This is a genomic window from Streptomyces sp. NPDC002324 (assembly GCF_053593335.1).
The window spans coordinates 54,906-136,107 of record NZ_JBSFCF010000027.1 but is presented as its reverse complement, the minus strand read 5'-3'; the positions used below and the strand labels follow the sequence as shown (position 1 = coordinate 136,107).

The window sequence follows — 81,202 nt, the reverse complement described above, 5'->3', positions numbered from 1 at the left end:
GGCCTTGTACCAGTTCAGCGTCCACGCCTCGGGCGGGAAGGCGGCGAAGGCGTTGTTGCTGAAGGAGGTGACGAGGATGACGACGATCGGCAGGGACAGGAACAGCAGGATCACGGTGGCGACGACGGTCAGGGCGATCCGGCCGGTGAGGGTCTTGCGCAGCTCCATCATGATCCGCCCCCCTTCCTTCTACGGCTGGCGCCCAGGGAGCTGACGACCTTGACCAGCAGCAGTCCGGCCAGGGTGAGGACCAGCAGGATGACGCCCTGCGCGGCCGCCCCGTTCCACTGGTTCTCCTTCGTCACCTGCTGGTTGATGAGGGTAGCGATCATCGTCTGGTTGGGTCCGCCCATCAGGGCCGGGGTGATGTAGTAGCCCAGCGAGAGGATGAAGCTCAGCAGGCCGGCGCTGGCCAGGCCAGGCGCGACCAGCGGCAGATACACCCGGCGGAAGATCGTCACCCGGCCCGCGCCCATGCTCGCGGCGGCCGCGAGCAGGCGGCGGTCCACGCCGCGCATCACGCCGTACAGCAGCAGCACGGTGTAGGGAAGCATCATCGAGGTGGTGCCGATGACCACGCCGAGTTCGTTGTAGAGCAACTGGAAGGGAGCGCCGGGCGTCGACATGGCGGTCAGGGTCTCGTTCACCAGGCCCTTGTCGCCGAGCATGATGATCCAGCCGTAGGTGCGCACCAGGGCGGACACGAAGTGCGGGACGACCACGACCAGCATGGCCAGGCCCGCGAGGAGGGGCTTGAGCCGGGTGATCGCCTGGGCCAGGACGAACCCGAAGACCAGGCTGAGCACGGCCGTTTCGGCGGAGATCCGCAGCGTGGTGAACAGCACCGACAGATTCACCCCGGTCAGGGCGTCGGCGTACCAGTGCAGGGTGAACGAGCCGTCGGCGTCCTTCAGGCTCAGCAGCAGCGTGCTGAAGATCGGGTAGACGAACAGCACCAGCAGGTACACGACGACCGGGAGCGCGTACAGGATCCCGACGCGCGTCCTGCGTGAGGCGAGGAGCTTGCGCGGGCGGGCGGGAGCGCCTGCGGTGAGGGTGGCTGCCATGACTCACCCTCCTTCGGTGGGGAAGAGGTTGACGTCGTCCGGGTCGGCGGTGATCCCGACCCGCTCGCCCGCGACCGGGCCCCGCCCGGCCGGAACCTCCAGGCGCACCAGCGGTTCCTGACCGCCGTCGATGCGCACGCCGGCGCGGACGAGGGTGCCGACGTAGGTGGCGGTTTCGACCGTGCCGGTACAGAAGCCGTCGTCGTCGGCAGTGGCCCGCAGCCGGCCCGGTTGCACAGCGACCTTCACCTGCGTGCCGGGGATGAACTGGTGACGGCGGGCCTTGATGAGACCGCCACTGTCGAGGCGGACGAGGGTGTGCTCGCCGTCGTGCTTCTCCACGCGGCCGGGCAGGAAGTTCGCCGCGCCCAGGAAGTCCGCCACGAACGGCGTCCTGGGCCGTTCGAAGAGCTCGCGGGGGGTGTCGAACTGCTCGATCAGGCCGTTGCGCATCACCGCGATGCGGTCCGACATGACCAGCGCCTCTTCCTGATCGTGCGTCACGTAGATGACGGTCAGGCCGAGTTCCTGCTGGATGGTCTTGATCTCGATCTGCAGCTGGTCGCGGAGCTTCTTGTCCAGGGCGCCGAGCGGTTCGTCCATGAGAATGACCGGCGGGCGGTAGACCAGCGCCCGGCACAACGCCACACGCTGCTGCTGACCACCGGACAGCTCACGCGGTTTACGGCCGCCGAACCCCGACAGGCCCGCGATCTCCAGCGTCTCCCCCACTCGCCGGCGGACCTCCTCCTTCGGCACCCCCCGCAGAGTGAGGGGGAAGGCGACGTTCTCGGCGACCGTCATGTGTGGGAAGAGCAGGTACTGCTGGAAGACGAAACCCAGGCCCCGCTTCTGCGGGGCGAGGCGGGTGACGTCACGGCCTCCGACGGTGATGCTGCCGGAGTCGGGTTCGCAGAACCCGGCGATCATCATCAGCGTCGTGGTCTTGCCCGACCCCGAGGAGCCGAGAAAGGTGACGAACTCCCCCGCCGCGATCTCCATGGACGCCTCGTCGACGGCGACGACGTCGCCGTAGGTCTTGCGCAGAGCCACCACCGACAGCGACTTGCCGGTCGCGGTGGCCGACTTGTTGCCGGCCACCTTGACGGACGGTGTGGCGACACCGAATTCAGCCACGAGCCCACTCCAGCCAGCGCTTGGTGACGGCCGATTCGTTCTTCAGCCACCAGTCGACGTCCGCGTCGAAGCCTTTGTCGTAGTACTTCGGCGCACCCGCGGACGCGTTGCGCTGTTCCTCGCTGAGCTTGGCGTAGGCCACGGGCGAGGACGGGTTCGACGGGAAGAACTTGACCAGGTTGGCCTGGCTCTCCGCCCGCAGGGAGAAGTCCATGAGCTGGTAGGCGTTGTCCATGTTGGCCGCGCCCTTGGCGACGGCATAGCCCGAGAACTGGCGGCGCATACCGTTGAGCTGCCGGGTGACCGGGACGCCCTGCTTCTCCAGGTCGGCGAGTCGGCCGTCCCAGACGGTGGACATCGTGACCTCCTGGCGGCTGAGCAGCACACCGGGGAGCGGGCCGCTGTCCCAGAACTTCTTGATGTCGCCTCGCAGCCGGGTCAGCACCTTGAAGGCACGGTCCACATCCAGCGGGTACAGCTTGTCCATCGGGACGCCGTCGGCCAGCAGCGCGAACTCCAGCTCCGGCAGGTCACCGTCCGGATGGACCATCGCACGGGCGCCCTGGAACGCCTTGGTGTCCCAGAAGTCCGCCCACGACTCCGGCTTCTTGCCCCCGAACGCGTCCGTGCGGTACCCGATGCACTGACCGTAAAAGGCGTGGCCGACGGCATACTCGGTGATCTGGGCCTCGGGGATCTTCGCGCTCTTCAGGCTCTTGAGCCGGTCGGGGTCCAGCGCCTCCAGCGCGTCCTGCTTGACGTACTTGGTGTGCGACATCATCGAGTTGTTGATGAGGTCGCACTGCGGCCGGCCCTGCTTGATCTGCGCCAGCAGCGGGGCGTCGTCCAGGTTCAACACCTTGACCTGGATGCCGGTCTCCTGCGTGAACGGCGTGTAGATCGCCTTCTGCAGGGCGGCACCGTAGGAACCGCCGCTGTCACGGACGACCACGGTCTTACTGCCGCCCTTGTCACCACTCCCACCGGATGTCCGGCTGGAGCCGGTGCCGCAGGCGGCGAGGGAGGGAAGAGCGGCGAGGGCGGCCAGGCCGCCTGCTCCGCGCAGGAGCGTTCTACGACCGATCTGGGCATCACTCATGGCAATACTCCTCATCTGGGGACGCATGGGACCAGCTGTGCGGGGGCTTTACCTCGCACGCGGGGGGGGTGTTCAGGGCGGCGAACGCGGACGGAACATCGCCCGCTTGCCTTGCCGATCGCCGTCTGGGGCGTGTGTTCGCCGTGGATCGAAGTTCCCGACGAGCTCGTCGCCGGAGCGACGTCGGCCGGGTGACCGGGTGGGTGGCGGTGGGGAAACTGGAGCCGGCACAGGGGGTGACCAGCGGAGTGGGGGTGGTCCTCAGCAGAGCCGGAGCATGAGGGCTCTGGTGTGGGATGAAGCAGATCCTGGCCTGCGGCTGAGGGACGGGCCGAGCGGACCATCGGCCCCGGCGACGTTGCTCAGCAGCAGGTAGCTTCGCGTAAACCCTGGAGGCGATCGGGGCCGGACAGCGGCATCACGTCACGGTCACGGTCACGGTCACGTAGATCTTGCGCACGGTTTCGATGGTCTTCCAGACGCCGACGTAGCCCGGCTTCATGACGAAGCTGTCGCCGGCCTTGTAGATCACCGGCTCGCCGCCTTCGGGTGTGAGTTCGACGATGCCGGAGAGGATGTGGCAGAACTCGAAGGTCTCGCCCTTGATCGAGCGCGTCTCGCCGGGCGTCGCTTCCCAGACGCCCGTATGGATCGACTCCCGACGGGCGACGTCCTGGGCCCAGGTCCGGAAGGTGGGGTCGCCGGAGATCAGGCGCTCCGGGAGCGGGCCGGACTCTCGCGGCGTGAAGGAGGGATTGGTGTCGATGGCCTTCAGGAGCGACATGGCTTTCCTTTGGGAGCTTGAGAACTCGGTGGCCGCGGCCAGGGTCGACGAGCTGCTGCCGAGCGGCATCCGACACACGCTCGTGGGTATGGCCCGTTCCCGATGTGCGGAGGCCGATTCGAGGCGTCGTGGCTCGTGCCGAGGTGGCCGGGTGGCTCGGATACGGTTGTCGGCACGGGCGCACTGAGGGTGACGCCGTTCGAGTGGGGCAGACGAATGGAGCACGCGCTCGACGCTTGTTCGACGGTTCATGTCGCAATCGGCAGATGCCCGAGGCAGAAGGAGCGACGGAGAACAGGTCGTTCAGCTTTTTGCTGTTGGTGATGCCCAGCAGGGTGTTCAGCCAGCGGTGTACCCGCCGTCGACGGCCAGGACCGATCCGGTCACGTACGACGACTCCCGCGAGGCGAAGAAGAGCACCGCGTCAGCGACCTCTTCAGGGGTGGCGAGGCGTTGGAGCGGGATCGTGCTCTCGCGCTGACGGCGGTAGCCCTCGGGGTCAGGCCTGCGCTGGAACGCCGCTTCGATGATCGGTGTGGCGGTCAGACCCGGAGCGACGACGTTGACCCGGATGTTGCGCGGGGCCCATTCGATCGCGGCGCCCTTGGCGAGCATGATGAGGCCACCCTTGGCGGCGGAATACAGGACCTGCCCGGACATGCCGACCATGCCCAGCCGTGAACTGACGCAGACGAACGAGCCGCCGGTCTCGGGCATCAGCGGGGCGAAGTGCTTCATCACCAGGAACGCGCTGAGCAGGTTGCTCTCCAGCACGTTCCTCGCGTCGTCGCAGGCCATCTCGGTGAGCGGACCGTCGGCCTGCAGGCCGTGGTTGAGGACGACGACGTCGACGGTGCCGAAGGACTCGGCGGCCTGCTTGGCCAGGCGCTCGACGAACGCCTCGTCGTTGAGGTCTCCGGGAACGTACAGATCGTCGGGCTCGGCGCTGTCGAGCCGCTCCCTGCGGCCGGTGAGCAGGAGCCGCCCGCCCTCACGGCGGAAGTGGGAACTCACCGCCTGCCCTATGCCACTGCTGGCGCCTGTCACCAGGGCCGTGACGTTCTTGAGTCTCATGTCAGGCACTCCTCATTACGGGGGAGGTCGGTCGGGGGTGGGGGCTCGGGGAGGACGGGGATCTCGTCCCGTGCCGGTCAGTTGAGGAATCCGCGGGCGTCGACAGGCCACCGCTCCAGCGACGTGCCCGTGCTGTCGGTGACGATCAGTTCCTCGAAACCGAGGACGACGGGGCATACATGGTTGGGCACCACCGGTACGACGCTTCCGACGCCGGGGCGGAAGTCGCCGTCCGGCAGCGGGAGGAACCCGTGGTACTCGTTGACCTTGGACAGGACCGCCTTCGTGCCGGCGATGCCGCCGTAGCCGATCTCGGGGCTGCCCTCTTTGCTGAGGGCCTTGTTGCCCACATCGACGATGACCTGGTCGGGGACCCAGTCGCTGACCACGGTCCCGGCGACGAACAGCGCGATCTGGTCCTCCGTGCAGGAGCCCAGCCGGGCGTTGTTCAGATCGCCGAAGACGTACTCGCCGGGACGGATCTCGGTGATCACGCTGCTGCTGGTGGAGAACTCGACGGTGGGCGTGGAGCCGGCGCTGACCACCTCCGCGGTGACCCCGACGCCTTCGAGGCCGCGTACCGCGGTGGTGAGCGCGGCTTCCTGGTCCTGCGCGGCACGCCGGCGAGCGTCGCGACCGAGGCAGCCGTGACCGGGATAGGTGAAGACGCCCGCCGGCACCAGACCGCGCTTGCGGGCGGCGAGCGCGAGGTCGCCCGCGAGCTCCGGCGGCGCCCCGGAACGACGGGCGCCGCAGTCGACCTCGATCACGACCTGCAGGCGGTCCGGTTCGTCTCCCATCGCGTCGGCGAGGGCCTCGATCGCCGCGACGTTGTCGACGCCGACCCGCAGCCGGGCGGACTCGGCGAGCCGGCGGATCCGGGGCTTCTTCGATCCCGCGGCCCAGATCGGGTAGGCGAGGAAGATGTCGTCGAAGCCGGCTGCGGCGAAGACCTCTGCCTCGCCGACGTTTCCCGCGGTGATCCCGACCGCGCCTGCCTCGATCTGGCGCCGACCGATCTCCACGCACTTGTGTGTCTTGACGTGCGGCCTGACCTTGATGTTGTGCTGGTCGGCGAAGCCCTGCATGCGGTCGATGTTGCCCTGCATGACGTCGACCAGCACGATCGGCGCGGGAGTGTCGATCCGCTCGACCAGAGCGTCGAGTGCTCGTTGCAGCTGATTCACGCTGCCCTCCTTGTGGTTCTGCCTGGAACGATCGAAGGGAAATGATCGAGGGGCGCGGGTACTGACTCCCCTCGATGCCGAACGCGCGTGCCCCGCGATATCGCGCGCACTCGGGTACACCGCCGTCGGGGCCGCCCTACTCAGCGGTGATGACCATCTGGATCTCGACCGGGGTGTTGAGCGGCAACCCGGCGACACCGATCGCGGTACGGGCGTGCCGTCCGTTCTCGCCCAGTACCTCGATGAGCAGTTCACTGGCCGCGTTGGCGACCTGCGACTGCTCACCGAAGTCCGGCGTACTGGCCACGAAGACCAGCATCTGCACGATCCGGACCCGGTCCAGATCGCCCACCGCCTGCACGGCGGCTGCAAGGCAGTTCAGCACGGCATGGCGCGCGAGTGACCGCGCCGTCTCGAGGTCGATGTCCCTGCCGACAGTGCCCTGCCCCAGCAGCCAACCGTCCCGGTAGGGCAGCTGGCCCGAAATGTAGATGCTGGAGCCCACCGTCCGGTGGTGCACGTAGTACGGGTTCTCCCGGAGCTCGGGAAGGGCCAGCCCCAGGGCCTGAAGCCGATCGGAAGCCGAGTCGGTGTTCGCTGCCGAAGTCTCATGAGTCTTGATCATCTGTACTCGGCTCTCCTCTCGAGTAACGGCGGCGACAAAACCCCTTATGGTGGCTTAAACCCGTCAGGCTATTGTCGTTTGTCGACCATATGGCTGCCCGTCGAGCACTGTCAATACGAACTTCAACCTCGAACGCGGCCGCGGAATCAGTTCGAGAGTGCGATGTGGCGGTGCAGGGCAGCGCGCAGCGGCGGTACAGGGCAAGCGCGCAGCGGCCGTTCAGGCAAGCGCGTAGGAGCCGTTCAGGGGAGCGCCTGTGGCGTGAGACGCCAGGCGGGTTCGGGACTGACCGAGTGTCTAGGGGCACTCGCGGGCCGGGAGGAACGCCGGCCCCATCACCGTGCCGGGACGACCGCCGTCGAGGACATCATGGATACTCTGCCGTCCGCGGTCGCGCCGCGCCTCCAGCACGGCGCACCCATCGTGGCCGCGACTGAGGCCCGGACGCCGCACCAGAGTGCGGGACGGCATCCGGGCAGGCCGAGAACGGGGCGCCCGGGACGGGGCAGCGCGCGTTCGGCGACCGATGATGCGGTGCACTTGTCGTTCAACGGCACAGCGAACGCGGCCCGCCTCCCCGAGCCTCGCGACACCGCACTCCAGGGGGAGTCGCCCGCAGATACGTCGGCAACCTCGGCACGGCGCGGACGGCGTCGCCGGAATGCATGCCGATCAACGGCTACGCATGCGCCTCACCGGCCGCGACCGGCCACGGCTGCCCCACCCCGAACGAAGTCGGCGACATCGGCGCATTGTCTGGTCGCGGTGCGCGGGCGGGTCCGTCACCCGTGCGCGCGGCGGTTGCCGGACGGAAGCCGACCGATCGCGGCCACGACAGGAGGCACCCAGGACCGGGCGCAGCCGCTCGATCCGGCATACGCCCGCCTGCGGGCGTATGCCGATGCCTGCCCGTGGTCGCACACCTCGATCACCGAACGCAGCGGCGTCGACGCCGTGGCGAGCGGGCTTGGATGATTCACGCAGGCGGCATGGCCTCATGCATGCCGGGACGCGGGCTCCCCCGGATCTTCCGTCTTGCCCCCCAGCCCCATGGGGAAATGGGCAGCCAGTTCCCGGCGGAACGCGTCGGTGTCGCCGCCCAGGGCAACGGCGGCCAACCTCTCGTGCTCGACGACCAGTTGCTGCGGGTCGTCGCTGTAGGTGCGGTGGTCGACGCTGAGGTGGAGGCGCAGCTTGGTCTCCCAGCCGTTCCAGAGACTCTGCAGGACGCCGTGGCCCGAGAGATCGTAGAAGAGCCTGTGGAATCGGAGGTGCGCGTCGATGCTGGCCGGGATGTCGTCCTTCTCCATGGCCCGGCGGAGATCCTCGACGGTTTGCAGCAACTGGGGCCGCTCAGGACCGCGCAGCGCTTCGGCCGAGAGCTCGGCGGCGTACGGCTCGACACGCAGCCGGACCGAGTCGATCTCGGCGACCTCCCGAGCACTCACCTCCACGACGAAGGCCCCACGGTAGGGGATCTTCACGACGAGGCCTTCCTCCTCCAGCTTGGTCAGCGCCTCGCGCAGCGGGGACCGGCTGATCCCGAGATCCGCGGCGATGTGCGCCTCGCGCAGCTGGCCACCAGGAGGCACGGTCCCATCGAGGATGGCGGCTCGCAGTGTGCGGTAGACGCCTTCAGGCGTCGTCGTCCGCTGCTCCTGCCACTCGAACTTGTGGTCCACCCCGTGGCCCTCCCTCAGTGATTGCCGACCACTTGGTCGTTTGTCGACTATACCTCCGCCGGTTGCATCAACGTCATCGAGTGGGCTGCGCCGGTGGATCACCTCATGCACACAGAAGGGGGTCGGCGCCGTCCTGCCCAAGGCGCGCCTCTGGCGCTGTTGACAGTCCGGACACGTTTGGTCGACAATCGACCAGACAGATGGTCGACAATCGACCACAGCGTCAGACTGCTCCACTTCAAACGCACAGGAGGACCAGTGGCATTCGACATCAAGCCCAAGTTCGCGACGTTCGACATGAACGGAACGCTGATCAAGTTCAGCATCAACGACACGATGCGCGAGGTCCTGGGCGACCGACTGCCGGCCGAGGTCGCCGATGAGTACCTGCGGATCTGCAAGGCGTACCGGATCGACGAGTGCACGGGCGCGTACCAGCCGTTCCACCAGATCGTCGCGCGTTCCATGGAGCGCGCCTCGCGCAAGGTCGGCCTGGAGTACCGCGAGGACGAGGCGCGGGCGGTGTACGAGCGCGTCCCCACCTGGGGCCCGTACCCCGGTGTCACCGAGGCGCTGAACCGCCTGGCCGAGGCGGTCCCGCTGGTCATCATCACCAACAGCGACACCGCGCACGCCGTACGCCTCGCGGAGAACCTGAAGGCCCCGTTCGAGGTCGTCATCAGCGCCGAGGAGATGGGCGTCTACAAGCCGCGACTCAGCGCGTTCGAGTACATGTTTGACAAGCTCGACGTGACACCCGACGAGATCGTCCACGTCTCCGCGAGCCCCATGTATGACCACCGACCCGCGGCCATCATGGGCATCGAGAACAAGGTGTACGTCGACCGCGGCTTCGAGCACGACGAGCACTGGCTCGGCTACGAGCGGATCACCGACATCGCCGACCTCCCGGTCCTCTTCGGCCTGCCGCGCCCCTGACGTCCGAGCGGAGAACCGGAGAACACGAGAACTTGAGAACCCGAGAACAGGAGAACCGAGGAAATGGGTCACAGCAAGGCGGTGGCGGCGTGAGCCTGCCCCTGCCTCAGACCGTCAAGGGCGACTCGGCCTCGGAAAGGCTCCAGAACATCGGACTGGAGCTGCCCGACCTTCCCGGCAACGCATACTTCGTGCACCACCGGGCGGTGGACTCCAGCATCGTGGACTCCAGCATCCACATCTCCGGCCAACTCCCTTACCAAGATGGTGAGTTGCTGGGTCAGGGAGTTGTCGGCCGGGACGTGGAGCTGGAGACCGCGAAGGAGCTCGCGCGCCATGCCGTGCTGAACTGCCTTGCAGCCGCCGTGCAGGCGGTGGGCGATCTGGACCGGGTCCGGATCGTGCAGATGCTGGTCTTCGTGGCCAGTACGCCGGACTTCGGTGAGCAGTCGCAGGTCGCCAACGCGGCCAGTGAACTGCTCATCGAGGTACTGGGCGAGAACGGACGGCACGCCCGCACCGCGATCGGTGTCGCCGGGCTGCCGCTCAACACCCCGGTCGAGATCCAGATGATCTGCACCGCGGTGTAGCGACGCGTACCGAAGCGCTGGTGGTGCCGGTCGACGTGATGCGGGAACCATCGGCCGTGTGCAGGACTTCGGCGCCGAGCACTGCCTCGATTCGAGGCCATACGTCACAACGCCCATATCAAGGCCTCCCTCCAGCGCAGGTCAGCGGCCCGCAGGCCTCCCATCCGCGGGCGTGGGGGGCCTCGGGGCCGGCACCGGCACCCGCTCAGGCACCTCGCACTCCCCCGAGGAGATCGCCGCCGTCCTCTTCCTCGCGTCGTCTGAGTCCTCGTACATCAACGGGGCGACCCGCCCCGTCGACGGCGGCCACACCGCCTTCCAGCACCGGCCCACACGGTTCCCAGACACAGAAGAAGGACACGACATGAACGCGCTTGCGGCACCACCCAGAAACGGAGAGCTCGGCTTCTGGGTGGCCCAACTGGCCGACAAGAAGCCCTCGTTCCCCCGTTTCACCGGCCAGGACTCCGTCGACGTGGCCATTGTCGGCGGCGGCTACACCGGCCTGTGGGCGGCCTACTTCGCCAAGAAGCTCGAACCGTCGCTCTCCGTCGCCGTCTTCGAGGCCGAGCAGGTGGGCTACGGCGCGTCGGGGCGCAATGGTGGCTGGCTCTCGGCCATGCCGCCGGGAAACCGTGCCGCCTTCGCCCGCGCCGGCGGAGGGCTGGAGGCGAGCCGGGCGCTGCAGCAGGAGTTCGTCGCCGGCGTCGACGCGGTCCTGGACATCCTTGCGGCCGAGGGGATCGATGCCGATCAGCACAAGGGCGGAGCGCTCGTCGCCGCCCACACGCGGGCGGGGCTGGGCCGGCTTGTCACCCGGCGTGATGCCGAACTGAGGTACGGGCTGACCGACGACGAAGTCCACCTGCTCGGCCGGGACGAGTTCCAGTCCCGGATCAACATCTCCACCGTCCACGGCGGACTCTTCTACAAGCACTGCGCGCGGATCCACCCCGCGAAACTCGTCTACGGCCTCGCCGACACCCTGACCTCCATGGGCGTCAGGATCTACGAGAGCAGCCGCGTGGACCGTGTCGAGGGCAAGACCCTCACCCTGGCCGACGGGCGTGTCACCGCGGCGAAGACGTTCATCTGCACCGAAGGCTATTCGGGACAGCTGCTGGGCCGCCGGAGCCTGATCCCGGTCAATTCCTCGATGATCGTGACCAAGCCCCTGCCGGAGGAGGCGTGGCAGCGGATCGGCTGGGACGGGCCCCAGTGTCTCAACGACTCCGCTCACACGTTCATCTACTCCCAGCGGACGTCGGACGGCCGTATCGCCATGGGGGGCCGTGGTGTCCCCTACCGCTTCGGGTCCGGCACGGGGGGAGCCGGTGCGACCGCCCGGTCCACCATCGACCTGATCTCGCACAAGCTCGGTTCCTTCTTCCCGGGCATCCCCTTCGAGGTGGATCACGCCTGGTCGGGAGTCCTGGGCGTCACGCGTGACTGGAACGGCGGCGTGCACTGGGACCCGGCATCCGGGATCGGATCGTCCACCGGCTACGCGGGACACGGTGTCACGGCGGCCTATGTCGGCGGCAGGACTCTCGTGGAACTCGCCTTCGAGAAGGAAACCGAACGGACCACGCTTCCCTGGGTGGGCCACCGGGCGCCGAAGTGGGAACCGGAGCCCATCCGTTGGCTGGGTGTTCATGCCATGTACCGGCTCTTCGGTATCGCGGACCAGTGGGAAGAGCGCAGGGGCTCCAGCGAGACCTCACTCCTGGCCCGATTCGGCAGCCGCCTCGCCGGACTTCACGAGTAGACGAAAAGGAACCTGCTCTCATGGACGCAAAACTCGCAGTCATCGGCCTGGGCAGCATCGGGAGCATGGCCCTGTGGCAGGCCTCCCGGCTGTCCGGCTCGGTGGTGGGCTTCGAGGCAGCCACCCCTGCCCACGGCCGCAGTGCCGTGGGCGGGGACACCCGACTGTTCCGCATGATCTACCTCGGGAGGCCCGAGTACTACCCCATCATCGAACGCTCCCGCAGCCTCTGGGCCGAGCTCGAAGCCGAAACCGGGCAGCAGGACATCCTCACGCCTACCGGGGGCCTGTCCATCGGGACAGCGAACGGCAGCTACATCAACAGCCTCCTCGAGGCGACGCGCATCACCGGAGCCGAGCACTACGTCCTCAACCGGGAGGAGTTGGCCGAACGCTACCCTCAGCACAATCTCCGCCCCGACGACTGCGCCGTCTATGACCCCCACGGCGGCGTTCTGCGCACCGACCGCGCCGTCAGCGCTGCGGTCGCGGCGGCCCAGGCAGGCGGCGCCACCGTCCTGCAGAACACACCCGTGGACAGCATCACCGAAACCGACCACGGCGTGGTCGTCACCTCGGGCGACAGAACCTGGACGTTCGAGAAGGTCATCGTCGCCTCGGGAGGCTGGTCCCGAAAGCTCATGCCCGACCACCTCAAGGCCGTCACGGAAACCCATCGGATCGTCCTGACCTGGTTCATCGCCCAGGACGGCACACAGTTCACGCCGGAGAACTTCCCCGCCTTCAGCCGGTGGTACGAGGATCGCTCCATGTACGGCGCACCCGCCGTCGACGGCGTGACGGTCAAGGCATCGGTGGACGGACCGCTGGCCGGCCGCGCAAGGGCAACCCCCGACCCGGACTCCGTGCCCAGGGAACTCACCCGGGAAGAAGTCGAAAAGGTCACCGAGATCGTCACCGAGTTCTTCCCCGGCCTGATCCCCACCATCGCGCGCTCGGACGCCTTCCCCGACCTGTTCACCGAGGACAGGCATCCCCTCGTCGGCTGGCTGGACGAGAACAGCAGGATCTACTGTGCCACCGGGTTCTCCGGAAAGGGCTTCAAAATGGCGACCGGCTACGGCCACATCGCCGCACACGAGGCGCTCGGCAAGCAGACCATGGAAGGCCTGGACTTCGTGCGTCCGGACCGGTTCAGGACCAGGTAACCGCCCACTCCTGCCGCCTCGGCGCAATGGCCTCGGTATCGCCATCCGGCTGACGGTCGTTGCAGGCTTCAGCTCTTGATGTCCCGCAACGGTGCCGAGAACCAGCCGTATGCCGAACGCGCCCTCTGGACCGTCCTCGCCCCGGCCGCCGTCCTGGGGCCCTGCTCGGGGCGCTCGCTGTCACGGCGGCCGGTGGATTACGCATCCCGCGGCCGAGGCGGCGGGTGGCGGCCCACCCCGGAGCGCACACGGACCATCCCAGCGGGACGGCGCGGATGGTGTCGGAACGACCGCGTACGCCCGTACTCACACAACCCAGGAACTGACGGACACCACCATGCCCTCAACGCCCACCGCTCCGCCACCATCAAGGGCCCAGCACGGAGGTCGGCACCTCCATCACCTCCGGCGCGGCCATCTGCGAGATCAAGGACTGACCTGCGCATAGAACCCCAGGCGCCCCCTGCTGCTCAGGGGCTCGCAGGACCGCGCGAGCAGCCGAACCCGCGCGACCACGCCCACCACCCGAGTAACTACTCCAGCAGCGGATCACCACGCCGAAAAGGTAGTTATCGAATAGCAGGGCGAACTTGACGAACGCACCGAAGAGCTCGAGGCGGCTGGTGCGGCCAATCGTGAGATGACCCGGTCGCTGAATCACCGCCCCGCTCGTTTGACCACCTGGTGTCCGTCAACATGGCTGCAGGCAGACCGCCAACCACCATGTCAGGGCCCAGGGACGGCTGCGAGACGTGCAGGGCGAAGGCACGATTGAAGCCGCCGGAGTCGACGACTGCCAGGAAATACTCCCGCTCACGCACTTCCATCGGGCCCCCGCATCACGACGGCGCCGGTCGCCGCGCGTCACGTCACGCGAAGGCCCTCGCGGTCTTCGAGGGCGCTGATGGCGGTGGCGGTGAGGCTGTGGGTGATGTGGCCTCGCATCAGCTGGGCGGCTTCGGCGGCGCGGCTGTCCACGATGAGGGAGACGAGTTGGTGGTGTTCCTGTAGGTCCCGGGTGCGGGGTTCGTCACCGGGCGGGAGTTCGAGGCCGAGGCGTCGGTAGCGGTCGGACTTGTCCCACAGGTCGTCCAGGAGACGGATGAGGACGTCGTTGTGCGAGGCCCGGTACAGCGCCTGGTGGAAGGCGCGGTGGGCCATGAGTGCCTTTTCCCCCCATTGGCGGGTGACGGGGAGGAGCTTGTCGACGGCGGCCTGCATGGTGGCGATGTCGTCGTCGGTCCGTCGCTGGGCGGCAAGCTCGGCGGCGGTCGGGTCCAGGGACAGGCGGACCTCGAAGAGCTGGCGGGCCTCGTTCGAGTTCATGACGGAGACCCGGACGTCGCGGTGGGTTTCGACGGTGACGAGTCCCTCGCTGCTGAGACGGCGGATGGCCTCGCGCAGGGGCGTGATGCTCATGTTGAGGGACTCGGCGAGGTCGTACTGGGCGAGCCGTGACCCGGCAGGAAGAGTGCCGAAGAGGATCCGATCGCGGAGTTCTGCGTAGGCGAGGTCGCTCTTGCTGAAGAACAGGTTCTGTCCTGCCATAGCCCCCTGACCGTCCCTTTCCGGGGGTTCCCCACCCCTTGACATCCCGCAGCGGACCAGCTCACTCTAACAGGCGTCACATCTTATAAGATATGAGAAAGGCTCCGCAGTGAAGATCACCAACGTCTACGAGGGCGTCGTTCCGATCAGCTCCTCGATCCGGAACGCCTGGATCGACTTCAGCTCCATGGACTGTTCGATCGTGGCGATCGAGAGCGACGTCATCCGGGACGGCAGGCCCGTGGTGGGCTACGGCTTCAACTCCAACGGCCGCTACAGCGCCGGAGAGATCCTGCGCCGCCGGGTCCTGCCCCGCCTCCTCGAGGCCGAGCCCGGCAGCCTGCTGGACGAGCGGGGCGGACTGGACCACGCCAAGGCCTGGGACGTGATGATGCGCAACGAGAAGCCCGGCGGGCACGGCGAGCGCTCGGTCGCGGTCGGTGTGGTGGACATGGCCCTGTTCGACCTGGCCTCCAAGATCGAGGGCAAGCCGCTGTACCGGTATCTGTCCGAGCGCTACGGCGACGGGCAGCCCGACGACTCCGTCTTCGTCTACGCCGCCGGCGGCTACTACGCCCCGGGCAAGACCCTCACCGACCTCCAGAACGAGATGCGCGGCTTCCTTGACCTGGGCTACGACGTCGTCAAGATGAAGATCGGCGGCGCCGACCTGGCGGAGGACCTGCGCCGTATCGAGGCCGTCATCGACGTCCTGGACGGCGACGGCTCCCGGCTGGCCGTCGACGTCAACGGCCGCTTCGACCTCGACACGGCCCTGGAGTACGGGCGGGCCATCGAGCCCTACGGGCTGTTCTGGTACGAGGAGATCGGCGACCCGCTCGACTACCACCTCAACGCCACCGTCGCCGAGCACTACACCGGCTCCATCGCCACGGGCGAGAACCTCTTCTCCCTCCAGGACGCCCGCAACCTGATCCGCTACGGCGGCCTGCGCCCCGACCGCGACACCATCCAGGTCGACCCCGCGCTCTCCTACGGTCTGGTGGAGTACCTGCGCATCCAGGACATGCTCCGTCAGCACGGCTGGTCCTCGCGCCGCTGCATCCCGCACGGCGGGCACCAGTTCTCCCTGCACATCGCAGCTGCCCTCAAGCTCGGCGGCAACGAGTCCTACCCGGGCGAGTTCCAGCCCACCGGCGGCTTCGCCGACGACGCCGTCGTCGAGAAGAGCCGCGTCGGCCTGACCGACACCCCCGGCATCGGCTTCGAGAGCAAGGCCGCCTTCTACAAGGTGCTGCGCGCCCTGCACAGCTGACCGCCCCCCACCGCGGACGCGCACGCCACCGGGTGGGCGCCGTCGGCCGACGCCGCCGGATACGGGCGCCACACACGAGAGCGGGGACGCCCGGGCCGTGTCGCGTCCCCCGAACCCCCACGGGACAGGGCTACACCCGATCGTCGTGCAAAGGAGCACCAACGATGACAAGCACCACCACCGTCGCCGGCCGCCCGCAGCGGTCACGGCTGAGCCGTCTCATACGGGAGCTGTGGTTCCAGGTCGTACTGGCCGCCGTTCTCGGCATCGCCGTCGGCATCCTCGCGCCCGGGCTGGGTGAGGACCTGAAGCCGCTCAACGACTGGTTCATCGCGCTGGTCAAGATGATCGTGGTCCCGGTCGTCTTCTGCGTGGTCACCACCGGCATCGCCTCCATGGACAACCTGCGCAAGGCGGGCCGGATCGGCGTGAAGGCGATCGGCTACTTCCTGGTGCTGTCCCTGGCGTCCATGCTGATCGGGCTGGTCGTCGCCAACATCTTCCAGCCCGGCGCCAACCTGCACGTCGACCCCTCGTCACTGAACGCCGAAGATGTGCCCAAGACCGCCACCGAGCACGCCACCTTCACCGGCTTCATCTCCTCCCTCATCCCCGCCTCCCTGCTGGGCGCGATCACCGGGGACGCGATCCTGTCCGCGCTGATGGTCTCGATCGTCTTCGGTGCGGCCCTGAACATGGCCGGCGAAGAAGGGGTACCGCTGACCCGCGGCATCAAGGCACTGTCGGACGTCGTCTTCCGCATCGTGGGCTGGGTGATGCGGCTCGCGCCCCTGGGCACCTTCGGCGCCCTTGCCACCGTGGTCGCCACCTACGGCGCCGAGAGCCTCAAACAGCTCGGCTACCTCATCATCCTGTTCACCGCGACCTGCATCGTCTACGTCCTGGTCGTCCTCGGCGCCATCATGCGGGCCTGCCGCCTGAGCCTGTTCGGCCTCATCCGCTTCCTCAAGGCCGAACTGCTCGTCGCCCTCAGCACCTGTTCCAGCGAGGCCGTCCTGCCCCAGCTGGTACGCAAACTGGAGATCCTCGGCATCGGCCGCCCTGTGGTCGGCATCGTCATCCCCTCCGGTTTCTCCTTCAACCTGGACGGCTCCGCGGTCTACCTCACGATGGCCTCCCTCTTCCTGGCCCAAGCCATGGGCATCGACCTGTCCTGGCAGCAGCAGCTGATCATGGTCGGCGTCATGATGCTCACCAGCAAGGGCACCGCCGGGATCGCGGGCGGCGCGTTCATCGTCCTCGCCAGCACCGTCACCGCGGTCGGCCACATCCCGCTCGCCGCCCTCTCCCTGATCGTCGGCATCGACCGCATCCTCAACGAGGGCCGCGTCTTCATCAACGTCCTCGGCAACGCCGTCGCCGCCATCGTGATCGGCAAGTGGGAGAACGACTTCGACACCGAACAGGCCCGCAGGGTCCTGCACGCCCGCACCACCACGCCGCCGCAGCCCGAGTCGGACACCGCCAAGGTCGGCGCCGACAAGTAGCCGTGCCCGTCGAGTGCGGTCACCCCTCGACGGCGTACACGTCACCCACCGGCGGCACCCTCCAGGCCGCCGCACACCAGGACGGATGAGGACCCTTCCAGTGCGCACGCCCAGCGTCGCCTCCTCGATGGCCATCCGCCTCGAAGTCCCGCGGCAGGCAACGCGGTCCTTCAGCTGACGGCCACGATGGAGGCGCCGGGCAGTTCGGTCACCACCCTCGACGTCGTCTCATCCGACGCCGACCGTCTCGGCATCGACGTCACCATCACCGCCGCCTCCGCCGCCACGCCGCGAGATCATCGAACAGCTGCGCGGCATCGGGGGCGTCACGCTCGGCAAGGTCTCCGACCGTACGTTCCTGATGCATCTCGGCGGCAAGATCGAGACAGCGTCCAGCCCATCCGCAACCGTGACGACCTCTCCATGGTCCATACGCCGGGCGTGGCCCGCGTCTGTATGGCGATCGCCGAGAACCCCCGAGGACACCCGCCGCCTCACCATCAAGCGCAACTCCGCTGCGGGTCGTGACGGACGGCTCGGCCGTGCTGCGCCTCGACGAAATGCCCGGTCCCGGTACTCATCGGCCGGACGGCAGCCCGGGACGTCGTCTCGGAACCCAGCCTTGTGCCGGCTGTCACCTCGCCCGCACCCGTTCGGCGGCCGCCTCTCGACCGGGCGGCGGCATGGAGGAGCTGGCGCGAGGCGCCAGCCGCCACCCACCGACACGCCTCGCCGACCTTGGGGCCCTCGCGGTTTCCCGTCGTCGGGCGATCTGTCCGCAGAGGCCAAACGGGGGGACCCGTGCAGGTGAATCACGGGAGGTCAGACTTGTTACGGTAATTGACTGGGTACGAAGGTATCTCTTAACGTACCCACATCACAACAACGCCGTCGGCTCGACGAGGAGCACCGATGCAGCACCTGTACGACATAGATGTCCAAGTTCCGATGCGTGACGGCGTAGCCCTGGCCGCCAACGTGTGGCATCCGGTCGAGGGCAAGGCTCCGGCGCTGCTCGTGCGCCTGCCGTACGGCAAGGACCTGTTGGGCATCAGCTTTGCCTCCATGCCCAACCTCGGGACTCTGCTGGAAGCCGGCTACGCGCTGGTGGTGCAGGACTGCCGGGGCACCCACCGCTCGGAAGGCGAGTTCGTTCCCCATCTGGCGGACCGGAACGACGGCGAGGACACCGTCGCCTGGATTGCCGACCAGCCGTGGTCGGACGGCACGGTGGGCATGTACGGGGCTTCCTACGGCGGGATGGTCCAGTGGGAGACCGCCGTGACCGGCGCCCCGGCCCTCAAGGCGATCGCGCCGACCTTCACCTCGATCGACAACTACGAGGCGCCCTGGTACTCCGCGGGCGGTGCCCTCTCACTGAGCCTGGTCACGCTGTGGAACGCCATGATGTACGCGGCCGACGCACAGCGTTCCCTGGCGGCCGGCGAGGACACCTTGTCCCAGCTGCAGGAGCTCGGTCAGGCGGTGCTGTCTCACGAGTCTCTCAACGAGGTGCTGCCGACGGCCGAGGTGCCGGTCCTGGCGGCGTACGGGAAGTGGTGGGACGACTGGATGGCCCACCCGTCCCACGACGGGTACTGGGACGCCATGGAGCTCACGTCCGAGCTCAAGAACGTCACTGCCCCGGCGCTGAACATCGGCGGCTGGTACGACCTCTACATCGGGCAGACCCTGCGCACCTACACGACCGCCTGCACGCAGGCAGGCAGTGCGCAGGCGCGTGAGGGGCAGCGGCTGATCATCGGTCCGTGGGACCACGACCCCTCCTCGACAGGCGTCTACCGCGACCGTTCCTTCGGTCCGCTGGCCAGCGCCCAGATGGTGGGCCTGGGCGACTTGCAGCTGAAGTTCTTCGACCGCTGGCTGCGGGGCGACACCACCGCTCTGGACGGCGTGGCGCCGGTGAAGATCTTCGTCATGGGCATCGACCAGTGGCGCGACGAGCAGGAGTGGCCGCTGCCCGACACGAGATGGACCGACTTCCACCTGACGAGCGCCGGACACGCCAACACCGCGGACGGCGACGGGGTGTTGACGACCGAGGCGCCTGCCGACGCCGGGCACGAGACCTACCTCTACGACCCGCGCCGCCCGGTTCCCTCGGCCGGCGGGGCGTCGATGCCGACGACGCCGGGGTTCTGCGGCCCAGTCGACCAGCGGACCGTCGCCGGCCGCGAGGACGTCCTGTGCTTCGCCGGCCCGGTACTGGAGGAGGCTGTCGAGGTCACCGGTCCGGTCAGCCTGACCCTGTTCGTCTCCTCGTCGGCGGTGGACACAGACTTCACCGCCAAGCTCGTCGACGTCTTCCCCGACGGTAGAGCCATCAACCTGTGTGACGGAATCCTGCGCGCCCGCTACCGAGGCGGCCTCGCCACGGAAGAACTCATGGACCCCGGCACGGTCTACGAGATCACCATCGACATGACGGCCACCTCGAATGTGTTCCTTCCCGGTCACCGCATCCGCGTGGACGTCTCCAGCAGCAACTTCCCCCGCTACGACCGCAACACCAACACCGGCGGCGTCATCGCCCGCGAGAGCGAGGAGCAGATGATTCCCGCGATCAACCACATCCATCACGGGCCGAACCACCCCAGCCGTCTGGTCCTGCCCGTCATCGACCGGAAGGACCAGTCGTGAGCGCCACCGACCGGGTCACCGAACTGACCGCGACCTTCACGACGCCTTCCCTGAACGTGGCCGGGCTGCTGTGCGACAGACACCCCGCCGACCGCGTCGCGTTCACCGTGGTCGACAGTGACGGCAAGGCTTCCGCGCTGACCTTCGGCGAGCTCGCCGCCGCCTCCCACCGCTGCGCGCGTGTGCTGCAGGAGCTTGGCGTCGGTCCGGGTGACCGGGTGGCAACCCTGATGGGCAAGGGCACCGACCTGGTCACCGTCATCCTGGCGATCTGGCGGCTCGGCGCGGTCTACGTCCCGCTGTTCACCGCGTTCGCACCCCAGGCCATCGCCCTGCGCCTGGAGGGCGCGGGTGCGCACGTCGTGGTCGTCGACCCGGACCAGCGCCACAAACTCGACCCCGGCCCCGACATGCCGGACGACCCCCGGCGCCGCATCGTCGTCACCGGAAGCGGCGCACAGCACGGCGACGTGTCGCTGCCCGACCTCATCGCCACCGCGTCACCGGAGCCGGTGCCCGCCGTCACCACCAGCGGGGACGGACCCCTGGTGCACATGTTCACCTCCGGCACCACCGGCAAGCCCAAGGGGGTCATCCACCCCGTCTCCTACATCGCCGGATGGCAGGTCTACCTGGAGTACGGCCTGGGTGTCACCCGGGACAGCAGCTACTGGTGCGCCGCCGACCCCGGCTGGGCCTACGGCCTGTACTCGGCCATCGTCGCTCCGATGGCCGCCGGCATCCCCAGCCTGCTGCTGACCGGCGGATTCTCCCCGGAGACGACCTGGCGCACCCTCGTCGACCACCGGGTCACCGACTTCGCCGCCGCCCCCACCGTGTACCGGGGACTGCGCTCCTCGTCGGTGCCGGTGCCGCAGGGACTGCGGCTGGAGCGGGCGTCCAGCGCGGGCGAGCCCCTGACCCCCGAGGTCAACGAGTGGGCCGGTACGGCGCTCGGCCTAGCCGTGCACGACCACTTCGGCCAGACCGAGGTCGGCATGCCCCTGGCCAACCACCACCACAGCGAACTCGCCCGCCCCCTCAAGACCGGATCGATGGGCCGGTCGGTACCCGGCTGGAGCCTGACCGTCCTGGCCGACGAGAAGGACGAGCCCGCCGGACCGGGCGTGCTGGGCCGGGTCGCGATCGACGTCACGACGAGCCCGCTTATGACGTTCCGCGACTACCAGATCCCCGGGCAGAGCGCTTCCAAGTTCACCCCCGACGGCCGCTACTACCTCACCGGCGACGCCGGACGCGTCGACGCCGACGGCGACTTCTTCTTCTCCTCCCGCGACGACGACGTCATCATCATGGCCGGTTACCGGATCGGGCCGTTCGAGATCGAGAGCGTCCTCGCCCAGCATCCCGCCGTCGCCGAGTGCAGTGTCATCGGCGCACCCGACGACGTCCGCGGTGAGGTCATCGAGGCGTACGTCGTCCTGCGCGACGCCACCGACGCCTCACCGGACCTGGCCACCGAACTCCAGCTGCTGGTCAAGACCCGCTACGCCGCCCACGCCTACCCGCGCACCATCCACTTCATCGACGCCCTGCCCAAGACGCCCAGCGGCAAGACCCAGCGCTACCTGCTGCGTAACCGCCGACGCGCCGAACTCTCCAGCCGAGAGGCACAGTGACCGACACGGACCCCCTCCTCGTCGAGCAACGCGGCCCCGTCAGGTGGCTGTTGCTCAACCGCCCCGAGCGGCGCAACGCCCTCGACGCCGCTCTCATCGATGCCCTGGACAAGCAGATCACCACCGCCGAGGCGGACCCCGGCACAGCGGTCGTCGCGGTGGCGGGCAAGGGACCGAGCTTCTGTGCCGGCGGGGACTTCCACCAGTTCCTTCACCTGCACGAGCGGGGCGACAACCCGGTCGACTTCCTGACCGACGTGTCGGCCTGCTTCAGCCGTATCGCGGCCAGCCCGAAGCCCTGGGTCGCCGTGCTGCACGGTCACGCCGTCGCCGGGGGCCTCGAACTCGCCCTGGCCTGCGATGTCGTCGTGGCCGCCGACACCACGCTGATCGGCGACGGTCACCTCCAACGGCGGCTCGTACCGGCCGGCGGGTCCAGCGTCAGGCTGCCCGGCGCGGTCGGGCGGGGCCTGTCACGCCGGCTCCTGCTCACGGGCGAGCTGCTGCCCGCGACCGCTTTCGAGCACACCGGATGGATCCAGGCGATCGTGCCCGAGGCGGACCTCGACGCCACCGCCACCCGTATCTGCCACCAGTTGGCCGACCGCCACAGCCCCGCGCAGCAACGGCTCAAGACGCTGCTGCACCGGATCGACGGCATGGCCCCCGAGCAGGCCCTGCGCGAGGAACTGGCCACCTTCGCAGACAACTGGCAGGCGAGCTCGGTGGCCGACGCCCTGCGGGCCTTCCTCGCTCCCCACACCACGAAAGCAGACACCAAGTGAATCGCTACCAGGGACGGGTCGTCGCCATCACCGGCGCCGCACAGGGTCTCGGCCTCGCCATGGCGACCCGCTTCGCCGCCGAGGGCGCCACCGTCGCCCTCGCCGACGTCAACGAACAGGCCCTCACCGACGCCGCCGGAAGCATCACCGACGCCCACGACGCGAAACTCCGCACCGACCGGGTGGACGTGACCGACTCCGCCCAGGTCAACGCCTGGATCACCGGCATCACCGCCGATCTCGGCCGCCTCGACGTGCTCGTCAACAACGCCGGCATCATCCGCGACAACCGCGTCGAGGACATCACCGACGAAGACTGGCACGCGGTCATCGACGTCAGCCTCACCGGCGGCTTCCACTGCGCCCGCGCCGCGTTCGGTCCCATGAAACGCCAGGGCTACGGACGCATCATCAGCTTCTCCTCCATGTCGTGGCGCGGGAACTTCGGCCAGACCAACTACGTGGCCGCCAAGGCCGGCATCGTCGGCATGACCCGCACCCTCGCACTGGAGGGCGCCCGCCACGGCATCACCGCCAACGCCATCGCCCCCGGCCTCATCGAGACTCCGATGCTCGCCTCCATGAACGGTCCCGCACGCGACAAGCTCACCAACAAGGTCCCGATGCGCCACACCGGCAGGCCCGAGGACATCGCCGAAGCCGCGGCCTTCCTCGCCGGCGAAGCCGCCGGCTACGTCACCGGTGTGGTCCTCGACGTGGACGGCGGCATCTCCATCGGATCCTCGATCCGATAACCACGAACCCGGCGGAGAAACAGGTGATCACCAGCCCGTCGGCCCGCGTCGCCCGGCCCGACCACACTCGCCGGGCCGTAGTGACAATGCGAGCACGTAGTGGTCTCGATGGTCCTGGGGCTGGGAGGTATGGATGCAGGGTGTAATCGTCACAGCTTTCGAGGGTCCTGAAGCCCTGGGCGAGAGCTCCCGGAGCCGGAGGTCCAAGAGGGCCAGGTCCTCATCGACGTCGAGTGGGCGGGCGTGGTCTTCCCGGATCTCCTGCAGACTCGCGGGGAGTACCAGACTCGTCCCGAACTGCCGTTCATCCCCGGCTGGGAGGTGTCCGGAACGGTCCGCACGGACGGTGCCGGATTCCGTGCCGGTGACCGCGTGGCAGCGCTGCCGGTCACCGGTGGCTTCGCCCAGACAGCCGCCGTCGACGCATCGATGGTCTTTCCTCTCCCGGACGACGTCGACACCCGCCGTGGCGCGGCCCTGCCCCTGAACTACCTGACCGCGCATTTCGCCCTCAAGCACCGGGGCGCTCTCCGCCCTGGCGAGGTCGTCCTCGTCCACGGCGCCGCGGGCGGAGTGGGCAGCGCGGCCTGCCAGCTGGCCGCGGCGTACGGCGCACGCGTCATCGCGGTCGTGTCCACCGACGAGAAGGCCGAACTGGCCAGGTCGGTAGGAGCACACGAGGTCGTAGGGGTCGGCGGATTTCTCGACGAGGTCAGGACTCTCACCGACGGCCGAGGCGTCGACCTGGTGATCGACCCCGTCGGCGGCGATCGCTTCCCCGACTCGCTTCGTGCGCTACGGCACGGCGGGGGACGCCTCCTCGTGCTGGGATTCGCGGGCCGGGGCATCCCTACGGTCAAAGTGAATCGTCTGCTGTTGACCAACACCTCTGTGCTCGGAGTCGGGATGGAGGAGTACTGGCGGCAGGATCCGGAAGCAGCCCGCGTCTACTGGCACGAACTGTGGCCCTTGCTGAAGTCCGGCCGACTGGACCCACCCATCTCGTCCGTTTTCCCCCTGGAACAGGCGTCGGCCGCGCTGAAGCACCTGGACCGCCGAGAAGCCCTCGGCCGGACACTGCTGCAGGTCCGTGCCTGAGGACACCGCGGAATCGTCAGGCACCGCACCCCCAGGGACTTGCCGCCAAGCCTGGGTACGTCAGGCGATACGCTAGTACCCATTCGCCAGGGTGGCCTTCCGGCCCGGACGGCCACCCGCCGCTTCAGGCGGAGACGTTCATGGGAGACTGCTGCGGTGACGGCCCAAACTGACTCGCGTGACCGACGCCCACGCCGAACGGCGCGCAGACGGGTCGTCGACACACACCGGCGGGACGAACTGCTGCGCCAGACCGAGGCGATCATCCTGACCGAAGGCTTCACCGCGGTGACCATGGACGAGCTCGCCCAGCGACTGGGGTGCTCCAAGGCCACGCTGTACAGCCTCGCCTCCACGAAGGAACAACTGGTCCTGGCGGTCACCCGCGCCTTCTTCCGGGACGCGACAGCCGAGATCGAACAGGCGGTCCAGGCAGAGCCCGACCCCAGGCAGCGCATCCGCGTCTATCTCACCGGCGTCGGCACGGCCATGCGCCGGCACTCCCACGCCTTCTACGACGACATGGTCGGTTACGAGCCGACCGCACAGATCTACCGCACGAACTCCGCCGCCGCGGCGCACCGGGTCCACGAACTGATCGAGGAGGGCGTGCAGACCGGCGTCTTCCGCGCGCTCAACGGGCACTTCGCGGCCCAGGTCGTGGCGGTCACCATCGATGCGGTCCAGTCGGGGGTCCTCCTGGAGAGGACCGGCCTGACCGCCGGCGACGCCTTCTCCGAGCTCGGTGACCTCCTGTTGGACGGGCTCAGTTCGGAACAAGGCGCATCCGAGCCTCCTTCCACGGCTGTGCGCTCGCCCAGGGACCAGGGCTCGGCGCCCGGGTAGGGACCCGTTCCGTTCCCTGTGTCAGCCACCGAGCGCGTCAACACCAAGACCAAGCGGATCGCGCGCCAGATGCACGGACGAGCAGGCTTCACCCACCTTCCAGCGCATCCTCCTCAGACCGGAGTGTTCTGCGGCAGATCCGCGAGCTGACCGATGTCTGGGGCTTCGAGAAGTTGTTCGGCCCAGATGGTCTTTCCGGTCTGGCCGTAGCGGCTGCCCCAGCGTGTGGTGAGCTGGGCGACCATGAAGAGGCCGCGGCCGCCTTCGTCGGTGGTGCGGGCGCGGCGCAGGCGGGGTTGGGTGTTGCTGGAGTCGGTGACCTCGCAGACGAGCACCTCATCGCGGATGAGACGCAGGCCGATGGGTCCCCCGCCGTAGCGGACGGCATTGGTGACCAGTTCGCTGACGACGAGTTCCGTGGTGAAGGCGGTCTCTTCCAGCCCCCAGGCAGCCAGTTGGCGCATGGCTGCCTCTCGGGCGTCGGCAACGATGGCGGGATCGGCGGGGAATTCCCAGGCGGCGACGGCCTCTGCCGGCAGGGCCCGGGTTCGGGCGAGGAGCAGGGCGATGTCGTCGCGGGGCGGGGGGTCGCCGGCGTCCGCCAACAGGGCGTGGCCGGTACCGTCCAGGGAGCGTTCCGGGAGGTAGCAGGCGGGCAGGCGGTCGCTCAGGTGCCGGAGAGCCACATCCGGATCTTGGTCGTCGCGTGTGGTCAGCCCGTCGGTGTACAAGGCCAGGACGCTGCCGGGTTCAAGGTCGACGGTGGTGGTCTCGAAGGGCATGGCGCCGACGCCGAGCGGGGGTCCTGGGGAGACCTTGAGCACGTGTGTGGTTCCGTCGGTCCGGAGCAGGACGGGGGGCGGGTGGCCGGCGCTGGCCAGGGTGCAGCGGCAGTCGATGGGATCGTAGACGGCGTACAGGCAGGTGGCGCCGACGCTGTCCCGGTGTTCCGGAGCGGCCTCGGCGGCGAGCCGAGCGACGAGGCCGTCGAGACGGGTGAGCAGTTCCGTGGGCTCGAGTTCCAGGTCGGCCAGGGTTTGGACGGCGGTGCGCAGGCGGCCCATGGTGGCGGTGGCGTGCAGGCCGTGGCCGACGACGTCGCCCACGACGAAGGCGGTTCGCAGCGAGGGCAGTGGGATCACGTCGAACCAGTCGCCGCCGATCTCGGCTCCGCCGCCGGCGGGCAGGTAGAAACCCGCGGTCCGGGCCGCCGGGGTGTCGGTGGTGGCGCGCGGCAGCAGGCGCTGCTGCAGGGCAACGGCCACCCGGCGCTCGCGGGTGTAGCGGCGCGCGTTGTCCACGCTGATCGCGGCCTTGGAGGCGAGCTCAGCCAGCAAGGCCGCGTCGTCCTCGTCGAAGGGCTCGGGCCGCTCGGTACGCCACATCGCGACGTTGCCGAGCACGAGACCGCGCGCGAACAGCGGAGCCCAGAGGGACGAGTGCCCGTGCTCGGGGGCGAGCAGCCGGAACGCTTCCGGGTCGTCCCTGAAGGCGTTTCTCATCGTCTCGTGGTCGATGATGACGGCCTCACCGCGCTGGTAGCGCCACAGATGGGACCCTTCCGGCGTCCGGGGAATCGTCGCTCCCGGCTGAAGGAGCGTGGCGGGGTAGGGAGCGGAGTCCGCGGCCACCGCTACCCGGCGTAGGTTCAGATATCCGCTGAGGATCTTGGGGGGCTCCTCCCCCAGCAGGACGGCCTCGGAGAGATCCACCCAGGCCAGGTCCGCGAGGGCGGGGACGAGGACGTGCGCCAAGTCCTGGGCAGTCTGGTTGACGTCGAGGGAACCGCCGATCCGGGCGGCCTGGTGGAACACCTCGAGCCGACGGCGGGAGCGCTGCTCTTCCACGGCGTCGGTGTACAGCGTGGCCACCCCCGTCGGGTTTCCCCGGGCGTCTTCGAGGCGGACGGCCGACAGCGAGACGCACCGCTGCCGCCCCTGAACCTGCGGAGAGCGCATCGGCTGCTCGTGCCCGATCAGCGGCACCCCCGTCTCCAGCACCCGGCGCAACGCCGCGTACGGCGGAGACATCACGTCCGCCGGCCGTCCCCCCAGCGGCAGGGCGGCGCCGGCGAACATCCCGGGCGTGATATTGGTCCGCACAAGCTTCAGATCCATGTCATGGATGCCGATCCCGATCCGGTCCTGGGCGAGCAGCGCCCGTCCGAGGGCCGAGTCCTGTTCCGACGTGGTCACGGAACCGATGGGGACCGCCAGAACGAAGATCTCGGTGCACGCCTCCAGCGGCAGCGCCCGGAAGTCGACCTCGACCACGCCGCCCGAACGGTGCCGCAGTACCGCCCGGCCCGCCACAGGCATGATGACCTTGCCGCGCTCGGCCCGGCAACCCGCGGAGCCGTCCGCGAGCAGGTACCCGACCGACTTCCCGCACACCTCCGCTGCCGTCCGGTCCAGCATGTCGACAGCCGTCCGGGACCACCGCAACACAACCCCGTCCTCGTCCAGCAGGGCCGTCGCGATGCCGTCCGGCAAGGACAGATCAGGGCCGACATGCTGGTAGGAGGCACTCATCTCTCGCTCCCATCGCCTGGTGAGGCTACGCCCAGTATGGGCGACTCAGGCAGGACCCTGCGAGGGCGGCACTGGGACAGCGCGCATCACGAAGTCTTCACTGCCGACTGCCGAGGCCCTTCACGATCCGCGCTCCGCTCTGCAAACACAGCTCTCGTGGGAGGGCTCCAGGATTCCCCCTTGAGCCTCACCTCCGAGGCGGGTACGTTAGCTGATTATTGAGTACCCCAAAGCGTACCCCGAGGAGGTGCATGGCCCCGCAGCCGACCAGAAGCGCCGAGCATGCCGGCGCTCGGGTCAGTGAGCTCGTCGAGGTCGCGCAACGCGCTCAACGCCTCTCCCGTCGACGCACTCACCGCCGCACTGACCGAGGCCGAACAGGATCCCTCGACCAGCGCAGTCCTGGTCACCGGGTCGGGGCCGAGCTTTAAAGCGTCTCCGAGGTGCCGCTGCGCCACACCGGCGACCCCACCGACATCGCCGAAGCCGCCGCCACCTCTGCTCAACCGACCGCTGGCTACGTCACCGGCGTCGCCCTTGACGTCGACGGCTGCCTCGGCATCGGATCCTCCGTCCGCTGAGCCCCGTCGATCCCCGCCATGTTCGGAATGCGGCCCCCACAACGCGCCATACGGGCTGGCTGCCAACAGTTCAGCCCCCTGTCAAAGGAGACACATGCGCCACATCGAGATTGAGTACGACGTTCCCGTGCCGATGCGGGACGGCACCGTGTTGCGAGCGGATGTCTACCGCCCGGCAGGTGAGGGCCTGTTTCCCGTCATCGTGCAGCGCACGCCGTATGACAAGTCGGTCTCGGTCGCGGACGTGTTGCTCGATTTCCGGCTCGCCGCGCGGAACGGGTACATCGTCGTCAACCAGGACACCCGTGGGCGGGCCACCTCCGACGGTGAATGGGTGCCCTGGAAGTACGAGCGGGAGGACGGGTACGACACGATCGAGTGGGCCGCGTCCCTGCCGGGCAGTAACGGCAAGGTGGGCATGGTCGGCGGGAGCTATCTCGGGTCCACCCAATGGAGCGCCGCGATCTCCGGCGCCCCGCACCTGGTTGCGATCACACCGTCCATCACGTGGGCGGACCCGGCAGACGGTCTGCTCTTCCGTGGGGGTGCGATCGAGCTGGGCGTCAACGCGCTCTGGGGTGCTGTCACCGCGCTGGGGCAGTACCCGAAGGAAGGGCTCCCGGTCGAGGAGCTGATGGGCAGGATCGGCGCGGCCATGGCTGATATCGACGACCTGGCCACCGTCGGCTACTGGGGGCTGCCGTCCGGAAACCTGCCGGTGACCGTCCGCACAGGTCAGCCCGACCTCGGAGTCACCCGCGCGCTCGCCGACCCGGCGACCCTCGCCGAGTCACGTGTCTCCGATCACTACGCCAAACTGGAGGTGCCCAGCCTCAACATCGCGGGCTGGTACGACATCTTCGGGCAGGGCAGCCTCGACAACTACATCGGCATGCGCGCTCACGGCCGCGTCGCCCGGCTCATCGTCGGTCCGTGGCACCACGCCCTTACGGTGAGTGACACCCTCGGTCCGGGCAAGGTCGGAGAGGTCAACTTCGGTCTCGCGGCAGCGGGCCCGTTCGGCAAGCCCCTAACGGATGTCCATCTCGAATGGCTGGACCACTGGCTCAAGGACGGACCCGCGACGTCGGCCCATGAGTCAGGTGTGATGATTTTCGTGATGGGTGTCAACCAGTGGCGCCTCGAAGAGGACTGGCCACTCGCTCGCGCGAGGGACACCGCCCTCTATCTGGGCGAAGACGCGACCCTGTCCTGGGAGTCGCCGACCGACGAGAACGCCGAGTCGGACTTCACCTACGATCCAGCCGACCCTGTGATCACCCGTGGCGGCAACCTCGTCATGTCGAGCGAGTTCCCCGCAGGCACCTTCGATCAGCGCGTCACCGAAGAGCGTGACGATGTGCTCGTGTTCACCACGCCACCGCTGGAGGCCGACGTCGAAGTCACCGGGCACGTATATGCCACGCTCTTCGCAGCAACGGACGGTCCGTCCACGGACTGGGTGGTCCGCCTGTGCGACGTCGACGAGAGCGGGGTGTCCCGCAACATCGTCGACGGCATCACCCGCGTGAAGACCGACCCGTCGCGCATCGACAAGATCGAGGTCGACCTGTGGTCCACCTCGAACGTGTTCAAGGCGGGGCACCGCATCCGCGTCCAGGTGACCTCCAGCAACTTCCCGCGCTGGGACCGCAACCTCAACACCGGCGAACCGGTGACCGAAGGGACGACCGCGCGCGTCGCCCGGCAGCGCATCTTCCACGACAGCACACGGCCGTCACACATTCGGCTCCCCATCGTCGCCGACTGATCGGTGCGAAGTGAAGGACCGGGAGGCCCGGTTCCCGGTCCTTCATCAGTGGCGTCCACCAAGGTGGTGTGCGAACGGATTTGTGACGGGGCCGGCCCCGAGACGCGGGCCAAGGTGCGACGTGAGATCGACGAGCTCGGCTGTCGGCCGCAGGCGGGAGCCAGACCCTGCGCGGGCTGACCCACACCATCGACATGCTGCTGCCGACATCCGCAATCCCGTCCTCCCCCGACCTACTCGACGGCATCACGCACACGCTGGAGAACACGGAGTACCAGGTGCCGGCGGGGCGCTGCTGCAACGGCCAGAAGGCCGACCGGGTCACGTGTTCTGCAATGGCGCTTGTCCCTGCCCGAGGAGTGGGCCTCGGACACCGCTCGTCGGGCTCTCACCCGCATCCCGGCGGACGTCACGCACCACGCGAAAGTCACACGGCGGGCTGCCGGGTTCACCGAAGGACGGTGACGCGCAGGGGTGCCCGGAAGGACAACAGATCCAGCATGGGTGATTCGGTCCCACCCTGCTCCAGCCGCACTTCCGGCAGGCGATCGGCCGCCGCCCGCAGGGCCACTGCCGCCTCTGTGCGTGCCAGGGACGCTCCCGGGCAGCGATGCCGGCCGACGCCGAACGCGAGGTGGTGGCGGATGTTCGTCCGGTGCGGACGCATCCGCTCCGGGTCGGGGAAGATCTCCGGGTCGGATCCGCTGCCCAGCGGCATCAACAACAACTGGGCTCCCTCCGGGAGGTCACGTCGCCCGGTACGGTCGCGCACGCGGTGATCCGGCGCCAGGTGACCGGCGGTTCGCGTCGCAGCACCTCCTCCACCCAGTCCTCGGCCAGACCCGTCTGCCGAGCCACGCGCTGCCACAAGCCGGGCTCGGTGAGCCCTCGCTGCAGCACTGTGGCGAGGAGTTGCCCGGTGGTGGACTGGCCCGCGATGAAGACGAAGAAGCAGGCGGCCACCGCGGTCTCGACGTCCAGCGGCTCGCCGCCCGGCAGACGGTGGCGGGCCAACGCCCCGATGAACGAGCTGGGCGGGGCTGTGTTACCGCGCACCGTGTCGGTCAGCCACCGATGGAACTCCCCGACGGACTCCGCCAGTTCCAGTTGCCTTTCCAGTGGGGGCCTCCCCCAGAACAGCTCCAGCGACGCATCACTCCAGCGAATCAGGGTGGCAGGGGCAACCCCGTGGATGCCGAGGAGTTCCATCAGCACCCGGCAAGGCAGAACCTGGGCGAACGAGGTGAACAGCTCGCAGCGGCTGGTGGCGTCGAGCTCCGAGCGCGCTCTGTCGATCAACTCCTCGGCGACGCGCCGGATCATCGGTACGGCTGCGGTGACGCGCTCGGCGTTGGAGAACCGGGTCACCACGCGGCGCAGTCCGGCGTGGCTGGGGGTGCCGTTGTAGGCGAGCGCGGGTGGGAGTGTGAAGCCGGCCCGGAAGCGAGAACCCGCAGCACGGCGACCGGCAAGGCGTGACGGCGCGCAGGGCGTTGTCCGGATGGAACACGGCCGGGTCGAGCAGTACCCGGCGCACATCGTCGTAACGGCTGATAAGCCACAGCCCGGTGGCGGCGTCGTGGTGCATTGGAGACTCGGACCGCAGGGCAGCCAGCCAGGGGTACGGGTCACGGACGAAGCCGTCGCCGAACAGATCGAGCATGCCGAACGGGTCACGGGCGCCGCGGGGCAGCCCCCAAGCCGGTGCCGACAATCGCGCTGTCGGGTGCGGAGGCATGCGATGCCGGGGAAATCACGGCCGGACGCTAAACACGCCGCGCGCACAGCCCCCGGTTCAGTGTGCGCCTCATCACTCGATCACGCGCTGGAGTCCGGACAGCCGCACTGCGTCGACTACCGCCGCCGCTCCGGTCGTCAGCCGCGCACGATGTGGAAGGCAGGCGATCGAGCGACATGGGCTCTCACCGCCCGGTACCACCCTCGACGAGGCGTCGCGGCGAGGGGAGCAGGGCATCGATGTCCTGGCCGGTCGGCTACGTCGTCTCACGGTGGATGAGGGCGAAGATGTCGGCCGCGCCGGGCCGGCTCGGCGCAGTCGGGGGTGGAGCGCCGACCATCGAGAGGACGCTTGAGGCGAGATTGTCGGCTGCTGCGGTGAGGTCCATCCCGATGGTGGTCAGGGCTGGTACGGAGAGGGAGCTTACGGGGAGGTCATCGACGCCGACGAGTGCCAGGTCGTCCGGGATGGTGATGTGCTGCATGCGGCAGCTCGCCAGGACGGCGAGAGCGATCAGGTCGTTGAAGGCGGCCACTGCTGTGACCGGGGTGGTGCCCTGCGTCCACTCGGCGACGGCGTTCCGGGCACTGTCCCGGGAGTAGCGCATGCTGACCACCTGCGGCGCGGGCAGGCCCAGGTCGCTGCACGCTCGGGTGGCTCCCCGCAGGCGCGGTCGGCAGAAGGGGAGCTCTCGGGGGTCGTCCAGCGCGGCGTAGCCGATGTGCCGGTGCCCGCGTGCCGCGAGGTGCTCGATCTGCAGGCGTCCGATGTCTTCCTGGCTCAGTCCGGTCAGGTGGGTGCCGTCCGGTGTGAACACACCGTCGATCAGGGGGATTTCCGCTCGATGCAGTGACTGCGTGTCGTCGGGGGACAGGCTGCCGAACGCGACGACCACCGCCGGCTGGACGTGCTGCCACAGCTCGGCCAGCGGCGTCGTGGTCCCGGCGTGGTGCAGGTACACGCAGGTGTAACCGGCCTCGCCCAGTGATCGGCCGAGGGCCAGTTTGAACTGCTCCATGGCCTCGGCGACGGGGAAGTCCGGAACCACGCAGAGCACGACCTTGCTACGGCCCTTGCGCAGCGCACGGCCGGCCCCCGACGGCACGTAGCCGAGGCGCTTCGCCGTGTCCAGCACCCGTCGGCGGGTCTCCGCGGAGAGGCCGTGCTCGTCCCTGCCGTTGAGCACGAAGCTCACAGTGGTCTGTGAGACCCCGGCCTCGCGCGCCACATCCTTGCTGGTGACCCTTGGCAACGCCCCTCCCCGAACCCTTGCCACACTTTCGGACACAGGCTACGGTACGGCAATCAGCCACCTAATACGTATTAGATCGCTGCATTGGTTGCCGCAATGGCCTGCAGGGGATGGACGCCCCTCACCTGATTTGCCCGAGCCGCCCACCCCAACTGTTCACCGTCCTCGTACGCGCCGACGGGGTGGATCCGCACGAAGAGAGATCTGTCATGGACGACACGATCCCCGTCAGCACTGACACCACACCCGGCCGCGTTGCGTCCGCCGCCGATCCGGTCTCATGACCACGGCACTTCCGCGTCAAGCCGCTTCGACGCCCCCGAGCCTGGCTGCTCGCGCCACGGACCGGTCCTGACCCGCCCTGACGGTTGCCGGGCACTCGCCGTGACCACCAGGCCGAGCAGGCCTACCGACGCCTGCCCGCAGTCCCCACACAAGTGACAAACGCGTGTCAGCACGCGACTCGTGGCCCAGTTATGACTTCCAGGAGAAGACGCATGAACCGCAAACCATTGATCGCGCTGCTTGCCGCGTCAGCGCTGGCGCTCGGCACAACAGCGTGCGGCGCCGGCAGCGAACGGGGGGACGGATCGGAGCGCACCAGCGCGAAGGAGTTGCGCATCGGCCTCTCGTTCGGGCCGTTCACACTCGACCCGGCCAAGGACGCCGGCGGAGCGCCGAACGTGATGCGTTCGCTGACCAACGAGTCCCTGTTCCGCATGAACGCCGACTACACCGCGAGCCCGGCTCTGGTGAACGACTACAAGTACGTCGGAGACGGGAACAAGGTCTTCGAGTTCACCCTCAAGAAGGGGATCCGCTTCACCGACGGAAGTCCGCTGAACGCGGCGGCGGTCAAGACCTGGCTGGAGTATTACGCGAAGCAGCCAGGGCCGTTCACCTCCACGCTCTCGATCGGCTCCATCCAGGCCAAGGGCGAGTACACGGTCCGGCTCAACCTCGCCTCGCCGTCCCCGATCGTGCCCCTGCTCCTGTCCCAGTACGGAAACCGGGGCGCCCTCTCGAGCCCCAAGTCCGTCGCCGACCCCGACAGCCTGGCGAAGGGCACGTACGGCGTCGGTCCCTACGTCCTGGATCCCGCCCAGTCCGTGACCGGCGACCACTACACCCTCGTGCCCAGCAAGCACTACCACGATCCGTCGGCCGTCCGTTTCAAGAAGGTGACCGTTCGTATCATCCCCAACCCGTCCTCGATGTTGCGCGCGTTCCAGTCCGGGCAGATCGACTTCGGCAACCTGGACCCATCCACCGCGCCCGCGGCGGAGAAGGCGGGCGTGAAGGTGATGCACTGGCGCAGCGGCACCATCGCGGTGACGCTCGCCGACCGCAACGGGACAGCCACCAAGCCGCTCGCGGACGTCCGGGTACGACAGGCGCTGAACTACGCCATCGACCGTGAGGCGATCACCAAGGCGATGGTCGGCGAGTACGGCCGGCCCACATCCCAGTACCAGACCGAGCACACCGACCCGGCCCTGGAAGACCGCTACCCCTACGACCCGAAGAAGGCGAAGGCGCTGCTCGCCAAGGCCGGCTACCCGAACGGGTTCAGCATGGCCGTGGTGGACCCGGGATCCATGGTCGGTAACTGGGGCGACCCGACGATGCAGACGGTCGCGAAGTACTGGGAAAAGGTCGGCGTCCGCGTCAAGGTCACACAGGCGACCACTGACTTCATCCAGCAGGCGCTCTCGAAGAAGTTCGCCGCGATGCAGTGGGCACCGGACACCTCCCCGACGTCGATCGCGTACTCGCTCCTGTATGGCCCCAAGGCCTCGATGAACCCCTTCGGTGCTTCGAACGCCAAGATCGACGCGCTCTACGACAAGGGTCAGACACAGCAGGGCGACCAGGCAGCGAAGACGTTCAGAAAGCTCGACAGCATGGTCACCGAGCAGGCCGTCCATGTGCCGATCTACGAGTACCACATCCCGTGGGGCATGAACGAGCACATCACCGGAGTCAGGAAGACCTGGGTGGTCTTCGGCGCCGACCTCGGTTGGAAGGGCTGACGATGGCCGACTCGTCGGTTGACGCGATGGGAGCGCCGCTCACGCGCTCCCCTCGCGGGCGCGCCCTCCGCAGACGCGGCACCGGAGGTGGCAGGCTGACCTCGCTGCTGGCCCGCCGCATGGTGACGGCAGTCCCCTTGCTGCTCGTGGTGTCGAGCTTCAACTTCCTGTTGCTGTCGCTCACCCCGGGAGATGCCGCACGGCAAATGCTCGGAAGCAGTGGCACACCGGAACAGTACGAAGCTCTGCGTCGGCAACTCGGGCTCGACCTCCCGGTCCACGAGCAGTACGAGCGCTGGCTGAGCTATGCGGTCTCGGGTGACTTCGGCAACTCGATCACCAGCGGCACTCCGGTCCTGGAATCGATCATGAGCCGAGTGCCTGTCACCATGTCGCTCATCGTCGGCTCTCTGCTGGTGAGCGTCGTGGTCGGCGTCGGCCTCGGCGTGTTCAGTGCCGTTCGTGGTGGGGTGATCGGCAGGGCGGTCGACGCGCTCGCTCTCCTCAGCTGGGCGCTGCCGGTCTTCTGGGTCGGCTCCGTGCTGGTCGTCGTTTTCGCCATCAAGCTCGAGTGGTTCCCCGCGCTGGGCTACGTGCCGTTCACCGAATCGCCCCAGGGCTGGGCCCGATCGCTGGTGCTGCCGGTGGCCGCACTCTCCCTTGGCTCCGTTGCCGCGGTCCTGAAGCAGACCCGGGAAGCCATGCTCGACGTGCTCGGAAGCGAGTACATCAGGATGGCCGCCGCCAATGGGATCAGCCGGACCTCACTGATCTATCGGCATGCGCTCAAGAACGCCGCCATCCCGGTCGTCACCGTCCTGGGTATCCAGACCGTTGGCCTGCTGGGCGGCGCGGTTCTCATCGAGAGCGTCTTCTCCGTGCCGGGCCTTGGTTCGCTCGTGGTCAGCTCGGCCCTGACCCACGACATTCCGATGGTCCAGGCCGTCGCGGTGTTCTTCACCGTGGTCGTCATCATCGTCAACCTGTTGGTCGATCTCGCCTATGGGCTGCTCAACCCGAGAGTGAGCGCAGCATGACTGTGACCGTGCCTGCTGCCGAACTTTCGGCATCATCCTCCGTGGCGCCCCGCTTCGTGCGCCGCCTGATGCGACGGCCGCTGGCCATCGTGTGCGTGGCGTACCTGGCGATCCTCGTCGTGATCGCCATCGCCGCCCCGATACTGATGCCACATGTCGGGACCGAAAGGGCGGGCGATCTCGCAACGTCCCTGCACGGCCCGAGCGCCGCTCACCCCCTTGGCGTCGACAGCCTGGGCCGCGACGTCCTCCAGCGGCTGCTGGTCGGCACCCGGGTCACGTTGGTCGGCGTCGTCGAGGCGATGGCGGTCGTCCTGGCGCTGGGCATCCCCATCGGGCTCGTGGCCGGCTACGTCGGCGGTAAGGCCGACCGGGCGATCATCTGGCTGGCGGACCTCGTGTTGTCGCTGCCGGCGATCATCCTGGTCATCGTCGTGCTGTCGGTCTTCCCGCAGAGCACGGCAGCCGCGATGGTGACTCTCGGTGTCCTGGCCGCGCCGGGTCTCGTGCGCGTCGTGCGAGCCGCGACACTGCCGGTGCGCGAACAGCTCTACGTCGCCGCCGCCCGGGTGTCCGGCATGTCGCGGACCTACATCATCACCCGGCACGTGCTGCCGCGGGTCATGGGACCCATCGTCGTGCAGGCATCCTTGTTGGCGGCAACTGCCCTGCTGGTGCAGACCGGGCTGGCCTTCCTCGCCCTCATCGCCGCCCCACCCGAGCCGAGCTGGGGAGGGATGGTCGCGGACGGGGTCGGCGCCCTCTTCCAGCAGCCCTGGCTGATCTGGCCGCCCGGCCTGGCGATCGCGCTGACCGTGCTGGCGTTCGGACTTCTGGGCGACGCGGTCAGGGACGCCGGCACGGAGGGCTGGTCTCCGAAGTCCGCCCTCCCGCTGGGCGACAGGCACCGAAGCGCGCCCACGCGAGCCGCCGCTGTCGTTCCCGCGAGCACGAACGACAGTCTGCTCTCGGTCCGCGACCTCACGGTGTCCTACACCACACCCGCCGGCCCCATACTTGCGGTCGACGGTGTGACCTTCGACATCGCCCGGGGAGATACCGTCGGAGTCGTCGGAGAGTCCGGCTGCGGGAAGACCACGACGGCTCTCGCCGTCATCGCGCTGCTAGGCGGCGGCGGACAGATCGACTCCGGACACGTCCTCTTCGACGGCAGGGACCTCGCGGCCCTGTCGGAGTCCGAACTCCAGGCCGTCCGCGGTACCGAGATCGGCTACGTCTCCCAGGAACCGATGGTCGCGCTCGATCCCGCCTTCCGGATCGGCTGGCAACTCGCCGAAGCCGTCCGGATCAACACCGGAATGAGCCGCGCCAAGGCCAAAAGACGCGCCGTCGAACTGTTGGAACAGGTGCAGCTCCCCGAGCCCCATCTCGTGGCTCGACGCTACCCGCACGAACTGTCGGGCGGCATGGCCCAGCGCGTCGTCGTCGCGCGTGCCCTCGCCGGGGAACCGAAGCTCCTGATCGCCGATGAGCCGACCACCGCCCTTGACGTCACCATCCAGGTGGAGATTCTCGATCTGATGCGCACACTTCAGCGCGACCGGGGCATGGCGATCATGCTGGTCACCCACGACCTGGGCGTGGTCGCCGACATGTGCGACCGGGTCGTGGTGATGTACGCCGGCCAGGTCGCCGAACGCGCCGACGTGAAAGAGCTGTTCGGCAACCCACACCACCCCTACACCCGGGCACTGCTCGCCTCGAATCCGCACAACCAGCACAGCTCGGCGGTGCTGCCCACCATCCCGGGGGCGGTCCCCATGCCGGGCTCGTGGCCGCAGGGCTGCCACTTCCAGTCAAGATGCGCACACGCCACCGACCAGTGCGGCAGCGGCGGGATTCCCCTCCTCCAGATCGGTGCCTCCCACGAGGCCCGCTGCCTCTACGCCCACCAGATCGAAGGTGCATGACGTGAACGACGAGACGAACCTCCTCGAAGTCCGCGATCTGTCGGTGCACTTCCGCCGCGGCCACGGCTCACCCGCCCTGCGAGCCGTCGACCGGGTGAGCTTCTCCGTGGCCGAGCGGGAGACACTGGGCGTCGTGGGCGAATCAGGCTCCGGCAAGACCACCATCGGCCGGGCCGTGCTCGGTCTGGTGTCGCCGACCGACGGCCAGGTCGAGTTCGCGGGCGAGGACATCACTCGGGCCGACCACAAGCGACGTCGTGCGCTCAGCCGCGACCTGCAAGTGATCTTCCAGGATCCGTACAGCTCCCTGAACCCGACCCGAACCGTCGCTCAGACGCTGGGCGAGTCGCTGCTGGCGGAGAAACTGACCGGAGACGAGGTCCGCAACCGGGTCACCGCCATGCTCGAGCGCGTCGGACTCCCCGCGACCGCCGCGGACCGTTACCCGTCGAGCTTCTCCGGCGGCCAGCGGCAACGCATCGCCATCGCCCGGGCTCTGGTCGCACAACCGCGGCTGGTGATCTGCGACGAGCCGGTCAGCGCGCTGGACCTCTCGGTCCAGGCCCAGGTGCTCAACCTCCTCCGGGAGCTGCAGGACGAGTTCGCCCTCGGCTACCTGTTCGTGGCCCATGACCTGGACGTCGTCCGGCACCTCTCGCACCGCATCATGGTCCTCTACCGCGGACAGATCATGGAGCAGGGACCCGCCGACACGGTCTACGCCGCGCCGATGCACCCCTACACCAGGACCCTGCTCGAAGCAGCGCCCGTCCCGGACCCGGTGCGCCAGGCAGAACGCCGCCTGCGACGTGTGCGCACGGGTGACAACACCGGCCCCGTCTCCGCCGCAGGATGTCCCTTCGCCAGACGTTGCCCACACGCGGCCCCGCTGTGCCACGCCGAACGGCCAGCGCTCGAACAGACCCCGGCAGGCACGACCGTCGCCTGTCACCGGTGGCGAGAACTCAGCACCGCACCGACGGCGGTGGCGGCCGCATCGACGCCTTCCGTGCGCTGAACAACGCCGTCGCCGACATCGCACGCACTCCGCCTGTCGAACCCGGACGGAGGCTCAAGGTCCCCACCGGTCTGCCCCAGCTCACGGCCCCGGCCACCGCTGGCTCACTCATCGGGGCTTGGCGGCCGCGGCTCGCGTTTCCTCGTCAGCGGCGCGTCCGCCCTGGTCCCGCCGGTCCGCCGGTCCGCCGGCCATGGGCATCCACTCGATCCGATAGCCGAACGGAACCTTCCATGACCATGGTCACCACGCCCGCAGGGGTGTCACTCAACTACGACACCTTCGGCGATCCCGGCCGCCCCCCGCTGCTGCTGATCCAGGGCCTCGGCGCCCACATGCTCGGATGGCACGCCGATCTGTGCCGACAACTCGCCGACGCCGGCTTCCACGTCCTCCGCTTCGACAACCGGGACGTCGGCCTGTCGCAGAAGTTCCCGCGAGGCGGCTACACCCTGGCCGACATGGCGGACGACACCGCGGGCCTCCTCACCGCGCTCGACATTCCCGCAGCGCACATAGTGGGACAGTCCATGGGTGGCATGGTCGCCCAACAGCTCGCACTCGACCACCCCAGGCGAGTGCTGACCCTCGCCCTGATCTACACGGCGCCCAGCACGGACTTCATCGCCGGGCGCGACCTGGTCGACGAGCGGACCCACCGTCCCCGGGCCCGCGATCGCGACGAGGCGATCGCGCTGTACCTGGACAACGAAGCGGTGTGCGCCTCACCCGGATACCCCCAGGACATCGCCTGGCTGCGCGAACTCGGCGGCCAGATGTACGACAGGGACTACGACCCCGACGGCGTCGTGCGTCAGGTGGAGGCGCTCGACAACTCTCCCGACCGTACGCCTCACCTGCACCGCATCACCGTGCCCACCACGATCCTGCACGGCGACGGCGACCGCTTGATCGATCCCGGTGGGTCCACGGTCATGCACGAACTGATCGCGGATTCGAAACTGATCGTTCACCGCGCAATGGGCCATGAGCTTCCCCGTCCGCTCTGGCCTCTGATCATCACCCAGATCCGGGACAACACGGCACGAGGGAGTGCGTGACATGACAGCAGTACAGGTGGAAGGACTCGTCTCCAGCGGATTCGAGGCGATCGCGGACGCCTTCGCCGACAACTTCCGGCAGCGCGGCGACACGGCCGCCTCCTGCGTGGTGTACGCCCAGGGAGCGCCGGTGGTGGACATCTGGGCCGGGCAGACCGCCCGGGGCTCCTGGATGCCCGACACCCGCACCGTCATGTTCTCCGTCAGCAAGGGCGTCACCACCGTCTGCCTGCTGATGGCCGCCGAGCGCGGCCTGATCGACCTCGATGCCCCGGTGGCCAAGTACTGGCCGGAGTTCGCCGAGAACGGCAAGGAGGCGACGACGGTACGGCAGCTTCTCGCGCACCGGGCCGGCCTGGTGGCACCCGTGGCGGATATGACGGTGGAGGACCTGCGCGCCTGGCAGCCGGTGGCGGACGGGCTGGCTCGGCAGGCGCCGGCCTGGGTCCCGGGGACCGAGTACGCCTACCACGCGCTCACCTTCGGCTGGCTGGCCGGCGAGGTGCTGCGCCGGGCGACGGGACTGCGGCCCGGTCAGTGGCTGCGCAAGCACGTGGCAGCTCCCCTGAATCTGACGATGACGTACGGCGCCGATCCTGCGTCAGCCGATTTCCACCCCCTGGCGGACCCGCTGCCGATCACCGACCCCGAGGCCGCCGCGTTGCTGGCCGCGGCTTTTGCGTCACCGATGGTCGAACGCTCGATCAGCCTGGGCGGTGTCTTCGACGCCGCCAACCTCGTCCCGTCCAGCAACGGAGAGGCATGGCTGTCAGTCGAGATACCGGCGGGCAATCTCGTGACCAACGCCCGCAGCCTGGCGCGGCTTTACGCGGCCACAGTGGGCGAGGTCGACGGAGTCAGGCTCCTGGGCCCGGACGTCGTCCGAGATGCCCGCGCGGTTCGCTCCGAGGGCCGTCCGTTCGTGGGGCCCGACGCGGGCGGTCGCTGGGGCACCGGCTTCATGATCAGTTCGACCCAGCGGCCGATGGCCGGCCCAGGCAGCTTCGGCCACGACGGCTTCGGCGGATGCCTCGGCTTCGCCCACCTGGAATCAGGCATCGCGTTCGCCTACCAGACCGCGCGGCCCGGTGGCCTGCCCGACGATCGAGCCGACGCGCTCTGCCGCGCGCTGCGCGCCTGTCTGTGAACCCGACCCCTACATGTCACATGCCGAAACCGTCCACCGAAGAACCGGAAACCAGGCCATGACCACGACACTCCCACGTCACACCACTCTGGCACCCCCGAGCCTGGCCACTCGCGCGACGGACCGGGCCCTGACCCGCCTGATGCGGTTGCCGGGCACGCGACATGGCTACCAGGTCGAACGGAACCTTCCGACGCCCGCGCGTGACGGCGCCGTCCTGGTGACGGACCACTACGCCCCCGTCACCGGCCGACCGAAGGGCACCGTCCTCCTGCGCACCCCGTACGGGCGCGGCTTTCCGCATGACCTGGAGGCCAGGGTCTACGCGGGCCATGGCTATCACGTCGTGCTGCAGAGCTGCCGCGGCACGTTCGGCTCCACGGGAACCTACTACCCGATGGAGAACGAAGCCGACGACGCCCAGGACGCGGTCGCATGGTTGCGCACCCAGCCGTGGTTCGACGGGCGGCTCGCCACCTCCGGGGGGTCCTATGTGGGCTGGACCCAGTGGGCGCTGCTGATGGACCCGCCCCCTGAGCTGCGCACGTGCTTGATCGCCGTGGCACCGCACGACATGCACAACGCGGTTCACGGAGGCGGAGCGTTCCACCTGGGCGACTTCCTGCCCTGGGCGGAGACGGTCGTCCATCAGGAGAAGTACCCCGGGCTGCGGGGCGTGACCCGGCTGCTGACCCTGAACCGGCGACTGGCCCCGGTCTTCGGCGCCCTCCCCCTGGCCGACGCGGCCGACGCGGCGACCGCGCACCGCGCGCAGTGGTTCCGGGAATGGCTGACGACTCCGGACCCCGACGATCCCGTGTGGGACCGGCTCAAACTCGACGACGCCCTTCAGCGGGCAAACATCCCGGTGCGGCTCGTCGCCGGCTGGCAGGACCTCTTCCTCGACCAGACCCTGCACCAATACCAGGCGCTGCGTGCGCGCGGAGTCGACGTCTCGCTCACCGTCGGCCCCTGGACCCACCAGGAACTGGGCCAAAAGGGCATGGGGCGCCTGCTCCGCGCCAATCTCGAATGGCTGGAGACGCACCTCGCCGACGAAGCGCCGGCACACCCACGCTCCACACCCCCCGTCGAGGTGTACCTCACCGGGCAGGGCGCCTGGCGACACCTGGCCGAATGGCCACCGGAGGCCCGCGAGACCGTGCGCTACCTGCAGTCGGGCGGCAAGCTCCTGGCCGACGAACCGAGCAGCGGCGCGCCGTCCACATACGTCTACGACCCGGCGCACCCCACGCCGACCCTCGGTGGTCCACTGCTCGTCCCCGGCGGTGGCGCCAAAGACAACGCCGCTCTGGAGAGCCGCTCCGATGTGCTCACCTTCACCACCGACCCGTTGACCGCGCCGCTGGAAATCATGGGCACACCCGTCGTCGAGCTGGCGCACAGCAGGAGCAACCCGCACGCCGATGTCTTCGTACGGCTCTGCGACGTCGACCCCAAGGGCGTGTCCCGCAACTTCGCCGAAGGACTCCTCCGCCTGGACCCCACCTCGCCCCTCGACCAGGTGCAGACCGTGCGTGTGCGGTTGGACGCCTGCGCACACGAGGTCAAGGCCGGACACCGGATCCGCCTGCTCATAGCCGGTGGCTCCCACCCCCGATACGCACGCAACGAGGGCACCGGCGCAGCGCCCGGCACCGGAAGCGAGTTGGAGCCGTGCACGCACACCATCCACCACGACACCGGCGCGATCTCCCGCGTGCTCCTGCCGACGCCGTCCAGGTGATGACACGGTCGGCCGCGGCCAGCGCCGCGTGAAGCTCATCGAGGGTCAGTTCGGTGCAGGAGGCAGGGCTGTTCGGCTGCTGGCGCCAGGAGTCGGCCAGCATGCCGGCGTCGTAGCCGGTGTCGTTCACGAGCCGTATCGCCACACGCCGCGCCTCCTCAAAGTCGCCGGTGACGGGGATGGCGAGGCGGCCGGGCGTTCCGGCCGGAACGCCCCGGGTGCGCTCAGGAGGGCAGCGCGGTTGCGCTGGACGTCCGCGCGGGGCTTGCGTCCCCGCTGCTCACCGGCGCTCATGCACCCTCCTGCCTGCCGTGATCCTGCGGCCGCATCAAAACGGATGCTTCCTCCGTAAACCTGGCGAGAGAGAAACGGAGGCGGCATCCGATCAAACCGGCGACCCCGACCACGGAGTCCGGACAGTCCAGGGGGCCCACCTGTCTGGCCGCAGAGCGCAGGACAAGAGCCGTGCGGAAGCGGGTGCGCGGGGTGCCGCCGGTCCCGACGCCTTCCGGCGTCCTGGACCGTGAACCGCATGCATCACGAGCGCCCCTGACCGGATTCGGCACACAGGTCTCCAGCTTTTCGGCCCCTCCCGCGCCGAGCCCGGCCGGTCCCCGGTCCAGGACGTCAGGGGGTGAGCTGTTGGTGTCCGATGACGGAGAGCAGTTCGAGTTTGCTGTGGCTGTCCGTGCCGGGGCGGGTGGTCAGCACCACCAGGGTCTGGGCGCGGTTCTCGGTGAACAGGAGCTGGGCGTCGACGTCGACGCGGCCAAGTTCGGGATGGAGGAGGGTCTTGCAGTCGTCGTAGCTTTGTGCGACTTCCTGCAGTTCCCACATGCGGACGAATTCGGGGCTGTGTTCCTGGAGTTCGGCGAGGATCCGGGCGGCTCGGGGGGTGTCGCTGCCGGCTGTCAGCGCGGCCCGCAGGCGTGCTGCATGGGCGCGGCCGTGGTGTTCGTGGACCTCCTCGGGATACACCAGACGCTCGGCCGGGTCCATGAACCAGCGGTAGTAGCCGCTGCTGGCCAGACCGGTGTGGCGGGTCTGGTCGCCGAGCAGGGCGACGGCCAGGGGGTTCATCGCGAGGGTGTCGAGCAGGTCGGTCTGCACCAGGGCCGGGGAGTCGTCCAGGCGGTCCAGGACCCGCATCAGGGTCGGGCTGACGTGTTCGGAGCGGTGGAAGCGGGCCGGGGCGTTGTGGCCGATGAGGGCGAAGAGATGGTCGCGTTCGTCCAGGGTCAGCCGCAGTGCCCGGGCGAGGGAGGTGGTGATCTGGACGGAGGGCTGCGGAGCACGCTGTTGTTCCAGCCGGGCGTAGTAGTCGGTGGACATGCCTGCTAGTTGGGCGACCTCCTCGCGGCGCAGCCCCTGTGTACGCCTGCGCGGCCCCTCGACCAGCCCGACGTCGCGGGGCCGCAGCGCCTCACGTCGGTGGCGCAGGAATTCCGCCAGTTCCTTCTTGTCCATGCCGTCCATCCTCGCCGCATCCTGCCCGGCTATCCAGAGACTGCCGATCCATGGCTGAGCCCTCCCCTCCCCTCCGCGAAGCCGCTCGTACGGCCGACGCGAGGGGCGCGCGCAGCGAGACGCCCCGATGACCACCTACCCCAGCGTGACCCGCTGGGCAATTCACCGCCTGTCAGCGATACGCCGCAGGCCGTCGGCATGGAAGGCGGCCTGCGGCGACGCTCTCCGTCGAGGACTCCTGACGCTTTGGACGGGCCCCGGGCCTCGTCGCCCGGCCCGGCCGATAGGACGAGGTTCGTAGTGTGACGGCCCTCGCGTGCTGTTGTTTCCCGTCGGAAATAGCAGGTCGGTCAGCTGCCGGCGATCATGGCGAGGACGTCGTCGTAGGAGCCGGTGGCCACTGCGTCGCGGATGAACCTAGCGCGCTCGACGACAATCTCCTTCGCGTCGGGCTTCTCGCGGAGCAGGTCGAGGGCCTCGGTGAGGAAGTCGTCCAGCGGCATGGCGTGTTCGCTGTCCTGCTGGCCGAGCAGGGTGGTTTGCACGCCCGGCGGGACCATCTCGATCACCTGGACGTCGGCGTCAGCGCCGACGAGCTGGATGCGCAGGCTCTCGGAGAAGGAGTGCAGCGCGGCCTTGGTCGCGCTGTAGGTCGGGGTGCTCTGATAGGGGACGAACGCCAGCGCTGAGGTGACGTTCATGACGACCGCGTCGTCCTTGCCCGCGAGGAGGGGCAGGAAGGCGTACGTCATCCGGATCGTGCCGAGCAGATTGGTCGCGACGTGGTCCTCGGCGACTTGGAGTTCGGCCGGGTCGAGGAGGTTCTCCCGCTGCATGATGCCGGCGTTGTTGACGAGGACGTTCAGCCCCGGGTGGCTCGCTGCCACAGTCTCACTCGCCCGGGCGATCGAGTCGGGGTCCGCGACATCGAGGACGAGGGCGTCGATGCCCGGGTGCTCGGCCGTGATCTCGTCGAGGAGTTCCTTGCGCCGGCCGGCGACGATCACCTTGTTGCCGGCCTCGTGCAGACGCAGGGCCAGGCCGAGGCCGATACCCGAGGTTCCGCCGGTGATCAGGATCGTGTTGCCGGTCATCTTCATGGGGGACTTGCTCCTTCGGTACGGCGGGCCGGTGAGCGCCCGCAGCCTCGACCGTAGGCGCGCCCGCTAAGGGGCGGGAGAGGACCGCTTATCCATGGACCGGCACTCCCTGGCTGAGCCGCAGACGACGCTCCTGCCGGTCAGCGCCTCCAGAGCGGGCGTAGCGAGCCACCGGTAGGAGAACCCGGTGGCCAGGAGCACAGCCTGTGCGGTAACGGTGGGTCCGTCGTTGCACCGCAGCACCCGCGCGGACCTGGGCCGGCTCCAGCATCCGCTGGCCTCCGCGGCAGCTCTGCTCCGCGTGAACAACCAGCGCCTTCCCATCTCTCGGCACCGACAGCCCATGGCCCTGGGTCAGCTGCCGGTCACACATCGAACGCCCTGGACCGAACGCAGACGAGTCACCAGCCGCAGACTCCGATGACGCCCAGGCACTGTCGTCGTGTCACCGCGGCCCACCTGTACGACGAAACCGGCTCTGTGACGAACTCGCCGGTAAACCCCTCGACCTGGACATGGCTGCGCCGTCTAGCCTCGCGCTTTCACAGGGTGGAGTGTCCCAGGCTTGATCAAATAAGAGCGACCGAGGATAGGGCCCGAGGGCTGCGTGAGCCCAGGGGTCTCATTTCGATGGAATTGCTCTACTGGTCCTCGCCTGTCCTGTCGGAGGTTCCCCTCTCCGGCATACCGCGCGGGTGCACCCCGTCGATGACGAGTGTCAGCAGGCGGTCAGCTTCGGCTGCGCCGTCTTGGTCGTGTTCGGTGGCCAACGCGATGGCTCCGACGAGTTTGAGTAGTTGGGTGATGGTGACGTCGGGGCGTACGGCCTGAGCCTGGTGAGCGCGCGCGAGTAGTTCGCTGCCGGCGTTCACGATCATCGTGTGGCAGGTGTCCCCCAGAGCCGGATCGCCGGCACCGGGCATAAGGGATGCCCCCAGACCCCTGTTGGTCACGGCGTGGGTGCCGACGGCCTGGAGCCAGGTGACGAGCGCGGCGCCCGGGTCGGGCTCGACGGCCAGATCATGCGCCTTGGCGCACAGCGTCTCAACCCGGTCTTTGAAAACGGCCTCCAGCAGCGCCTGCCGGGAAGAGAAGTGCCGGTGCAGTGTGGCTGAGCCGACCCCGGCATGCCGGGCGATCTCCTCCAGAGAGGCTTCGGCACCGTGCTGAGCGACGACAGCCCCGGCCGCGGCCAGGATCCGCTCGTAGTTGCGCCGTGCGTCGGCGCGCATGGGTCTCTTCGGCGATTGCGGCACGGTGGCCCCTTGGGACACGGGAACTCCTGACGGCTTGCTAACCGGGGTGGTCCTCCATATTGTATCGAGCATCAACCGGAGGGCCACCCCACTTAAGGGAGGTTCTCCCTGGTGTGCGCGAAATCCAGGAGAGACAGTGGAGTTGACGGACAAGACCATCGTGGTGACAGGTGCGACTGGCCTGCAGGGCCGGGCGGTGACCAGGCATCTGCTCGCCGGTGGCTGGCAGGTGCGCGCGCTCACGCGCACTCCTGAGGGGGTGCCGGCGAGGGCCCTGGCGAGTGCCGGAGCGCAGATCGTACGCGCGGAGATGGAGGACATCGCCTCTCTCGTCGACGCCGCCGAAGGCGCCTACGGCCTGTTCAGCGTCCAGCCCACGGTGGGTTCCCCCGGCACGGCACCCGACTTCTCCGCCGAGGACGAGGTCCGCTGGGGAATGAACATCGCCGAGGCCGCCCAAACCGCCAACATCAAGCACCTCGTCTTCAGTTCGATCGCCGGCGCGGACCGCCATGACAGTGAGACGTTGCCGCAGAACCTGATCAGCAAGTGGCGGATCGAACAGCACCTCGCGAAGCTCGGCCTGCCCACCACCATTCTGCGACCGGTCTCCTTCATGGAGAACTACACCGGTGAATACGCCCTGCAAGGCGGCAGCCTGATCTCGGGCATCGCCCCGGACGTTGCGCTGCAGATCATCGCCGTGGACGACGTCGGCGTCGTCACCTCGCTGGCCTTCTCCCGGCCCCAGGAGTGGATCGGGCGGACGACGGTCCTGGCCGGCGACGAACTTACCCCGGTCCAGATCGCCGCCCACATCGAGACGGCCATCGGACGCCCGCTGCCGTACTCCCAGATCCCGGTGGAAACGATCCGCGCCGTCAACGAAGAGTTCGCATTCGCCCACGAGTGGCTGGGCGAACGCGGCTACCGCGCCGACATCACCGCCACACGACGGATCCACCCCGCTGCGATGGACTTCCCCACCTGGCTGCAGCGAACCGGTGCAGCCCAGATCACAGCGTTCCTGGACGCCCATCCCGCAGAGGCGCATGACGCGTGAGCGGCCAGCGGCCCGACCTCGGGCGCATCGGGATCTGGGCAGGCGAACTCGACAACTGCACGGCGGCCGGTGCCCGCGAGGCCGTGACCACGATCGAGGACCTCGGCTTCGACACCTTGTGGTTCCCCGAGACAGTCGGGCGGGAAGCGATGGCCCAGGCCGGAATCCTGTTGTCACAGACCCAGCGGATCGTAGTGGCAGCCGGCAGCACCGATATCTACGCGCGTGACGCCGTGACGACCGCCGCCGCACAGCGCACCCTTGAGGAGGCTTTCCCCGGACGCTTCCTGCTCGGTCTGTGGGACAGCCACCCCAGCCTCGCCGAAGATGTCCGCGGCCACCGCTTCGGCCCCCCAGTGCCCACTATGCGCGCCTACCTCGACGCGCTGGACGCCGCCCCGTTCGGGCCGCCCGCCACAGCAGCCTCGCCACACCGGGTGCTCGCGGCCCTGGACCCCGGCATGCTCGCACTCGCCGCCGAACGAGCCTGGGGTGCAACCCCGTTGGGCATGCCGGTCGAGCACACACGCAAGGCCAGAGCCGTGCTCGGACCCACCGCGCTCCTGGCCGTCACCCAGCTGTGCGTGCTGGGCCCAGACCGCTCGCACACCACCGCACTGGCCCGCACCACAGCAGCGGCCGCCCTGCCCAACCGCCGCACCCTGCTGCGCGACCTGGGGTACAAGGACGTGGACGCGCTCGGCGACCGACTCGTCGACGCGATCGTGGCCCACGGCACCGCCGAGGACATCGCCGGCCGCATCCATGAGCACCTTGCCGCCGGGGCCGACCACGTCAGCCTCCACCTCCTCACCACCGCGCCCCACACCCCGCCCACACGACAGTGGCAGGAGCTCGCAGCACACCTCCTGCCCTGAACGGCGCGGCCCTTTCGCCGAGCAGCAGAGGAGATGTCTTGCCTGCCGTGCCGTCATCTCTCCTTGAGCCTCTCTGGGAGCAGTTCTCGGCTCTCCTGCCCGAGCGACCCGAGTTCGACCCCTCGCATCCGCTGGGCTGTCACCGTCGACGCGTGCCAGACAGGATGGTGTTCAAGCTGGTCGTCGAAGCATTGGTACACGGCTCTGGCTACGAACGAGTCGCCACCGCCGACTGCTCGGACTGGACCATCCGCAACAGGCTCAAGCAGTGGAGCAACCTGGGGCTGGCACACGAACTGCACCGCATCGCACTGACCGCGTACGACAAGATGATCGGCCTGGAGCTCTCCGAGTTGTCCGTCGACGGCTGTCACACCAAGGCCCCATGCAAAGGCAACAAGGCAGGACCATCGCCAGTCGACCGGGCCAAGCAAGGGCTCAAGCGGTCCACCTTGGTCGACGGCGCCGGAATACCGCTCGGTCTGGCCTCAGCCGGCGCCAACCGGCACGACTCCGTCCTGCTCGAACCGACCATCAACGCAGCCAGGCGCCAGGTCGGGACCCTACCCATCAATGCCACCGTGCATCTCGATTCCGCCTACGACGGCAAGCCCAGCCGCCGGATCCTCGACGACCACGACCTCATCGGCGAGATCGCCCGCAAGGGCGTGCCCGCTCCGATCCAGGTCGGCATGCGCTGGGTGGTTGAACGCACCCAATCGTGGATGAACGGCTACGGCAAAATCCGCCGCTGCTTCGAACGCGACGGCCGCGTCGTCGACTTCTACCTATATCTCGCCGCCGCGTTCGTCACTGTGCGCGCCTTGATTCGACGTGCGAGAAAGCTCTACCGGTGGCGGAGCCGCCCAACTGCACGTCGGCTGGGGTGATGCCTATCCTCGGTCGCTCTTATTTGATGAAGCATCGGACACCCAACCTCGTGAAAGCGCGAGGCTAGTATCTCTCCAAAGTCCTTGGGAGTGTGAGAGAGCGCGAACGATCAGGCTCCTGACAAGCCAAGGAGCGCGTCGGCGTTGCCATGAGCGATCCGCGCCCGATCGGCGGGAGAAACCGGCAAGCTGTTGAGGAACGCCGTGGCCTCGTCATTGGGGCTGTACGGATAATCGACCGAGAAAAGAATGCGATCCGCACCGAAAGCGGTCAGGGCGGCAAGGAACGCGGATTGGTCGAAGAAACCACTGGTCGTGATCCACACCTGATCCAAGATGGTCTGCGATACGTCCCGCTTCAGCCCGATCGCCGTTCCCGGTCCGAACATCGCATCGACGCGCTGGAGCATCATCGGCAGCAGCTCGCCCATATGGCCGATGATCAGCTTCAGATCCGGATTTCGGTCGAGCGCACCCGACACGGCCAGGCGCAGAATGTGAAGCCCCGTTTCCGCATGCCAGCCGAAACCGGCATTGGACAAGATGAACGCGGTAAAGTCCGGCAGCCCCTGGAAGTAGATGTCGCGCACCACACGTGGCGCGGGTCCGGGATGAATATAGAGGGGGGCGCCGATGGCCTCGGCACGCGACAGGATCGGAGCGAAGCGCGGGTCGTCGAGGAACAGTCCGTCGGTGGTCCCGTTGATCGAGGCGCCGCGGAAGCCCAATCGGGTCACGCACCGTTCTAGTTCGCCCGCGGCCGCCTCGGGATCCTTCATGGGGAGGTGCGCGAACGCCGCGAACCGATCCGGATGCCGTGCGACGACCTGGGCCAGTCGGTCGTTATAGTCGCGCGCAAGGCTCACACCCTCCTCACCGGCCAGCATCTCGGCGCCCGGGCCCACGGCCGACAGCACCTGCATGGTAATTCCGGCTTCGTCCATCGAGCCGATGCGTTCCTGCTGCGTATCGTCCAGGGCCCGGTCGAGCGCACTCGCCGCCTCGTCTGCATCAGAGGGCGCCCATCCGGCCGGCACCCATCCGGATGCAGCGACGTCCGCAGCGGAAATCCTCTGCGCCAGATCAGTGAAAAGGACATGTTCCTCTAGAGCAACGATGCGCATGATCTTGTTCTCCTTCCAATTGGAATGTGAGTGCGACACAAGGGGGCGGCGCTCGGCGGTCAGCGGCTCGGCTCGTAGGTGAGTTGCTTGACATGCCGCAGGGTCAGGGCGGTTTCCACGGCCTGCGCTCCGTCGAGGCCGCCGATCTTCTTGCTGAGGTATGCGTAGAGCTCGCTAGTGCTCGATGTGGCGACGGTGGCAAGGAGGTTGGCCTGGCCAGTGGTGGCGCCGGCGAAGCGGACCTCGTGGTGTTCGGCCAGCTTCCGTCCGGCGGCGTCGAGTGCGGAGGGGGCGACGGTGAGCCAGAGCATCGCGCTGATGCCGTGTCCGAGGGACTCGCGGTCATGCTGCACCTTGAAGTAGAGGATGCCCGTGGAGCGCAGACGCTCCAGGCGCCGCTTGACAGCGGACTCCGACTGGCCGGTGCTGGTCTGCAATTCACTGAAGGTTGCCCGGCCGTCGCGCCGCAGCACGGCGAGCAGCGCCTCGTCCGCTCCGTCGAGAGTGATGGGGGCGGCTACCGGTTCGCTGTACGGGAGACGCAGTGCCGCCTCCTGGTCGGGATCGAGCGCTTGAGTCTTGTCGAGCCAGCCGAGGGGACCGCCGTAGAAGGTGTGCAGCAGGCAGTGGGCGCTGACCGAAAGGACCTGAGGCGTGCGTTGCAGGCGGTCGAAGAGCAGTTCGTCGCGGTCCTGTCGGCTGCGGGGTTCCATGGCACACAGCACTTCGGTGCCGCCGGAGATGAGATCGACGTGTGAGGTGTCGGGGCGCCGGGCCAGCGCGGTGGCCAGTTGTTCGGCCACGTCGGGAGTGCAGCGCAGCCGGACGATCCAGCTCTGGCGGCCCAGCAGGCTCTCGTCGGTCATGCCGACGATCCTGAGTCCGGCGGTGGTGCGCAGTTTTCGGAAGCGGCGGGCGACGGTCTGGTCGGATACTCCGAGGATCTCGGCGATACGGCTGAACGGCGCCCGCCCGTCCACCTGGAGCGCGTGCAGCAGTTTCAGATCAAGCGCGTCGGGTGAAGGGGACTGCATTGATGGCTCCTGTTGCGAGCGGGTTTTGTTCACGTCGTGTCGTACGACAGCGCTGTGTGGCCCGGGACGGGAAGGGTCCGGTCCCGGGCCACTGTGCGGCGCCGTGCCCGTCCCCACGGACGGCGCCGGTACCGGCGCGGTGACTGTCCGCTCCTGAGCCCGTGCCGGTACGTCTGGTGTTACCTCGGTGGAAGGCCGGCGCTCACCGAGGGGCGGTTGCCTGCGGCCCAGCTGTCGTCCGAACGTCGGCGGTGGGCTGGTCGGGTGTGCGAGACCCTTGGACGGAGGCAGCCGGGCCTGTTGCCGGTAGGACCGACTGCTGCTGCGGCCGGCGCAGCAGGACGAAGCCCACCACGGCCGCCAACAGGGTCAGGACAGCCGCGACGATCAGGCAGAGCTGAAGACCGTCGATGAACGCCTGAGACACGGCGCCGAGGACACGCGGGGTGTCCGCGCCCAGGCGAAGCCTGCCGACCGCACTCAGTCCGCCGGCGTCCGCGGCCTCGGTGACGCGCCGGATCGTCGCTCCGCCCAGCCCCGCGTCGGTGAGATGTCCGGGCAGAGCGTCCACGGCCCGAGCGGACAGCAGCGCGCCCAGGACAGCGGGGCCCAGGGCGGCGCCGAGCTGACGGAAGGCGTTGTTGGCGGCAGCGGCCATACCGGCCTGGTGGAACGGCACCGAACTGACGGCGGTGGCGGTCATCGGGGTCAGGACGAAAGACACGCCCAGGCCGAGCAGGGCCAGCCGCCAGGCCACTGAACCAAACGAGGTGCCGGCGTCGATCGTGGTGAGCGACAGCAGCGCGACCGCCGCGAGCAGGAGGCCGCCGGGAATCAGCACCCGAGGAGACACCCGGTGCACCAGGCGACCCATGGGGACACCGAGGGCCATCGGCACTATGCACACCATCATCAGCCGCCAGGCTGATTCGAGGGTGGTGAGCTGCTGGACCATGCCGAAGTAGAGGCTGAGGGCGAAGAAGAACCCGATGAGCCCGAGGAAGCTGATCATGGCGATCAGTGCGGTGGCGGTGAAGGAGGGGCTGCGGAACAGTGTCAGGTCCAGCATCGGGCTTGAGCTGCGCCGCTCCACCAGTATGAAAGCGACCGATGCGACAGCGGCGGTGGACAGGGCGAGCATCACCTTGACATCGGTGAAGGAGTTGGCGCCGCCCTCGATGATGCCGTAGACCAGAGCGGTGATGGCCAGCGCGGAGGTGAACTGGCCGGGCCAGTCCAGTCGGCGCGTGCCTGGGGCACGGGAGTCGGTGAGCAGCTTCGTCGAGACGACCAGCGCGAGCAGCGAGGCGGGGACGGGCAGCAGGTAGAGCCAGCGCCACGCGAAGTGGTCGAGGATCACGCCCGCGATGACGGGGCCGAATGCGAGGGCGGCTATCAGGGAGGTCGCCCACACGCCGATGAACTTCCCGCGCTCGCGCGGATCGGGAACGGCGTGGCTGATCAGGGCCAGGGTCGAGGGCAGCAACGCGGCCGCGCCCAGACCGGCGAGGGCCTGCCCGGCCCAGACGACCTCGATCGACTGGGCGCACAGGGCGATCAGGGCACCCAGACCGCTGAAGGCCAGGCCCGCCTGGAAGACCTTCTTGCGGCCGTGCACGTCACCGAAGACGCCCGCGGTGAGGATGAGCGCGGCCATGGGCAGCACGAACGCGACGCTCACCCAGGACAGCTGAGCGGTCGATGTGTTCAGCGCGCGCTGAATGGCGGGCAGGCTCGCCGAGACGGTGGTCACCGGCAGATAGGCGACGAACACGCCGATGCAGGCCATGACGAGTGTGGGCACCCGCCGTTCCTGCGGCGCGTTCCCCGTGGTCGTGACGTTCACGAAAGACTCTCTCCCTTAGGTGCCAGGCGCTGTGGCCGGCTGGCTTCCGCCGCAACGTTCCGGCTTGCCGGGGAGCAGAGGCCAGCCACGAGCGCCGGATCCCGGAAATTCGACATCCGAGCCTTCGGTCCGGAGGAAGTCCGACCCTGCGAAGAAACTCCGGACAACAGCACTCTCCGCTGCACTGCGAAGACGGCGCCGACCAGCGGTGCCCGACTCGGGTGAGCAGTTGCATCACCCGGTCTGCCTGGAGGTCTGACAGAGCGGCGGGTGCAGCCGTCCCGGCCGCGCTGGAATTCGGGCGCGGGGACGGCGCCGGCAAAGGCAAAGGTCGTCATGATCAGTCCTTGTGTGGGAGGGGCCATCCCGGAGGGCGTGCCAGGTCACGGCGTCAGTAGCGGGTTGAGGGCACGATGTTCGTCGACTGCCTGGGGACCCGGCCGGTGGATCGGGCCCGTGCCCAGGGTCAGGGACAGGCCCGTGCCCTGGTTGGCGTGGGCGATGATCTCCGCGGTGATGGAGATCGCCGTCTCCTCAGGCGTGCGTGCACCGAGGTCGAGACCGATCGGGGAGCGCAGCTGAGCCAATCGGTCCTGCGCGACGCCCGCCTCGCGCAGGAGACGCAGGCGTTCGTCGTGGGTACGCCGGGATCCCATCGCGCCCACGTAACCGACGGGCAGGTCGAGTGCCAGCTGCAGCAGGGGGATGTCGAACTTGGCGTCGTGGGTGAGGACGCAGACGGCGGTACGGCCGTCCACCTCGGTGCGCTCCAGGTAGCGGTGCGGCCAGTCGACCACGACCTCGTCCGCCTGTGGGAAGCGGGCCGCGGTGGCGAAGACGGGGCGGGCGTCGCACACGGTGACCCGGTAGCCGAGGAAGCGGCCGGCCTGGCTGAGCGCGGTGGCGAAGTCGACCGCGCCGAAGATCAGCATGCGGGGGCGGGTCGCGGCCGCGTGGACGAGGACGGACAGCCGGTCGGGGCAGGTGTCCGCGTCCCCGCCGAGCGAGACGAGCGCGGTGCGGCCCACCCGCAGCTGGGCTGTGGCCCGGTCCGCCACCGCCTGGCCTGTCGGCCCTGCGGCCAGCGTCGCGTCGGCGCTGCAGCTGTCACCGAGAACGCTCAGGGTGGTGCCGATCAGTTTGTCGGGGCCGTCGACGACCTGTGCCACGGCGGCGGGTCGGCCCTCGGCGACCTCGGCGAGGGCCGACCCGAGATGCGGCCGGGTCGCGGGGTCGATGCGCTGGACGAGGACGTCGAGTTCGCCGCCGCAGGTCAGGCCGACGGCGAAGGCGTCGTCGTCTGAGTAGCCGAACCAGGCGCGCTGCGGGGCGCCCCGGTCCTGTAGCACCTGTCGGCACAGTTCGTAGACGGCGCCTTCGACACAGCCGCCGGAGATGCTGCCGACGGCGTTGCCGTCCTCGTCCACCGCGACCGACGTACCGACGGGCAGGGGCGCGCTGCCGGTAACGTCGACGACGGTGGCCAGGGCGAAGGGACGTGCCTCGCGGCACCAGCGGTGCAGTGTGTCCGCGATGTTCAGCATGAGTCCTTCTCCGTGGTTTGCCGTCGGGGCGTGGGGCGGGTCGCCGCCGCGTCGTCGGGGAGTGCATACGCGGCGGCGACCCTGGTGGGTCCGGCAGCCGGGCGGGAGACCGGTTACCGGACAGGCCGGTGGCATTGAAGACCGCGTTGGCGAACGGGGCCTGCGCCGTGCAGAACGACACTCGGGCAAGCCCCGGATGTGCATTTCCGGGGAGGCTGAATTTCCAGTGATCCCGTGCGATGTCGGTCGCACCACCCGAGCACTCCTGCCCGGAGTGATCCTGACGAGTTGACGGCCTACATCACGTCCTCGATCCGGATGGGCAGCTGGTTCTGTCGCTGTCCGGTGGCGTGGAAGACCGCGTTCGCGACAGCGGCTGCCGCGCCGATCATCGTGACCTCTCCGAGGCCCTTCACCCCGACGTCGTTGAGGAGCAGATCGGGCTCGTCGATGAAGTCGAAGTCGATCTCCTGGATGTCGGCGTTGACCACGAAGGGGTACTCCTCCAGCGTCGTGTTGAGGAATCCGCCGAAGCGCGGGTCGACCTCGCTCGACTCCCGGAGCGCCTGGCTGATGCCCCAGGTCACGCCCCCGCGGACCTGACTGGCCGCGGTGACCGGACTGGCGACCCGTCCGCAGTCGGCCACGCAGAGCGCCCTGGGCACACTGATGCGCCGTGTCGTGGCCTCGATGCGCACCTCGACGAAGTGAGCGACCCAGCTGAAGGCCGTGAAGTCCGGGAAGACCGGACCCGCGGCGGAGAACAGGCCGGCCCGTGAACGGTCGAGCATCTCGGGGGGCTGGCCCGGTCCCACGGAGGTCACCTCCACCTCCGGCGACCCGCCTCCGGTGGCTCGAACCGTGGCTGCCACATCCACTGTCCCGGTGTCGCCCGTGCCGAGCTGCTTCCGCAGCTCGCGCAGTGCCTTGTGCACCGCGGGCAACGCGGTCGTGGTGCCCCACGCACCGGCGGTGAGATGCTGCGGCGCGAAGCGCGTGTCACCGACCCGTACGACGACGTCCCGCACGGGGACACCGAGGTCCTCCGCGACCAGGAGAGCGATGGCCGAGCGGATGCCCTGCCCCATCTCATGGCCGTCAACACTGACGGTCACCCGGCCATCGGCCGCCGCAGACATACGGGCCACGGCCGGAGCGACCAGGACCGGGTGGGCGCCGACAGCGACGCCCAGGCCCACCAGCGATCCGTCAGCGGCACGCATCGACCCCGGCCGCGGATCGCGTTTGCCCCATCCGAACCGCTCCGCACCCCGCGTCAGACACCGCGCCAGGTGGCGGGAGGAGAAAGGCAGACCGGTGACCGGGTCCGTGGCGGTGTCGTTGGCCAACCGCAGCTCGACGGGGTCCTGGCCGGTGGCGTAGGCCAGTGCGTCGATGGCCGACTCGAACGCGAAGCTGGCTGGGCCCTCCATCGGAGCCCTCATGAATCCCGGCGTCTGGACGTCGGTCTGAACCAGGCGCTGACGTCCCCCGAAGTGGGGTACGCCGTACAGCCTCGACGTCATCTCCGTGAACATGGCGGGGTACAGGTCGTGGCGGGACGTCTGGTGCTCCGCGTCGTGGAGGGCGGCCAGGAGCCGTCCCGACGGGTCGGCGCCGAGCCGGATGCGATGACGGCTGACCGGCCGGAAGCTGCCGGCGTGGAACGTCTGCGGGCGCGGAACGACCAGCTTGACCGGACGCATCAGCCGGCGTGCGGCGAGCGCCAGTGGCCCGAGGTGCGGCTGCAGTGCGTTGCGGGATCCGAAGCCGCCCCCGATGTAGGGCGAGATGACTTCGACGTCGGCCGGATCGAGGTTCAGCTGGGTGGCGACTCCGTGGCGCAGTGCGCCGGCGTTCTGGGTGCCCTCGTGCACCACGAGCCTGTCGCACCGCCATTCCACGACCGAGCTCATCAGTTCCATCGGGACCTGGTGCTGAGCCGGGTGCAGGTAGGTCTCGTCGATCTGCACCGGGCTCGCCGTGTACGCGCTCTCGGCATCGCCCACCTTGACGTCGGGAAACCAGGGCAGGGCTTCTTCCTGGATGACGGAGGTGGCGCCTTCGTCATCGAGTCCGACGGCGAACGGCTCGGTCTCGTAGCGTGCCCGGACGAGTTCCGCCGCCTCGGTGGCGGCGATCAGGGTGTCGGCGACGACCAAGGCGATCGGCTGTCCCCGGTAGGCGACGACATCGCTGAGCAGCGGCTGCAGGCTCTGGAAGGCGAAGCCTCCGCCCGTCAGGAAACCGGGGCCACGCAGTTCGTCCTCGTTGAACCGGGTCAGGACCAGACGGACACCGGGGACCGCCTCGGCCGCGGCGGTGTCGATGGCCACGGTGCGGCCCCTGCCGATCGTGGCCACGGCGAACATGGCATACGCCAGGTCGTCCGGGACACGGTCGGCGCCGTAGCGTGCGCTGCCGGTGACCTTTTCGTGGGCGTCGACGCGGCGCAGGTCTGGGGTCTTCATCGGGCGGCTCGCTTCCCGGCGGTGAGCAGTGCGTCAGTAACGGTGCGGATGCCCAGTTCCACTCGGAACGCGCCGGTGCGAGGAGGGCGGGCCTCGGCGAAGGCGACTTCCCCCGCGCGGCGGGCGGTTTCCCTGGTGAGTTGTTCGCCGACCAGTGAGCGTTCCGCTGCCGTCGCCCGCCAGGGGCGCGTGGCGACCCCTCCCAAACCGATCCGGCAGTCCGTGACCATTCCCTGTGCGTCCAGCGTCACGGCGGTGGCGGCCGAGGTGAGGGCGAAGGCGTAGGACTCCCGGTCACGGATCTTGTGATAGGTGGAGCCGCGACCGGCGGGTGTCGCGGGAATGCGGATCCGCAGGATCAACTCATCGGGGGCCAGGGTGTGTTCGAGCAGGGGGTTGTCTCCCGGTTCGACGTGCAGTTCGCCGAGCGGCAGCGTCCGCTCGCCTGCCGGGCCGACCACGTCGAGTTCGGCGTCGAACGCGATCAGGGCTACGGCCCAGTCGCCCGGGTAGGTGGCGATGCAGGTGTCACTGGTGCCCAGCAACGCGTGGGTACGGTCGAGTCCCTCGAGAGCCGCACAGCCGCTGCCGGGATTCCTCTTGTTGCAGGGGAACTCCGCTCCGCCACGGAAGTAGCCGCATCGCGTGCGTTGCAGCAGGTTCCCGCCGACCGTCGCCATGTTGCGCAGCTGCTGGGACGCCGCTCGCCACAAGGATTCCGACAGCGCCGGATAATCGCGCCGTACGACCGGATGGTCGGCGACCTCGGCCATTTTCACTCCCGCACCGAACGACAGTTCTCCCTCACCCGTGCTGATCTCGGTCAGCTCGGCGAGACGGTGAATGTCGATGACGGCCGGCGGCGCCTCGATGCCGAGCTTCATCAGGTCGTACAGGGTCGTGCCACCGGCCAGGAGCTTGGTGCCCGGCTCGGCGGCGGCCAGGGCCTCGACGGCCCCGGCAACGCTGTCGGGCACCACATAGGCGAATGAGCGCACCGTCTACACCTCGCTCTGCTCGGCCTGGTCGGCCACCCGGCGGATAGCGGCGGTGATGCCGACATACGCGCCGCACCGACACAGGTTGCCGCTCATGTACTCACGGATGTCGCCGTCGGTCCCGGTGTGGCCTTCGGCCAGGCAGGCCAGCCCGGACATCACCTGCCCAGGTGTGCAGTAGCCGCACTGCAGGGCATCGCAGTCGACGAACGCCTGCTGCAACGGGTGCAGCGTGCCGTCGGGGGCCGCGACCCCCTCGATGGTCATCACGTCCTGCCCCACGACCTGGACCGCCGGAGTCAGACACGACACGACGCGACGGCCGTCGACGTGCACCGTGCAGGCGCCGCACTGCCCCTGATCACACCCCTTCTTGGTCCCGGTCAGCACGAGACGCTCGCGCAGCACATCGAGCAGAGACTCACGAGGATCCAGAGCGAGGCACACCTCCTCGCCGTTGACGGTGAAGGCCGTCTCGACAAGGCCGGTCGGCGGCCTCGTGGTCGTCGATGTCTTCTCCATAGGGGGCTCGCTCCTTCGTTGCGGCGGGCGGGTGAGCGCCTGCGGCCTCGACCGTAGAAGGCCCCGCGCAGGAGCAGGAGAGGAAGGTTTATCCATGGATCGGCGGTCTCTGCCTGGCGGAGAGGTCCCTGAACCGGCCACTGGATCTGGTGCCGGTTCGGCGTCCACAGGGAACTGCACGGTTCAACCGCCCCAGGGCCCAAGCCGGGGTCCCGGCAGTACTCGCCGAAAAAACAACGGAGTAGCTCCTGACCTGGCTCGTTGCCGTAGGGCCGAGGGCTCGTTGGGCTGAACGAGTGATCCGGTGGCGAGAGGGGCGGGCAGATGGCAACGCGGGTGTTCTCCGATGAGGAGTTGGAGGCCCTGCGCTCGTTCCCGGCGATCGGCAAGGACGAGCTGATCCGCTACTTCACCCTCACCCCGGCGGATGAGGCGTTCCTGCGGAAGTTCCTGCGTCCTCAGACGGTTCTCGGCGCCGCCGGTGCAGTTGTGCACGCTGCCGTGGCTGGGCTTCGTCCCGGACGAGATTCCCTCCGCCCCGCCCCCGCCCCCGGCCGTAGGGCGGTTGGCCCGGCAGCTCGGCCTGCCGGTGGAGGTGCTGCGCGGCTACGGAGTGTCGAGGGAACAGACGCGTACGGATCGTCTGCGGCAGGTGGCGAAGTACCTGGGGTGGCGGCCAGCGAAGTCGCTGGAGCTGAAGGAGCTGGACGAGTTTCTGCTGGCCCGCGCCATGGAGCACGATTCGCCGTCGTTGTTGTTCCGTTTGGGGTGTGAGTATCTGCGTTCGGCGACGGTGATCCGGCCCGGCGTGGTCACGCTGCTGGAGAAGGTCGGCACTGCCCGTCAGGCCGCCGAGCGGGAGACCCACGCCCGTGTGGCCCACCTGCTGACCAGCGAGCGCGCGCAGGGCCTGGACGGGTTGCTGGTTGTCGACCCGAAGCTGAAGTCCTCGCGCCTGCACTGGATGGTCACCGGTCCAGTGCAGGCGTTGCCCAACAGCCTGGGCGGCGAGGTCGAGAAGCTGAAGTTCCTGCGCTGCCTGGACGCCGACACGCTCGACATGTCCGTGCTGCCCGCCGAGCGGCGTCGTCACCTCGCCCAGATCGGACGCCGCCTGACCGCGCAGGCACTGGTGCGGCGCGAGCCGAACCGGCGCCACCCGGTCCTGCTCACCCTGCTGGCACAGTCCGCGGTCGACGTCCTCGACTCAGTCGTGCAGCTCTTCGACCAGACCCTCTCAGGCTCGGAGTCCCGGGCGAGGATCAAGCTGCGCGACGAGCTCGCCGAGCGGGCGAAGACGTCGGAGGACCGGCTCGCACTGCTGGACGAGATCCTGCCCGTCCTGGCGGACGTGGGATCGCGGACGAGGACGTCGGGATGCTGCTGCGCGAGAAGATCGGCATGGACCGCATCCGGGCCGCGCACGCCAGCACCAGCCTGCGGCTGCCGCGGGACCACGGGCATCTGCGCATGCTGGACCGCTCCTACACCTACATCCGCCAGTTCGCCCCCAAGGTGCTGGAGGCGATGCGGTTCGCGGGCGGAACCGAGGCGAAGCCGCTGATCGAGGCTCTTGGCATCCTGCGGGAGCTGAACGCCACTGGCGCCCGCAACGTCCCCACAGGCGCCCCGGCCTCGTTCGTGCCGGCCCGCTGGCAGGGCTACCTCGATGAGGCCGCGGCTAAGGGGGAGGGACGCCGAGGCCCTGGCGCACATCTCCCCGGCCCGCAGCTCGGTGGTCAACTACTACGCCTCCATCACCGTCGACTACGACCGCGAACTCGCCCAGCTCGACGACCAGGGACACCGGCCGCTGCGGACCGTGACCGTGGACGAGCCCGGAGCCGGGCTGTAGCAGCGGCAACGGCCGGAGCTGGCCCAAAGGGCGTGGACGGTTTCCCCGTCATCCGTACAGTCGAAGGCGGTCCGGAGTCAGTTGCGATGACTCCGGACCGCCTTGTCTGCGCGAAGGTGGGTCAGCTGCGAGTGCCCGCCTTTCGCGGGTCGCAGTCGGAGCAGGCGAGGCTGTCGGGCGGGTAGGGGCCCGGGTCGACGGGAATCGTGTGCCCGGTTGTACGGGCCCCGGCCGCGCCAGACGTGCGCCTGCGCGGCGTCTGCTCGCCGGTGGCGTGCTGTTCGACCAGGTGCTCCTGCCGGCGGGTGGTGAGCTTCGGCTGGTTGCCCTTGAGCTTCCCCGCCCAATAGGCCCTGCGCGCTACTTTTTGCGGCTGATGCCCGAGGACAGTCGGTGGCCTGTCCGGCCGTGACGCTGGTCGCGCAGGCCACCGCCGTTACTGGAAGTCGCAGCCCGGGTTGGGAGCGCTCACCGAGAGCGGGTCGCCGACCGGATCGACGTAGAGCGCGTCCAGTACCAGGGGCGTGGTCCCCAGGTTGCGGCCGATGTGGACATGGTTCGCTCCCGACATCTCGTCGATGAAGGCGCCGGCGGAGTAGACCCCATCCGTAGCGCAGTCGGCGTCGGAGTGGGTGAGCGTGCCCTTCTCGACGACGGCGTACAACGGACCGTCGTGGTAGTGCCACCCGGTGCTGCCGCCGGGCGCGATGGTGATCTGCTTGAGGGTGTAGGTCGTGCTCCCTACCGTGCGCTGGTAGATGGTGGTGGAGGTTATGCCCGAAGCGGGCGTGGCACTGGCGGTGCCCGGAACCAGGGCCAGGGCCAGGGCCGATACGGCGGCGAGCGTAGCGAGGTGTGTTGCACGCATAAGCGCTGACAACCTTTCAGGCAGACGGCGTCGGGGGTGACGACATGACGGAGGTCGCGTCCTCGGAGCGGTGTAGATGCGCTGGAGGAGGGTGCCGTAGGAAGGGTGCGGATCCACTCGTACACGGATTCCGGCAGGTGTGATCTGGCTGAGACGTCGTCAGGCGCCGTTTACGTTGGCCTCGGTGTGCTGGCTTTCGAGGTTGCCGTTCAGGGACCGCGCGAGTTCTGGCAGCAGATGGTTTGGACGTCATGTGGTCGTGTGGTGCTTTTTGGTCAGGGGGTGGAGGTGGGGTAGAAGGCGTTGATCTCGGTCAGGACGCGGTCGGGTGCTTCGTGGACGAGGAAGTGTCCGGCGCCGGGGACGACGGCGGAGGTGGCGTGGGGGGCGGCGTCCTGGACGGTCGGCAGGAATATGTCGGCGAGGCCGGCCTGGGTGATCATGTGGACCGGGATGGTCAGCGGGGTGTCCTGGAGTGTGGTGTTGTCGGCCTCGTCCTGGGTCAGGGTCCGGTAGAGCTCGAAGCCAGCGTGCAGGACCTGGGGGCGGGAGTACACCCGGACGAACTCGGCGAGTTCGTCGTCGGAGACGTTCTCGCCGGCGGTCTTCATACTCTGGAAGAAGTGGGTGAGGAAGGTTTCGACCCGGCCGGTGACCAGTTCCTCGGCGAGCGGATTCTGCATGAAGAAGGAGAAGTGCCAAGATACCGATTCGAGGGTGGCGAACTTCAGGTTCTTGCCGACGAGGGCGGCGTCCATGAGGAACAGGCCCGCCACCTGGTCGCGGTGCTGGGCGGCCAGTGGGTAGGCGACGTTGAGGCCGTGGTCGTGGGCGACGACGTGTACGTTCTCGTGGTGGCCGAGGTGGTTGAGCAGCTTGTGGACGTAGGCGGCCAGGACCGTCTTGGTCATGGAGGGCGGGTTTCCGGTCGAGTCGCCCATGCCCGGCAGGTCGATGGCGATGACGGTGCGGCCGGGCAGCAGCGAGGGCATGATCGGGCGGAACTCGTACCAGCTCTGCGGCCAGCCGTGCAGCAGCACCAGGACCTGCGGGCCGTCGCCGCCGATGACGTAGTGCATCTGCACGTCGTCGATGGTGGTGAAGCCGTGCCGGAAGTACTTGTTGAACTCGGCGTCGTCCTTGGTCGCCGCGTCGTAGCCGGGGCTGAGCGGCTCCTCCGACCCGACGGCTACGGCGGTGGTGAAAGCGTTCATGGCGGTGTTACGTCCTTTTTAGGGGTCCTTGCAGAAAGATCGTGTTGTGGCACGGTGGAGATGTATGTAATCCCGTGTTTTCTGTGGGGTGTGACCATGGCTCGGCGGAAGCCGTGGGAGGTCAGTGACAAGTTGTGGGCGGTGATCGAGCCGCTATTGCCGAAGCATGAGCGGCGGTTCCGGTATCCGGGGCGCAAGCATCGATGACCGCAAGACGCTCCAAGGTGTGCTGTTCGTCCTCTACACAGGTGTCCAGTGGGAGTTCCTGCCGCAGGAGTTGGGGTTCGGTTCCGGTCCTGCCTGCTGGCGGCGGCTGGCCGAGTGGCAGTAGGTAGGGGTGTGGGAGGAGCTCCAGCCGGTGCTGCTGGACGGGTTGCGGGCGGCGGACCGTCCCGACTTATCCCGCGCCACCATCGACGCCTCTCATGTGCAGGCCAAGCGGGGGCGAAGCAGCCCAAAAGTCGGTCCGAGCCCGGTTGAACGCGGGCGGCCGGGCTCGAACCATCACGTGCTGACCGATGCCCGCGGCACTCCGCTGTGGGTGTCGCTGACCGGCGGTCACCGCCACGATGTCACCCGGCTTCTGCCGCTGATCGACAGCCTTGGGCCGGTGCGGGGCAAGCGCGGGCCGCCCCCGGCGCAAACCCAGGATGCTGTATGCCGACCGCGGCTACGACTACGACCTCTATCGCCGCCGACTGCGCGAGCGCGGCATCACACCGAAGATCGCTCGACGGAGCCAGCCGCAGGGCTCGGGCCTGGGCAAGGTCCGCTGGGACGCCGAGTCCGCCATCACCTGGCTCCATGGCCCTCGCCGCCTGCGGATCCGGTGGGAAGTACGCGACGACAAGCACGACGCCTTCCTGCAACTCGCCCACTGCATGACACTCGCCCGCAAGCACCCGGCTTTTTGAAAGCACCCCTAGAAGCGGTGTGGCCACGTGAGATGGATGACCCGCCGGGAAATGCGCCAGCCATTATCGGTGCGTCGCAGGTCGTCGTCGTAGACGACGCTGGCGACACCGCCGCCCTCCAGCAGGCTCAGACCTTTGGATCGGGCCCGGACCTCGTCGCCCGGGCCTTCCGACACGACGATGTTCGTCGTGTGGTGGGCTTTCGCGTGTCCGGGGGCGTTCATGAAGGTCGCGATCGCGTCCAGCCCGACGACCGGGTCGCCGCCGAAGGCGCTGCCGTCCCACACCGCGTCTTCGGTGAGGCATTCGCCGAGCCGGTCCAGGTCGTGGTCGTCCATGATGTGCGCCCACAGCGCCACGGCCCTGCTGATTTCGACGGTGTCTTCATGCGTGGGTTTCACGTTCGGCTCTCCATTTTGTGCGTTGCTGGATCAGGCCTTGGTGCCCGTTCAGCATGGCCAGCACCTGGCCGTAGCGCCGTTGGCCTCGGCGATGCTCTCCTTCGCCGCAGGGGCGGGCGCGCCCGGCAGTCTCGACTATGGGGGTGTATCGGCGGGGGCGGGAGAGGATCACATATCCATGGACCGACGATCCTCCCCAGCCGCCCACCATCGAGTCGCCGGACTTGAGACGGGCGAAGGCGCGTTCGCCTGGAGCGCGGAGACGGGCGTGGGCGCGGTTGTATCGCTGGTAGTGCTCCGGAAGTTCGCGGTGGCCGTATAAGGGGTGCGGGCGGTGGCGCAGGCGCTGTAGTAAGGCGCGATCGGGCGTGGATGAGCCACGAGACGTGCTCAACCAGCTCGTACGGGACGTCGAGCATGGGCTGCCCACGGAGCACAGCCGGGTACCGGGATGCTCCGCGGCGTCCAGCGCCTGATTAAGCGTCAGCGGCGGTGCCCCGGCGGGTGCTTCCTCGCAGTCGACGGCGTGGACGACACCTCGGCCGGGACCGCGGCCCGCCGTCCGGCTTCTGCAGGCCCAGCCCGACGTGCGGCGTTCGCTTCACGAGGCAGAGACCGCCGATCCATGGACAAACCTTCCTCTCCCGCCCCTACGCGGACGCTCCTACGGTCGAGGTTGCGGGCGCTCACCGGCCCGCCGTACCGAAGGAGCAGGACCCTCATGAAGATGACTGGCAACACGATCCTGATCACCGGCGGAACCTCGGGCATCGGCCTCGGTCTGGCCCTGCGTCTGCACGAGGCCGGCAACAAGGTGGTCGTCGCCGGCCGGCGCAAGGAACTCCTCGACGAGATCACGGCCGAGCACCCGGGCATCGACGCCCTCGTCCTCGATGTCGCGGACCCCGACTCGATCGCCCGGGCGAGTGAGACCGTGGCGGCGAGCCACCCGGGGCTGAACGTCCTCGTCAACAACGCGGGCATTCAGCTGCTGGAGAGCGTCCTCGACCCGGCCGGACTCCAGGCCGCCGAGGATCACATCGCGACCAATCTGCTCGGCACGATCCGGATGACGTACGCCTTCCTGCCGCTGCTGGTGGGCAAGGACGACGCCGTCGTCATCAACGTCACCTCCGCGCTGGCGTTCGTACCGCTCCCGTTCACACCGACCTACAGCGCGACCAAGGCCGCGCTGCACTCCTTCTCCGAGAGCCTGCGCATCCAGCTCGCCAGTGCTGACGCCGACGTCCAGGTGATCGAGATGGTCCCGCCGGCTGTGCGCACGACCCTGATGGGCCAGCAGGACAACGAGCAGTCCATGCCGTTGGACGACTTCCTCACCGAGGTTCTCGGCCTGCTGCGTGAGAAGCCCGATGCGAAGGAGCTGGTCGTGGAGCGAGCCAGGTTCCTCCGCGACGCGGTGGCCACCGGCTCCTACGACGACGTCCTCGCCATGCTCAGCGGCAGCTGACCGATCTGTGGCAGACGCGGAACAACAGCACGCGGGCCGGTCCTGTCGGGCCGCATCATGGACGAACGCGAGCTGGACCGCCTCGGGGAGCTCCTCACCGAAGACGCGGAACGGTAAGGAAGCGCCTTCGGCTCCGCCCCGGTCGTCTCAACGGAAACGACCGGCTCCGTCCTGAGCGCCGAGGGGCACGCGAGCGCCCGGCTGACACGGCGAACATCGTCGTGTCAGCCGGGCCGGCGACGAGGCCCGGGGCCGGGGCCGGGGCCGGGGCCGGTCAAAGCGTTGGGTCCAAAGCGGCGCAGCGCCAACAGCCGGCGAATTGCCCAGCGTGTCATGCAGGGGTAGGTGGTCATGGGGTCGTCTCGCCGCGCGCGCCCTCGCGTCGGCCAGTCAGCCATACGAGCGGCTTCGCGCGGGTGGGAGAGGAGGGCTCAGCCATGGATCGGCGGTCTCTGGATAGCCGGGCAGGATGCGGCGAGGATGGACGGCATGGACAAGAAGGAACTGGCGGAATTCCTGCGCCACCGACGTGAGATGTTGCGGCCCCGCGACGTCGGGCTGGTCGAGGGGCCGCGCAGGCGTACACAGGGGCTGCGCCGCGAGGAGGTCGCGCAGCTCGCCGGCATGTCCACCGACTACTACGCCCGGCTGGAACAGCAGCGTGCTCCGCAGCCCTCCGTCCAGATCACCACCTCCCTCGCCCGGGCACTGCGGCTGACCCTGGACGAATGCGACCATCTCTTCGTCCTCATCGGGCACAACGCCCCGGCCCGTTTCCTGCGTTCGGAGCATGTCAGCCCGACGCTGCTGCGGGTCCTGGACCGCCTGGACGACTCTCCGGCCCTGGTAACGACCGACCTGTCCGACACCCTCGCGATGAACCCGCTGGCCGTCGCGCTGCTCGGCGACCAGACTCGCCACACCGGTCTGGCCAGCAGCGGCTACTACCGCTGGTTCATGGACCCGGCCGAACGACTGGTGTATCCCGAGGAGACCCACGAAAGCCACGGCCGCGCCCAGGCGGCACGCCTGCGGGCCGCGCTCACAGCCGGCAGCGACACCCCCCGAGCCGCCCGGATCCTCACCGAACTCCAGGAACACAGCCCCGAATTCGTCCGCATGTGGGAACTGCAGGAAGTCGCCCGCTACGGCGACTGCAAGACCCTCCTCCATCCCGAACTCGGCCGCATCGACGTCGACGCCCAGCTCCTGTACACCGAGAACCGCGCCCAGACCCTGGTGGTCCTGACCACCCGCCCCGGCACGGAGAGCCACAGCAAACTCGAACTGCTCGCCGTCATCGGACACCAACAGCTCACTCCCTGACGTCCTGAACTGGGGACCGGCCGGGCTCGGCGCGAGAGGGGCCGGACAAGAGCACCCTGAAATGGTGCAGCCCGCACAGCTTCTGCCCTGCACTCTACGGCCGAATATGTCAGCTCCTGCGGTGTCCGGGCTCCGCGCTCAGGCCGCCCATTTGACCGGATGCTGCCTCCGTTTTACTCTCGACTAAGTGCGGAGGCGGCATCCGTTTTGATGCGGCCGCAGGATCACGAGAGGCAGGAGGGCGCATGAGCGCCGGTGAGCAGCGGGGACGCAAGCCCCGCGCGGACGTCCAGCGCAACCGCGCGGCCCTTCTGGAGACCGCGCAGCGTCACTTCCTGCAGCACGGGGTCGGCACCTCCCTCGAGGCGGTGGCCAAGGAGGCGGGCGTCGGACCCGCCACCCTGTACCGGCACTTCCCCACCCGGGAGGCACTGCTGGCGGCCGTGCTGCAGACCCGCTCCGAGGAACTGGTGGCCCGCCAGGCGGACATCGAGCAACTCGGCGACCCCGCCGAGGCGCTGGAGCAGTGGCTGCGGGCGATGGAGGAGTACTTCAGCGCCTTCAACGGGCTGCCGGACCCGCTCATGGCCGCGGCCCGGGCACAGGAGCCGGACAACCCGCTCACCATTCCCTGCGACATCCTCATCTCCGCCACCGATCAGTATGTGCGAGCCGCGCAGCTCGCGGGGCGCGTGCGCGCGTCGGTGCGGGGGCACGACCTGTTCCTCGCGGCCTGCTCCGTTGCATGGATCAAGGGCACCGGTACCGAGGAGGAGTCGCTCGACCGGCTCCGCACGCTCATCGCGAGCGGCTACCGCCAGCAGGACACCCAGGCGTAAATCGCCAGACACCCCGCTCCGCCCCGCAACGCCAGGCGGCACCACCCATCCATCACATCGTGCTGCTCCCAGGGGCGGCACAACCTCCTAAGGAGCAATTCATGAAAATTACTGTCATAGGCGCCGGTGCCATCGGCGGGAACCTCGCTGCCAAGCTCAGCACGGCCGGTCACGACGTCCAGGTGGCAGACGCCCGCGGCCCCGAGGCCGTCCGGGCGGAGGTGCTGGAGTCCGGGGCCCGCGCGGCGGACCTCTCCGACGCCGCCGTCCAGGGCCGGGACGTCATCGTCCTGTCGATCCCGTTCGGGGTGGCGGGCCAGCTGGCAGACCTGTTCGCGTCGGTGCCCGACGAGACGGTGGTCATCGACACCTCGAACTACTACCCCGGCATGCTCAGCGAGCCGATCGAGGCGGTGGACAACGGCCAGGTGGAGAGCATGTACACCGCCGAGCTGCTCGGCCGCCCCGTGGTCAAGGCGTGGAACGCAGCCCTGGCGGAAACCCAGCGGACCAGGGGCGTCCCGGCCGGAACGCCCGGCCGCCTCGCCATCCCGGTCGCCGGCGACTCCGAGGATGCGCGGAAGGTGGCCATGAGCCTGGTGGACGACACCGGCTTCGACCCCTACGACGCCGGCACACTGGCCGACTCCTGGCGTCAGCAGCCGAACAGCCCCGCCTACTGCACCGAGCTGACCCTCGACGAGCTGCCGGCGGCCCTGGCCGCGGCCGACCGCGTCAAGGACGCGGCCATCCGCGACAGCCTCCCGGAACGCATCGCCGCCCGCGGTGCCAATCCCACTCTCGACGACATCGTCGAGATGAACCGCGCCGCCCACCGCTGAGTCACCCGACGCGGCTCTTGTGCACCCAACGGCACGAGGGCGGTAGCACTGGGCGCCACGAAAACACAAAGACGAACACGAAGAGCTGACAGTCCCCCCACGCTGAAGCCTCGGCACCCCGCTGCCTGCGAACATCCGCAAGCCAGCAGGTACCCGCAAGAGTGCACCTCGCGTCCGGCCCTCACTTCGGTTGCCACCTCGCATGGCCTGCCGTACTGCGCTGTGCCGCGGCCGCGGAGGCGGCGACTGCGCGCCATGGAGAGGAACCGCCTTGTCCGGCACCGCATCACCCTTCACCGACCTCGCACGCTCCCGCCGCTCCCCTCGGCGGTTCTTGCCCACCGCCCTGTCCCCTTCGGACATCCGTGGCGTGTTGGAAGACGCGCAGACGGCGCCCTCGAACAGCAACACCCAGCCGTGGTCAGTGCACGTCGTCTCGGGTGCGGCGCGGGACGCCCTGAGCAAAGAGCTGCTCCGGGCGGAGGAGGCGGGACGGACCTCCCCGGACTTCACCGATGGCTACGGCGAGGAGAACATCTACCTCGAGCGCTCGCGGGCCCTGGGCGCGAGTGTCTACCGGGCCCGGGGCGTCGAGCGCTCGGACAGGGACGGCAGGAGGGCGGCGGTCCGCGAGAACCTGGAGTTCTACGGCGCCCCCCATGCCGCCTTCCTGTTCATGCCGGCACTCGGCGACGGGGTACGGACAGCTGGCGACATCGGCATGTATGCGCAGAACTTCCTGCTCTCGCTGGCGGCCCGGGGGCTGGCCGGCATCCCGCAGACCGTACTCGGCGTCTACGCCGACACCGTCCGCGAGTTCCTGGGGGTCCCCGCGGAGCTCAAGCTGCTGTTCGGCATCTCCTTCGGCATGGCCGACCCGGCGGCACCCGTAAACACGCTCCGCACAGAGCGGGTTCCGCTTCAGCGGAGCGTGGTCCTGCATGACACCCCGGGAGTCCTCGACAGGCCGTAGTTCCTCCGCTCGCAGGAACCATCCGGTGCCGTGCCTGGGTTTGGGGCCGACACACGGCCGGCCCGGGCCCGGCGCCCGCATCGGAGACATTCTCCGTTTCTCTCCGCCTCGTCTGAGGAGTAACCATGACAAGCCGACAGATGATCCTGGGCATGCAGTTCAGCGGCGGATACGGGGCCGCACCCGGGGCCTGGCGGCTGCCGGGTGCGAACCTCAACAGCTACACGGACATGGGCCAGTTCGTGCGGTACGCGCAGGCCGCCGAGCGCGGCAAGATCCAGCTGCTGTTCATCGCGGACACCCCGGTCCTGGACGTCGACCTCGACCACCATGCCCCGCACCACATGATCGACCCGTTGCTGATCCTGACCGTCCTCGCGCGCGAGACCGAGCGGATCGGCCTGGTCACCACCGCCTCCACCACGTTCACCGAGCCCTACAATCTCGCCCGCCAGTTCAAGGCCCTGGACGTGATCAGCCACGGCCGGGCCGGCTGGAACGCGGTGACCACCTCCGACCCCGCCGCCGCGGCGAACTTCGGCGCGACGATCCCGCCGCGCGCCGAGAAGTACGAGCGTGCCCACGAGGTCATCCAGATCGTGCAGGCACTGTGGGGCAGTTGGGAGAAGGACGCCTGGCTTCTCGACGTCGACGGCAAGCGGTTCGCCGACATGGACAAGATCCAGCCGGTCAACCTGCGGGGCAAGCACGCCGGCTCCTGCGGCCCGCTGCCCATCCCCCCGTCCGAGCAGGGCCAGCCGGTCATCTTCCAGGCAGGCGGCGGCAGTTACGGCCTGGAACTCGCGGGCCGTTACGCCAGCGGCGTCTACGCCAACCCGTACACCATCGAGGACGCCCAGGCCCAGCGCCAGGCCCTGCGGGACGCCGCCAAGCGCGCCGGACGCGACCCGGACGAGGTGAAGATGCTCGCCGGCTTCATGCCGACCATCGCCGCCTCCCGCCAGGCCGCCCTTCAGCGGCGCCGCTTCCTGGACGAGGTCGTCGACCTGAACCAGCGCGTCCGCTACCTCGGTGCCATGATCGGCCTCCCACTCGACCCCGGCCAGCTCGACGAGCCGCTGACCGCGGACCAGCTCGCCGACGCCACACCCAGCCCGCACGACCCGCGCTCCGCCCGCGCCCTCGAAGTGGCCCGGGAAGGCTGGACCCTGCGCGACGTGCTCGCCCACGGAGTAATCGACTACCACCCGGTGGTCGCCGGCACCGGCGCCGACGTCGCCGACCACATGCAGCAGTGGTTCGAGGCAGGGGCCTGCGACGGCTTCTCGATCGCCATCGACAGCTACCACGACGGCTTCGACTCCTTCATCGACCAGGTCGTCCCGATCCTGCAGGAACGCGGCCTGTTCCACGACGACTACGAAGGCCCCACCCTGCGCGAGAACCTCGGCGCCCACGAGCAGTACGGCCTCGACCCGCGCCTCACGAATCCGGCCCGGTCATGACCACCACCACGCAGCCCATTCCTCGACGCAACCTGAACGGAGATGGCTTCCGCATGTTCTGCCAGGACGACACCGGTGGCTACACCTCGTTCTGCCTGGAGGACTCCATGATGGCCTGCTGGGCGACAGGTGAACCCCGACTTCAGAGACTGGGACATACAGGGCAGGTGAGCGGTGTCGCCACCCGCTTGCGCCGCCATCGTCGGCCTCAACCGGGTCTTCACGATCCTCTCTGACAGCAACTGACGCACACCCGGCCACGCCGGAGGCCGCGAAATGCACATTCCGGCGTGAACCACTCCGGGCCTGATGGAGGTGGTATACCCCGGTTCTGATGGAGTCGGTTTGCTGGACAGTTGACGATCCAGCAGTCTTCCCAGGTCGATGCCGCCAATGGACTCGTCACCTATCGGCCGCCTGCAGGAGAGTTCCGTTTCCTGGAGGTCGTCGGCGTGCGGGGTGGTTGCTGGAGGTGGTGCGCTGGGTTGGGTTCCGCAACCGCAATGGGACTTGAAGCCGCGGGATGTGTGTCGATCCAGGACAACCCCCCTGGGTCAAGTCGGCGGCGTGCACGCGTGACGGCGACGTATGCGAGGCGGGCGTCAGTGTCGTTGACGGGTTCCGGGACGGGACGGCCTTCGGCGTCGTGTTGGTCGGTGTCCTTGGGAGGTGGGAAGTCGTCGCCAATCCGGACGGTTGGCCATTCACGCCCCTTGGCCTTGTGGGCTGTGGACACGGTCACGTCGGCATGGTCCTCGTCCGTGAGCTCGTCGACTGCGGCCAGGATGACATCGGGGCCGTGCGTGTCGACGAGGTCGACGAAGGGCTGGAGGTCGCCGCCTGCCGGATCGTAGGTCGCGTAGTTCTGCACGTCGCCCCAGGAGGCGAAGAGGACGAGTTCCGGGTGGCTGGTGCGGCGTCCTTCCTTGAGGTCGCGAGCCGCGAGCGCCAGCGAGGTGAGTGTGTGCCCGCCGCGAGCCAGGGCGACGCGGCGCCCCTCGGACAGGAGGCGCATGACTTCGGCCATGGCGCCGATGTTGGTGCGGCACAGCACTGCATCCGGGTTGGCAACGTCTCCGACCTCGGTGGGGATGGTCTCGCTCCCGGTCAGACGGATGGGTGCCTCCGCGAGTTCGAGCCAGCGGTTGGCTTGTTCGGCGAGCAGAGGGCCGAAGCGGAAGGAGCGGGTCAGAGTGAGAGCCGTGGCGTCGAAGTCGGTCATCGCATCGCGGGCACCTCGCCAGCCATAGATGGCCTGGGCCGAGTCGCCGACCATGACGAGTTGAGCGTGGTCACGCTGGGTGTTGAAGACCTGTTCCAGGACGGGGTTGGTGTCCTGGGCTTCGTCGAGGAAGAGGAAGTCCGCCTCGATCCTGGGCTGGGTCAGGGCCCACATCTTCAGGTAGTGGTCGTGTTCGAAGCAGACCGCACCCTGGTCGAACATTTGTAGGTCGGACCAGGCCTTGGTCGCGAACGGTAGTACCTCGTCAACCAGTTGGGCGTGCTCGGCACGCGTTGCCAGACGGCGAAGGTGCGGCACATGGTGGCAAGCCAGGGCATGGTCTGCGGAGTAGCAGAAGCGTGTCACGGCGCGTAGCACCGTGTGGGAGAGCGTCTTGTGGCTGATCTCGTGATCGCCGATGCGGATGGGCCGGGTGATACCGAGGGCCTGGCCGATCTTCCAGGCAGGCTGGCGGGGGCCGTTGAGTCGGGCGGCATAGCGGTGGCCGAGTGCTGCGTACGCCGTTGCGTGGGCGGTCTTGCACATCACCGTTGGGGGAAAGCGATTGGCGGCGTCACGAGCGATGTCCTTATTGAAAGCGAGGTAGCGACCGCGTCGTTTGGTGCCGGCGGCAAGCATCGCGAGGGTGGTGGTCTTGCCGGTACCGGCCCCCGCCTGCAAACGAGTTGGTGCCCTGCTCGGAAGGTGTCGGCTGCTTGGACCTGCTCCTCGGTCGGGGTGGGCACGAAAGGCTCCTCAGGAAGGGGTGGAGCAGGACTGGCTCTGGCCGCTGGGCGTGCGGTTGTCATGACTGAGGAGAATGCTCGCTGCGCAAGCCAGCAGTTCTTCCGGGGTGTTCTGGGCCAGCAGCCCCTCGAACCGGGTCATCAGCCGGCGGACGCGCTCTTCTTTGTGCTGCGCGACAGCGTCGATCACGGTCTGCTTCAGGAAGTCCCGGGGCCGTTGCCCGCAGGCTTCCGCAGCCTGGCGGATGGTGGTGCGGGCGGGGTGACTGAGAGCGAAGTTCAGCAGGACACAGCCCTGTCGGTCTGGGTAATGGGTAGTCAGGACATCGATGGGCAATACGGCATCGAGTCGACGCCGAAGTGCCCGCAGCGCACGCCCAGGAGTCTTTGCGCGTTGCAGAGTCAGCAGTCGGGTGCGGTCGTTGTTGCTGGCCAGAGCCACGACACGACGCGCACGACGAAGTTCACAGTCGCTGGCAGGCCGGGTAAGGGTGATCTCGATCGCGTGGTGCGCTGTCACGGGTGCGTCGCCTTCCCGCTCTGGCTGGCAGGCCCTTGGCGTCGGGTGAGTGTCGGGAGCCGGGTGTGGATGTGCTCGTGGTGGATGAGGGGGTCGAAGGGCTCCCACTCGGTTACCGCCGCGTCGGCGGCTGTGGGGATGGCGGCGTGCTCGGGGCAGCGTTGAGCCTTCCAGCGCAGTTGCTCGGCATAGGGCAGGCCGGTGAGCGCGTAGACGGCCAGGACATCTCCAGGCAGGGGAAGCTGGCCGTGCCGCGTGGCGAGGGGCACGAGAGTCCAGACACCTGCCTGGGTCTTGGGCGTGAGCAGGGGGCTTGTGCAGCGGTGGCGGCGTCGGGTCTGGGCGACGCACTGGATCTCGTCCACCGGGTGGTTGGCGAGGTAGCGGATGTACAGGAGTTGAACGACAGGGCGGGCGGGCCGACACGTGGCCATCGGTGAGGCTTCCGTGTTCGGCGGGGTGGAGGGAGGAGCGAAGGCACCGCTGTCGATCAGGCGGCGGGTGTTGACCGCCAGAGCCCGGCGCAGCCCTGTCAGTTCGGGTACGGCTGGAAGGGCGTGACGGGCAGGGCAGAGCATGGCGTGCGGCAGGCGGCACCAACTGCTGCCGTCACCCGCCGGGTGAGCGACGCCGCGGCTGACGTGCCATTGGCAGGTAGCGGGCACTCGCTCAGCAGGCAACTCGTGAGGGTGCAGGCGGATGGGCCGCTCGTTGGTGCGGTGGTACCACTCGATTCGGTTGCCGCAGTCCCGGCAGCGGTCACCCTGACCGCATCGCAGTAGACGACTGGCGCTGTCGTGGCTTACGCGTAGAGAACGCCTCGCGCGGCCATGGACGAGGCTGCCATCCCAATGGCGTGAAGAAGGGGGTGTGGAGCGCATGCGGGCGAACCTGTCAGCTGACACGCCGTCCAGCGGGTGTCAGCACCGTAGGTGTCCCCCGAAGTGCCGCATCTGGTGAGACGGGGTTTCGAGAATGCGATCACGCGTTCGCGTGGAGTCACCCGTTCGGGCGGTTGATGAAGACCGTCCCGAAAGTAGTCAGCCGTCGGCCTTCGCGGGAGGCTCGTGCCCGTTGCACAGGGTGGCGAAGAGCTCGTCGAGCGGGGTGCTCAGGGCGTGCGCGAGGGCGTGCCAGGTTTTCAGCGTCCCGATCGTTCGGCCCTGCTCAATCTCGATGAGAGTCCGTCTGGCAAGGCCGCTACGGTCGGCGAGCTCGTCATAGCTCCATCCTCGGGCCGCCCGCAGGCGCGCGAGCTCCAGGCGGAGTGCCTCGAAGTCCGGATCGGGCGGAAAGATCGTCACCCGACCATCCGACGGGGCAGACCCCTGCCCTGTCAGTGCAGACCTCTGCCCTATTTCCCTAGGTCGCAGCGCGGGCGCGAGGGCAGAGGTCTGCACTAGCGTGTGCGGCCGCCGCTCTCTCCTGAGCGGACAACGGCGCGGAAGCAGGATTGGGAGGAGCGCGCCCCATGAGGCTTTGCACAACACGCCCGACAACACGGCGTGCCTGGACGGTGGAGTTGCGGCCCGGCTCTGACGGGCCGCAGCTTGTGTGTCAGCAGTGCGACCACCGGGGCGGGCTGCTCGCTGCTGTATCCGCGCGCTCCGCAGCGCTCGAGCATTTGGCCGGACATGCCCGGCGCGACGCCCTGCCGCCATACATGCGCACCTGCCAGTGCCACGAACGAGGTTGCCGCTGGCACCCCCGTCACCGCGGCTGCGCCGGACCCGTCCGTCTGCTTCTCACCCGCGAACGGAGCGGACGACTCTGGCGATTTGCCGACGCCTGTACGGCCTGCGCGTCGGTGACGGCACAGGCCGCCGTAGTTCCGGAAACCTTCCTCCCTGTGACCGTGGCGTCGTCGGACGGCGCCTCGCGGCGTCGCAAACGACGACCCAAAGGGCCGGGCGACCAGATCCGAGTGCGGGAGATGCTCAGCTACTTGGCCGCAGCCCTACCCAGCCACACAGGGGCTGCAGCCCGACTGCTCGCCGTGCAGTGTGCACTGCGCATGGACTCCGAAGGGAAGGTCCGGATGCCGGCTGGGGTCCTACGCAGTCTTCGCCTTGGCCGCAATCCACTCCCGTGGAGCGAGCTGGAGCAGGCGCGATGGCTCCGCAGAATTCCGGCTACCCCGGGCTCTGCCGACCAGGTAGTGGGTGCCCAGATCCTCGACGGCGGGTTGTTTGCTCAGCGTCCCGCACGTCCAGACCGCAGGAGCGCTGCCGACTGGGCGCTGCGTATGGCGAGAGGTGGCCGCGTGGGCCCCGGTGGCCCGTCTCTGCGGCTGACCGCCCTCTGCGTTGCGGCACACACCGACTTCGCAACCGGTCGCGGGTGTGCCGACATGGACCGGATCGCGCGTGAGTGTGGACTCGTTTCCGAGGCCCTGTTCCCTGCGCTCGACCAATTGGCGCGATTCCTGACTTCCTGGAGCGTGGCCCTCGCCTCAGGAGATCTGCACTGGGAGCTACTGCCGAAGGGCAATCGGAATCAGCGGGCAGCCAGCCGATCTGACGCTGTCGCGAACCCCGAGAGCTGAGGCGACCGATCTCATAGCTGATCACTCGGACGTTCAGCAAGGGCTGACTCACCTCCGTTCCGCACGTTTGGGGACGAGCACACTCGAACTGAGGTGTCCTCAACTCGCCGATCGAGCGCGGCGCGCCCTCGCGCCGCTCTTATTCATGCGCCAGGTCAACATCTGCCTGCTCACCCCATATCGGAGCATGGCCGCCTCAGGGCTGAGCCCGCTCCTGGCGATGGACCACGCCGCCTCGTTGGTGATCAAGAGATTTCCGGCCAGCCAGTCTGCTTCCTCTTCGATCTCTCCGTCCCAGTGTCTGCAACCGCGGAGGTCAAGTGCCGGACCCGCCGGATGCATCAAAAGCGCATGGGCGATTTCATGACTGGCCGAGCTGTTCTGGCGCCCCAGGTCGTGGGAGTCGTTCACCCAGATCTGGCGACGCGGCCCCGCATGCACAGTAAGAGCGCTCACGGCTTCCCGCTCCGTGGTGAGAAGCCGTCCAATCCGGGGGTCTTCCGCTATCGCCGAGCTGAATGCCTTGACCGGGATCATCAGGTACTCAGCAAGTCGCGTAGGCACAAGCGGCGACGCGGGGTGGAGCCCCAGCTCTCTCCGCATCTGCACTGACAAGCGGTTGGCTTCGGCCTTGAAGCCATGACGCAACGGCATGGGGAGCTCCCCTACTCCGGCAGATCAGTCACCAACTGCTTGTAGGCGACGGTAATCAGAGCTTCGAGGGCTTCCGCTGCCTCAGGTGTGAGGTTGCGGTCACCCCGCAGGTGTGTAGCCACCTTGGTCAGCGTGTCCTGGTTGCGCGGCTCGTCGGTTCGACGAACGAAATCATCCGCGCTCAGATTGGCCCACGTGACAAGAGCCGCGAGCCCGTCCACATCGGGCCTACGCCCCTGAGCCAGCCGCGTCAACGTCGAAGCGCTGACGCCGGCCTGCTGGGCTACGTCCTTCCAGAGAAGACCCCGTTCCTGACGCGTGCGATCCAGGGCTGTATGAAACGCGACCGCGTCAAACCGACCTGCTGCACTCCGCTCGCTCATGATCTCCTCCTCTCACACGCATGGTTACACATCAGGTATCACTTGCGAAAGTCGAATCAGCCCCTTAACCTTCCGATTGCAAGATCGGTATCAGTGCCGATATCGCAATCGGAGTGATGAATGGTGGTGACGGCGTGGCCACAAACACTGGCAAGGGCTTCCGTCGCGGCAGCGTCTCCCGACGGAGCCAGGTCCTCAATACCCGGACCCTCACGTGGACGAAGCGAGGCGAGAACGGCCGCTTCATGGATGGGAAGGCAGGTGGCACGCCCTTCAAGGGCGTGCGCCGCGAGAAGTAATACGTCTCGCGCTGGTGGGAGACATACCCCTCGCCTCCCACCAGCGAGAAGGGTGGTACCGATGGTTCACAACAAGTCCCTTGCATCGCTCCTCGACGAAGGACGCCGCAAGATCCAGGTGACCGACGAGGAACTCGCCGAGGCCAAGCGCCGCCGGCGACTTCTGGCCGCATCCGCACGCCGGGCGTTCCCCGGCTCGACCACCTACTTCAACGGGAGCGTGGCCCATGGCGACGCCAACACGCCCCTGACCGACGTCGACCTCGGTGTCGTCCTCACTAAGGCGGACGCCGAGCCCTACGGTCCGGGTAAGAAGAGCGCCCTGTCCTTGATGGAGATCGTCCGCGACACGATCCGCGAGGACCTCGGCGACGAGTTCCGGAAGCTCACCATCGAGGTCATCGGCCGCCGCCGGGCCGTACTCGTCCGGTTCGGCGACCCGGTCACACCTGGACAGGCCGACTTCACGGCGGACGTGATGACCGCGATCCCGCACCCATCGGGCCGTGGGCTGTACATCCCGAACACGAAGATCGCGGACCAGTGGGACCGTGCTGACCCGGTCACCCACACCCGGATGGTGCTCCAGGCCATCGACGACACCAACGTCGTCTTCGCCCGCACCGTCCGGCTTCTGAAGCACTGGAACGGCACCCACAGCAAGCCCATGTGCTCCTGGAACATCAAGGCCCTCTGCCTCGACTGCCTCGACGAGCCCATGCCGCTGATCAACGCGCTACAGGTCTTCTTCACCTACGCGGCGGACAAGATCGACATGGGCCCGACACCCGACCCAGCCGGTGTGGCCGGCCCGATCCCTCTCAACATGCCGCGCACCGACGTGCACAAGCGGCTCTGCACGGCCCGGAAGCACATCGACCTCGCGATCGAGCACGAGAAGGCCGGTCGCCCGCTCAGCGCGCAGCACGTGCTGCACCAGGTCCTCCCAGAACTCGTGCCCGACGCGGACGGCACGCAGGAGGAAGCCGATCGTCTCGCGAGGACCGTCCGCTCGGGCGGTACGGCCGCCACTGGACTCGGGCTCGCTACCGGACTCGTCACCCCCACCCGCGCCTGGGGAGACTGAGGCCATGCTGGCCTGGTACGGGGCCCAGCCCATCTGGTGGGCCCCACTCGAACGGGACGCCCGGCACCACTTCGGTGACGCCCTCCGTCACACCTACCGCCGCGACTCACTGACGTACGAACTCACCGGACTCGACGTCATAGGCGAACCCGACCCGGTCGACGTCCGAATCCGGTTCTACGAAGATCCGCCTTACTCCACCTACGGCCAGAAGCCGGAGGACTTCCCCCGGGTCCGCGCCAGGCCCGGTGCCCCCTCGAAGCACCGGTATTCGTTCGACGACGCCCTCTGCCTCTGGTATCCGCTCGACCCGGAAGATCAGCGGTGGACGAGTTCCAAAGGGCTTCTGGACCTCATCGAGATTGTCCGCACACACTTGTTCCTCGAACACTACTGGCGGCTCACCGGCGGTGAGGAGGGCGGCCAGTGGCTGATGGAGGATGCCCCTCACGGCATCCCGGGGAGCGACGCGTGCAGGTCTTCTCGGCGGCACAAACGACGGACAGCAGCTGGACGTGGGCCCAGACCGCTGGGCTGATCGTCCCGTGCATCGCCCTTTTCGGCGCCTTCCTGACCTACGCCCTCAACCAACGGGCCGTACGAAGGGAGCACCGGGCCAAGACCTTCGCCGAAGCGCTGACGGCGGTCGAGGAGTACTTGGAGATGCCTTACCGCATACGGCGCCGCCCCGAATCCTCGTCCGCCGTACGACAACAACTCACCGACGAGGTCAGCAGTCTGCTGGCACGAATGGCCTTCCACCAGGCATGGCTCCAGATCGAGGCCACAACCGTCGCGGGCCCCTACGCAACCCTCGTGGCCACGGCGCGAGCGGAGGCCGGCGCGCAGATGAGCCTCGCCTGGCAGCAGCCGCCGATCGGCACAGACAGCGGAATGAATCTCGGAGTCCCGTACCCCCGGGACCGATCGAACGCGGCCCGAGCCAGATGCATCGAAGTGATGCGCCGTCATCTCTGAGAAATGGCGGTGATCTTGATGCCAACTATCCCTCTTTTGTGCCAACTATAAATCCTCGTCACAAGCGGCTAGCGTCGCACCCTGGGCATCCCGAGGCCGATCCACGAGATGATCTCGCGCTGGATCTCGTTGTTGCCGCCGCCGAAGGTGAAGATGACGGCCGAGCGGTAGCCGCGTTCGAGTTCGCCGTGCAGGACGGTGCCCGCCGAGCCCTCCTTGAGCGCGCCGGCGGCGGCGACGATCTCCATGAGCCAGGCGTAGGCGTCGCGGCGGGCCTCGGAGCCGTAGACCTTGACGGCGGAGGCGTCCTGCGGGGTGAGGGTGCCCTCCTGGAGGGCGCTGACCATGCGCCAGTTGAGGAGTTTGAGGGCGTCGAGCCTGGTGTGGGTCTGGGCGAGGCGGCGGCGGACCCAGGGCAGGTCGATGACGCGGCGGCCGTCGGCGAGCTTGGTCTCCATGGCCCATCGCTGGACGTTGTGCAGCGAGCGGATGGCCATGGTGCCGTGGGCGGCGAGGGTGACGCGCTCGTGGTTGAGCTGGTTGGTGATCAGCCGCCAGCCCTTGTTCTCCTCACCCACGCGGCGGGAGACGGGGACGCGGATGTTCTCGTAGTAGCTGGCGGTGGTGTCGTGCGAGGCGAGGGTGTTGATGAGGGTGCAGGAGTAGCCCGGTTCCGTGGTCGGGACGAGGAGCATCGTGATGCCCTTGTGGGGCGGGGCGTCGGGGTCGGTGCGCACCGCGAGCCACACCCAGTCGGCCGTGTCGCCGTTGGTCGTCCAGATCTTCTGTCCGTTGACGACGTAGTGGTCGCCGTCCCGGACCGCGCGGGTCTTCAGCGCGGCCAGGTCGGTGCCGGCGTCGGGCTCGCTGTAGCCGATGGCGAAGTCGAGCTCGCCGGACAGGATCCGCGGCAGGAAGTACGACTTCTGTTCCTCGGTGCCGAACTGCATGATCGTCGGGCCGACCGTGTTGAGCGCCATCAGCGGCAGCGGGACGCCCGCCTGGGCGGCCTCGTCGAAGAAGATGAACTGCTCGATCGCGGTCAGGCCGCGTCCGCCGTACTCCTCAGGCCAGCCCACGCCGAGCCAGCCGTCGGCGCCGAGGCGGCGGATGGTCGCGCGGTAGAAGCGCTTCTGCGCCGCCGGGTCGGCGTGCCGGGTGTAGGCGCCCTCCGGGACCAACTCGGCGAAGTAGGCGCGCAGTTCGGTGCGCAACCGCTGCTGCTCGGGCGTGTATTCGAGGTGCACGGCGCCTCCAGGCTCCCCAAGGCCGACCTGACGGCGCACACGCTAGAACGTGTTCCAGTAATGGGGAAGAGCGG

The 81,202-nt window shown here is 68.4% G+C and carries 67 protein-coding genes and 8 pseudogenes; 39 read left to right on the top strand and 36 right to left on the bottom strand.

Translation table 11 applies throughout. The features are described from left to right. Positions 1 to 167: 167 nt before the first annotated feature. The 8 genes from ACWCRJ_RS29990 to ACWCRJ_RS29955 form a co-directional block, all read right to left on the bottom strand. Positions 168 to 1,067 (bottom strand): ABC transporter permease, encoded by a 900-nt coding sequence (locus ACWCRJ_RS29990; protein WP_450942224.1) that lies wholly within the window; start codon positions 1,065 to 1,067, stop codon positions 168 to 170. Between the two features lie 3 nt (positions 1,068 to 1,070). Continuing rightward, on the bottom strand, positions 1,071 to 2,204 hold the full coding sequence (locus ACWCRJ_RS29985) for an ABC transporter ATP-binding protein (RefSeq protein ID WP_450942223.1): 1,134 nt from the start codon (positions 2,202 to 2,204) through the stop codon (positions 1,071 to 1,073). Then, positions 2,197 to 3,303, bottom strand: a complete 1,107-nt coding sequence (locus ACWCRJ_RS29980) for an ABC transporter substrate-binding protein (RefSeq protein WP_450942222.1) — start codon at positions 3,301 to 3,303, stop codon at positions 2,197 to 2,199. The genes ACWCRJ_RS29985 and ACWCRJ_RS29980 overlap by 8 nt, the downstream gene beginning before the upstream one ends. A gap of 418 nt (positions 3,304 to 3,721) precedes the next feature. Continuing rightward, positions 3,722 to 4,156, bottom strand: a complete 435-nt coding sequence (locus tag ACWCRJ_RS29975) for a cupin domain-containing protein (protein WP_450942221.1) — start codon at positions 4,154 to 4,156, stop codon at positions 3,722 to 3,724. Between the two features lie 270 nt (positions 4,157 to 4,426). Next, the gene (locus ACWCRJ_RS29970) at positions 4,427 to 5,161 is read right to left on the bottom strand and encodes an SDR family NAD(P)-dependent oxidoreductase (protein WP_450942220.1); all 735 of its coding nucleotides are present in this window, start codon (positions 5,159 to 5,161) and stop codon (positions 4,427 to 4,429) included. A 77-nt stretch (positions 5,162 to 5,238) separates the two neighbouring features. After that, complete coding sequence (locus tag ACWCRJ_RS29965) at positions 5,239 to 6,348, bottom strand: alanine racemase (RefSeq protein ID WP_450942219.1); 1,110 nt, start codon at positions 6,346 to 6,348, stop codon at positions 5,239 to 5,241. A gap of 136 nt (positions 6,349 to 6,484) precedes the next feature. Further along, positions 6,485 to 6,973: a RidA family protein gene (locus tag ACWCRJ_RS29960; protein ID WP_450942218.1), complete on the bottom strand. Its 489-nt coding sequence runs from the start codon at positions 6,971 to 6,973 to the stop codon at positions 6,485 to 6,487. Between the two features lie 995 nt (positions 6,974 to 7,968). Next, positions 7,969 to 8,655: a GntR family transcriptional regulator gene (locus ACWCRJ_RS29955; protein WP_450942217.1), complete on the bottom strand. Its 687-nt coding sequence runs from the start codon at positions 8,653 to 8,655 to the stop codon at positions 7,969 to 7,971. 258 nt (positions 8,656 to 8,913) lie between these two features. Here ACWCRJ_RS29955 and ACWCRJ_RS29950 point away from each other — a divergent pair, with 258 nt between their 5' ends. The 4 genes from ACWCRJ_RS29950 (at position 8,914) to solA (ending at position 13,121) form a co-directional block, all read left to right on the top strand. After that, the gene (locus ACWCRJ_RS29950; protein WP_450942216.1) at positions 8,914 to 9,594 is read left to right on the top strand and encodes a haloacid dehalogenase type II; all 681 of its coding nucleotides are present in this window, start codon (positions 8,914 to 8,916) and stop codon (positions 9,592 to 9,594) included. A gap of 89 nt (positions 9,595 to 9,683) precedes the next feature. Then, positions 9,684 to 10,184 carry a RidA family protein gene (locus tag ACWCRJ_RS29945; RefSeq protein WP_450942215.1) on the top strand — a complete coding sequence of 167 codons (501 nt, stop codon included), beginning with the start codon at positions 9,684 to 9,686 and terminating at the stop codon, positions 10,182 to 10,184. Positions 10,185 to 10,356: 172 nt separating this feature from the next. Next, the gene (locus ACWCRJ_RS29940) at positions 10,357 to 11,952 is read left to right on the top strand and encodes an FAD-binding oxidoreductase (RefSeq protein ID WP_450942214.1); all 1,596 of its coding nucleotides are present in this window, start codon (positions 10,357 to 10,359) and stop codon (positions 11,950 to 11,952) included. A 20-nt stretch (positions 11,953 to 11,972) separates the two neighbouring features. Then, positions 11,973 to 13,121, top strand: coding sequence for an N-methyl-L-tryptophan oxidase (gene solA, locus ACWCRJ_RS29935; RefSeq protein WP_450942213.1), 1,149 nt, complete (start codon positions 11,973 to 11,975; stop codon positions 13,119 to 13,121). Between the two features lie 734 nt (positions 13,122 to 13,855). Here the strand turns inward: solA and ACWCRJ_RS29930 are convergent. Both ACWCRJ_RS29930 and ACWCRJ_RS29925 read right to left on the bottom strand, forming a co-directional pair. After that, positions 13,856 to 13,948: pseudogene (locus ACWCRJ_RS29930) on the bottom strand (LysR family transcriptional regulator); the annotation flags it as partial. A gap of 37 nt (positions 13,949 to 13,985) precedes the next feature. Next, on the bottom strand, positions 13,986 to 14,669 hold the full coding sequence (locus ACWCRJ_RS29925) for a GntR family transcriptional regulator (RefSeq protein ID WP_450942212.1): 684 nt from the start codon (positions 14,667 to 14,669) through the stop codon (positions 13,986 to 13,988). 109 nt (positions 14,670 to 14,778) lie between these two features. On the opposite strand from ACWCRJ_RS29925, the gene ACWCRJ_RS29920 reads away from it, so the two are divergent. The 10 genes and pseudogenes from ACWCRJ_RS29920 (at position 14,779) to ACWCRJ_RS29875 (ending at position 25,238) form a co-directional block, all read left to right on the top strand. Then, complete coding sequence (locus ACWCRJ_RS29920) at positions 14,779 to 15,945, top strand: mandelate racemase/muconate lactonizing enzyme family protein (protein WP_450942211.1); 1,167 nt, start codon at positions 14,779 to 14,781, stop codon at positions 15,943 to 15,945. Positions 15,946 to 16,109: 164 nt separating this feature from the next. Then, positions 16,110 to 17,453, top strand: coding sequence for a cation:dicarboxylate symporter family transporter (locus ACWCRJ_RS29915; RefSeq protein ID WP_450942210.1), 1,344 nt, complete (start codon positions 16,110 to 16,112; stop codon positions 17,451 to 17,453). A gap of 85 nt (positions 17,454 to 17,538) precedes the next feature. Then, a pseudogene (locus tag ACWCRJ_RS29910) lies at positions 17,539 to 18,040 on the top strand (NAD-dependent malic enzyme); the annotation flags it as partial. A 325-nt stretch (positions 18,041 to 18,365) separates the two neighbouring features. Further along, complete coding sequence (locus ACWCRJ_RS29905) at positions 18,366 to 20,114, top strand: CocE/NonD family hydrolase (RefSeq protein WP_450942209.1); 1,749 nt, start codon at positions 18,366 to 18,368, stop codon at positions 20,112 to 20,114. Beyond that, on the top strand, positions 20,111 to 21,754 hold the full coding sequence (locus ACWCRJ_RS29900; RefSeq protein ID WP_409105771.1) for an AMP-binding protein: 1,644 nt from the start codon (positions 20,111 to 20,113) through the stop codon (positions 21,752 to 21,754). Before ACWCRJ_RS29905 ends, ACWCRJ_RS29900 begins: the two co-directional genes overlap by 4 nt. Further along, positions 21,751 to 22,539: an enoyl-CoA hydratase/isomerase family protein gene (locus ACWCRJ_RS29895; protein WP_450942208.1), complete on the top strand. Its 789-nt coding sequence runs from the start codon at positions 21,751 to 21,753 to the stop codon at positions 22,537 to 22,539. The genes ACWCRJ_RS29900 and ACWCRJ_RS29895 overlap by 4 nt, the downstream gene beginning before the upstream one ends. Further along, a complete protein-coding gene (locus tag ACWCRJ_RS29890; protein ID WP_450942207.1) occupies positions 22,536 to 23,294 on the top strand; it encodes an SDR family oxidoreductase in 759 nt (252 codons plus the stop codon). The genes ACWCRJ_RS29895 and ACWCRJ_RS29890 overlap by 4 nt, the downstream gene beginning before the upstream one ends. 219 nt (positions 23,295 to 23,513) lie before the next feature. Next, a pseudogene (locus tag ACWCRJ_RS29885) lies at positions 23,514 to 23,732 on the top strand (alcohol dehydrogenase catalytic domain-containing protein); the annotation flags it as partial. Further along, a complete protein-coding gene (locus tag ACWCRJ_RS29880; protein WP_450942228.1) occupies positions 23,724 to 24,392 on the top strand; it encodes a zinc-binding dehydrogenase in 669 nt (222 codons plus the stop codon). The pseudogene ACWCRJ_RS29885 and the gene ACWCRJ_RS29880, both read left to right, overlap by 9 nt. A 156-nt stretch (positions 24,393 to 24,548) precedes the next feature. Further along, entirely contained in the window at positions 24,549 to 25,238 is a 690-nt protein-coding gene (locus ACWCRJ_RS29875) for a TetR/AcrR family transcriptional regulator (RefSeq protein ID WP_409105776.1), read from the top strand. 113 nt (positions 25,239 to 25,351) lie between these two features. Here ACWCRJ_RS29875 and ACWCRJ_RS29870 read toward each other — a convergent pair whose 3' ends face one another. Next, positions 25,352 to 27,769 carry a SpoIIE family protein phosphatase gene (locus tag ACWCRJ_RS29870; protein WP_450942206.1) on the bottom strand — a complete coding sequence of 806 codons (2,418 nt, stop codon included), beginning with the start codon at positions 27,767 to 27,769 and terminating at the stop codon, positions 25,352 to 25,354. A 443-nt stretch (positions 27,770 to 28,212) separates the two neighbouring features. Between ACWCRJ_RS29870 and ACWCRJ_RS29865 the strand changes: the two genes are divergently transcribed. The 3 genes and pseudogenes from ACWCRJ_RS29865 to ACWCRJ_RS29855 form a co-directional block, all read left to right on the top strand. Next, positions 28,213 to 28,350, top strand: coding sequence for a hypothetical protein (locus ACWCRJ_RS29865; protein ID WP_450942205.1), 138 nt, complete (start codon positions 28,213 to 28,215; stop codon positions 28,348 to 28,350). A gap of 94 nt (positions 28,351 to 28,444) precedes the next feature. Beyond that, positions 28,445 to 30,121, top strand: a complete 1,677-nt coding sequence (locus tag ACWCRJ_RS29860; RefSeq protein ID WP_450942204.1) for a CocE/NonD family hydrolase — start codon at positions 28,445 to 28,447, stop codon at positions 30,119 to 30,121. A 279-nt stretch (positions 30,122 to 30,400) separates the two neighbouring features. Then, a pseudogene (locus tag ACWCRJ_RS29855) lies at positions 30,401 to 30,586 on the top strand (transposase); the annotation flags it as partial. Here the strand turns inward: ACWCRJ_RS29855 and ACWCRJ_RS29850 are convergent. The 3 genes from ACWCRJ_RS29850 to ACWCRJ_RS29840 all read right to left on the bottom strand — a co-directional run bounded on the left by ACWCRJ_RS29850 (position 30,570) and on the right by ACWCRJ_RS29840 (position 33,111). Next, on the bottom strand, positions 30,570 to 30,839 hold the full coding sequence (locus tag ACWCRJ_RS29850) for a cytochrome P450 (protein ID WP_450942227.1): 270 nt from the start codon (positions 30,837 to 30,839) through the stop codon (positions 30,570 to 30,572). The pseudogene ACWCRJ_RS29855 and the gene ACWCRJ_RS29850 sit on opposite strands and share 17 nt — an antisense overlap. Next, a complete protein-coding gene (locus tag ACWCRJ_RS29845) occupies positions 30,839 to 31,492 on the bottom strand; it encodes a hypothetical protein (RefSeq protein ID WP_450942203.1) in 654 nt (217 codons plus the stop codon). The genes ACWCRJ_RS29850 and ACWCRJ_RS29845 overlap by 1 nt, the downstream gene beginning before the upstream one ends. A 623-nt stretch (positions 31,493 to 32,115) precedes the next feature. Next, on the bottom strand, positions 32,116 to 33,111 hold the full coding sequence (locus ACWCRJ_RS29840) for a LacI family DNA-binding transcriptional regulator (protein ID WP_450942202.1): 996 nt from the start codon (positions 33,109 to 33,111) through the stop codon (positions 32,116 to 32,118). A gap of 497 nt (positions 33,112 to 33,608) precedes the next feature. Here ACWCRJ_RS29840 and ACWCRJ_RS29835 point away from each other — a divergent pair, with 497 nt between their 5' ends. The 7 genes from ACWCRJ_RS29835 to ACWCRJ_RS29805 all read left to right on the top strand — a co-directional run bounded on the left by ACWCRJ_RS29835 (position 33,609) and on the right by ACWCRJ_RS29805 (position 43,085). Beyond that, complete coding sequence (locus tag ACWCRJ_RS29835) at positions 33,609 to 35,144, top strand: ABC transporter substrate-binding protein (protein ID WP_409105782.1); 1,536 nt, start codon at positions 33,609 to 33,611, stop codon at positions 35,142 to 35,144. A gap of 2 nt (positions 35,145 to 35,146) precedes the next feature. Continuing rightward, positions 35,147 to 36,181 carry an ABC transporter permease gene (locus ACWCRJ_RS29830; protein ID WP_409105783.1) on the top strand — a complete coding sequence of 345 codons (1,035 nt, stop codon included), beginning with the start codon at positions 35,147 to 35,149 and terminating at the stop codon, positions 36,179 to 36,181. After that, positions 36,178 to 38,112, top strand: a complete 1,935-nt coding sequence (locus tag ACWCRJ_RS29825) for a dipeptide/oligopeptide/nickel ABC transporter permease/ATP-binding protein (protein ID WP_450942201.1) — start codon at positions 36,178 to 36,180, stop codon at positions 38,110 to 38,112. The genes ACWCRJ_RS29830 and ACWCRJ_RS29825 overlap by 4 nt, the downstream gene beginning before the upstream one ends. A 1-nt stretch (position 38,113) precedes the next feature. After that, positions 38,114 to 39,130: an ABC transporter ATP-binding protein gene (locus ACWCRJ_RS29820; protein WP_409105785.1), complete on the top strand. Its 1,017-nt coding sequence runs from the start codon at positions 38,114 to 38,116 to the stop codon at positions 39,128 to 39,130. A 233-nt stretch (positions 39,131 to 39,363) separates the two neighbouring features. Further along, the gene (locus ACWCRJ_RS29815; protein ID WP_450942200.1) at positions 39,364 to 40,191 is read left to right on the top strand and encodes an alpha/beta fold hydrolase; all 828 of its coding nucleotides are present in this window, start codon (positions 39,364 to 39,366) and stop codon (positions 40,189 to 40,191) included. 1 nt (position 40,192) lies between these two features. Beyond that, positions 40,193 to 41,338 (top strand): serine hydrolase domain-containing protein, encoded by a 1,146-nt coding sequence (locus tag ACWCRJ_RS29810; protein WP_450942199.1) that lies wholly within the window; start codon positions 40,193 to 40,195, stop codon positions 41,336 to 41,338. Positions 41,339 to 41,396: 58 nt separating this feature from the next. After that, complete coding sequence (locus tag ACWCRJ_RS29805) at positions 41,397 to 43,085, top strand: CocE/NonD family hydrolase (protein WP_450942198.1); 1,689 nt, start codon at positions 41,397 to 41,399, stop codon at positions 43,083 to 43,085. A 627-nt stretch (positions 43,086 to 43,712) separates the two neighbouring features. Here the strand turns inward: ACWCRJ_RS29805 and ACWCRJ_RS29800 are convergent. The 3 genes from ACWCRJ_RS29800 to ACWCRJ_RS29790 form a co-directional block, all read right to left on the bottom strand. Next, the gene (locus tag ACWCRJ_RS29800) at positions 43,713 to 44,552 is read right to left on the bottom strand and encodes a helix-turn-helix transcriptional regulator (protein WP_450942197.1); all 840 of its coding nucleotides are present in this window, start codon (positions 44,550 to 44,552) and stop codon (positions 43,713 to 43,715) included. Positions 44,553 to 44,902: 350 nt separating this feature from the next. Beyond that, positions 44,903 to 45,652 carry an SDR family oxidoreductase gene (locus ACWCRJ_RS29795; protein ID WP_450942196.1) on the bottom strand — a complete coding sequence of 250 codons (750 nt, stop codon included), beginning with the start codon at positions 45,650 to 45,652 and terminating at the stop codon, positions 44,903 to 44,905. 641 nt (positions 45,653 to 46,293) lie between these two features. After that, positions 46,294 to 46,884: a TetR/AcrR family transcriptional regulator gene (locus tag ACWCRJ_RS29790; RefSeq protein WP_450942195.1), complete on the bottom strand. Its 591-nt coding sequence runs from the start codon at positions 46,882 to 46,884 to the stop codon at positions 46,294 to 46,296. 160 nt (positions 46,885 to 47,044) lie between these two features. On the opposite strand from ACWCRJ_RS29790, the gene ACWCRJ_RS29785 reads away from it, so the two are divergent. From ACWCRJ_RS29785 to ACWCRJ_RS29775, 3 genes are read left to right on the top strand one after another with little or no spacing between them, the layout of a single operon-like run. Beyond that, a complete protein-coding gene (locus ACWCRJ_RS29785) occupies positions 47,045 to 47,971 on the top strand; it encodes an NmrA/HSCARG family protein (RefSeq protein WP_450942194.1) in 927 nt (308 codons plus the stop codon). After that, positions 47,968 to 48,849, top strand: a complete 882-nt coding sequence (locus tag ACWCRJ_RS29780; RefSeq protein WP_450942193.1) for a TIGR03620 family F420-dependent LLM class oxidoreductase — start codon at positions 47,968 to 47,970, stop codon at positions 48,847 to 48,849. Before ACWCRJ_RS29785 ends, ACWCRJ_RS29780 begins: the two co-directional genes overlap by 4 nt. Positions 48,850 to 48,887: 38 nt before the next feature. Beyond that, positions 48,888 to 49,739 (top strand): IS5 family transposase, encoded by an 852-nt coding sequence (locus tag ACWCRJ_RS29775; protein ID WP_450942192.1) that lies wholly within the window; start codon positions 48,888 to 48,890, stop codon positions 49,737 to 49,739. A 110-nt stretch (positions 49,740 to 49,849) separates the two neighbouring features. On the opposite strand, the gene ACWCRJ_RS29770 is transcribed toward ACWCRJ_RS29775, so the two are convergent. From ACWCRJ_RS29770 to ACWCRJ_RS29740, 7 genes are all read right to left on the bottom strand, one after another. Continuing rightward, on the bottom strand, positions 49,850 to 50,863 hold the full coding sequence (locus tag ACWCRJ_RS29770; RefSeq protein WP_409105794.1) for an amidohydrolase family protein: 1,014 nt from the start codon (positions 50,861 to 50,863) through the stop codon (positions 49,850 to 49,852). 59 nt (positions 50,864 to 50,922) lie between these two features. Next, on the bottom strand, positions 50,923 to 51,897 hold the full coding sequence (locus ACWCRJ_RS29765) for an Lrp/AsnC family transcriptional regulator (RefSeq protein WP_409105795.1): 975 nt from the start codon (positions 51,895 to 51,897) through the stop codon (positions 50,923 to 50,925). Positions 51,898 to 52,099: 202 nt separating this feature from the next. After that, positions 52,100 to 53,743 carry an MFS transporter gene (locus tag ACWCRJ_RS29760; protein ID WP_409105796.1) on the bottom strand — a complete coding sequence of 548 codons (1,644 nt, stop codon included), beginning with the start codon at positions 53,741 to 53,743 and terminating at the stop codon, positions 52,100 to 52,102. A 383-nt stretch (positions 53,744 to 54,126) separates the two neighbouring features. Then, positions 54,127 to 55,287 carry an XdhC family protein gene (locus ACWCRJ_RS29755; protein WP_409105797.1) on the bottom strand — a complete coding sequence of 387 codons (1,161 nt, stop codon included), beginning with the start codon at positions 55,285 to 55,287 and terminating at the stop codon, positions 54,127 to 54,129. A gap of 296 nt (positions 55,288 to 55,583) precedes the next feature. Next, the gene (locus ACWCRJ_RS29750) at positions 55,584 to 57,758 is read right to left on the bottom strand and encodes a xanthine dehydrogenase family protein molybdopterin-binding subunit (protein ID WP_450942191.1); all 2,175 of its coding nucleotides are present in this window, start codon (positions 57,756 to 57,758) and stop codon (positions 55,584 to 55,586) included. Continuing rightward, a complete protein-coding gene (locus ACWCRJ_RS29745) occupies positions 57,755 to 58,756 on the bottom strand; it encodes an FAD binding domain-containing protein (protein WP_409105799.1) in 1,002 nt (333 codons plus the stop codon). Before ACWCRJ_RS29745 ends, ACWCRJ_RS29750 begins: the two co-directional genes overlap by 4 nt. A 3-nt stretch (positions 58,757 to 58,759) precedes the next feature. After that, positions 58,760 to 59,278: a (2Fe-2S)-binding protein gene (locus ACWCRJ_RS29740; RefSeq protein WP_450942190.1), complete on the bottom strand. Its 519-nt coding sequence runs from the start codon at positions 59,276 to 59,278 to the stop codon at positions 58,760 to 58,762. Between the two features lie 481 nt (positions 59,279 to 59,759). Here ACWCRJ_RS29740 and ACWCRJ_RS29735 point away from each other — a divergent pair, with 481 nt between their 5' ends. Then, on the top strand, positions 59,760 to 60,842 hold the full coding sequence (locus ACWCRJ_RS29735; RefSeq protein ID WP_450942189.1) for a DUF4158 domain-containing protein: 1,083 nt from the start codon (positions 59,760 to 59,762) through the stop codon (positions 60,840 to 60,842). A gap of 105 nt (positions 60,843 to 60,947) precedes the next feature. Next, a complete protein-coding gene (locus tag ACWCRJ_RS29730) occupies positions 60,948 to 61,133 on the top strand; it encodes a hypothetical protein (protein ID WP_450942188.1) in 186 nt (61 codons plus the stop codon). A gap of 436 nt (positions 61,134 to 61,569) precedes the next feature. Here the strand turns inward: ACWCRJ_RS29730 and ACWCRJ_RS29725 are convergent, their stop codons facing one another. Further along, positions 61,570 to 62,001 carry a cupin domain-containing protein gene (locus ACWCRJ_RS29725; protein WP_409105803.1) on the bottom strand — a complete coding sequence of 144 codons (432 nt, stop codon included), beginning with the start codon at positions 61,999 to 62,001 and terminating at the stop codon, positions 61,570 to 61,572. Between the two features lie 275 nt (positions 62,002 to 62,276). Then, positions 62,277 to 63,215 carry an alpha/beta fold hydrolase gene (locus ACWCRJ_RS29720; RefSeq protein ID WP_409105804.1) on the bottom strand — a complete coding sequence of 313 codons (939 nt, stop codon included), beginning with the start codon at positions 63,213 to 63,215 and terminating at the stop codon, positions 62,277 to 62,279. A 96-nt stretch (positions 63,216 to 63,311) separates the two neighbouring features. Between ACWCRJ_RS29720 and ACWCRJ_RS29715 the strand changes: the two are divergent. Further along, positions 63,312 to 64,129 (top strand): annotated as a pseudogene (locus ACWCRJ_RS29715) (IS5 family transposase). An 8-nt stretch (positions 64,130 to 64,137) separates the two neighbouring features. Here the strand turns inward: ACWCRJ_RS29715 and ACWCRJ_RS29710 are convergent. Further along, a complete protein-coding gene (locus ACWCRJ_RS29710) occupies positions 64,138 to 64,530 on the bottom strand; it encodes a nuclear transport factor 2 family protein (RefSeq protein ID WP_409105805.1) in 393 nt (130 codons plus the stop codon). Positions 64,531 to 64,750: 220 nt separating this feature from the next. Then, positions 64,751 to 64,884 (bottom strand): annotated as a pseudogene (locus ACWCRJ_RS29705) (IS5/IS1182 family transposase); the annotation flags it as partial. Between the two features lie 367 nt (positions 64,885 to 65,251). Here ACWCRJ_RS29705 and ACWCRJ_RS29700 point away from each other — a divergent pair. The 6 genes from ACWCRJ_RS29700 to ACWCRJ_RS29675 all read left to right on the top strand — a co-directional run bounded on the left by ACWCRJ_RS29700 (position 65,252) and on the right by ACWCRJ_RS29675 (position 71,447). After that, positions 65,252 to 66,001, top strand: a complete 750-nt coding sequence (locus tag ACWCRJ_RS29700; RefSeq protein WP_409105806.1) for an SDR family oxidoreductase — start codon at positions 65,252 to 65,254, stop codon at positions 65,999 to 66,001. Positions 66,002 to 66,490: 489 nt separating this feature from the next. Further along, positions 66,491 to 67,327, top strand: a complete 837-nt coding sequence (locus tag ACWCRJ_RS29695; protein ID WP_450942187.1) for a helix-turn-helix transcriptional regulator — start codon at positions 66,491 to 66,493, stop codon at positions 67,325 to 67,327. 245 nt (positions 67,328 to 67,572) lie between these two features. Then, positions 67,573 to 68,166, top strand: coding sequence for a TetR/AcrR family transcriptional regulator (locus ACWCRJ_RS29690; protein ID WP_450942186.1), 594 nt, complete (start codon positions 67,573 to 67,575; stop codon positions 68,164 to 68,166). 101 nt (positions 68,167 to 68,267) lie between these two features. Beyond that, positions 68,268 to 69,008, top strand: a complete 741-nt coding sequence (locus ACWCRJ_RS29685; RefSeq protein ID WP_409105809.1) for an NADPH-dependent F420 reductase — start codon at positions 68,268 to 68,270, stop codon at positions 69,006 to 69,008. Between the two features lie 271 nt (positions 69,009 to 69,279). Beyond that, the gene (locus tag ACWCRJ_RS29680) at positions 69,280 to 69,981 is read left to right on the top strand and encodes a nitroreductase (protein WP_409105810.1); all 702 of its coding nucleotides are present in this window, start codon (positions 69,280 to 69,282) and stop codon (positions 69,979 to 69,981) included. 125 nt (positions 69,982 to 70,106) lie between these two features. Next, positions 70,107 to 71,447, top strand: coding sequence for an NtaA/DmoA family FMN-dependent monooxygenase (locus ACWCRJ_RS29675; protein ID WP_450942185.1), 1,341 nt, complete (start codon positions 70,107 to 70,109; stop codon positions 71,445 to 71,447). Positions 71,448 to 71,853: 406 nt separating this feature from the next. Here ACWCRJ_RS29675 and ACWCRJ_RS29670 read toward each other — a convergent pair. The 7 genes and pseudogenes from ACWCRJ_RS29670 to ACWCRJ_RS29640 form a co-directional block, all read right to left on the bottom strand. Further along, positions 71,854 to 73,415 (bottom strand): annotated as a pseudogene (locus tag ACWCRJ_RS29670) (UvrD-helicase domain-containing protein). Between the two features lie 10 nt (positions 73,416 to 73,425). After that, the gene (locus ACWCRJ_RS29665; protein WP_450942184.1) at positions 73,426 to 73,935 is read right to left on the bottom strand and encodes a hypothetical protein; all 510 of its coding nucleotides are present in this window, start codon (positions 73,933 to 73,935) and stop codon (positions 73,426 to 73,428) included. Next, a complete protein-coding gene (locus tag ACWCRJ_RS29660) occupies positions 73,932 to 74,369 on the bottom strand; it encodes a hypothetical protein (protein ID WP_450942229.1) in 438 nt (145 codons plus the stop codon). The genes ACWCRJ_RS29665 and ACWCRJ_RS29660 overlap by 4 nt, the downstream gene beginning before the upstream one ends. Positions 74,370 to 74,432: 63 nt before the next feature. Then, positions 74,433 to 74,816, bottom strand: a pseudogene (locus tag ACWCRJ_RS29655) (DUF6083 domain-containing protein); the annotation flags it as partial. A 159-nt stretch (positions 74,817 to 74,975) separates the two neighbouring features. Continuing rightward, positions 74,976 to 75,239, bottom strand: coding sequence for a helix-turn-helix transcriptional regulator (locus ACWCRJ_RS29650; RefSeq protein WP_409105813.1), 264 nt, complete (start codon positions 75,237 to 75,239; stop codon positions 74,976 to 74,978). A 1,340-nt stretch (positions 75,240 to 76,579) separates the two neighbouring features. Next, the gene (locus ACWCRJ_RS29645) at positions 76,580 to 77,134 is read right to left on the bottom strand and encodes an ImmA/IrrE family metallo-endopeptidase (RefSeq protein ID WP_450942183.1); all 555 of its coding nucleotides are present in this window, start codon (positions 77,132 to 77,134) and stop codon (positions 76,580 to 76,582) included. 11 nt (positions 77,135 to 77,145) lie between these two features. Next, positions 77,146 to 77,517, bottom strand: a complete 372-nt coding sequence (locus tag ACWCRJ_RS29640; protein ID WP_409105815.1) for a helix-turn-helix domain-containing protein — start codon at positions 77,515 to 77,517, stop codon at positions 77,146 to 77,148. Positions 77,518 to 77,877: 360 nt separating this feature from the next. Here ACWCRJ_RS29640 and ACWCRJ_RS29635 point away from each other — a divergent pair, with 360 nt between their 5' ends. The 3 genes from ACWCRJ_RS29635 to ACWCRJ_RS29625 are packed head-to-tail and all read left to right on the top strand — an operon-like array spanning position 77,878 to position 79,881. After that, a complete protein-coding gene (locus ACWCRJ_RS29635; RefSeq protein WP_409105816.1) occupies positions 77,878 to 78,903 on the top strand; it encodes a hypothetical protein in 1,026 nt (341 codons plus the stop codon). A gap of 4 nt (positions 78,904 to 78,907) precedes the next feature. Then, on the top strand, positions 78,908 to 79,441 hold the full coding sequence (locus ACWCRJ_RS29630) for a hypothetical protein (protein WP_409105817.1): 534 nt from the start codon (positions 78,908 to 78,910) through the stop codon (positions 79,439 to 79,441). Continuing rightward, complete coding sequence (locus ACWCRJ_RS29625; RefSeq protein ID WP_409105818.1) at positions 79,375 to 79,881, top strand: hypothetical protein; 507 nt, start codon at positions 79,375 to 79,377, stop codon at positions 79,879 to 79,881. Before ACWCRJ_RS29630 ends, ACWCRJ_RS29625 begins: the two co-directional genes overlap by 67 nt. Positions 79,882 to 79,949: 68 nt before the next feature. On the opposite strand, the gene ACWCRJ_RS29620 is transcribed toward ACWCRJ_RS29625, so the two are convergent. Beyond that, positions 79,950 to 81,128, bottom strand: coding sequence for an acyl-CoA dehydrogenase family protein (locus ACWCRJ_RS29620; protein WP_450942182.1), 1,179 nt, complete (start codon positions 81,126 to 81,128; stop codon positions 79,950 to 79,952). Positions 81,129 to 81,202 lie beyond the last annotated feature (74 nt).

Bases quoted from the DNA above. Each gene is read 5' to 3' on its own strand.
- ACWCRJ_RS29990 (WP_450942224.1), bottom strand. From the start codon at position 1,067: ATGGCAGCCACCCTCACCGCAGGCGCTCCCGCCCGCCCGCGCAAGCTC.
- ACWCRJ_RS29980 (WP_450942222.1), bottom strand. From the start codon at position 3,303: ATGAGTGATGCCCAGATCGGTCGTAGAACGCTCCTGCGCGGAGCAGGC.
- ACWCRJ_RS29975 (WP_450942221.1), bottom strand. From the start codon at position 4,156: ATGCCGCTCGGCAGCAGCTCGTCGACCCTGGCCGCGGCCACCGAGTTC.
- ACWCRJ_RS29970 (WP_450942220.1), bottom strand. From the start codon at position 5,161: ATGAGACTCAAGAACGTCACGGCCCTGGTGACAGGCGCCAGCAGTGGC.
- ACWCRJ_RS29960 (WP_450942218.1), bottom strand. From the start codon at position 6,973: ATGATCAAGACTCATGAGACTTCGGCAGCGAACACCGACTCGGCTTCC.
- solA (WP_450942213.1), top strand. From the start codon at position 11,973: ATGGACGCAAAACTCGCAGTCATCGGCCTGGGCAGCATCGGGAGCATG.
- ACWCRJ_RS29925 (WP_450942212.1), bottom strand. From the start codon at position 14,669: ATGGCAGGACAGAACCTGTTCTTCAGCAAGAGCGACCTCGCCTACGCA.
- ACWCRJ_RS29915 (WP_450942210.1), top strand. From the start codon at position 16,110: ATGACAAGCACCACCACCGTCGCCGGCCGCCCGCAGCGGTCACGGCTG.
- ACWCRJ_RS29905 (WP_450942209.1), top strand. From the start codon at position 18,366: ATGCAGCACCTGTACGACATAGATGTCCAAGTTCCGATGCGTGACGGC.
- ACWCRJ_RS29880 (WP_450942228.1), top strand. From the start codon at position 23,724: ATGGTCTTTCCTCTCCCGGACGACGTCGACACCCGCCGTGGCGCGGCC.
- ACWCRJ_RS29870 (WP_450942206.1), bottom strand. From the start codon at position 27,769: ATGAGTGCCTCCTACCAGCATGTCGGCCCTGATCTGTCCTTGCCGGAC.
- ACWCRJ_RS29860 (WP_450942204.1), top strand. From the start codon at position 28,445: ATGCGCCACATCGAGATTGAGTACGACGTTCCCGTGCCGATGCGGGAC.
- ACWCRJ_RS29850 (WP_450942227.1), bottom strand. From the start codon at position 30,839: ATGCCGCTGGGCAGCGGATCCGACCCGGAGATCTTCCCCGACCCGGAG.
- ACWCRJ_RS29835 (WP_409105782.1), top strand. From the start codon at position 33,609: ATGAACCGCAAACCATTGATCGCGCTGCTTGCCGCGTCAGCGCTGGCG.
- ACWCRJ_RS29830 (WP_409105783.1), top strand. From the start codon at position 35,147: ATGGCCGACTCGTCGGTTGACGCGATGGGAGCGCCGCTCACGCGCTCC.
- ACWCRJ_RS29825 (WP_450942201.1), top strand. From the start codon at position 36,178: ATGACTGTGACCGTGCCTGCTGCCGAACTTTCGGCATCATCCTCCGTG.
- ACWCRJ_RS29815 (WP_450942200.1), top strand. From the start codon at position 39,364: ATGACCATGGTCACCACGCCCGCAGGGGTGTCACTCAACTACGACACC.
- ACWCRJ_RS29810 (WP_450942199.1), top strand. From the start codon at position 40,193: ATGACAGCAGTACAGGTGGAAGGACTCGTCTCCAGCGGATTCGAGGCG.
- ACWCRJ_RS29805 (WP_450942198.1), top strand. From the start codon at position 41,397: ATGACCACGACACTCCCACGTCACACCACTCTGGCACCCCCGAGCCTG.
- ACWCRJ_RS29800 (WP_450942197.1), bottom strand. From the start codon at position 44,552: ATGGACAAGAAGGAACTGGCGGAATTCCTGCGCCACCGACGTGAGGCG.
- ACWCRJ_RS29795 (WP_450942196.1), bottom strand. From the start codon at position 45,652: ATGAAGATGACCGGCAACACGATCCTGATCACCGGCGGAACCTCGGGT.
- ACWCRJ_RS29790 (WP_450942195.1), bottom strand. From the start codon at position 46,884: ATGCGCGCCGACGCACGGCGCAACTACGAGCGGATCCTGGCCGCGGCC.
- ACWCRJ_RS29770 (WP_409105794.1), bottom strand. From the start codon at position 50,863: ATGCGCATCGTTGCTCTAGAGGAACATGTCCTTTTCACTGATCTGGCG.
- ACWCRJ_RS29765 (WP_409105795.1), bottom strand. From the start codon at position 51,897: ATGCAGTCCCCTTCACCCGACGCGCTTGATCTGAAACTGCTGCACGCG.
- ACWCRJ_RS29755 (WP_409105797.1), bottom strand. From the start codon at position 55,287: ATGCTGAACATCGCGGACACACTGCACCGCTGGTGCCGCGAGGCACGT.
- ACWCRJ_RS29750 (WP_450942191.1), bottom strand. From the start codon at position 57,758: ATGAAGACCCCAGACCTGCGCCGCGTCGACGCCCACGAAAAGGTCACC.
- ACWCRJ_RS29740 (WP_450942190.1), bottom strand. From the start codon at position 59,278: ATGGAGAAGACATCGACGACCACGAGGCCGCCGACCGGCCTTGTCGAG.
- ACWCRJ_RS29730 (WP_450942188.1), top strand. From the start codon at position 60,948: ATGAGGCCGCGGCTAAGGGGGAGGGACGCCGAGGCCCTGGCGCACATC.
- ACWCRJ_RS29725 (WP_409105803.1), bottom strand. From the start codon at position 62,001: ATGCGTGCAACACACCTCGCTACGCTCGCCGCCGTATCGGCCCTGGCC.
- ACWCRJ_RS29720 (WP_409105804.1), bottom strand. From the start codon at position 63,215: ATGAACGCTTTCACCACCGCCGTAGCCGTCGGGTCGGAGGAGCCGCTC.
- ACWCRJ_RS29700 (WP_409105806.1), top strand. From the start codon at position 65,252: ATGAAGATGACTGGCAACACGATCCTGATCACCGGCGGAACCTCGGGC.
- ACWCRJ_RS29695 (WP_450942187.1), top strand. From the start codon at position 66,491: ATGGACAAGAAGGAACTGGCGGAATTCCTGCGCCACCGACGTGAGATG.
- ACWCRJ_RS29690 (WP_450942186.1), top strand. From the start codon at position 67,573: ATGAGCGCCGGTGAGCAGCGGGGACGCAAGCCCCGCGCGGACGTCCAG.
- ACWCRJ_RS29685 (WP_409105809.1), top strand. From the start codon at position 68,268: ATGAAAATTACTGTCATAGGCGCCGGTGCCATCGGCGGGAACCTCGCT.
- ACWCRJ_RS29675 (WP_450942185.1), top strand. From the start codon at position 70,107: ATGACAAGCCGACAGATGATCCTGGGCATGCAGTTCAGCGGCGGATAC.
- ACWCRJ_RS29660 (WP_450942229.1), bottom strand. From the start codon at position 74,369: ATGGCCACGTGTCGGCCCGCCCGCCCTGTCGTTCAACTCCTGTACATC.
- ACWCRJ_RS29645 (WP_450942183.1), bottom strand. From the start codon at position 77,134: ATGCCGTTGCGTCATGGCTTCAAGGCCGAAGCCAACCGCTTGTCAGTG.
- ACWCRJ_RS29640 (WP_409105815.1), bottom strand. From the start codon at position 77,517: ATGAGCGAGCGGAGTGCAGCAGGTCGGTTTGACGCGGTCGCGTTTCAT.
- ACWCRJ_RS29635 (WP_409105816.1), top strand. From the start codon at position 77,878: ATGGTTCACAACAAGTCCCTTGCATCGCTCCTCGACGAAGGACGCCGC.
- ACWCRJ_RS29630 (WP_409105817.1), top strand. From the start codon at position 78,908: ATGCTGGCCTGGTACGGGGCCCAGCCCATCTGGTGGGCCCCACTCGAA.